Source organism: Dyadobacter linearis, assembly GCF_907165045.1.
In the GTDB taxonomy this organism is placed as follows: domain Bacteria; phylum Bacteroidota; class Bacteroidia; order Cytophagales; family Spirosomataceae; genus Dyadobacter; species Dyadobacter linearis.
On the sequence record NZ_CAJRAU010000006.1, the window covers coordinates 1 to 115,343 of the forward strand.

At 45.0% G+C, this 115,343-nt stretch carries 93 protein-coding genes and 1 tRNA gene (1 of these 94 running past the window's edge); 43 read left to right on the forward strand and 51 right to left on the reverse strand.

Annotated elements, in window-relative coordinates; translation table 11 throughout:
• Nucleotides 1-163 precede the first annotated feature (163 nt).
• The 12 genes from gmd to KOD92_RS19310 form a co-directional block, all read right to left on the reverse strand.
• A complete protein-coding gene (gene gmd, locus KOD92_RS19255; protein WP_215235232.1) occupies nucleotides 164-1,276 on the reverse strand; it encodes a GDP-mannose 4,6-dehydratase in 1,113 nt (370 codons plus the stop codon).
• Between the two features lie 174 nt (nucleotides 1,277-1,450).
• A complete protein-coding gene (locus KOD92_RS19260) occupies nucleotides 1,451-2,152 on the reverse strand; it encodes a pseudouridine synthase (protein WP_229254782.1) in 702 nt (233 codons plus the stop codon).
• Nucleotides 2,153-2,155: 3 nt separating this feature from the next.
• Nucleotides 2,156-2,887: a class I SAM-dependent methyltransferase gene (locus KOD92_RS19265; protein ID WP_215235233.1), complete on the reverse strand. Its 732-nt coding sequence runs from the start codon at nucleotides 2,885-2,887 to the stop codon at nucleotides 2,156-2,158.
• A 32-nt stretch (nucleotides 2,888-2,919) separates the two neighbouring features.
• Complete coding sequence (locus tag KOD92_RS19270; protein ID WP_229254756.1) at nucleotides 2,920-3,642, reverse strand: DUF1361 domain-containing protein; 723 nt, start codon at nucleotides 3,640-3,642, stop codon at nucleotides 2,920-2,922.
• Between the two features lie 165 nt (nucleotides 3,643-3,807).
• Complete coding sequence (locus KOD92_RS19275; protein WP_215235234.1) at nucleotides 3,808-5,082, reverse strand: DEAD/DEAH box helicase; 1,275 nt, start codon at nucleotides 5,080-5,082, stop codon at nucleotides 3,808-3,810.
• A gap of 176 nt (nucleotides 5,083-5,258) precedes the next feature.
• The gene (locus tag KOD92_RS19280; protein WP_215235235.1) at nucleotides 5,259-6,524 is read right to left on the reverse strand and encodes a hypothetical protein; all 1,266 of its coding nucleotides are present in this window, start codon (nucleotides 6,522-6,524) and stop codon (nucleotides 5,259-5,261) included.
• A gap of 59 nt (nucleotides 6,525-6,583) precedes the next feature.
• The gene (locus KOD92_RS19285; protein WP_215235236.1) at nucleotides 6,584-6,958 is read right to left on the reverse strand and encodes a hypothetical protein; all 375 of its coding nucleotides are present in this window, start codon (nucleotides 6,956-6,958) and stop codon (nucleotides 6,584-6,586) included.
• Between the two features lie 58 nt (nucleotides 6,959-7,016).
• Complete coding sequence (locus KOD92_RS19290) at nucleotides 7,017-7,487, reverse strand: YdeI/OmpD-associated family protein (protein WP_215235237.1); 471 nt, start codon at nucleotides 7,485-7,487, stop codon at nucleotides 7,017-7,019.
• A 14-nt stretch (nucleotides 7,488-7,501) separates the two neighbouring features.
• The gene (locus tag KOD92_RS19295; protein WP_215235238.1) at nucleotides 7,502-8,140 is read right to left on the reverse strand and encodes a 3-keto-disaccharide hydrolase; all 639 of its coding nucleotides are present in this window, start codon (nucleotides 8,138-8,140) and stop codon (nucleotides 7,502-7,504) included.
• A gap of 139 nt (nucleotides 8,141-8,279) precedes the next feature.
• Nucleotides 8,280-12,005: a T9SS type A sorting domain-containing protein gene (locus tag KOD92_RS19300; protein WP_215235239.1), complete on the reverse strand. Its 3,726-nt coding sequence runs from the start codon at nucleotides 12,003-12,005 to the stop codon at nucleotides 8,280-8,282.
• A gap of 8 nt (nucleotides 12,006-12,013) precedes the next feature.
• Nucleotides 12,014-13,543 (reverse strand): DUF1501 domain-containing protein, encoded by a 1,530-nt coding sequence (locus KOD92_RS19305; protein ID WP_215235240.1) that lies wholly within the window; start codon nucleotides 13,541-13,543, stop codon nucleotides 12,014-12,016.
• A gap of 9 nt (nucleotides 13,544-13,552) precedes the next feature.
• Nucleotides 13,553-15,187, reverse strand: a complete 1,635-nt coding sequence (locus tag KOD92_RS19310; RefSeq protein WP_215235241.1) for a DUF1800 domain-containing protein — start codon at nucleotides 15,185-15,187, stop codon at nucleotides 13,553-13,555.
• A gap of 478 nt (nucleotides 15,188-15,665) precedes the next feature.
• Between KOD92_RS19310 and KOD92_RS19315 the strand changes: the two genes are divergently transcribed.
• The 14 genes from KOD92_RS19315 to KOD92_RS19380 all read left to right on the forward strand — a co-directional run bounded on the left by KOD92_RS19315 (nucleotide 15,666) and on the right by KOD92_RS19380 (nucleotide 32,931).
• Entirely contained in the window at nucleotides 15,666-16,403 is a 738-nt protein-coding gene (locus tag KOD92_RS19315; protein WP_215235242.1) for a tyrosine-protein phosphatase, read from the forward strand.
• Between the two features lie 281 nt (nucleotides 16,404-16,684).
• Entirely contained in the window at nucleotides 16,685-17,446 is a 762-nt protein-coding gene (locus tag KOD92_RS19320; RefSeq protein WP_255567396.1) for a polysaccharide biosynthesis/export family protein, read from the forward strand.
• A gap of 42 nt (nucleotides 17,447-17,488) precedes the next feature.
• Nucleotides 17,489-19,876 carry a GumC family protein gene (locus KOD92_RS19325; RefSeq protein WP_229254759.1) on the forward strand — a complete coding sequence of 796 codons (2,388 nt, stop codon included), beginning with the start codon at nucleotides 17,489-17,491 and terminating at the stop codon, nucleotides 19,874-19,876.
• Between the two features lie 281 nt (nucleotides 19,877-20,157).
• Complete coding sequence (locus tag KOD92_RS19330; RefSeq protein WP_215235244.1) at nucleotides 20,158-21,480, forward strand: UDP-glucose dehydrogenase family protein; 1,323 nt, start codon at nucleotides 20,158-20,160, stop codon at nucleotides 21,478-21,480.
• Nucleotides 21,481-21,538: 58 nt separating this feature from the next.
• A complete protein-coding gene (locus tag KOD92_RS19335) occupies nucleotides 21,539-22,432 on the forward strand; it encodes a glycosyltransferase family 2 protein (RefSeq protein ID WP_215235245.1) in 894 nt (297 codons plus the stop codon).
• A gap of 10 nt (nucleotides 22,433-22,442) precedes the next feature.
• On the forward strand, nucleotides 22,443-23,603 hold the full coding sequence (locus KOD92_RS19340; RefSeq protein ID WP_215235246.1) for a glycosyltransferase family 4 protein: 1,161 nt from the start codon (nucleotides 22,443-22,445) through the stop codon (nucleotides 23,601-23,603).
• Between the two features lie 8 nt (nucleotides 23,604-23,611).
• A complete protein-coding gene (locus KOD92_RS27595; RefSeq protein WP_304488619.1) occupies nucleotides 23,612-24,238 on the forward strand; it encodes an acyltransferase in 627 nt (208 codons plus the stop codon).
• A 14-nt stretch (nucleotides 24,239-24,252) separates the two neighbouring features.
• Nucleotides 24,253-25,173, forward strand: a complete 921-nt coding sequence (locus KOD92_RS19350) for a glycosyltransferase family 2 protein (RefSeq protein WP_215235247.1) — start codon at nucleotides 24,253-24,255, stop codon at nucleotides 25,171-25,173.
• 1 nt (nucleotide 25,174) lies between these two features.
• Complete coding sequence (locus KOD92_RS19355; RefSeq protein WP_215235248.1) at nucleotides 25,175-25,978, forward strand: glycosyltransferase; 804 nt, start codon at nucleotides 25,175-25,177, stop codon at nucleotides 25,976-25,978.
• Between the two features lie 138 nt (nucleotides 25,979-26,116).
• Nucleotides 26,117-27,094 (forward strand): EpsG family protein, encoded by a 978-nt coding sequence (locus KOD92_RS19360; protein WP_255567397.1) that lies wholly within the window; start codon nucleotides 26,117-26,119, stop codon nucleotides 27,092-27,094.
• A 44-nt stretch (nucleotides 27,095-27,138) separates the two neighbouring features.
• Nucleotides 27,139-28,275 (forward strand): glycosyltransferase family 4 protein, encoded by a 1,137-nt coding sequence (locus KOD92_RS19365; protein WP_215235250.1) that lies wholly within the window; start codon nucleotides 27,139-27,141, stop codon nucleotides 28,273-28,275.
• Between the two features lie 20 nt (nucleotides 28,276-28,295).
• Nucleotides 28,296-29,765, forward strand: a complete 1,470-nt coding sequence (locus tag KOD92_RS19370; protein ID WP_215235251.1) for a glycosyl hydrolase family 28 protein — start codon at nucleotides 28,296-28,298, stop codon at nucleotides 29,763-29,765.
• 40 nt (nucleotides 29,766-29,805) lie between these two features.
• Complete coding sequence (locus KOD92_RS19375; RefSeq protein ID WP_215235252.1) at nucleotides 29,806-31,314, forward strand: capsule assembly Wzi family protein; 1,509 nt, start codon at nucleotides 29,806-29,808, stop codon at nucleotides 31,312-31,314.
• Between the two features lie 249 nt (nucleotides 31,315-31,563).
• Entirely contained in the window at nucleotides 31,564-32,931 is a 1,368-nt protein-coding gene (locus KOD92_RS19380; RefSeq protein ID WP_215235253.1) for a sugar transferase, read from the forward strand.
• Nucleotides 32,932-32,973: 42 nt separating this feature from the next.
• Here KOD92_RS19380 and KOD92_RS19385 read toward each other — a convergent pair whose 3' ends face one another.
• Genes KOD92_RS19385 through KOD92_RS19395 form a run of 3 tightly spaced genes read right to left on the reverse strand, consistent with a single transcriptional unit; the run spans nucleotide 32,974 to nucleotide 36,696 of the window.
• A complete protein-coding gene (locus tag KOD92_RS19385; RefSeq protein ID WP_215235254.1) occupies nucleotides 32,974-33,888 on the reverse strand; it encodes a glycosyltransferase family 2 protein in 915 nt (304 codons plus the stop codon).
• Between the two features lie 10 nt (nucleotides 33,889-33,898).
• Nucleotides 33,899-35,428, reverse strand: a complete 1,530-nt coding sequence (locus tag KOD92_RS19390) for an MATE family efflux transporter (RefSeq protein ID WP_215235255.1) — start codon at nucleotides 35,426-35,428, stop codon at nucleotides 33,899-33,901.
• Nucleotides 35,416-36,696: a polysaccharide pyruvyl transferase family protein gene (locus KOD92_RS19395; RefSeq protein ID WP_215235256.1), complete on the reverse strand. Its 1,281-nt coding sequence runs from the start codon at nucleotides 36,694-36,696 to the stop codon at nucleotides 35,416-35,418. Before KOD92_RS19395 ends, KOD92_RS19390 begins: the two co-directional genes overlap by 13 nt.
• Before the next feature lie 341 nt (nucleotides 36,697-37,037).
• Between KOD92_RS19395 and rfbD the strand changes: the two genes are divergently transcribed.
• Nucleotides 37,038-37,892, forward strand: coding sequence for a dTDP-4-dehydrorhamnose reductase (gene rfbD / locus KOD92_RS19400; RefSeq protein WP_215235257.1), 855 nt, complete (start codon nucleotides 37,038-37,040; stop codon nucleotides 37,890-37,892).
• 43 nt (nucleotides 37,893-37,935) lie between these two features.
• On the forward strand, nucleotides 37,936-39,792 hold the full coding sequence (locus KOD92_RS19405; RefSeq protein WP_215235258.1) for an acyltransferase family protein: 1,857 nt from the start codon (nucleotides 37,936-37,938) through the stop codon (nucleotides 39,790-39,792).
• 41 nt (nucleotides 39,793-39,833) lie between these two features.
• On the opposite strand, the gene KOD92_RS19410 is transcribed toward KOD92_RS19405, so the two are convergent.
• The 3 genes from KOD92_RS19410 to KOD92_RS19420 form a co-directional block, all read right to left on the reverse strand.
• Nucleotides 39,834-41,333, reverse strand: coding sequence for a capsule assembly Wzi family protein (locus tag KOD92_RS19410; protein ID WP_215235259.1), 1,500 nt, complete (start codon nucleotides 41,331-41,333; stop codon nucleotides 39,834-39,836).
• A gap of 72 nt (nucleotides 41,334-41,405) precedes the next feature.
• Nucleotides 41,406-44,243 (reverse strand): alpha-L-rhamnosidase, encoded by a 2,838-nt coding sequence (locus tag KOD92_RS19415; RefSeq protein WP_215235260.1) that lies wholly within the window; start codon nucleotides 44,241-44,243, stop codon nucleotides 41,406-41,408.
• Nucleotides 44,244-44,256: 13 nt separating this feature from the next.
• Nucleotides 44,257-46,017: an alpha-L-rhamnosidase-related protein gene (locus KOD92_RS19420; RefSeq protein WP_215235261.1), complete on the reverse strand. Its 1,761-nt coding sequence runs from the start codon at nucleotides 46,015-46,017 to the stop codon at nucleotides 44,257-44,259.
• 527 nt (nucleotides 46,018-46,544) lie between these two features.
• On the opposite strand from KOD92_RS19420, the gene KOD92_RS19425 reads away from it, so the two are divergent.
• From KOD92_RS19425 to KOD92_RS19445, 5 genes are all read left to right on the forward strand, one after another.
• The gene (locus tag KOD92_RS19425; RefSeq protein WP_215235262.1) at nucleotides 46,545-48,257 is read left to right on the forward strand and encodes a sodium:solute symporter; all 1,713 of its coding nucleotides are present in this window, start codon (nucleotides 46,545-46,547) and stop codon (nucleotides 48,255-48,257) included.
• Between the two features lie 333 nt (nucleotides 48,258-48,590).
• Nucleotides 48,591-49,955, forward strand: a complete 1,365-nt coding sequence (locus KOD92_RS19430) for a TolC family protein (protein WP_215235263.1) — start codon at nucleotides 48,591-48,593, stop codon at nucleotides 49,953-49,955.
• Between the two features lie 63 nt (nucleotides 49,956-50,018).
• Nucleotides 50,019-51,125, forward strand: a complete 1,107-nt coding sequence (locus KOD92_RS19435) for an efflux RND transporter periplasmic adaptor subunit (protein ID WP_215235577.1) — start codon at nucleotides 50,019-50,021, stop codon at nucleotides 51,123-51,125.
• Nucleotides 51,126-51,162: 37 nt separating this feature from the next.
• Nucleotides 51,163-54,339, forward strand: coding sequence for an efflux RND transporter permease subunit (locus tag KOD92_RS19440; protein ID WP_215235264.1), 3,177 nt, complete (start codon nucleotides 51,163-51,165; stop codon nucleotides 54,337-54,339).
• A gap of 93 nt (nucleotides 54,340-54,432) precedes the next feature.
• On the forward strand, nucleotides 54,433-55,335 hold the full coding sequence (locus KOD92_RS19445) for a bestrophin family protein (RefSeq protein ID WP_215235265.1): 903 nt from the start codon (nucleotides 54,433-54,435) through the stop codon (nucleotides 55,333-55,335).
• A 58-nt stretch (nucleotides 55,336-55,393) separates the two neighbouring features.
• Here KOD92_RS19445 and KOD92_RS19450 read toward each other — a convergent pair whose 3' ends face one another.
• Nucleotides 55,394-56,797: a DUF4270 family protein gene (locus KOD92_RS19450; protein ID WP_215235266.1), complete on the reverse strand. Its 1,404-nt coding sequence runs from the start codon at nucleotides 56,795-56,797 to the stop codon at nucleotides 55,394-55,396.
• A gap of 96 nt (nucleotides 56,798-56,893) precedes the next feature.
• On the opposite strand from KOD92_RS19450, the gene KOD92_RS19455 reads away from it, so the two are divergent.
• From KOD92_RS19455 to KOD92_RS19465, 3 genes are all read left to right on the forward strand, one after another.
• Complete coding sequence (locus tag KOD92_RS19455; protein ID WP_215235267.1) at nucleotides 56,894-57,097, forward strand: hypothetical protein; 204 nt, start codon at nucleotides 56,894-56,896, stop codon at nucleotides 57,095-57,097.
• A gap of 164 nt (nucleotides 57,098-57,261) precedes the next feature.
• Nucleotides 57,262-58,302 carry a Kelch repeat-containing protein gene (locus KOD92_RS19460; protein ID WP_215235268.1) on the forward strand — a complete coding sequence of 347 codons (1,041 nt, stop codon included), beginning with the start codon at nucleotides 57,262-57,264 and terminating at the stop codon, nucleotides 58,300-58,302.
• Nucleotides 58,303-58,340: 38 nt separating this feature from the next.
• A complete protein-coding gene (locus KOD92_RS19465; RefSeq protein WP_229254761.1) occupies nucleotides 58,341-58,652 on the forward strand; it encodes a DUF4907 domain-containing protein in 312 nt (103 codons plus the stop codon).
• 13 nt (nucleotides 58,653-58,665) lie between these two features.
• Here KOD92_RS19465 and KOD92_RS19470 read toward each other — a convergent pair whose 3' ends face one another.
• On the reverse strand, nucleotides 58,666-59,766 hold the full coding sequence (locus KOD92_RS19470) for an endonuclease/exonuclease/phosphatase family protein (RefSeq protein WP_215235270.1): 1,101 nt from the start codon (nucleotides 59,764-59,766) through the stop codon (nucleotides 58,666-58,668).
• 163 nt (nucleotides 59,767-59,929) lie between these two features.
• Here KOD92_RS19470 and KOD92_RS19475 point away from each other — a divergent pair, with 163 nt between their 5' ends.
• From KOD92_RS19475 to infB, 3 genes are all read left to right on the forward strand, one after another.
• Entirely contained in the window at nucleotides 59,930-60,412 is a 483-nt protein-coding gene (locus tag KOD92_RS19475) for a ribosome maturation factor RimP (protein ID WP_215235271.1), read from the forward strand.
• An 87-nt stretch (nucleotides 60,413-60,499) separates the two neighbouring features.
• Nucleotides 60,500-61,741, forward strand: coding sequence for a transcription termination factor NusA (gene nusA, locus KOD92_RS19480; RefSeq protein WP_215235272.1), 1,242 nt, complete (start codon nucleotides 60,500-60,502; stop codon nucleotides 61,739-61,741).
• A 76-nt stretch (nucleotides 61,742-61,817) separates the two neighbouring features.
• On the forward strand, nucleotides 61,818-64,871 hold the full coding sequence (gene infB / locus KOD92_RS19485; RefSeq protein WP_215235273.1) for a translation initiation factor IF-2: 3,054 nt from the start codon (nucleotides 61,818-61,820) through the stop codon (nucleotides 64,869-64,871).
• A 178-nt stretch (nucleotides 64,872-65,049) separates the two neighbouring features.
• Here the strand turns inward: infB and KOD92_RS19490 are convergent, their stop codons facing one another.
• The 8 genes from KOD92_RS19490 to KOD92_RS19525 all read right to left on the reverse strand — a co-directional run bounded on the left by KOD92_RS19490 (nucleotide 65,050) and on the right by KOD92_RS19525 (nucleotide 71,993).
• Nucleotides 65,050-66,336, reverse strand: a complete 1,287-nt coding sequence (locus tag KOD92_RS19490) for an acyltransferase family protein (protein WP_229254762.1) — start codon at nucleotides 66,334-66,336, stop codon at nucleotides 65,050-65,052.
• The gene (locus KOD92_RS19495; protein ID WP_215235275.1) at nucleotides 66,333-66,950 is read right to left on the reverse strand and encodes an acyltransferase family protein; all 618 of its coding nucleotides are present in this window, start codon (nucleotides 66,948-66,950) and stop codon (nucleotides 66,333-66,335) included. The genes KOD92_RS19490 and KOD92_RS19495 overlap by 4 nt, the downstream gene beginning before the upstream one ends.
• Before the next feature lie 138 nt (nucleotides 66,951-67,088).
• Nucleotides 67,089-68,930: a glycoside hydrolase family 2 protein gene (locus KOD92_RS19500; RefSeq protein ID WP_215235276.1), complete on the reverse strand. Its 1,842-nt coding sequence runs from the start codon at nucleotides 68,928-68,930 to the stop codon at nucleotides 67,089-67,091.
• Nucleotides 68,931-69,014: 84 nt separating this feature from the next.
• A complete protein-coding gene (locus tag KOD92_RS19505; RefSeq protein ID WP_215235277.1) occupies nucleotides 69,015-69,314 on the reverse strand; it encodes a hypothetical protein in 300 nt (99 codons plus the stop codon).
• 33 nt (nucleotides 69,315-69,347) lie between these two features.
• Nucleotides 69,348-69,923, reverse strand: a complete 576-nt coding sequence (locus KOD92_RS19510; protein ID WP_215235278.1) for a metal-dependent phosphohydrolase — start codon at nucleotides 69,921-69,923, stop codon at nucleotides 69,348-69,350.
• Between the two features lie 127 nt (nucleotides 69,924-70,050).
• A tRNA-Val gene (locus KOD92_RS19515) sits at nucleotides 70,051-70,125 on the reverse strand.
• A 19-nt stretch (nucleotides 70,126-70,144) separates the two neighbouring features.
• Nucleotides 70,145-71,458, reverse strand: coding sequence for an MFS transporter (locus tag KOD92_RS19520; RefSeq protein WP_215235279.1), 1,314 nt, complete (start codon nucleotides 71,456-71,458; stop codon nucleotides 70,145-70,147).
• Between the two features lie 79 nt (nucleotides 71,459-71,537).
• The gene (locus KOD92_RS19525) at nucleotides 71,538-71,993 is read right to left on the reverse strand and encodes a hypothetical protein (RefSeq protein WP_215235280.1); all 456 of its coding nucleotides are present in this window, start codon (nucleotides 71,991-71,993) and stop codon (nucleotides 71,538-71,540) included.
• 118 nt (nucleotides 71,994-72,111) lie between these two features.
• Here KOD92_RS19525 and KOD92_RS19530 point away from each other — a divergent pair, with 118 nt between their 5' ends.
• Together KOD92_RS19530 and KOD92_RS19535 are read left to right on the forward strand one after the other, a co-directional pair.
• Nucleotides 72,112-73,743: a T9SS type A sorting domain-containing protein gene (locus tag KOD92_RS19530; protein ID WP_215235281.1), complete on the forward strand. Its 1,632-nt coding sequence runs from the start codon at nucleotides 72,112-72,114 to the stop codon at nucleotides 73,741-73,743.
• 7 nt (nucleotides 73,744-73,750) lie between these two features.
• Nucleotides 73,751-75,769 (forward strand): thioredoxin domain-containing protein, encoded by a 2,019-nt coding sequence (locus KOD92_RS19535; protein WP_215235282.1) that lies wholly within the window; start codon nucleotides 73,751-73,753, stop codon nucleotides 75,767-75,769.
• Here the strand turns inward: KOD92_RS19535 and KOD92_RS19540 are convergent.
• Nucleotides 75,764-76,282, reverse strand: coding sequence for a DinB family protein (locus tag KOD92_RS19540; protein ID WP_215235283.1), 519 nt, complete (start codon nucleotides 76,280-76,282; stop codon nucleotides 75,764-75,766). The genes KOD92_RS19535 and KOD92_RS19540 overlap by 6 nt on opposite strands.
• A 217-nt stretch (nucleotides 76,283-76,499) precedes the next feature.
• Here KOD92_RS19540 and KOD92_RS19545 point away from each other — a divergent pair, with 217 nt between their 5' ends.
• The 3 genes from KOD92_RS19545 (at nucleotide 76,500) to KOD92_RS19555 (ending at nucleotide 79,650) form a co-directional block, all read left to right on the forward strand.
• Nucleotides 76,500-77,051, forward strand: a complete 552-nt coding sequence (locus KOD92_RS19545; protein ID WP_215235284.1) for a hypothetical protein — start codon at nucleotides 76,500-76,502, stop codon at nucleotides 77,049-77,051.
• 92 nt (nucleotides 77,052-77,143) lie between these two features.
• Entirely contained in the window at nucleotides 77,144-78,070 is a 927-nt protein-coding gene (locus KOD92_RS19550; RefSeq protein WP_229254763.1) for a hypothetical protein, read from the forward strand.
• Between the two features lie 20 nt (nucleotides 78,071-78,090).
• Nucleotides 78,091-79,650: a phosphatase PAP2 family protein gene (locus tag KOD92_RS19555; RefSeq protein WP_215235285.1), complete on the forward strand. Its 1,560-nt coding sequence runs from the start codon at nucleotides 78,091-78,093 to the stop codon at nucleotides 79,648-79,650.
• Between the two features lie 94 nt (nucleotides 79,651-79,744).
• Here the strand turns inward: KOD92_RS19555 and KOD92_RS19560 are convergent, their stop codons facing one another.
• Together KOD92_RS19560 and KOD92_RS19565 are read right to left on the reverse strand one after the other, a co-directional pair.
• Complete coding sequence (locus KOD92_RS19560; RefSeq protein WP_215235286.1) at nucleotides 79,745-81,904, reverse strand: molybdopterin cofactor-binding domain-containing protein; 2,160 nt, start codon at nucleotides 81,902-81,904, stop codon at nucleotides 79,745-79,747.
• 39 nt (nucleotides 81,905-81,943) lie between these two features.
• Nucleotides 81,944-82,435, reverse strand: coding sequence for a (2Fe-2S)-binding protein (locus tag KOD92_RS19565; RefSeq protein ID WP_215235287.1), 492 nt, complete (start codon nucleotides 82,433-82,435; stop codon nucleotides 81,944-81,946).
• A 157-nt stretch (nucleotides 82,436-82,592) separates the two neighbouring features.
• Between KOD92_RS19565 and KOD92_RS19570 the strand changes: the two genes are divergently transcribed.
• Entirely contained in the window at nucleotides 82,593-83,831 is a 1,239-nt protein-coding gene (locus KOD92_RS19570) for a DUF819 family protein (protein WP_215235288.1), read from the forward strand.
• 7 nt (nucleotides 83,832-83,838) lie between these two features.
• Here the strand turns inward: KOD92_RS19570 and KOD92_RS19575 are convergent, their stop codons facing one another.
• A complete protein-coding gene (locus KOD92_RS19575; protein WP_215235289.1) occupies nucleotides 83,839-84,603 on the reverse strand; it encodes an MBL fold metallo-hydrolase in 765 nt (254 codons plus the stop codon).
• 6 nt (nucleotides 84,604-84,609) lie between these two features.
• Entirely contained in the window at nucleotides 84,610-84,987 is a 378-nt protein-coding gene (locus KOD92_RS19580; protein WP_149638454.1) for a response regulator, read from the reverse strand.
• 186 nt (nucleotides 84,988-85,173) lie between these two features.
• On the opposite strand from KOD92_RS19580, the gene KOD92_RS19585 reads away from it, so the two are divergent.
• The 6 genes from KOD92_RS19585 (at nucleotide 85,174) to KOD92_RS19610 (ending at nucleotide 92,315) form a co-directional block, all read left to right on the forward strand.
• Entirely contained in the window at nucleotides 85,174-85,818 is a 645-nt protein-coding gene (locus tag KOD92_RS19585) for a DUF1684 domain-containing protein (protein WP_215235290.1), read from the forward strand.
• Nucleotides 85,819-85,944: 126 nt separating this feature from the next.
• Complete coding sequence (gene pheT, locus KOD92_RS19590) at nucleotides 85,945-88,374, forward strand: phenylalanine--tRNA ligase subunit beta (protein WP_215235291.1); 2,430 nt, start codon at nucleotides 85,945-85,947, stop codon at nucleotides 88,372-88,374.
• 45 nt (nucleotides 88,375-88,419) lie between these two features.
• Nucleotides 88,420-88,764: a hypothetical protein gene (locus KOD92_RS19595; RefSeq protein WP_215235292.1), complete on the forward strand. Its 345-nt coding sequence runs from the start codon at nucleotides 88,420-88,422 to the stop codon at nucleotides 88,762-88,764.
• The gene (gene zapA / locus KOD92_RS19600) at nucleotides 88,761-89,072 is read left to right on the forward strand and encodes a cell division protein ZapA (protein ID WP_149638458.1); all 312 of its coding nucleotides are present in this window, start codon (nucleotides 88,761-88,763) and stop codon (nucleotides 89,070-89,072) included. Before KOD92_RS19595 ends, zapA begins: the two co-directional genes overlap by 4 nt.
• Nucleotides 89,073-89,192: 120 nt before the next feature.
• Nucleotides 89,193-90,764: a ribonuclease Y gene (gene rny / locus KOD92_RS19605; RefSeq protein WP_215235293.1), complete on the forward strand. Its 1,572-nt coding sequence runs from the start codon at nucleotides 89,193-89,195 to the stop codon at nucleotides 90,762-90,764.
• Nucleotides 90,765-90,779: 15 nt separating this feature from the next.
• Entirely contained in the window at nucleotides 90,780-92,315 is a 1,536-nt protein-coding gene (locus KOD92_RS19610) for a sigma 54-interacting transcriptional regulator (RefSeq protein ID WP_215235294.1), read from the forward strand.
• Between the two features lie 73 nt (nucleotides 92,316-92,388).
• Here KOD92_RS19610 and recA read toward each other — a convergent pair whose 3' ends face one another.
• Nucleotides 92,389-93,456, reverse strand: a complete 1,068-nt coding sequence (gene recA / locus KOD92_RS19615; protein ID WP_215235295.1) for a recombinase RecA — start codon at nucleotides 93,454-93,456, stop codon at nucleotides 92,389-92,391.
• A gap of 393 nt (nucleotides 93,457-93,849) precedes the next feature.
• Here recA and KOD92_RS19620 point away from each other — a divergent pair, with 393 nt between their 5' ends.
• Nucleotides 93,850-94,887, forward strand: coding sequence for an aminopeptidase (locus KOD92_RS19620; protein ID WP_215235296.1), 1,038 nt, complete (start codon nucleotides 93,850-93,852; stop codon nucleotides 94,885-94,887).
• A gap of 13 nt (nucleotides 94,888-94,900) precedes the next feature.
• A complete protein-coding gene (locus KOD92_RS19625) occupies nucleotides 94,901-95,704 on the forward strand; it encodes a DUF3108 domain-containing protein (protein WP_215235297.1) in 804 nt (267 codons plus the stop codon).
• Here KOD92_RS19625 and KOD92_RS19630 read toward each other — a convergent pair.
• Complete coding sequence (locus KOD92_RS19630) at nucleotides 95,691-96,671, reverse strand: GNAT family N-acetyltransferase (RefSeq protein WP_215235298.1); 981 nt, start codon at nucleotides 96,669-96,671, stop codon at nucleotides 95,691-95,693. The genes KOD92_RS19625 and KOD92_RS19630 overlap by 14 nt on opposite strands.
• A gap of 48 nt (nucleotides 96,672-96,719) precedes the next feature.
• Entirely contained in the window at nucleotides 96,720-98,162 is a 1,443-nt protein-coding gene (dnaA, locus tag KOD92_RS19635) for a chromosomal replication initiator protein DnaA (RefSeq protein WP_229254764.1), read from the reverse strand.
• A 237-nt stretch (nucleotides 98,163-98,399) separates the two neighbouring features.
• On the opposite strand from dnaA, the gene KOD92_RS19640 reads away from it, so the two are divergent.
• Nucleotides 98,400-99,788 (forward strand): methylmalonyl-CoA mutase family protein, encoded by a 1,389-nt coding sequence (locus KOD92_RS19640; protein ID WP_215235299.1) that lies wholly within the window; start codon nucleotides 98,400-98,402, stop codon nucleotides 99,786-99,788.
• The gene (scpA, locus tag KOD92_RS19645) at nucleotides 99,785-101,929 is read left to right on the forward strand and encodes a methylmalonyl-CoA mutase (protein ID WP_215235300.1); all 2,145 of its coding nucleotides are present in this window, start codon (nucleotides 99,785-99,787) and stop codon (nucleotides 101,927-101,929) included. Before KOD92_RS19640 ends, scpA begins: the two co-directional genes overlap by 4 nt.
• Here the strand turns inward: scpA and KOD92_RS19650 are convergent.
• The 15 genes from KOD92_RS19650 to KOD92_RS19720 all read right to left on the reverse strand — a co-directional run.
• Nucleotides 101,926-103,122 carry a beta-ketoacyl-[acyl-carrier-protein] synthase family protein gene (locus KOD92_RS19650; RefSeq protein WP_215235301.1) on the reverse strand — a complete coding sequence of 399 codons (1,197 nt, stop codon included), beginning with the start codon at nucleotides 103,120-103,122 and terminating at the stop codon, nucleotides 101,926-101,928. The genes scpA and KOD92_RS19650 overlap by 4 nt on opposite strands.
• A 2-nt stretch (nucleotides 103,123-103,124) precedes the next feature.
• A complete protein-coding gene (locus tag KOD92_RS19655) occupies nucleotides 103,125-103,391 on the reverse strand; it encodes a phosphopantetheine-binding protein (protein WP_215235302.1) in 267 nt (88 codons plus the stop codon).
• A 30-nt stretch (nucleotides 103,392-103,421) separates the two neighbouring features.
• Entirely contained in the window at nucleotides 103,422-104,699 is a 1,278-nt protein-coding gene (locus tag KOD92_RS19660; protein WP_215235303.1) for an ABC transporter permease, read from the reverse strand.
• 1 nt (nucleotide 104,700) lies between these two features.
• The gene (locus KOD92_RS19665) at nucleotides 104,701-105,459 is read right to left on the reverse strand and encodes an ABC transporter ATP-binding protein (RefSeq protein WP_229254784.1); all 759 of its coding nucleotides are present in this window, start codon (nucleotides 105,457-105,459) and stop codon (nucleotides 104,701-104,703) included.
• Between the two features lie 5 nt (nucleotides 105,460-105,464).
• The gene (locus KOD92_RS19670) at nucleotides 105,465-106,496 is read right to left on the reverse strand and encodes a BtrH N-terminal domain-containing protein (RefSeq protein WP_215235304.1); all 1,032 of its coding nucleotides are present in this window, start codon (nucleotides 106,494-106,496) and stop codon (nucleotides 105,465-105,467) included.
• Between the two features lie 4 nt (nucleotides 106,497-106,500).
• Nucleotides 106,501-106,899, reverse strand: coding sequence for a hypothetical protein (locus KOD92_RS19675; RefSeq protein ID WP_215235305.1), 399 nt, complete (start codon nucleotides 106,897-106,899; stop codon nucleotides 106,501-106,503).
• 63 nt (nucleotides 106,900-106,962) lie between these two features.
• Nucleotides 106,963-108,105: a beta-ketoacyl-ACP synthase III gene (locus tag KOD92_RS19680; protein WP_215235306.1), complete on the reverse strand. Its 1,143-nt coding sequence runs from the start codon at nucleotides 108,103-108,105 to the stop codon at nucleotides 106,963-106,965.
• Nucleotides 108,106-108,175: 70 nt separating this feature from the next.
• The gene (locus KOD92_RS19685) at nucleotides 108,176-109,078 is read right to left on the reverse strand and encodes a hypothetical protein (RefSeq protein WP_215235307.1); all 903 of its coding nucleotides are present in this window, start codon (nucleotides 109,076-109,078) and stop codon (nucleotides 108,176-108,178) included.
• A 22-nt stretch (nucleotides 109,079-109,100) separates the two neighbouring features.
• Nucleotides 109,101-109,586: a hypothetical protein gene (locus tag KOD92_RS19690; RefSeq protein WP_215235308.1), complete on the reverse strand. Its 486-nt coding sequence runs from the start codon at nucleotides 109,584-109,586 to the stop codon at nucleotides 109,101-109,103.
• A 35-nt stretch (nucleotides 109,587-109,621) separates the two neighbouring features.
• Nucleotides 109,622-110,686, reverse strand: coding sequence for a methyltransferase (locus tag KOD92_RS19695; protein ID WP_215235309.1), 1,065 nt, complete (start codon nucleotides 110,684-110,686; stop codon nucleotides 109,622-109,624).
• A 9-nt stretch (nucleotides 110,687-110,695) separates the two neighbouring features.
• Nucleotides 110,696-111,421 carry a YdcF family protein gene (locus KOD92_RS19700; RefSeq protein ID WP_229254765.1) on the reverse strand — a complete coding sequence of 242 codons (726 nt, stop codon included), beginning with the start codon at nucleotides 111,419-111,421 and terminating at the stop codon, nucleotides 110,696-110,698.
• Nucleotides 111,422-111,554: 133 nt separating this feature from the next.
• Entirely contained in the window at nucleotides 111,555-112,187 is a 633-nt protein-coding gene (locus KOD92_RS19705; protein WP_215235310.1) for a hypothetical protein, read from the reverse strand.
• 24 nt (nucleotides 112,188-112,211) lie between these two features.
• Nucleotides 112,212-112,826 carry a hypothetical protein gene (locus KOD92_RS19710; protein WP_215235311.1) on the reverse strand — a complete coding sequence of 205 codons (615 nt, stop codon included), beginning with the start codon at nucleotides 112,824-112,826 and terminating at the stop codon, nucleotides 112,212-112,214.
• Between the two features lie 33 nt (nucleotides 112,827-112,859).
• Nucleotides 112,860-114,122, reverse strand: a complete 1,263-nt coding sequence (locus tag KOD92_RS19715) for a phenylacetate--CoA ligase family protein (protein ID WP_215235312.1) — start codon at nucleotides 114,120-114,122, stop codon at nucleotides 112,860-112,862.
• A protein-coding gene (locus KOD92_RS19720; RefSeq protein WP_215235313.1) for a C45 family autoproteolytic acyltransferase/hydolase crosses the window boundary here: on the reverse strand, nucleotides 114,119-115,343 show its 3' portion. Its footprint extends 491 nt past the window's final position; only the last 1,225 of its 1,716 coding nucleotides appear in the window; its start codon lies beyond the right edge, outside the window — the gene reads right to left on this strand; the stop codon is at nucleotides 114,119-114,121. The genes KOD92_RS19715 and KOD92_RS19720 overlap by 4 nt, the downstream gene beginning before the upstream one ends.

Below are 115,343 nucleotides of genomic sequence, written 5' to 3' on the forward strand. Positions count from 1 at the left end.
CAAACCCGTATAACTACCGCCATTCAAATAAGCCTTAACAAGCCTAAGCTTAAAATTCAAACTGTGTTTTTTGTAATTAACCATAAAAATGCCCCCAAGAAGTGTCTAACTTTTTGGGGGCAGTGCAATTGCTTCCGGGGCTTTTTTATTTGTGGGTAATAGCTTATTCGTAGTAATTCGGAACGCGGTGACCGCTGCTTTCCAGAAGTCTGTCTTTTTTGAACAGGGTTACATCTGCTGTTACCATGTCGTTCACCAATGCTTTCAGATCATATTTAGGTTTCCAGCCTAGTTTGGTCATCGATTTGGTCGGGTCGCCGATCAATAGTTCCACTTCTGTCGGGCGGAAATAACGTGGGTCAACTGCTACCACTTCCTTGCCTATTTCGATCTGGAAATCCGCATGGTTGCTTTTGACAACTTTCGCAGTTTCACCAGCGCCTTCGCCGGAGAATTCCACTTCGATACCCACTTCTTCAAATGCCATTCTAACGAAATCACGAATGCGGGTGGTAACACCTGTCGCGATCACGAAATCTTCGGCCGTTTCCTGTTGCAATATCAGCCACATCGCTTCTACGAAGTCCTTGGCGTGGCCCCAGTCGCGTTGTGCGTCAAGGTTACCCAAATACACTTTATCCTGCAAGCCCAAGGCAATGCGGGCAACTGCGCGGGTAATTTTTCTTGTCACGAAAGTCTCACCTCTCAGCGGCGATTCGTGGTTGAAAAGGATACCGTTTACAGCAAACATATCATAAGCTTCGCGGTAGTTCACCGTGATCCAGTACCCGTACAGTTTCGCAACTGCATAAGGGGAGCGTGGGTAAAATGGGGTAGTTTCAGATTGCGGCACTGCCTGTACTAATCCGTACAACTCAGAAGTGGAAGCCTGGTAGATCTTCGTTTTCTTAGTCAAACCAAGCAGGCGAACTGCTTCCAGGATACGTAAGGTCCCGATCCCGTCCACATTGGCGGTATATTCAGGTTCTTCAAAACTTACCTGCACGTGCGACATCGCACCCAGGTTATATATCTCATCAGGTTGTACTTCCTGGATAATGCGGATGATGTTAGTGGAATCGCTCAGGTCACCGTAATGCAGGTGGAAACGCACATTTTTTTCGTGCGGATCTTCATAGATATGGTCGATCCGCTGGGTATTGAACAAAGAGCTGCGGCGTTTGATACCGTGCACTTCATATCCTTTGCTCAAAAGGAGTTCAGCAAGATAGGCACCATCCTGACCGGTGATCCCGGTAATTAATGCTTTTTTCATTTAACGTTGGTAAAGTGAAGTATAAACAGAAAGAATCTGCCGATAAAAATACTAATAAATCAAATGCTTTTTCCTGATACCTACTTTTCGTAAAATATTCAAAGATGAAGCCAATTTCTTCCCAGAAAATTCCACGCGACTGGTCTCCATCTGACTATAAGTTTGTCGATCCGCTCAGACTATAAAATCAAATAATTCAAAAGTGTTCCTCATCGCGGGACTTAAATCAGCGTAAATCTGAACCGGAATTCCAGTAACTGGATGGGCAAACGCAACGAAATGCGCATGCAGCAACATCGTCTCCATTCCAAATCTTTCTTTGAAAAACCTATTCTGCTTGTTACAGCCGTGTGGACGGTCGCCTATGATCGGGTGCATGATATGCGCCATGTGCTTTCTGAGCTGGTGCATGCGGCCGGTGGTGGGTGTTAGCTCGACGAGGGAATATCGGGAAGTGGGATGATTAGTCGTTTGAAATGGCACTTCGGTTCTTTGAAGGGTGCGGAAAGCGGTGAAAGCTTCCTGGATAACACCGTCGTCGCGTTTGAGCGGGTAGTCGATTTCGCCCGAATCTGGCGTGAAGCCGCGTACTATAGCGTGGTACGTTTTCTCAACCTGACCGTTCTGGAACTGCTGCTGCATAAGGCTATTCACTTCCTCATTTAATGCAAATAGCAAGACTCCGGCGGTTTTTCTGTCGAGCCTGTGTACGGGGTAAACGCGCTGACCAAGCTGGTCGCGCAGGATCTGGACTGCGAACTGATCTGTATCAACGGCCAGCGAAGTCCGGTGGACCAAGAGCCCGTGCGGTTTGTTGACCGCAACCAGGTATTCGTCCTGATACAAAATTGGCAGCGTAGGAATGCTTTCGGAAATCACTTAAAAAATGGACAATTGTTTTTCCGATTTCTCTGTCAGCACTGCATAGGAACTGGGTTTAATGCCACGCAAATAGGGAAACATTTTAAGTAAACCATATTTGATCCTGGTCACAAGAAGGCCGGTCGGATTGTTTTTAAACAAAGGTCTGATCACATCTTCGTGATATAAGTGACAAATATCCTGCTTAACCTGAAAATTCTCGGAAGCCAGCAAAAAGCGAAAAAGTCCGGGCGTGTAGATATTAATATGTCCGTAGGATAAAAAGTGCTTTACTTTTTCATCCACATAAAATGAAAAATCAATAGGTACTTCAAAGATCTGGTAGCGAGAAACCCGCTTGATCTCGCGGAGCAAAATGCGTTCATGCTCAACATGTTCGAGCACGTGGGAGCAGATTACCAGGTCAAAATGATTGTCGGGATACGGGAGCTGATATCCATCAAACAGCAATACATCGTTTAAATGCCTGATGTTTTTTTCTTTGATCAGTGAAATGCCGCTTTCCGAGATTTCTACACAGTTTAAGTCGTCACAAAAGTTAGATTCTGACAGCCATTTGAGGATACTCCCCTCCCCTGCGCCAACTTCCAGTACATTTTTAAACTGGATACTTTTCGAAAGCTCGATGATATTGAGTGCCTTATACTTGGCTCCCGTGTTACGCCAGGCGACAGAATCCTGGTCATATTGGGCAGAATACGAGTCTTTTATATTCCCTGATATTTGCATAAATCCTAGGATGAAGCGCTGAACAGCAGTTTTTACTGATGCTTTTTGTTATAACGAATACGAAAACGGATGATCCCCCAAAGTACCAGGTACAGAATCCCAAGCAGCAACCCTATTTCTAAACTAAATACCAGCGCAGTCCTGTCCATGATACTATCGAACAGATTCGTAAGAATCAGTCCCGGTTCGTGGATGATATCCCAGCTGTTCATTCTTCGAACCCTTCCCAAATACACACCAAATCCGGCCAATGGAAGGCTGATTACCAACATGATATTGGCTGTCCTTCTGTAAAAAACACGCCGCCAGGCTCGGTGTATCCAGTAGAGTGAAACCAATCCATTGAAAAGGCTCACTTCCGCATAGAAAAAAAGCATGATCGTGTCATGCCAGGTTAGATCCCTTTGATAATCCACGCTCAAATGCGCCAGATCCGTGATCATATAAGGCGCATTGGGGAAGAACGCGAGCCACATAATGCTGATCAGCAGCAGGCTCACGGGCATGTCCGGGAAACGCTTTGTTATACTATCTGCAAAAAAAGCGACGATCAGGGGTATCCAGCTCAGAAAGAGGTTCCAGTCCATCGAAAAATCGACCGGTGCATTAAAGAAAATCCTGATTAAATGGAAGAAAACCGCGGCGAGACTCAGTACCAACAACAGCAATAGCGAAAACAACCCTTCCATTGTGATAATCGGCGGGTCGGTGATGCTAAACTTGTAATTTCTTATCCAATCTATTAAACGGTCCAAACGTACTCAATTTAGGTTCATGCATGTCGACTACAAAGCAAGACAAATGAACAGGAAAAATAGGAATCAAGTACTATCTCACGTTTTCATTACAAGAAAACGTTGATTTAGTACCAGAACTATTTCACGCCCTGCTGCTTCACAATGACGAACTCTGAATAAATTTTATGCTTGAGAAGGGTTATTAAACTCTTTTTTAGGTTTCCGACGCTTTTGTCCGCTACCAGTGGACCTGGATCCCTCCTTAGAGCCGGAAGGTTTTTTACGTCCGGGCGGCTTGAAACGTTTCGGCTCAAATGCCGGCGCTTCACCCAGGCCGAGTTCTTTTGTAACAGATTTTTTTTCTAATTCCTTTTCAAAAAGCCGCTCTATTTTCAAAACGTATTTCTGATCCTGCTCATTAATGAATGTGATCGCTGTTCCTTTTGACTCGGCACGTGCCGTACGCCCGATACGGTGGACATAATCCTCAGGATCGCGCGGTACATCATAATTTACTACGTGACTTAGATTATCAATATCAATACCACGCGACAAAACGTCTGTGGCCACGAGGACAGGAAACTGCCTGTTTTTAAAATTTCTCAATACAATCTCGCGATCGGCCTGCTCCGAATCCGACGAAATACCGTGCGCGTCCATTCCGAGTTTTCTCAATGAGTGCACAATCGGCTCAACGGTAGATTTGCGGGATGTGAAGAGTACCATGCTCGTGCTTTGTACCTGACTGAGCAGGTGAAGCAGCAGCGGCAACTTCTGTTCGTCGCTAGCCAGGTAAAATTGCTGGTCAATGCGGTCAGCCGGACGGGAAACAGCGAGCCGGATTTCCTCCGGATTTTTCAGAATCCGTTTGGCCAGCTCATTGATCTTCGAAGGCATGGTAGCCGAGAACATAAGCGTTTGCCTCTGAGCGGGTAAGAAACTCATTATTTTAAGGATATCACTCAGGAAACCCATATCCAGCATTCTGTCCGCTTCATCCAATACCAAATGTTTGATATCGCCGAAATTTACGTATCCGAGCTGCAAATGCGCGATAAGCCTGCCTGGTGTGGCAATGATAATATCTGCGCCTTGTGTTAATGCTTTTTTCTGCTGGTCCCATTCCGGGCCCTTATTGCCTCCATAGACCGCAATACTGGTTGCGCCTACAAAATATCCCAATCCCTGGATTTGCTGATCGATCTGAACAGCGAGTTCGCGGGTTGGTACCAATATCAATGCACCCGTGTGAATGTTGGATTGGTGTGCTACTTTATCTAAAATGGGGATCAGATAGGCGGCTGTTTTGCCGGTACCTGTTTGTGCGCAGGCCAGCAGGTCTTTTCCGTCAAGTATGTAAGGGATTGCCTGCTCCTGGATCGGTGTTGCCTGCTTGTAGTTCATAGATTCCACGGCGTTGATCACGTCCTCGTGGAGTTCAAATTCGTCGAAATTCAAAGTTCAGCTTTTAAATCTGTCACGTTATGACAGGATGTTTATAGAAAGAGCTGACTTAAATTTTCCGAGTCAGCAAACCGCTTGATTTTAACAAATATAACAAAAAAAGCCTTTTGAAGGAAAAATGCAAGTGAGAATTGGCAAAAGCGTAGTCTGCCATAGACTTTCTAGCCCGCCTACTGCCATTTCGCCCAGAAATCACTCTTACTCGTGGCGCTGAGCTTCAACAGCATAAGGTAAATGCATGCCGGATATATATGGTGCAGCAACCGGTCCGTTGAGGCTTCCAAATGCCAGGTCAAATCGTGCGGGGTGGTGAGGTACACTGCGAAATACCCTAACAGAACCATGGTAATTACCGCGAAAGGAAATGTCCTTACGAACGGGATTTTATTGAACAAAACAATTGCAGATAGCAGAATCACTATCCAGTAGTATTCAAATGCAGTTAAAAGTAAATATTTAGCAATCAATAAGTAACGCATCGGAGAGGCGATCAAATCAAGCAGTTCCGCGCCCCTGCTGGCATGGACCAGATCGTTGGCCGGCGCCAGCACGAATTTGAAATGTAGCAGGATCAATAAAGGAATCAGCGCTCCCGCGACATAGCGCAACACCGTAACCGGTTTACGCAAGTTTTGTAATAAAAATAGAAACGAGAAGACGACAAAAAACAGCTGGCCTTCATTTTTTACCCACGTTGCGCTACCTGCGAAAAATCCAAGTAGTACCAGCAGCTTTGCATTGCCGCCGGCAGTTGTTTCTTTATAAATGATGAAAGTTACTAAGATAAATAGAGCCAATAATGTGTCAGCATATTGCGACCCGGCAACGTTGATGAACTTGGTATCCAATGCGAAAATGGCCAGCGCTATCGCGGCGGAGAACAGGTGACCAAATCGGTTCAATGCAAGAAAGACGGTTAATGGAATTGCGAGTAATACCAGATGAGCAATCGCAATAGGTACAAATGGTATAATCGTGCCCAAGCCTCTCCAAATGAATGCAATCAGAGACGGTAACATGAGCGGATAATCGGGGTGAGTTACCCGTAGCTTATCTGTATACAAAAACAGATTAGTCCAATACTCGGGATGGAAAAGGAACTTCGCATGCAGGTTCCAGATCGCCCAGGCATCCCAGTCTCCCCACCGGTAGACATACTGATTAAAACCGGTGGTAAGCACCAGCGCCGCAACCGCCATGACCAGGAGTTTCAAATTACTCGCAGCTTGTAACGGAGGCAGTGATTTACTTTTTATATCCTTGAAATACAACCATCCCGTTAGGCCGGTGACTAAAATAGGAACAGCGAGTAACAGGCGGTAATCTATTCGAAAAAGCAGGCTAAGGTAATGGAGGTAGCTTGCCAGCGAAATGGTAAGTGCAAACGAACACGGATAGTTGAGGAGACTATTCAGTCCGGCAAATTTGCGTAGCAAAAAACTGGTTGAAAAAAGGAGACCGGCTAAGCATAAAAGTGTGGCTAAAATCAACATATCTATCTTTTCAGGCGCATTAAGGTATATTTCAGCTGCCGATCATTCGCAGTTGAGATCGTCTCATACTGTTCTTTGGGAATGGCTGGAAGCTGATGTTCTTCTAGAAGCAATATGGTGTCAGCTTTACTTTCCAGCTGCAAAACGGCCGGCGCCAATATCAGTGCAGATTTGAAATACAGCACACCGTGTCTGCCGGCGGGCGTATTGGTTTGAAAAGCGATATTCGAATGAGGGGAGATATAATTTTCTACACCTGAAAGCAGCGCATTCATTGTATCCAGCTCGGTAGCTGCATGCTCAGAATCCAGTTTTTGGTAGTTTTTAAAAGTAACCCAGCACAGGTACAAGATCACCAGAACAGCCACTCTTCTCATCGCGGGACGTTTTTATAGTAGCCGCGAAGATACAAGGGGATTTTTATTGTCAGTGCAGCTACCGCCCCGCTTTTAATCTATCAATAAACATAATAGCCCGGTCGATCCGAACCTGCACCGACTTGGCCCTGGCGATGTAATAGATCATTGCCCGCTGTTTGCTCGGCATAGATTCGTAGAAAAGCCGCTTTCCGACTTCGTCTATTTCGAGCAGCTCTTTCAGCTCTTCGGGCATATCGCGACCGAACTCACTTTCGTCTTTCCAGACCTTTGCAAAAAGTTTCTGTCCCAGAACAAATTTGCCCTCCTGCCGGAGAGGGGTACCTATATTAATATAAAAACCTCCACCGCCTCTCGGCCGGATTGCGCATTGGAACTCAACTTTTTCATTTAATACACAACGTACACGCGCAGGCTTTCGGCCTTCCACAAATTGCGCTGCTACTTCGTCCGGCACGAGCATATAAAATTCGCCTCCCTTTTTAGGAAGGCGATCGAGTGTAGCTTCGAAATGTATTGATTCCTGCATATCAGGTTATGCTGCTATTCTGTCAGCGGTTTCACCATAATATCTTTGTAAAAAACAATACTCTTCGGATCGTGCGCCTGCAAGGCGAAGGTGCCTGATTTCAGGAATTTGTTTTTCATATCCCCTTCCCGCTTGTCTACATCCGTTTCCTCGTAATCTACCACCACTTTGTCATTGATCTTGATGGTAATGTGCTTGCCTTCCACTTTAATATACTCAGTATACCACTCGCCGTCCTTCACATAGGTTTCCTTTACATCAACCACATTATACAAGCTGCCTGTGCGCTTATAGTCTGTATGCGACTGGTTTACCTGCACTTCGTAACCCTGCGAAGGCCAGCCGTCTTCCTGGTATGCAGTATGAATAAAGATCCCGGAGTTGGAGCCCTTCTGAGTTTTTACAGTGGCTTTGAACTCAAAATTTTTGAACATATGATTCTTCACCGGTCCCTCGTAAAACAAATGCGCGCGCGGCCCCGCAACCTGGATTGTCCCGTCCACAATTGTGAATGAACTTGCATTAGCGCCGACTTTCCAGCCACTGAGATCCTTTCCATTAAAGAGTGAGATCCAGCCGTCCTGAGCGTGGGCAGAGATTCCTGCAAGTATTAAAACCAGCGCAAATGCCGCTGAGGTGATTTTTTTCTTCATGTGTTTTTGGTTTTTGAAATTAAGATTGAGCCTGCCGAATGTTTCAGAAAGTAAAGAGAGGTTGCGGATTAAAACTACTGATCAATATGAAAAAAGGGCACCCTGGTATCAGGCGCCCTTTTCCTTGTAGGATAAGCATTTATTTGGTCAACACAATCCGTCTCGTTTGCGTCTTCCCTTCAGTTTTAATCATAAAAATATACATCCCTGATACCTGCTGCCTAAGGTCAATGGACTCCTGAATGGTTTTTCCCGCACCAGTATCCGACTTTTGCCAAACAGTTTGACCAAGCATATTCGTTACAGACAGATTTGCATGCTTACTCTTACCCAGGTAAAAGCTCGCAACTACTTGCCCGTCGGTTGGGTTGGGTGAAACAGTTATCTCTGCATATTCTAACTCATTTCCGGGTTGGAGCTCTACTTCTTCTACCACAGCTATTCTCGCTGGCGATGCGCAGGTTACTGCCCTTGGTGAACCTGGCACGATGTAACTGGTACCTTTCACGCGGAGACTGATCGAATGGGTTTTCCCATCTTTCATTGCTATCGGTGTAGAAAGATTGAAACCGTAATTACCAGTACCAAACCCTTTGTTTTTTATATCTTCCCGATACAGGCTGGCTGTGACAGTACCAAAAACCGTCGTCCCCTCGATTATCTCAAGTGTCATTGTTTTCTCGGGATAGTTTTTATCCCATGCCCAACCTTTTATCGTAGCGCAGCTTAGATAATCAAACCCTCCACCGTACAAGGCTGGTAGTGAACAATTGACAGATTTTGGTGAGCCTGTCAGAATTGTACTGGTGCCTTTGATACGCACACTGACAGCATGGGTCGCCCCGTCTTTTAGAATAGCAGGCGCTGGTATAGAAAATCCATAGTTTCCAGTGCCCATGCCAGCTGTCTTCAGGTCTGCACGGTATGTATCTGCTATCACTGTTGCCAGAATAGTACTGCCTTCCATTACCTCCACAGTCAATACCTTCGCAGGATAGTTTTTATCCCAGGCAAAGCCTTTGATGAAGTTACAATCCGCACTTTCAAGCGTTCCCGCATAGGCTGTCGGGACCGCGCAGGTGACAGATCGGGGTGAACCGGGAACAATGTAAGTGGTACCTTTTACCCGTACACTCAAGATGTGGGCAGCGCCATCTTTTAAAGAAGCAGGAAGCGGAATCTCAAACCCGTAGATACCTGTGCCGAAGCCTCTTGTTTTGATATCTTCCCGGTACTTGTTGGCCAACACAGTTGCAATTACTGTGCTGCCTTCCATGATCTCGACAGTCAATGCCTGATCGGGATAGTTCTTGTTCCATGCCCAACCTTTGATCGTAGCGCAGCTTAAAAAGTCAAATCCGCCGCCGTAAGATGCTGGTAATGCGCAGTTCACTGATTTTGGTGAGCCTGTCAGAATTGTACTGGTGCCTTTGATACGCACACTGACAGCATGGGTCGCCCCGTCTTTTAGAATAGCAGGCGCTGGTATAGAAAATCCATAGTTTCCAGTGCCCACGCCAGCTGTCTTCAGGTCTGCACGGTATGTATCTGCTATCACTGTTGCCAGAATAGTACTGCCTTCCATTACCTCCACAGTCAATACCTTCGCAGGATAGTTTTTATCCCAGGCAAAGCCTTTGATGAAGTTACAATCCGCACTTTCAAGCGTTCCCGCATAGGCTGTCGGGACCGCGCAGGTGACAGATCGGGGTGAACCGGGAACAATGTAAGTGGTACCTTTTACCCGTACACTCAAGATGTGGGCAGCGCCATCTTTTAAAGAAGCAGGAAGCGGAATCTCAAACCCGTAGATACCTGTGCCGAAGCCTCTTGTTTTGATATCTTCCCGGTACTTGTTGGCCAACACAGTTGCAATTACCGTGCTGCCTTCCATGATCTCGACAGTCAATGCCTGATCGGGATAGTTTTTGTTCCAGGCCCAACCTTTGATCGTAGCGCAGCTTAAAAAGTCAAAACCGCCGCCGTACAAGGCTGGTAGCGCACAGGTCACATTCTTTGGAGAGCCACCTAAAATAATGCTCGTACCCTTTATCCGAACGCTTAAAGCGTGTGCTTTTGCATCCCGTAATGCAGATGGTAAATTAAAACTGAAACCGTATTTGCCTGTCCCGGTACCTGCTTGTTCAAGATCTGACCGGTAGATATCTGCCGTATCAGTAGCCCATATCTTGGTCCCCTCCATCAACTCCACGACAACTGCTTTATCTGGATAACTTTGATCCCATGCGAATCCTTGAATGGTATTGCAGTCAGCGCTTTCCAGCATACCCGCGTGAGACGAGGGAACTGCGCATGTAAGCGTGCGGGGCGAGTTTTTAAGAACGAACGACGTACCTTTGATTCTGGCACTCAACTCATGTGTTTTTCCATCTTTTAAAGCAGCAGGTAAGGGAACACTATAACCGTAATTAGCTGTTCCGATTCCACCATCCTGTAAATCCTGGCGAAATGCATTTGCAACTACGGTAGCATATATTGTAGTCCCTTCGTACACCTCAATGGTCATCGCGGTCTCAGGATAAATTCTGTCCCAGGCCCACCCGTAAAGTTTCTGACAATCAGCATATGCGTAGCCGTCGAACTGTGATGCAGAGCAGGTGATGCTTTTGCTGCCGGTAATCAGATAACTCTTTCCTTTGATTCGGATGCGTAACTGATGATTTTTACCATCTTTCAAGCTTAGTGGTAGGGCAATATTAAACCCATACTTGCCCGTGCCTATTCCCGCATTTTTAAGGTCGGCACGATAGATATTTGCGATGCCACTTCCGTGAACGGTTGTTCCTTCCACTATTTCAAACTCGAGGGCAGCATTGGGATTGTTTTTGTCCTGCATCCAGCCTACGATATTTCCACAATCAGCCGTTTCGAAGGTGCCGGCGTAAGAACAGTTGATCGTTTTAGGTGAGCCAGTCAGGACATAGGTGCTGCTACGCACTCTGACGCTAAGCTCCTGTCCTTCCCCATTCATTAAATTACTCGGCACCTGAACCCGAAATCCATACTTGCCCGTACCTTTCCCGGCACTTGCAAGATCGCTCCGGGAATTGCTTGCAACAAAAGTCGCATGTACTGTTCCTCCGACAACCAATTCGAGTGTCAGCGCAGCTTCCGGATGGTTTTTATCCCAGGCCCACCCAGCTATTTCCGAACAACCGGCAGTCTCGAACTCGCCTTCGTAGCTCGCTGCAACGTTGGCTACATTCAGCGCAGCAAATGTGTAAGCACGGTATTGATTCGGGACAATCTTTCCAACTGTTGAAATCGATCCTTTTGACAAGGAACTTGGTCCACTCAAAAGAGCGACCTCATCTACGGTGGAAGTTATGATTTCCCATTTTGAAGTACTGGTACTCCATCCAACCAGTGCCAGATTTTCTAGTGACTGCTCAGTCAAAGTAGCAATATCGCTCGATGCATCCCAGGTGAAAGAGAGTTTTGATGGGTTTGTACCGTCAACGTCCCAGTATTCTTTGTTGCTGACATTTTTGATACCGGTTTCTTTGCTGGCAGTCGAAAAAGGTGCTCCGCTTGGGAGTGTTGCCGCACCAGGATCGATTTTAAAGTATGCGCCAACTGTTCCATCCGCCTCCGCAGCGAATGGCCTGTAAATACCATTATCACCCACCGGAAAAGTAAAGTGAGTAGCACCGTACTTTTTTACATAACCGTCTACATGCTTTGTATTGCTTACACCAGTCAGCGTTGATGATGCTGAAAAACTGACCACACCTGGCGGAGAGCTTCGCTCTGTAACAACAATTCCGTTTTGCCCGTAGCCGAGTGTTATGCAAACAAACAGAAAAATCAGGCCTGATAGCGTACGTTGATGAATCTTACTCATAATTACATTTATCCGGTTATCGTGACGCCATAGTCACCTAAGAATTTCAATTCCCCTCCAACCTTGACCTTCACATTCTTTACACTTATGTTTTGCCCTACTTCGATATTATGCCCTGTATTGACCTGCACAATATCCTTGGGCGATGGTACCCGCCCGGTAGACCATATATCCGGATTAATCCAGGCGCCCGAAGCCAGGGATTGCACCACTTCTGTGAAGAGTGAAGTAGTCTTGAAATCTCGATAGAGGACCCGGTCCGTAGTTGAATCTGCTGTGCCGAACCAGTCATTTAAAATATCTCCATAGACACGACGAAAATCGACCTGCATTTTGATATCCCTATTAGTAATTCCCGGAGAAGGCGATACTGGAAGTAACCCATTCACTAAATCCGGGTTATTACCTACAATCTGTCTTTTGATTCCTGTACCAAATACGAACATGGGCGCTCCTATTCCGTGATCTGTACCTTTGGAAGCGTTGGAAGTTGCCCTTCTTCCAAAATCCGAGAAGGTCATGCCGAGCACTTTATCCTCTGTTCCTTGTAGCTTGAGATCGTTCTGGAACGCAGCAATTCCGTCCGATAATTTTTTGAGAAGTTGGGCATGTATGCCTTCAAGAGGTGTGCTTCCAACCTGAGTTGAATGCGTGTCGAAGCCGCCAAGTTCTACATAATAGATTTTGGATTTCAGTCCTCCATGGATCAAACGGGCAACAATCTTTAACTGCTCAGCCAGCTCGTTCTTTTCAGTTGCAGCAGGATAAGCAGCCATATTGGTACCTGCGTCTGCAGCGGCTTTGATTTCCGATGCATAGCCTACTGCCAATGCTTGTTTTTGACGGATAAATGCAATGAGTTCACCAGCGTCACAGCAAGGCAGACTACCCAAGTCCCCAGTAGTCGACTCTCCTATCAGCTGATAAAAAGATTGGGGATTTTCGATGGTAACGCCCATCGACTGTTGATTTCCCAAAAGCGTCGTTGTGCTGATCTGTCCGATCTGTATCGCCAACGGGTCCTCCATCTCGCCATTGGGATATCCGTCCGGGTAACCACTGTATCGTTCGTTCAGATATCGGCCTGCCCAGCCCGAGGTCGCGTACTGCGTAGAATCCACACCTGTCATCCAGATATCAGTGGAACGGTAATGCGATTGGTCCGGATTGGGATAGGACACAGAATGGATCATTGCGAGCTTCCCGTCGTCATACATTTGCCGCATCCCAGTCATTGCAGGGTGAAAACCGGTTTCGGCATTACCGGACAGCTTTAATACACTACTTTCCGGTATTGCTATATTACTTCTGAGGCTCTGATACTGTGAATAATATTCTAGCGGAATCACAGTGTTTAGCCCGTCGTTTCCTCCTCCCAGGTAAATAATGACCAAGATGCGATCATTATTCAGAGCAGAGGTCCTTTTTAATGACTGGACCAGCGCTGAGCTTTTTGCAAATGATTTTACCCCAAAGCCATTCAGCATCACGGGTACCATCATTGCAGATGCTGCATTTAAAAAATCTCGTCTTTTCATCACAGAATATTAAAACAATTGATATTCAGCCATTCTCAACATATACTTAAGCAGGGCGCGGCAACGCCAGTTGATCGCCCCTTTTTTATTAGCATTAGTAGGGTCAGCTCTGTACGTGTCCCATTCCCTGATCCACGTTGTCCTCGCGCTGCTGTTCATCATCATAATGGAATCTATCAGGAAGTCTTTCTGCGCCTGGTCCAGTTCGGTCGCAAACATATTCTTGCCCAACTCATTGAGAACATCTTCACAGGTTATGGAAGGGGTTCCGGCCACATCAGAAAAATTCGGTTGAATGGCGGATAGTCTACTTACTATATCAATAGCCATCAGGCTGCCAGGCCTTATCGTAACCGTCGGATTAACGAACTTGTCTGTTCCTGCGCCTCTTAGACCCAGGGACGTTTCATTAATCCAGTTTCTTGAATAACCTGTCTGGAAATAAGGAATAGAGCCAAAAACAGAAGGTTGATTAAGGAAATTCAGTTGCAGAGCGTCCATTGTATTTGCCAGGAATGTCATCATGTTCCTGAAAGCCGCTGTATCGGTGGTAATATTAGGCACAGGGATATTGAACAACCGGAGTGTTCCAATCATCAATTCAGAAGGTGCCTTTACAATCGCACCAATATTCCTGTTATCGTAAAAAATCTGGCTTTTCAGCAATTTGGCAAGAACAGGTGCGATTGCGAAGTTGTTTGAGCTACTCTTGAAAAACTCTGCAAGTGGAACGATAACCTGGTCCTCAATATCCTGTGTTACATTAGGGTTGACATACCAGCGATAAAGTTTCCGGCAAATAAACTTTGGCGTTTCATTGTGGCCCAACAACATGTCGACCAAATCGGCCAGTTCTTCATCACCAGCAGAGCTGCTGCTTCTACCCGTAATAACCCGATCGTTATAAAAAGACGAAAACACTTTGTCTGTGATATCGTGACGGCTTGCGGTAAAAACAGCACCCAAAGAGTCTGAACCCATACCGGTTTGCGCCTTCACTTGCCAGCCTGTCAAGACCCTCGCGGCTGCCTTTACGTCATCTTCGGTATAATTCGGGTTCCCATTGAAGTCTTTCTGACCAACAGTAAACAGTTCCTGTAATTCCCTCGCGAAGTTCTCATTAGGCTGACCTTTCGTACTCTCATTCCCGTTCTGAAAATAGAGCATCGCAGGATCCTTTGATATTTGTATTACAAGTTCCCTGAAGTTGCCCAGCGCGCCACTTCTCAGAAGGCGGATATATTTGTCTACAGCACGATAGTCCTCAAAAGATGCATAGGTCGTTACAAAATGATTTTGCCAGAATGCTGTGAGCTTCTCTAAAACAGACGGTTTTCCGTTCTGCTCGGCCATCAAACCTATCCACCAGTATTTGATGTAGGAATAATAAGCAAAGTGCCGGGAGGTGTAAGGCTTATCAAGAAATGTAGCTCCGAAGTCAGATCTGGATTCCTGCATTTCCACCGGTGGGGGCGGTGAGAGCGTAAAGGATGAATTATTAATTAAAAGATCAACTGCTTCCGAGGCCGTCTTGCCGGTAAGCGTATTAATTTCCTGCTGTGTAGGACCGAAAGTCGCTCTCCTGAGTAAATGAGCCGCAGTTTTTGAACTAAGAGTAGTGGTGTAAGTATCCAAATATGCCATTGATCACGATATTTAGTAGTAGTCTGGCAGTCAGACCGAGTACAGCGAATAGATTAAAAAATGCCTATCAAAAGGTTGATCGTGAAGGCCGGTCAGCTCAGTAATTTGAATAACTAATCTCTCACGAACACCTATCAACTTTATTCTATACAAAAGTACCAACATTAAGGTGATAACTACAAAGTAATTCTACGATTATTATAATAATTGTTCCATACCCAGTTTGTGTGTCATGAAAGTGGATATCCGTCGCATGAATGCGTGATGATAATCTGGGTTAGATTATTCGATAGGGACTAGATGGCTACTCTCAATCCGGAATAATCCAATTTCTTTTTTTTCGCAGGACTGGCTGGCCGGGCCTATAATTTTGTAGGATTTAATTTTTTAATCTTAAATTTGTCCAAATTCTAAATACGTTCCCGGCGCGAGGTGGATGTGCTGTTGTTGCATCACAGGCCATAAAAGCCAATAAAGTATGTTTGACTGGCTATTTGATAAAAGAAAGAGAAAAGATGTAAGGCTTGACCACATCGGTATAGATATTCACTCACACCTGATTCCCGGAATAGATGATGGTGTTGAAACAGTCGAGGAAGCCGTTGCAATGGCCGCAAAAATGCAGTCGCTCGGATATTCAGAGATATTTACTACTCCTCACGTAATGTGGGATTGCTATCGAAATACGCCGGAGATTATATTGCAGGGGGTAGAAAAAGTACGACAGGCTGCAAAGGCTGCGGGATTGACAATCGGGATTAATGCTGCTGCTGAATACTTTATAGATGAGCACTTTAACGAAATGCTGGCCAAGGGTGAGCGGCTCCTCACCTTGCCGGGGAATCGGCTTTTGGTGGAGTTGCCCTATTCTACTCCGCTGATGAATACGTCGGAAAATATTTTCTCAATTCTCTCGAAAGGTTATCAGCCTGTCCTTGCACATCCCGAACGCTATACCTATTTTTTTTCCAACCCTGCCGAATATAAGAAACTAGCCGATGGAGGTTGCGAACTTCAGGTGAACATCCTTTCTCTAACCGGCTATTATGGAGAGAATATCCTGAAAATGGCTGAATGGCTTCTCAAAAACAACCTCATTACATTCATAGGCACTGATGCACATAAAATTCAGCATTTAGAGCTTATTAGTAAAAGTGACAAAAATAGCTGGGTGTCGAAATATCCTTTTAGCAACGAAAAACTCCTGGGCATTTGATTTTCCCGATTGAATTTATTCTATATTTGTTCTGAGTTTTTGATTCGCAGCTTATTGAATATTACCGAGATTCGAAGAATCTCACCCAGATTACCTGACGTTTAAATAGTAAAGTCGCGTAAAAATCGAGATCAAAAGCAATTTCATTTCAGAAGCCTGCTGCTCGACTAACACATTGATTTACAACGTACTTATTGCCACTATAATCTACTCATCGTTTTTCTATGTCTCCATTCTCACCGAAACTTGTTAAATCACTTCTCATCCTGGTTGTTGTTTCCATGGCAATTTTCACGGGTACCACCTCCTGTGTATCGCCTAAATCGATTGTATATTTCCAAGGTGACACTACTCGGTTCTCGTCCGCAAAAATTCAGCAAAGTTACGTTCCGACTATTGCAAGCAATGACATGCTTTCAATCATCATAGGGAGTTTGAACCCAGAAGCGAATGCCATATTTAATGCTGCAAATGAGTTTACCTCATCCTCCGTTAGCTACGGAGCCGGAAGCAGTGCTGCACGACAGCCGTTTGGTTATCTAGTAGATAGTGAAGGGAATATCGAATTGCCTCTGATCGGTAAAGTGCGCATCGCAGGTCTTCAGACGCAAGTAGCAGCTGATACGATCAGGCAACGACTTTTGGTTTACCTTAAAGAACCCTCAGTTAATATCAAGAATATCAACTTCAAAGTGTCAGTACTTGGGGAAGTAAACAGACCTGCGGTGTATGTGATCCCTGACGAAAAAATCACGCTGCCGGAGGTTCTCAGTCTTGCAGGTGACCTTACTATATTTGGGAAGAGAAGCAATGTAATGATTATCAGGGAAGAGAAAGGCGAACGCCAGTATGCGAGGGTTGACTTGACATCAAGGGAAATCTTTGAATCTCCCTATTATTACCTGCATAAGAATGATGTGATTTATGTTGAGCCTATTAAAGCCCGCATGAACACCACAGACCGAGCTGTACAATTAGCTCCGATCTTCCTGAGTGCGATTACAGCAATCAGCCTTCTCGTATACCGCTTCGCAAGATTCTAATATTCAACGTTATCCAAAAATAAGCTCAACAAAAAAGAAAATATGGCTGTTACGAACAATCGAAATTCCGACCTGAACCGTGAGCAAATGGAGGAATCGGAAAAGAAATTTGATTTGCAGAGTTACATACGTGGCTATGTAAGATATTGGTTCCTATTCCCTTTGTGTCTGGCGATCGCGCTTACTGCGGCGTTCTTCTATCTTCAGGTGAAGCAGCCTGTATACCTGTCAAAGGCGAAACTGCTGATTAAGGATGAGAAAAAGGGACTTAGCGGTGGAAACGATTTCATCGAGGAAATGGCTCAGTTCGGCGGAAACAAGCTGGTAGAAAACGAGATTGAGATTCTGAAATCCCAGTCGCTGATGGAGCAGACGATCCGCGAATTGCAATTAGACGTCAGCATTGAAACCAAGGATGGTTTGAGAACAGTCGATCTGTACAAAACCAGTCCTGTTATTGTTAAGCCAGAATTAATTTCTGAGTACGGGCTTCAAAATCCGCTTGTGATCCATGTGATCGATGCCAATACGTTTTCGATCAACGATGAAGATGCAAAATACCAGTATGGACAGAAATTCAGAAACCCATGGGGGCTTTTTGCTGTATATAAAGGCTCTGACTCTCAGTACAAGGATGTCAGTGTAAATTTCAGCGATGTTAAAAGACTGACCGGCAGCATGCTCGCACGTTTGGAGGTATTGAAACCAAACCAAAAAAGCACTGTGCTCGAGTTGTCTTTTGAAGATACTTCGATCCAACGTGGAAAAGATATCCTGAACAAGTTGCTGGATGTTTATGTGCAGTCTTCTCTTAACGATAAAAACAGCGAAGCAAGCAATACGCTGAAATTTATCGAGTCAAGGCTGGGATTGATCACAGGTGAGTTAGGTGATGTTGAGAAGGACGTAGAATCTTATAAGAAAACGCAGGGCTTAACTGATATCAGCGCGGAATCGAATCTGTACTTACAGAATATCAAGGAAAACGACGCGCAGCTTAACGATGTCAACATCAAGATCAGTGTATTGGAAAGTGTTGACAACTATATCAAAAATGCTGGCGATGGAGCTCCTGCCCCTGCCACTTACATGATAAATGACCCTATTCTGGTTTCACTTTTGACCAGATACAACGATCTGCAAATTCAGCGTGAGAAATACGCACAGACCACACAGGCAAGCAACCCGCTTTTAGGTACCATCAATACGCAGATTGCCAATACAAGACAGGCTATCAGAGAGAACGTTCAAAATCTCCGCAGGGGCATGGACGTGACAAAATCCAGCCTGGAAGGGGTTAACTCCCGTTTCTCAGCAGGACTTCGCAGTATTCCACAGAAAGAAAGAGAGTATGTGGGTATTAAGCGTCAACAGAGCATTAAAGAAGGTCTCTATCTGTATCTTCTGCAGAAAAGAGAAGAGACGGCCCTGGGATATGCTGCCACGGTAACGGATAGCAGGCTGGTAGATGCACCTACTGCTTCTTTAAGTCCTATCAAACCGAAGGGAATGTATGTTTGGGTTGGAGCCGGGGCTGGTGGCATTCTTGTTCCGCTGATCCTGATCAACTTGTTGCTAATGCTGAATAATACAGTTCAGACGCGTGAAGATATTGAGAAACTGGCCCATATCTCCGTAATTGGCGACATCGGACACATGAAGACCGAGAAAGACAAACCAGGTGAGGCTATTATCAAAATGACAAGCCGGAGCGCGGTGGCAGAGCAGTTCAGGGCATTACGTACCAACCTCCAGTACCTGGGAGACGGTACCTGCCGCGTGATCATGTTCACTTCTTCAATCGGTGGCGAAGGAAAAAGCTTTGTAAGTATCAATCTTGCGGCCAGTCTTGCTTACTCTGATAAAAGGGTGTTGCTGATCGGTTTGGATTTAAGAAAGCCTACGCTGCATGAGCGTCTGCAGATATCCAACAAATACGGTGCTTCCAACTGCCTGATCGGACAAGGTACGCCTGAGGATTTCATTCAACCATCTGAAATTCACCCGAAATTCGATGTACTCACCAGCGGACCGATTCCACCAAATCCTTCTGAATTGATCAGCAATGGTCGACTTCCGATCATGCTTGCTGAGCTACGTGAACAATACGATTACATATTGATAGATTCACCACCTTTCGGCCTGGTTACAGATTCTGCCCTGATCGAAAAGCATGTGGACGCTACATTGTACCTGGTACGCTTCAACTACACGCTGGTTGATCACCTGAGACGTTTGTCCGAAATTCAAAAAGTAAACAGGTTCAATAACCTTTCTGTCATCTTCAATGGTGTTAAATACGGCGGTGGCTACGGTTACGGTTACGGCTATGGATACGGAGGTTATGGATACGGATATTACGGTGAAGAAAAAGAAAGTAAGATCCAGAATTTCGAATCGAAGCTCCGGAAAATGATCACCCGCGGCTAACAAATGTGATGTATATGTCATTCCAAATTTTAAATTACATTTATTAATGAATGCAGTTTAAAATTTGGAATTAGACCAACATCGTTCTATTTTCAAGTCGAATTAGCGGCATATCTCACGTCGCATCCTGTTACAGAATACTAATTACTCAACGATATATGAAAACTTTAATTTCGAAATTCCCCTCCAAGCCGGAGCCCTCACCTTTTGCCTTTACCAGAAAGAGTTGCAGCGCCATTTGACCGGAAACTTGTCAATCCAATCATTTAATTCTTAGAAACATGAAACTAGCAGTAGTGGGGACAGGCTATGTCGGCCTGGTCACTGGCACTTGTTTTGCCGAAACTGGAAATCAGGTCACTTGTGTGGACATTGATGTAAACAAAATTGAAAGGTTGAAAAAAGGAGAGATACCTATTTTCGAGCCTGGGCTGGATGTACTTTTTGATCGCAATGTGGCAGAAGGCCGCCTTACTTTTACAACCGATCTAAAAGCGGGTATCGAAGGCGCGGAAGTAATATTCCTCGCATTACCTACTCCTCCGGGAGAAGATGGATCTGCCGATTTGAAATATATTCTTAAAGTGGCTGATGATCTGGGACCTATTTTGTCTCAGTACACGGTCATTATCGATAAAAGCACCGTCCCTGTTGGTACTGCGGAGAAAGTGCAGGCGGCAATCGCGAAGAATGCAACGATAGATTTCGACGTAGTTTCAAACCCTGAGTTTCTGAGAGAAGGTGTTGCTGTTGAAGACTTTATGAAACCTGACAGGGTTGTGGTAGGTACTACTTCTGCCAAAGCTCAGAAAGTAATGGAGAAACTGTATGCCCCGCTTGTACGCCAGGGTAACCCGGTCATTTTTATGGACGAACGTTCAGCCGAAATGACCAAATATGCTGCCAACTCCTTCCTCGCGTTAAAAATCACCTTCATGAACGAGGTAGCAAACCTTTGCGAACTCGTTGGTGCGAATGTAGATGATATCAGAAGGGGTATCGGAACTGACAGCCGGATCGGAAACAGGTTCCTTTTCGCCGGAATAGGTTATGGAGGCAGCTGCTTCCCTAAGGATGTGCAAGCTCTTGCAAAGACTTCGGATGATTACGGATACGACTTCCGTACATTGAAGTCCGTTATGGCGGTTAACGACGATCAGAAGAAAAAGCTGCTCCCCATCGTGCACGAGTACTTCGATGGCAGTCTGGCCGGAAAAACAATAGCCGTATGGGGACTTGCTTTCAAGCCTTACACCGACGATATCCGGGAAGCACCGGCGCTGGAAAATATCAAGGCTCTCCTGGAAGCGGGCGCGAAAGTGACTGTGTACGATCCTGAGGCAATGGAGAATGTGAAGCGTCTTATTCCGGAGATCACTTATTGCCACACCGCTTATGCTGCACTTGATGATGCAGATGCGCTGATGATATTTACAGAGTGGCCTCAATTCCGCACACCAGATTTCACAAAAATGGGGAAACTATTGAAAGAAAAAGTGATTTTTGACGGTCGCAACCTATACGAATTGGATCAAATGCGGGACTTAGGATTTACCTATTACAGCATTGGTCGAGAAGCATTGAATGTCCCTGCCTTAGCATAGGGTATTGCCAGAGTGTACACGAGTTTATCTGGAAAAACGAACATAGCCTTGTTAGTAAATGTCGTCTAGCGCCAAAAAGATTTCCATCATAATACCCACTTTTCGGGATTGGGACAGATTAAGCATTTGTCTTTCAGCCTTATCTAAGCAGACCTTTCCAAAGAGCGATTTCGAAATCATTGTAGCTAATAACGATCCAGCTGATGAGATGCCACATGGATTTGTTATCCCCGAAAATGGTGCAGTTATAAAAGTTGCAAAACCTGGATCTTATGCGGCTAGGAACGCGGCAATTGTTAGAGCACAAGGTCAAATTCTTGGCTTTACCGATTCTGATTGTATTCCTGAAAGTGACTGGATATTAAATGCTTATAATTATTTTTTGGAACATTCAGAGGTAAGCAGGATAGCCGGCCATATCGAGTTGTTTTTTAAACGAGACCAATTGTCACCAGCAGAGGTTTTCGAGAAAGTTTACGCCTTTAAACAGGATCTGGTAGCTGAACGACTCAATTCTTCAGTCACGGGAAATATGTTCGCACATAAAAAGGTTTTCGATGAAGTAGGGTTATTTAATGATTCGTTGTTTTCAGGCGGTGATCATGAATGGGCACGGCGCGCCCACGCCAATGGCTTTAACATTGCCTATTCAGAAAGGGTAAGTGTAAAGCATCCCGCAAGATATAAAATGAGTGAATTGGTTAAAAAATCTCGCCGAGTCGGTGGTGGCAGAGCCGGGATGAAGCGAACAAATCTATGCAAATCTGCGGCGAAGGTGTTGTGGGCGGTGATACCTCCATTCACAGAAGTAAATAATTACTTAAGGCGTTATGGCAGTGGTATGAGCGCATATCAAAAGATTCAGGTACTGGCAATTAAGGGATATTTGGATTTTGTCGAACGTTTAGAAGAATTCAAATTTTCAACGGGAAAAACCGCAGAAAGAGGGTAGCGTTTATCTTATGAATCAGAAAAAGAGAATCTTAATTGTGCATCACAGCGGCAACCTTGGCGGAGCTCCAAGGAGCCTATCATTTCTTTTGGATAAGATTGACTACCTGAGATATGAGGTTGAATTACTCTGCATAAAACGAGGCCCGGGGTTAAATTTGTTTAGAGGTCGTCCACTTAATCTTATTATTAATGAGCGAATTTTCCCTTTTCATGGCTCAACCGTTAGCGGTATGCACTTTAAATTGTTTATTAAAAACCTTTTGTATGCGCCTCAGTCCTTTCTTGCTGCAAGGAAACTCATTAAATTACGAATGCCAGAATTGGTGCATTTGAACTCTTCTTCCTTGTTTATCGTAGCAATGGCGGCAAAATCGGTGAGCATAAAAATTAAGGTCGTCTGTCACATCCGCGAACCTCTACTTAGGAGATCTTTTGCCGGGTGGCTCATCAAAACTTTCTGTTATTTGTATGTGGATGAATTCATAGCGATAGATAAATTTGCGGCAGCAAGTATGAAGACCCGGAATAACATAAAGATCGTTTACAATGCTGTAAATTTTGAGGAATACAATCCTGATATCAAGTCTAAGATACTTAGGCAAGAGCTTAGGTTACCAGCAGCCTCTATCATATTTCTTTATCTAGCTCGATTTTCAGAAAGTAATGGCACACTACAGCTTATCCAGATGGCTAAGGCGTTGAGCGGAAAGTATAATCATTTTCATTTCGTATTGGCAGGGCTCAAATCAGGTCATTCGGACGGCTATACGAGTAGAGTAGTTCAAAGCGCATTTGGAAATCCACATATTCATTTAATGCCTTTTCGAGAGGATGTCCCATCAATAATAGCTTCTTGTGACATCCTTGTTGTACCGTTTACAGAACCACATTTTGCCAGATCCATCGTTGAAGCTGCTGCAATAGGCAAACCTAGTATAGGATCAAATTTAGGGGGGGTAAATGAGCTCATCGTTAACGGAGAAACTGGTTTTTTGTATGATACACCAGACGAATTACAACAGTATTGCGAGATACTAGGCACCGACGAATCTTTGAGACTTCGTATGGGAACTGACGCTGTACTGTTCGCAAAAAGAAATTTTGACAACCGCATCAGTTCTGCACTAGTATTTAAAACGTATGACAAATTACTAACTGAGTCTGTTTAAAACCGAAGATGACCAATCAAGCCCGGGAAGTTATTTCAAAATTGTTGTATGTATGGCGCTATCCTAGGGATATATTCTATTGTATGCTTCAAATTGGCAATTGGGACTCCAGTTGGCGATTATATGGACTTCCTTTAATTCATGTACACAGTAAGGCTGATCTATCGATTGGAAAAAGATGGATAGCTTGCAGTAATCCAAAATATAATTCGCTTGGCGTATTTCAGAAGGTTACACTAAAAGCAACTGCTCCTGGGGCAAGAATCGTGATCGGAAATGATGTCGGCATGTCAGGTGTTAGCATTTCATGTCGCGTAAGTGTCACAATAGGTCACGAAACTTTGATGGGTAGTGGCGCCGTAGTGACTGATAATGATGCGCACGGCATCCATCCAGACTTCAGGACTAATCAAAGCGCAATTATAGCAAAACCGGTAAATATTGGTGACAGAGTTTTTATAGGAGCCAGATCAATCATTTTAAAAGGTGTAACAATTGGCGAGGGAGCTGTTGTAGGTGCAGGCTCTGTGGTGTCCAAGGACGTTCCGCCTATGGCAATTGTAGCTGGGAATCCTGCCCGAATTATTGGTGATGTTCGCGATCCAAAATTTTCATCGCCCTTTATCGTCAAATAATAATCCTGTCTAATATGGACGCTATCGTATTTATAATTATTGTTGTATACAAGCGACTTGAGCTCACAGTTTCTTGTCTTATGTCGTTGCAAGAACAAACTTATAAAAACTGCAAGATAATAGTAGTTGATCATTGCGAGCAAGATAATGAGACGTTTGACTACGTGAAATCAAACTTTCCTGAAATAATTATAATCAAAGGGACTAACGATATGTGGTGGACAGGAGCGACAAACTTTGGTATCAGGCATGTGGTAGATTCTTTAAATCCTGATTGGAATAATGATTTAATTTTAACTCTTAATAATGATTTAACCGTCCCTCCCGATTACTTAGAACAGATCGTCAACACATATAAACAGTTCCCCAAAAACTCAATGGTTGGCTCCGTATCGCTTGACGGAGATCAAACCGGATTGATTGATTTTGCAGGATGTATTTGGAATCAAGTTTCCACTCGAATCAGATCTGTTTACAAACCAGACACTCGCTACATTCAAGTCATGGATTTTGGTCATGTTGACTCAGACCTTCTTCCAGGTCGAGGTACTCTATATCCTATTCAGCTTGTTAATGAAATTGGCTATTATGACGAAGCGCGATTTCCGCATTATGCCTCTGATTATGATTATTCTTATCGCGCAAAATTGAGTGGTTATAAGCTTATCGTTGCGACGCGTGCATATCTCACAAGTGCGGTTGGTGAAACGGGCGTCCGATTTGATAAAAACGCAACAGCTGCTCCTACACTCAGATATTTCTGGAAAACTCAGCTATCCATTAAATCGCCAATCAATATAAAGACTCGCTATAACTGGGCAAGGAAGCATGCACGCATTCCACTAGTTTACTTCTCCATTGATTCAATAAGGGTAATAGTCTCTTACCTTAATTATTTACGCAGATATTATAAAAGTCGTCATGACAGAATATAGCATGAATAAAAAAAGTGATTTGTGTCTCATCATACCGCATTTTAATAATGTAGATGGTTTGATAAGATCGCTTGAAAGTCTGAACGAGGAAGTAACTTTCGACGTATTAATTATTGATGACGGCAGTACTCCATCGCTACAACCGGATGAATACTTTTTAGATCGATTTCCTCACTTAAGTCTCAACATTGTAAGAATTTCTCATCAAGGAATTATTCAAGTATCAATTCTTGGCCTTAGATATGTAGAATTCAATCGGTACATCTATACAGCAAGACTTGACGCAGGAGATCTTTGTATGTCCAACAGGTTGACGATTCAGCGAAACTACCTGCACTCTCATCCAGAAATTTACCTTCTTGGAACTTTTTGCGAATACTTTGATCTGGAAACAGATAAGACCATTGCAATCAAAAGATTTCCTACCACAATGCCTGGCATTAGAAAGAAGATCTACTTTAATACGGTTTTCGAGCACCCTACTGTAATGTTTCGGGTAAAGGCAATAGAAAAAGTCGGTTATTATCCAGAGGACTACATTGTTGCTATGGACTATGCATACTTTTTTAAGTTTGTTAGTAATTTTGAGTGTGCTATGATTCCCGAAGTGCTGATAAGGAAAGAAATTTCGTCAACATCTATCAGTACCGTCAAGCGCAAAAAGCAAGTAATTAACCGGCTTAGGGCCATTTCTGAAAATTTCACCCCGAAATGGTATTTCTTTGCCGGAATTGCTTATACGGCCATACTTTATGTAATTCCTTATTCTTTTCTCAACCGTTTTAAGAAATATTTCTTCAAATAAATCCGCTTCATGGACTTAAACGAATGGTATAATGTACTAGTCGGACTTTACATAATCGCGGGATTAAGCTATGTTTTGTCTTTTGCGCTAGGAAGGTCAGCCGTTAGCCGAGCGATTATGTCACTCTGGATGTGTGTTATGTTATTATATACCGCGAGCAGACCACTTGATCTTGGGACTGATACGATGATGTACTCGAATGTCTTCAATATGTATAAGACTGGCCTCTCTTATGATGCGATTCCGGTCCAGTCCCAAATCAACTATTTTTTTTACAGTCTGGGCCAAATCTCGATTCTATTCAGTACAGACTTCGACATGTTCCTCTTTCTGATAAGCGCCGCTTTTCTCGTGAGCACTTTTATAGCGTTTAAACTAATTTTCAAAAAAAGCTGGCATTTGCCTTTCTTCATCTTCGCAAGCACATTTATCTACTACTCATTTCTATTCAATTTGATTCGAAATTCTTTGATCGTCGGAGGGGTGTTTTTGGCTTTATATCTATTCTTTTACAGTCCTACAAAATGGAATAGAATATGGGGATTTGGAGTGCTAATTCTCTTATTCTTTATTCATTCGAGTGCAGGGTTTATTGCGGTAGCAATTTTAGGATCTTCATTTCTGAAAAACGAGAAACAAGCCTTATGGATTTGGTTTAGCGTACTTGCCCTGAGTATGACCGGTTTAGATTTATTTAAGATGGTCCAGAATCTAGTTTATACATTCTTTCCGTCATCTGCTCTAGCATTTAAAACAGGAGTTTATGACCAAGTTACAAAAGAGACGGGTTTTAGGCTAGATTTTGTGTTATATACAATTTCTTTCGGCTTAATCAGCTACTTTATTTCAATTAGATGGAAAAATCCTTTTTACGAGGCGGTTGTAAAATGGTACCTTATTCAAGGTTCAATATTTATGCTCTTTTTTAGTTTTCCATATGTTGATAGAATTGCCTCACTCGCATGGATTGGTTTTCCTTTGTTGATCGGGTATCCGCTGGCTTATTGGAGTGGGGTGAGGAGATATCGGTTCCAGATCAGCTTAGCGATCTTTCTCTTCGGAATTGTCAATCTGATCCTTGTAGCCCGCTACGACTTCCATTTGGCGCTTTTTTAAAAATATAAGTTAGTTACAGACTCACTATAATAGATTCATTACAATTGACTAATAATCAAATAGTTCCTCCAAAAAAACTCCTTTTCTTAACCCAATCTCTGGGGGGTGTTGAGACATATATAAGAGAAATTATTGTCAACATAGACAGGGATAAGTTTGCTATCGTTATGGTTTGTCCGTACGGGCAAAGCATTAATGAACTCTGCAGCTCTCTATCTATACCGATATATAACGTTAAAATGTCGAGGGGATTAAATCCACTTCTCGACATTAAAAATATTTGGGAATTTCACAGGATTATAAGAAAAGAGCGTCCAGAGCTCTTACATGTACACAGTTCGAAGGGAGGGTTTCTTGGAAGAATTGTTGCCAAGCTCTGCAACATAAAAAGTATTCTTACACCAAATGGGCCATCCTATTTGTCCTTCACAGGGTTCAAGAGGACAATCTTCTTCTCGCTCGAAGTAATGGCAAAACCGCTCACCGATAAAATCCTGGCGGTTTCAAATTCAGAGGCTTATAGGATGCGATATGAAGTCGGTCATAAGCCACAAAAGATTGACGTTGTACTAAATTCGATCAATACAGATTCTGAAGTAGTTAAACAGTTAGAACCATACAATGCTACCAAAACCTTCAGGATTGGTACAATAGCAAGATTAACATATCAAAAAAATCCCCTACTATTTGTGGAGATAGCCCGGATAGTAATTGAAAAGTATCCGACTGTCGAGTTCGTAGTGTTGGGAGGAGGAGAGACTGATCATCTTGGACGAGAAGTAGAGACACTAATCAGTAAATACCAATTGTCTCAGAACTTTCATATTTTGCAGTGGGGGCATTTTAGTGGTTCACAGTCGTTTTTGCTTAGCCTGGATATCTTCGTGCTCACTTCCATCTTTGAAGGTCTGCCCTTCTCATTGTTAGAAGCTATGTCGCTCGGTATTCCAAGTGTCGTAAGTAAATGTGATGGGTGTAACGATGTGATACAAAATGAAATCAATGGCTTTGCATGTATTACGAAGGAAGAATTTGCTGAAACAGTTATTAATTTAATTGAAAATCACGCTACTGCGGTTCGTGTAGGAGAGGCAGGGAAAGCTTACGTCACACGTAAGCACAATATAAAAAAGGCTATCAAAGACATTGAAAACTGCTATTTAAGTGTTTTAGATAAGTAGCATTCTTAAAAGATTGAAAAATGGCACTTCATCGAACAATTGTTCTCGCAATTATTTCACTTGAATTTTTACAAGTATCCTGCATTTATGCGCAGGACATTGTCACATACACCACCCCACGCGGCGTGCCGGAAAGTGACCGTTTTCAAGTATCTGTACGGTCTGCAGGAAATAAAAATTGGCAGCATGTTTCTGTACAAACTGCGAAGGTTAATGTTCGCAATGCGAATAAGTCAGGCAAATGCTCGTTTGCCAACTTTGATGCCTCTTATGCAAAACCTGTTGAAGTGAGGGTAACAGCCAAATATGGGAATTTTGATGCTGCGACAATTAGACCAGAAAATAATAACATTACCTTTACAAAGAATGCCAAAGCGATTCGGTTCACTTTGGGCAAACCTCAAAAAATATCTATCGAAGTAGGTAACGACCGACTCAATAACCTGTTTTTATTTGCAAACGAGCTGGAAACTAATGTACCAGATAAAAATGACCCTAATATAATTTTCCTGGGTCCGGGTCTGCACAAGGCTTCGGATGTAAAGGTAAAAAGCGGGCAGACCGTCTACTTACATGGAGGGGCTCAGGTTCAAGGAAGCATTAATATTTACGATAAAGACAATGTCACTATTAAAGGCCGTGGCGTTTTGAACGGTGAGCTGCTAAACCATGATCGATCTAAAACACGCCCCAATCTTTTAAAATTCAAGAACGGCAAGAACATCCGAATTGATGGAATTACTTTAATCGATTCACCGGTTTGGTCACTTTTTATAGATAAATGCGAAAAAGTCGCAATAAACAATGTGAAAGTTATCAGTTACATGGTAAATGGTGATGGAATTACGCTTTCTCAGTCTCAAAACGTTAACGTCACTAACGCTTTCGTCAGAACCGCAGATGATAATATCAGTGTCAAGAGCATGAATGGTGGCGCATGCTCAGATATTAATATCAAGAATTCAATTCTTTGGGCTGATGACGCTCATAATATGCTGATAGGACCTGAAAGCAACGGAGCATCATATCAAAACATTCGCTTCACAGACATTACCGTTCTGGAAAATACCCAGAGAACTGGCACCTACTCGGGTGTTATGTCCGTTATGGCCTCGGACCGAGCTAACATCTCAGGAATTTACTGGGATCGCATAACAATTGCTGACATTACAGCGGGCGAAATAATCCGCTTAGCTTACACCAAGGTGCACTCCGTTGAAAAAGACAATTACGGTACCGTTATCCGCAATATTCACTTTTCAAATATCGATTACAATGGCCGCAATGCCACACCTGGAACCATCAGAGGCGTTGATGGAGCACGAATCGTAAGCAACGTAACAATAAAGAATTTTATGTTTAATAATGAACTTGTCCAGGCAGCGCCAATTCCCAATAAAACAGATGCCCTATTACTGAGGAGTTCCCAAAATAGTGCCCCCCAAATATCCATTAACAACTTCGTGGAGAAAGTGACTATTATGGAGTAAAACCGACTAGATGAATTACATATTTAAAATAAACTGAAATATGAGCTGTTTGAAGAAATGCATATTTTCAGGATCCCGACTCGCTGTCGTACCTCTCTTAATTTCGCACTGCGCTTTTAGCCAGACAAGTTTAACACACGTTGATAGTACGGAACGAAGGGGAACTTACTATTATACTGAACTTGGTATAATCGCTTCTAGTGCTCGAAATACGCCTTTTTGGTTGCATGCCAATCGCTTTGGAATAGCACCTACTAGAAATCCAGTTGTACTCGCAGGAGTGGGCCTTAGTTCAGATTATCACGAAAAAAAGTGGGATGTCGGATACGGAATTCAAGCGTGGGCATCTCTTGGGAGAGAAACAAGGGTCATTATTCCGGAAGCTTTCGTAAAAGCTAAGTTTAGAAGTTTTGAGATCTGGGGAGGTCGAAGGAAACAGATCATGGGCATTGTAGGCGACACAGCCCTAACAAGCGGATCTTACATTCAATCCGGAAATAGCATTCCGATCCCTCAAATTCAAATTGGATTTATTAATTACACTCCGCTATTCAAAGGCGTCATCTCCTTCAAAGCGCTCCTTACGCATGGCTGGTTCGGCTCCAATCCAGTAGTTAAGAATCATTATTTACATCAGAAAGCCGCCTACATCAAAGTCGGAAAGCCGAAATGGCCGGTGCGCGTAGCAGCCGGGTTTAATCATAATGTACAATGGGGTGGCAAAGTTGTAATGCCAAATCAATATACTGTGGGTAAAGAATATCCATCTGAATGGATCGATTACTGGTACGTATTCTCCGGCAAACGTATACCAACATTTGGCTTTGTAGATCCCGACAAATATGATGCTATAGATCGTGGTAACAGGGTAGGAAACCACCTGGGATCGCTCGATTTCTCAATCGAGGCTACTTTACCAGGCGCTGAGCTGATAGTCTACCGGCAGTTCCTGTATGATGATGGCTCATTATATTACAGAAAAGGTTTCAAAGATGGACTGAATGGAGTGAGCTTGAAATTCAACAAAAGCAACTTAGGAAACTTCCGCATCAGCGGTGTCACGGCAGAATTTCTTTATACAGTTGATCAGGGGGGGGGGGAATTTACTTTGGACGGAGGACCGAGGGGAAGGGATGATTATTTTAATCACACCCAATACACCGGATGGGTATACAATGGCAACACAGTCGGTACGCCGTTTATTACTCCCAAGGAACAAACAAGCGAATCGCTGCCCAGGAACAGCGCATTCCGATATTCGAACAACACTCGTGTCAAACTTTTTCACATTGGCTTTTCGGGACAGCTAGATCGAGTATTATTTCTTTGTAAAATTTCCTACTCTGAAAATCAAGGTACTTATGAGAAGCCATTCCCAAGAGGCAGCAATCAATTTTCGTTGTGTATTACTTCCACTATTCCGGTGAAGACAATATTGCTGGGAAAGGTGGATCTCCGGGTAATGCTGGCTTCTGATGCTGGAAAGCTATACAGAAATACTACCGGTGCCCATGTAAGCTTGATAAAAAATGGACTTATCTCAAGGTAAATCTGCATTCACCTATCTTGTACTTTGTAATTTACCGGCGGTCGGCTCTCTCGTTTGTAGTCGTCCAGGAATTATCGGAAAAATATAAACTTGCAATTTTGACTTTAATGTTATAGACTTGTAAGTAATGCTGATCTAACGGATGAATTTGATCTTTGATTCAACCTTAAAGCATGTTTTCCTGATAATAGTCCCCTTAGTTTAGTCTAATATTAAAAGGGCATTTGCAGAGTCACTCAACGTCACATCATGAAAAATCACTATCCAGGACTTTTACCAAAGGCTCATTTATGGGCTGACGTAGCCCTACTAAATCTCTCATTTTTTTCAGCCTATCTTTTTCGTTTCGATGGCTTTTCAGAAATTTTCAGGAATCAGTATGTCAATCTACTGCTGTTTGCCAATCTGTTTTGGATTCTGACGATTCATATTCTGAAAACTTACCAGTTCTCACGCCTCTCTTATCATTTTAATACACAACTCGGAAAATTTTTCAAAGCTGTGGTTATTCATGCAGCAATTGTCATGGCTTTTCTTTATTTAAGTAAACAGGGAGAAGCTTATAGTCGATACCAGTTCCTTATGACTTACGGACTGTTCATGTTTTTGTCGACTGTTTCAAGAGCTGCTGCAGTGCTGTTTTTAAAACTATACAGACAGGCCGGATATAATTACAATCGTTTCGCAATCGTGGGAAAAGGCGACCTTGCGTCGTTGATCCGAGAGTTCTATGGCGAGCGAAAGGAGCTTGGTTACCGCTATTACGGAATGTTTGAACTTGCAGCCCAGGAGAAACCCGTTGCCGCACTTGAAGCATTTGTTAGGGAAAAACAACTTGATTATGTTTATTGCTGTCTAAACGAAATAAGCGATGACCAGATTCGTGAGATTATCAAAATGGGCGAGCGGCAAAGAACCCAAATCCGTCTTGTTCCCGATTTTAGAGGATTTATGACTAATATGGCTACAATCGAATATCACGATATGTATCCAATAATTCAAGTTAACACTAAGCCATTCTCTAGCTTTAATGAGCAAACAGCAAAACGCGCATTTGATCTCGTTTTCTCCACCATTGTAATGATCTTAGGAGCACCGATTTTTTTTCTCGTCTTCCTGGCTATAAAGATAACTTCTCCTGGTCCAGTATTTTTCAAGCAAAAACGGTCAGGCCGATGGGGTGAGATGTTTGACATTTATAAATTTCGAAGCATGTATGTCGATGCAGATAAAATGGGTCTCCAGCATTCGCAGGGAGATGATGACCCACGTATAACCCGGATAGGCCGTTTTCTAAGAAAATCAAGATTGGACGAGCTTCCACAATTTATAAATGTCCTGAAAGGTGAAATGTCGGTAGTAGGGCCTCGTCCGCTTTATAAATATGATGTGGATATGCTGATGGAGGCCGAGCCGCACGAATTTCAGCGCTTGTTAACGGTTAAACCTGGAATCACATCTATTGGCCAAATCAATGTCGGCTATGCTGATACGATGGCAAAGAATGTTGAACGCCTTCGTTACGATCTTCAATACCTTAAGTCTTACAGTGTGTTTGACGATGTTATGCTAATTTTCAGAACACTTCAAGTAATGGTTCTAGGAAGAGGCCAATAATATTGTACCCAAGTCATTTTTGAAAAGCTCGACTAGCGGAATCTACTCTAGCCATGCGAGAGGAACATTCCGATTGGTATACCTGTCTTTTGATATTTTGCCGAAAAAGACGATGATGAGCTCAAACATAAGCCTGAGATTCAGTACTGCCAGCCTAAGCTCTAATTTGCTTAATCTTCGAAACATCTTTCTAATTAATCTCGCCTCTTCACGAAGAAGCGCTCTAAAAGCACCGGATTTGCTTAAATTTATATTGAAAACCGGTATTTTACTTCTTGTCAGCTCTCTCTTGTAATTGAAAGGCTTAACGACGAGATGACGATCATGCTCGGCAAACGCCCCCGGTACTATTCCAATTTTAAAGTTATGAAATAGCACCCGCTGGCAGTAGTTGTTATCCTCCCCGTAATGAAAGAAAACCATCGTATCAAAACCCCCAACACGTCTAAGGCAATCACCGGTAATCATCCAGGCTGCTGCATTAACGAATTGTGTCGGGTAAATTAAACTTAACCGGCCGAGAACATAATCGTCGATTAGTGTTTTACTTCGAAGCATATAATCTCGGAAATTGAAGTCAAGTTGACTTCCTACACCATTAAGGTGAACCGGACTTAAAATTCCGTATTCCTTGTTTTTGTTACTGACTTCCATCAGCACTCTGAGAGACGACGGATACAAGTAGCAATCCTGATTCAAAAGAAAAACGAGCTCTGCATTCTTTTGAAGCGCTAACTTGATACCAATATTATTAGCCTTTGCAAATCCCAGGTTTTCACCTGACTGTATAAGCGTGTGATTATAATTTTTTTCAATGAACTCGTATGTACCATCATTAGAATTATTGTCTATAATAATCGCCTCGTATGGAACATCCGACATGTCTAAATTGGATAGACACTTTGCAATCCAAGCCATACCATTGTAGGTAACAATAACTACATATACCTTTGTCATAGAAAAAGCTTCATCTAGTTTTAAATCTTGTTAGAAAATCCCTTATCGGTACAACCTTAAGAAGGATTAGAAGTGATACAAACGCCACAAAAAACAAGATAGATTTGACAACACTTTGAACAAGCAAATTTTCGAAATCTATTTGAACCAGGATAACTAAGAATACTGAAGCGGCACCAATAGCCGTTGGAACAATAAATGACTTGAAAACTTTTAAAGAGTTGAGTCCTAGTATTTTATTGTTGAAATATAAGTAATACATTGACATTTGAATGAATATATAAACAGAATGCCCTATTACCGCCGCGCCGACGCCAATACTTTCACTCATTGATGCATTAATACAGAGCGAAATGATGCAAGAAAACGCTGTGGAGTACAGCAAGCTCTTAGTTCTTCCTTTTGCGAGAAGCAGGCTGTTCACCGGTGAACTATGCAAGTAGCTCACAATTATAACCATCCAGATTATCAGCCATTTTGATAACAATGCATATTGATCACCTACATAAATAGTGATAATTTCTTCTGCGTTTAATATAAATGGAGCGCAAAGGATAACACAAATAATTGAAGTGTAAAGTGTTGATTGGTATGCAAACTTCTCCATTCCACTTTTATCTTTATTCAGAACAAGCCTCGAAGTTTTCGGTAAAAATATCGACGAAAACATACCACCGAGCGAGATTACAAATAATGTAATTGTCTCTAAAATCCTAAATTCAGCAACTGACCTCAGCCCATCCGTCGAGAAGATACTTAATATAATAGGCCTTGACTTATTAGCTGTCATCTGAAATATACCTATCGCAATAATTGCAATGCTGTATCGAAAAATGATGAGAAAATTTCGGTAATCAATTGCCGGCAGAAAACCACTAATAAGCTTATCGCGTTTTGATACTATAAAGAAAGGAACAAATATTAGGCTGTTAATTACTGTGAATAGTAGAAAATAAGAAACCAGGTTTAGTTTCAAGTGAATTGTAAGTAACACAGCCAGAAAACTGGTTACACTTCTCCCCATGTTAATTTGCTGTATGTAATAAATCTTCTCGTTAGCAATTAACAGTTGACTAAAGACGGATGTAGCCCAATTAAATATCGCAAACCCCGCGAGAATATAAAGCATGGTTTGAAGTATTTGCGCCTGCTCTCCGGAGACTTTGAAAAGATGGATCCCGTACTGAGAAAGCGCTAATAGGAGGATAGCGTTCACGAGACCTACAAGACCATAAAAGGTAATACTTGTCCGCGCAACGGAATCAACCAACTCCATTTTACCTTCCTTAATCCACTGTGAAAAAAACTTGACAGCTCCCGTATTTATACCGAGGTCAAGTAATTGAAGATATGCGTTTACAGATAGTGCCAAACTTATAACCCCGAAATCCGACGCACCAAAGTGGTGTAACAGAAGCGGAACAGTGAATAATTTCATTCCCGCATCGAGGATCTTCGCGACAAAACCCCACAGAAAGGCTAACGTTACATATTTTGATCCAGAAGCATCATTTTCCTTCTTTGCTCCTAGCTTTTCCATATCTGATCAAGACAGGCATAAAACTGCGATTTTACTTTTGTTGATAAAGCGTTTCGTCTCGTTTCACGTTCCGTAAAACTCTCCTGAAAAGCCTCATTTATAAAATCAAGCAGTTTTTCCTTCGTGAGATCAGCCAATGCTGAAACACGGCTTGACTGTCCCGATTGTTCCATAAAGGATATAAATTTTCTTTTTGTATTAATGCAGACGCATGCACAGCCAGCTCGCCAAGCTAAAATTAAGCCATGCAGATTCTGGCTTACCAGTACCGAACATTCACCAAGTGTATCTTGTAATTGAGAGCTTGATTTCGGAATGATCAACTGAACGTTTGCAATTGACTTTAACCTTGCAAACAACTTACTCGCGTTGGCCAGATCAGCCTCCCATAGTCGTGAGACTGTGATTCGGATTTGGAGATTTTTTAAATCCGGTAACTTAATAACCGTCTCGTAAAAGAGCCCCAGCTGAGTTTCTGTGAGAGGCTGACTTCCGAGAAGAATAGCCAGAATGGGCTTTTTAATATAATCAAAATCTGATTTTGAAAGGACAGTATCGGGAATTAATACAGGTTTCAAACCGTAGGATGTTAGCTCATTAAATGAGTCAACATCTCGTATGCTTAATACATCTGCGTAGCCAAGCTGCTTTGTGGCGAGAGATCTAAACCTGGCGTTGGTAATCGGACCTATACTTTGACCAATTACTAGAATAGGAACAGCCTGTTCATGCGCAATTTTCAATTCCAAAATTCTCGAAAGGAAGCTATCTTTCCATCCCTCGATAAAATAACCGCCACCTCCCTGGATAAACAGATCAGCACTTTCGAATTCATTTAAACTCGAAACCAATCCCGGAAACTTACTGAACAGCTCAAACCTGTTTGCGAAATAAAAATCCTGAAATCTTAACAGATATTTGCGTTTCTTTTTTTGAAATGAACTCAATTGAAAATTAGCACCTTGATCGAGCGGCTTTGATAGATCTGCAACCCTTAATCTCTTGAGTGACGCAGTCCCACTTAGTTGGCGATGAATGGAAGGAATTATTCTGATATTTGGGTCGGTAATTGCACCAGAAGTTTCTGGGGGACTATATGTCATTACGGTTATTTCAGAATCCGGATACTTTTCTTTTACGAGATCAACAGTCGATAATAGTATCGCATCATCTCCCAAATTTGCATATCCCCATCCACCGGAAATTAGGATTTTCTTTCGGCTGCTAGCCACCATAATTTTTTTGTTTACAACGTTGATTCCATCCACAGCCGGCGAAGAGTTATATGCAAGGTGTCTGAATCTGGCATAACGAGCCGTTAGACACTACAAATAGGACGAGATCCTACTATTAGTCTGCACGCCGGCTTGCCGACAAAGATAAATATAATCGAATTGGAATTTAAACTGAAATAGAAAAAAACGTAGAAAGGCAAGTCACGACGGCGCTAGCGTGTTTCACTTCTGAATTCACTAAAATATTTAAATTTATCTTAAAATTATATTACTGTATTTTCATAATAGATCGCGTTACTTCCATTAAAAAGACCCAGTTTTCATTTAAGTTAATCTCCGAGCATTATCTTTGCAATTTAACCTACCATATTCAAATGAGAATTCTCGTATTAGGCGCCTCTGGACAGCTGGGAAGCTGCTTGAAAAAAGTATCTACTGAAAAGAATATTACTGACATAGCCTTCCCTTCAGAAGAGTTAGGAAACATCCTTGACGAGGAATTACTTGAAAAGCTTTTTAGCTCGGAAAAACCTTCATACGTTATTAATTGCGCTGCGTACACAGCGGTAGATAAGGCTGAAGAAGATCAGGAAACTTGCAGAAAAATAAATCGTGACGGTGCCGCAAATATCGCCAAGGCCTGTGAAAAGCATGGTGTGAAGTTAGTTCACATTAGTACCGATTTCGTATTCAAAGGGGATGTCACTGGTTTATTATCAGAAACCGATAAGGCGGAACCTGAGAATATTTACGGATTGACTAAGCTGGAAGGCGAAGCCGCAATTGCTGAGATTCTTCAAGAACATTATATAATTCGAACAAGCTGGCTCTACTCGGAATACGGCAACAATTTCGTAAAGACGATGATTAGGCTTGTAAAGGAACGTGATCAACTAGGGGTAATCGTCGACCAAGTAGGCTCGCCTACTTATGCGATCGATCTTGCAGATGCGATTCTCGAAATTGTTGAGTCTAGAAACGAAAGCTACGGTATATATCATTTCAGCAACGAGGGAGTTACTTCCTGGTATGACTTTGCAAAAGCGATATTTGACATCAGTGGGATCGAGACTAAACTTAATCCTGTCAAAACTTCTGAATATGTTACAAAGGCTATTCGTCCAGCTTATTCAGTTATGGATAAGTCCAAAATCAAGTCCACCTATGGCATATCAATTCCTTATTGGAGAGACAGCCTAGCTATTTGTATCAATAGGCTTTCTATCTAATATGGTAAGTACCTGATAACAAGCTTAAACTAAAATTCATCGAATGGCATCCGGTTCAACATTTAGGTATGACATTAATGCGCTTCGGGCAATAGCGGTCCTAGGAGTCGTACTATTTCACTACAAGGTCCCATTCTTTGACGGTGGTTTTGCCGGCGTAGATGTCTTCTTTATCATATCTGGATACCTGATGACCAAGATAGTTGTAACGGGTCTAGAAAAAGGTAGTTTTTCTCTTGTCAATTTTTATGCAAAACGCGCCCAACGTATAATACCGGCGCTAAATTTTTTAATTGCCGTCCTGCTACTTTTTGCCTTCTTTTTTTACCTTCCCGATGACTATCAAAGCTTAGCTAAGAACGCACTCGCGAGCGTTTTTTTCTATTCTAATATTGCCTATTACGACGCAAACTATTTCGATGCTTCATCAGACACGAACATGTTGCTTCATACATGGTCACTATCAGTGGAGTGGCAATTTTACCTTTTGCTGCCCCTCGTCCTTCTCATTTTAAATAAATTCTACAGGGCCGAGAGGAAATTCTTTCTATACTTCTTTTTAAGTGCCACCGCCTTAATATTCTTAATAGCGGCTATTTCTACCAGATTCTGGCCGAACGCCTCCTTTTATCTTCTTCCAACAAGATCATGGGAACTGTTGCTAGGTGGAGTAGTCTTCTTGGCAGAAGGGCGTTTTAAATTCCTCGGTAGTAGAATTGCAATGGTGGCTGGATATGTAGCAATCTTTCTTTGTTTCTATCTATTAAACAACAGAATGAATTGGCCAGGCATATATACCCTGCTGCCAGTCTCGGCTACGTTTCTGGTCATCTCAGCAAACTTCAACGATGTTAGCATATTACGATCTCGGATTGTCGAATTTCTGGGTAAGATCTCGTATTCGCTCTATCTTTGGCACTGGCCTATCTACGTAGTTGGAGGTTATTTAGGCATTAAACTGGATGTAACTTCAACGGTCTTGTACATTGCCGTCTCGTTGGGAGCTGCCTACCTCTCTTACACATATATTGAATCGATCAAATTCAAGGGCAATATTATGCTATCCGTTTCAACTGGTTCCCTCGCTTGTGTAGCAATTCTAATTTCCCATTACAGCATCAACGAAGTAGTTTTCGAGGAGAAGAGCTTGGCTATGTCGAGATATGACGAGACTCATCAAGAAGAGCGTAACAGGCAGTTTGGGATCGGTTCTTGCTTTATGACTGCGCATTCCTATGGACCAAAAAATTTCAAACGAGACTTTTGTTTGTCGATAAAAGACAACAAAAAGAACTACATCCTGATTGGAGACAGCCACTCGGCACACCTTTCACAATCTTTGAGAGAGTATTTTCAAAAACTTAATGTCAATCTGAACCAGGCTTCTGCAAGTGGCTGCTTGCCTTTGCTTAAGCCAAACGGGGAAGCTCGCTGTCGCGAACTTATGAATTTTCTTTATCACGATTACTTGCCGAAACATGCAAAAGAAATTGACGGCGTTGTGATCAGTGGAAATTGGGTCGGTTATGCAAGCAAGGAAGTGCTTTTAACCGATATTCAGGAAACACTGCAGTACTTCAAAAAGCTTAACCTTAAAGTGATCCTAATAGGACAGAATGAAACATATACAATTCCATTTTCATCCATCGCGGCCAGAGAATGTGAAATGGATACAGAGTTAAGCTATCGATACTTAGACGATAGCTCACTCGAAGTGAATGATTTCTTAAAATCAAATCTTGCCAGTATGTATGTGAACATTTATGATTTGAACATTCCAAAAATCTCGGCAGATAACGTTCCATATATGTTTGATCAGAATCACTTTACTAAGTATGGAGCCGATCGTGTAGCAATAGAGATATTTCGAAGCAAGCAATTTAGAAGCTTTTTGAAATAATCAAATATGTTCTTTCTAAAGATACCAATCGAAGCCCAATCTTAAAAACTAAGGTCTTTTCTGATAGAAAGCATCAACCCTACCGCATTATCAAAGAGCTTGCCTTGATCAACGGATACAGCTGCCTGGATAGTTGAGCCGCCGAGTAGATTGACTGGCTTTGCCAATGCGATCAAACCCGAGAACTGGTAAGTTTTATCCGGCAGCGGCTGATCGTAAGTACCTTGATTACTTGATAAGGAAAGCTTGGTAGTCCAGGTGGCGTCACTGAGCTTTCCCTTCATTCCAACGTGCGTAGCCCAAACCCTGTTGTTATTTGTAAAGAAATCGGCATATCTAGGCCAGTTATTTTCGGCACTCGCCGTGATAAAAGGAGTACCGATTCCCCGTCCAAAGTAGGACCAGCCGTCTCTTACCTGGGCATTATTGAAATAATCATCTTTTCCGCGGATACTGTTTCCATCAACTGCCTCACTGCCGCCCTGACTCTTGGTATATAGGAGTTCAAGCGTCAATTTCTCGATTGAAAATGTTTTGGCGTCCGTATTTTTCATCGTGAACGTAACTCCGTTCAGCCCATCTTTTACATTATTTAAATAAAAGAGAGATCCGTCTTCGACCAGCGCCTGCCGGTACAGCATAATGTTGACGGAAGGAAAATCAAGCTCTATCCCAGCGTCAATACTCGCTACGTGGTTTCCGATCCGGTTCGTTCTATCAAAGTCTGACAGATCCGCCAGCTTGTTCCCAGGTTTAAATCCGGAGACTACATACCAATACTTGTCTGCGCCGCGCGGCATATTACCGTCAGTAGTAAAATAGGGGCTTTTCCCTCCCCATTGCACAGCGTGGTTAAATCCTCCGTATAATTTTAGCATTCCGGTCGGCTTACCAATTCGGATAGAAAGTCCCTTATTATGCAGCTTCAACTCACTCGTGACAGGTCTGCTATTTTCAAGCAACCCGTCTGAGTAAAACCCTTTGAAATAGAAAAAATTAGGAATTAAAGGCACATACTTCTCGAAAGCAAGCATAATTCTGGGTATCGGCATTGCATTACCCGACCACATATACGATCCTGTTCCCAGTTCGTGATCATTGAAACCTACATACTGTTTCCGCCTTCCGACAGTCAGCTGTAAGCTTTTAAAAGCAATCCCGGCGTATGCCTGCGGAAGTAAAAATTTGCTGTTCTTGCTTGCATTACCGACTGCTTCCAGTCCGTATACATAAGTCCAGTTTTGCTTTGATTCTGCGTTTTGCGAAAACGGCTGTCTGCCCACCACACCAGCTCTCAGACTACCTACCTGACCTGTGATCGGGACAATTCCCCATTGGTTGGCGTGAAGCCAGAATGGGGTCCGGGACGCAGTTGAACCATAAGCAGCCAGCTCCACCCACGCATTGGTGTGACTTTTAGAGGTATCAGTATCTTGCGCGAATCCAGGACTGGAAAATGCAGCTAATGCGGCAAAACCGCCAAGAATAAGCTTACAGAGGGAGGTAGAAGAATGAAACAAGCTTTTAGAGGTTGATGTCATTAACTGAGATTTATTAAACGTTGAGCCGGATTTTATCCGCAAAAGTTAACAAATAAATCGAAAGTTCATCAACTATTTTACCACAAACTCATAACTCCCCGACCCTGCTTCTACAATCGTGTGACCATTCTCGGTGCCGATCAGTTTTACAGATTTCGATTTGCTAATATTTTCCTTATTGGCCAATATCTGCTGCGATTTTTCAGAAGGAATATGAATGCGCGCAACCGTATTCACCGGAACATTTACTTTGAGATTGAGCCCGGAATTACCCCGCTCCCATTCCGAAACAACTTTCCCGTTCATCGTTACAAGTGAAGCTTTTAAATGGTTTATACCCTCCTTACCCATTCCGTCAGGCGCTATTTCAGGTTTTATGTCAAAGGTTGCGAATCCTGGTTGGGTAGCCTGGATACCCGCTGCATTGCCAAACATCCATTCACAAACAGCCCCGAATGCATAGTGACTGAACGAGTTCATGGCCGCATTGTACTTAAATCCATCCTCTTTGGTGAAGCTGTCCCAACGCTCCCAAATTGTAGTGGAGCCCTGTTCGACCTCAAAACCCCAGGACGGAAACTCTTTGCTCAAAAACAGCCTGTAAGCCAGATCCGTATTTCCGGTCGCTGATAATGCAGGTAGCAGCGGCTTGGCGCCAAGAAATCCCGTGCCGAGCTTATTCCCGTTTTCTTTCAGCAATGCAACAAGAAAATCACCCGACTTTTTAGTCTGAGACTTGTCGATGATCTTCATATAAATCGCATTCGCATAAGCAGTTTGCGTGTGACCGGTAAAGCCGAGCGCGCCATCCACATACCCTGCACCGTTTCCATACGCTTTCGCATCCGTTTTGAATTTCCCGCTGGCATCGCTGTAATGTGCAAGTACTGCCTTTCTCACCTTAGCGCCTATCTGGGTATATTTTTGAAAGTCCTTTTGATTATTGACCGCGCCCGCCATTTCTGCCATCAGATCAGCACAATAAGCGTAATAAAAGGAAGCGAGCATATCGGGCGGCGTTTTTTTACCGAAAGAAAGCCAGTCACCAAAGCCGCCTTTTGGGTCAATGTCAGCGAATGCATTCTCTTTGAAAACATAGCCGCCTTTGCTCCTTTTTTCCAGAAAATCCATAAATCTGGACATCGCCGGCCAGCCTTCGCTGATCATGCGTGTGTCTCCGTAAGCACGGTAGATCTGGTAGGGGCAAATAATGCCGGCTTCCATCCAGCCTGGCGAAAATGTATCCGATTTTCGCAGATCCGGTGCCGGCGCGTAAACGGGGTAAGATCCATCCTTCCGCTGGGCATCATTTAGATCAACCACCCATTTAGTGAAAAAAGAAGCTACGTCGCGGTTGAAAGTGGCCGATTTGGCATAAACCTGCGCGTCCCCCGTCCAGCCGATCCGCTCGTCGCGCTGCGGACAGTCGGTAGGAATATCAATATAATTAGCGCGCTGGGTCCAGTCGATATTGCTGTAAAGCTGGTTGACCATCGCATTATCTGTTTCAAACGAACCCGTTTTCGGAGTATCCGAACCGATCACCAGACCAAGAATCGCATCTTTGCCCGGCTTGTAACCCAGACCCGCCAGCTCTACATATTGAAATCCATGAAATGTAAATTGCGGCTCCCAGGTTTCGCCCTGCGGATCTCCCTTTAATATATAAGTATCCGTCGCCCGCGCCATTCTTAGGTTTTCGGTCATTAATCTGCCGTCGGGATGCAGCTTTTCACCAAACCTCAAACGGATCGTGTCCCCGGCTGCTCCTTTCACTTTAATGCCCACAATTCCCGCGAAATTCTGGCCCATATCAAAGATATAGCTGCCTCCCGGGCGGTCTGCGATCGTTTTCACTTCCAGCGTTTGTGTCACTTTTACCGGCGGGCCCGGGTATACCTGGATCAGCCGCTCGGGTTTGTCAGCAAAAACCTGCGCTTTTTCCCATTTGCTGTCATCAAAACCTCCTTTGTTCCAGCCCGTCGGTTCGAGGCGGGCGTCGTAGGTTTCGCCATTTAAAAGATCAGATTCCAGGATTGCGCCTGTGCTGGCTTTCCAGGTTTGGTCTGTCATAAATGATTCCTTCGTGCCATCGCTATACTCCACTTCCAACTGGGCTTTCAAAAGAGGTACTTTGCCATAAAATGCGCGCACAACCGGATTTTGAACCAATAAGGAATAACCCAGGTAACCTGCGTACCAGCCATAAGAAAGCTGGGAAGCCAACGCATTTTCACCGGGTTTCAGATCAGAGGTAACATCGTAGGTTTGATAGTAAACCCTTTTGTCATAGTCAGTCCAGCCGGGCGTCAGGAATGCGTCACCCGCTTTTTTCCCATTGATCTGAAATTCATACAATCCCAGCGCGGTCACATATAGCCTTGCTTTTTTCAATCCTTTTTTGATCACAACCTGCTTTCTCAAATAAGGCGCGGGCGGCAAATGGTAGATTTTACCTTTCCCCAAATGATCCAGATCCAGACCGATCCAGTCGGCTTTCCATTCATTTTTCGCCAAAAGTCCCATTTCCCACGAAGCAGCGTCGCTCCATTTTCCGGGCACTCCATTTTTATCCCAGCTCCTTACCTTCCAATAGCAAATTGTTCTGGAAGACAGCGGCTTACCCTTGTATTCAATCTGGTAAGTGGCTCGGCCATTCGTTTTGTTTGTGTTCCAAAGATCGGCTTTCGCTTCCGTCAGATTCTCGGGAGTGCTTGCTACCAATATCTGATAGGCGGTTTGGACCTGGTTGTTTTCACCCGATTGCAGCTCCCAGCTCAGTCGCGGGCTTTTCTGATCGGTGACCGGGTTGACTTTATATTCGCAGCGCAGGTAAGTCGGGTCTAAACCTTTCGCATTTGCACCTGTAAACACGCAGGCTGACAATAACAGGGATACTAGAATTTTCATGAGGTGGGTTGGGCTAGCGTAGAACTTTCACGCCTTTTGGCGCATCAATATTGGATTTAATGCTGCCGTCGGCCTGCTTTTCATGGCGCACTTTCACAACTCCGAGCGGGGTTGGATAAGTACCTTCTGCCCAGGTCAGGTCGCCCAGGTTGGGCTGCACGCGGATCGTCTTGCCGCCTGCTTCCACAATACTAACACCCAGAACGTGCTCGGAAAGCCACGCAGTCGGACCGGAAGCCCAGCCGTGGCAGAGACTGTGGCGCAGGTTTTTGTAACAATATGCTCCAAAATCTCCGTGAATATCATCCTTACCTTCCGGCACAAGCTCGTCGATCGGCGCTGCATTTTTAGTCCAGGCCAAGTCAAAATCTTCCCAGAAAGTAGTTGCGCCCATATCGAGCATTCCGCCCCAATAGTTACGAATGCAGTTCAATGCGCCATTGTAATCCTTCGCTTTTGCTTTGGCCTGCAACATATAATAACCGTAAAAGGTAGAAAACCGCTCGCATTCACCCTGGGAAATCACGTCCGCATTGGCCTTTTCAGCCGGAACCAATCCTGCCAAAGCCAAAAGTGAAGCGGCCTGTTTGGAACCGTTTATTTCAGGTACATATAATTTGAGCTGAGTGGCCGTATTCTTGCATTTGGCAGCCTGGGCCGGCTCGTCGAGAATCGTACAAAGTTCGGCTCCTGCTTCCATCGTCATGACCATCATTGCGTGCAGACCAGCGTGTATTCCTTCGGGATTTTCGCTTGAAGGCCAGTCCAGAAAACGTGTACCGTCCAGGTTTTCCTTGTTGTCTTTTGTTTTTTGTATTAAAAGGTCAAGTAACCCGACCAGGTATTTTTGTTGCTTGCGTAGATAGGCAATATCGCCTTGATTCTTATATAAATCCCTGTGTATCAATACCCACCACATCGAATAGGCACTGATTCCATTCATCCAGCCCGGCAGCGGCGTAATGTCGCGCGCCTGGTCCAGACTTTTTGCAACTACTTCATTTTTACCAAAAACGGTATTGATCGTCATCACTTCCGGGTGCATATCCCCTACCCACACCAGCCTATCGCGCTTGATACCGTCCCACAAATATTCCTGCATATTCAAATGCACCGTGTAGGCGCCCACATTCCAGATCTGATTAAGCCGCTCGTCGTTACTTTTAAATGAACCCAGGTAAGGAATATCGCGAAACTCAAACACAGCCCGCACTTCTTTCAGCTGCAACTCCCGATCAGGATCGATCAGATCAATTCTGGCGAAACGAAAACCTGAATTCCCTACCTGCATACTACCCAGCCACGGCACTTCTACCACAAAATCGCGCATGGCGTGATCGTTGGTTGCCCCGCGGATCGTGTCAATATCCGACATTGCCTCGCTCACCGACTCGCCAAATCGTATTCTAATGCGGATTGGTTTCTGATTAGCAGGCTGATCGGTAATCAGCTGTATCCCGCCCTGAATCTCTTTTCCAAAGTCGAACAATATTCCCGGCTTCACATCTGCGGTACTGATCATCTTGCAAAAATTCTGATGCACCAGATCCGCCTGCCCGCTTCCTTTTACAAGCAGTTTCTGCGCATCGACAACACTTGTGGAAGTTTTATCAGAAGTCCAGACAATGCGCTTCGGAGTCAGATAATGCCTGATCCGCGAATCTTTCTGGCTTTCATAAGTCTTATCAAAAATCGGCGGAAGTCCCTGAGCCAGGGCCTGGTAGCTGGTAAACAGCAGCGTATAACACAGAAGCGTAAGGTATTTGTAGCGCATAAGGGTTCAGGATACATGGTAATATTGCAGGAAAATAAGTGATTATAGTTTTACCAACTAGCCTGTTGTGTCCTGTGTGGGGGGGCGGGGGAGGTTGGTCATTTGTTGTCATTTGTTGTCATTGGTAGTCATTGCTTGTCATTGGGAGTCATTCGTTGTCATTGCTTGTCATTGGTAGTCATTAGTTGTCACTGGTCGTTATAATTGCTTTTCATTCTCAAATCCTAACAACAACTGACAATCAATGACAATTAAATGACTACCAATGACCACTAATGACCTAACCCACCGCATCCCCCCAACCCCCAACGCGCTAAATCCGACAAAAAACCGTTCTAATTTTGCCAGTGCTGCTTTTAGCCCTAATTTTAGCCATTGCCTAAACCACCAAGGCCTTTGAATCAGGAAAACGACCCCCGTGACGGATTACCCCCATTCGTCAATAGCTGGAAACAGCTTTATATAGTGATGATTGGCACCCTCGTGCTGTTGATCGTGCTCTTCTATCTCTTTATGACCCACTTTCAATGAATTATCTTGACTGGATTGTTCTTGCCCTAACCCTATTATTTGTTGTATCCTACGGAATTTACCGAAGCCGCGAAAAGCACACGGTCGACTCATTTCTGCTGGGCGGGCAGTCGATGCCGTGGTACAATGTAACCTTGTCGTTAATGGCCACGCAGGCTTCGGCGATCACTTTTCTTTCCGCGCCCGGTCAGGCTTATACGGACGGAATGCGGTTTGTACAGTTCTATTTCGGTCTGCCGCTGGCGATGGTCGTGCTTTGTATCACCTTCGTTCCCAAGTTTAATAAGCTTAAAGTCTTTACCGCCTATGAGTTTCTGGAAGGTCGTTTCGACCTTAGGACCAGGGGATTAACAGCTTTTTTATTCCTATTACAGCGTGGATTGTCCACCGGGCTCTCCATTTATGCGCCCTCGCTGATTCTTTCTGCGATTCTGGGTTGGGATATTACCTGGACCAATATTATATCCGGCGGGATCGTGATGTTGTATACGATCGCAGGCGGCTCGCAGGCGGTATCTCACACGCATTTGCAGCAAATGGGCATTATCACCGTTGGAATGGTGGTGGCCGGGGTGATGGTCGTTAAATTTTTGCCGGATAACGTATCATTTACCGACGCGATCCACGTGGCGGGAAAAATGGGAAAGGTTAATCTGATCGATTTTAGTTTTGACCTGAATAGTCGCTATAATGTATGGTCGGGACTGATCGGCGGGTTCTTTTTACAGCTCTCCTATTTCGGTACCGACCAGTCACAAGTTGGCCGGTTCCTGACCGGCAGCTCGCAGGGGCAAAGTAAGCTGGGGCTTGCAATGAATGGGCTTTTGAAGATACCTATGCAGTTTCTGATCCTGCTTGTGGGTGTACTTGTTTTTGCATTCTATCAATTCAACAATCCTCCCCTGTTCTTTGATAAAACTGTTGTTGACAAAGTAAAAAAGACCTCTTACGCGGCAGAATACAATGTACTGGAAAAGCAGCATCAGCAAATCCAGGACGAAAAAAGGCCGCACGTGCTCTCGCTGGCACAGGCGCTGAGGGCAGACGATGAAAATGCGATCGCAACCAGCCGCGGCGTGCTGGCTACATTGGATGATAAGGTAACCAAAGTCCGTGCCGACGCCAATAAGGTCCTGACCAAAGCCAGCGGCAGTGATGTCAATGATGTTAACTACATTTTTCTGCGGTTTGTGATCGATTATCTGCCGGTTGGAATGGTGGGCCTGTTGATCGCTGTGATTCTGCTGGCTTCGATGGGTTCTGTGGCAGCTGCTTATAATTCGCTCGCTTCGTGCACGGTCGTGGACATTTACAAACGAATGATCCGCAAGGACAGCGACGACCACGATTATGTGCGTGCTTCGCGCTGGGCTACTTTCTTCTGGGGTATCTTCTGCATTTGTGTTGCCCAATATGCCGCCCGGCTCGGGAGTATGATCGAGGCAGTCAATATACTCGGCTCACTATTTTATGGTGTGATCCTGGGCATATTTCTGGTTGCTTTTTACTTCAAAAAAATCGGAAGCCGCGCCGTGTTCTGGGGAAGTATTCTGGGCGAAATTTTTGTCGTGATCAGTTACATGAATGATCTTACCGCATTTCTTTGGCTCAACCTGATCGGTTGCGTGCTCGTGATCGCATTCGCCTGGCTGATCGAAATGATCTGGCCACAGCCACCTTCTAATACAGTTGTTGTCAAATCAACATAGAAAAGAACGATTCGGGTATTATTCATTTTAATAATTTAATATTTTAAAGAAAATGAATAATACCTCTCTTTTTTTCGCCTTGCAGGTGAAACTATTCCACGTCTTTAATCCTTAATAAGTGCAATTGGCCTGTTAGTTCTCATACTTGCGTGTCCATTATGTAACCGTTCGTTACAAAAACTAAATTAATGTTTGTCAGTATGTTGCCGCACATTCTCCTCCTTATCAAGAATGAAGTCATTTCTGTTCCCGCAGATAGCTGACGATTCAAAGCCAGCGTGAGTACAATCTATTGCCAGAATTAACATCATCTCTCTTTCAAAATCCTATTACATGAATTATTGGTCAAAGCCACAAAAATTAATGCGTTTGGCAATTGGCTCGGCATGTTTACTATTGAATTGTTTTCACCCATTGCTTGGTCAGACTATTCAGGAACCTGCCAATCAGGCCCCGTTATTAGAGCAGGCCACTTTGCAGCAGGTGGTTGAGTATGCAATCAAAAATCAGCCTGTGATCCAGCAGTCACTAATTGACGAGCGCATTACCGAAAACCAGATCAGAAGCCGCCTTGCCGACTGGTACCCGCAGATCAACTTCAACTACAATCTGCAACACAACTTTATCGTACAAACCAGCATTATCGCTGGTAACCCGGTTAAACTCGGAGTTAGCAACATTTCCGCAGCGCAGTTTACCCTTTCACAACAGATCTTTAACAGAGATGTACTGCTTGCCAACCAAACCAAGCGCGACGTTCTACTAGCGGCCAGCCAGAATACGGCAGCCAACAAAACGGATATTGCAGTGAATGTTTCCAAAGCATTCTACGATGTGATCGCTACTACGCAACAAATTGATGTAGCGGCCGAGGATATTGTGCGGCTGGAAAGGAGTTTGAGAGATGCCGAAAACCAATATAAGGCTGGTGTAGCTGATAAAATCGACTTTAAAAGAGCAACCATTTCCCTTAATAATACCCGCGCGAGCAAAAAAGGAAATGAGGAAATTCTGAAAGGTAAAGTGCAGTATTTGAAAGCATTAATGGGCTATCCTGCTGAACAGGAGCTGAAAGTAAGCTTTGATACGCTGCAAATGGAGCGCGAGATTTTGCTGGATACCTTGCAGAATGTCGATTTCACAAGCCGCGTCGAATATCAGATTTTAAGTACCCAAAGAAAATTACAGGAAGCGAATATCCAGTACAACAAATGGAGCTACCTGCCTAATATCTCGCTGAATGGCGCTTATAACCTGAATTTCCAGAATAATCAGTTTACCGAGCTTTATAACAAAAATTACCCCAACTCTTTCGGCCTTGTAACCCTTTCACTTCCCCTTTACCAGGGTGGAAAAAGGAAAGCTAATCTGCAAAGCGCGGAATGGTCGCTCAAAAGGCTTGACTGGGATATTAAAGGTTTACAAAATAACGTCAACTCCGAGTATGCGGCTGCACTGGCTAATTACAAGGGTTATCTGACCAACCTATTGGCGCAAAAAGAGAATGTAGACCTGGCGCGTGAGGTGTACGATGTGATCCAGCTTCAATATAAATCGGGTATTAAAACCTATCTGGAAGTGGTTACTTCCGAGACAGATCTTCGGCTTGCCAGAATTAATTATTACAATGCCCTTTATCAGGTATTGGCCAGCAAAATAGATGTTCAAAGAGCGCTGGGACAGATTAACTATCTGTAAAACAGCACCTTTTCAAATATTCAAGACCCTATCAAAAAGATATACAATCGAAATACAAGTATGATGCTCCCAGATCAAATGAAATACTATTCTATTGCTGCACTTGTTCTGCTGATGGCTTCCTGCGGCAAAAAGGAACAGCAGCAGCAACCTACCCAGCCCCCGGCAGTGAAGGTTACACTTGCGGAGGTTACCACCACAGAAGCTTCCTATTATGAGGAATATCCCGGAACGGTTGTGCCTTTGAATGAAATTGAGCTGCGCCCGCAGGTGACCGGCTTCGTTACCGGCATTCATTTTAAAGATGGAGCCAGGGTGCGCAAAGGCCAGTTGCTTTACTCAATCGACGCGCAACTTTACACTGCCAATTATGATCAGGCAGTGGCTAACCTGAATGTACAGGAAGCGAACCTGGTACGCGCCCAAAAAGATGCAGACCGCTACCACGAGCTCGAAAAAAATGACGCAGTTGCCAAGCAGCTTGTAGACAATGCAGACGCGGCGCTGGAAGTAGCTAAAAGGCAGGCAGATGCGGCCAAAGCCAACATTCAGGCGGTGAAAACCAGTGTGAATTACACTAAAGTAACCGCTCCGTTTGACGGTGTGATCGGCATTTCGGCTGTTAAAGTTGGCGCCGCTGTTACCGCAGGGCAGACGATCCTGAACACGGTTTCTACTGATAATCAGCTCGCAGTTGACTTTAATGTCGATCAAAAAGAAATATACCGTTTCACTACCCTGATGAAATCTCAAAAGGCGGCTGATTCTACATTCAGCCTGAAATTTGGTAATGACATTTACCCGGAAAAAGGTAAGCTGGCATTAATCGACCGGGCTGTTGACCCTCAGACTGGTAGCATCAAGGCGCGACTTGTATTCGCCAATAAAAGCGGGCAGCTGCGCGCTGGAATGAGCGGATCTGTGCGGGTACTTAACAATGCTGCTGCTAATTCGGTAGTGATTCCCTACAAAGCAGTTACTGAGCAGCTGGGCGAGTTTTTCGTATATGTAGCCGGCGACAGCAGCAAGGTAAGTCAGCGCCGTATTACGCTTGGTACCGCAATCGGACCGAATGTTATTGTTAGAGAAGGCTTGAAAGAGGGTGAAAAAATTGCTGTGGAAGGCGTTCAGAATCTGAGAGAAGGAGCAGTTGTTGACGCAGGTAAATGATCCGGTCTCTTTTCGCATTTAATATAATCCAGTAAAAATGATTGCAGATATTTTTATAAAAAGGCCCATTACAGCCATCGTCACATCGATTGTGTTGGTACTGGTGGGACTTATCGCCCTGACAACCTTACCCGTAGCGCAATATCCCGACGTAACTCCCCCGACTGTAACAGTCAGCGGAAACTTTACCGGGGCCGACGCCCAGACGGTGGAGCAGACCACCACCACCCCTATTGAAACGCAGATCAACGGTACGCCGGGCATGACCTATATGTCCAGTAACTCGACCAGCAGCGGGCAAAGCAGCATTAACGTCGTTTTTGATGTAGGAACGGACGTGAATATCGCGGCCCTGGATGTTCAAAACCGGGTGAGTGTAGCTGAGCCGACACTTCCGGATGCGGTGAAGCGACTTGGACTAACAGTCCGCAAGCGCCAGCCAAGTATCATGATCGTGCTCGCACTCTATTCTCCAAACGGAACGCACGATGCGCAATTCATCGGTAACTATGCCAATATCTACCTGAAAGACGCTTTGCAGCGTGTGAAAGGTGTGGGCGATATTGTTTCCCGCGCGGATGATTTCGGTATGCGGATCTGGCTTAATCCTGAGAAACTGGCCAGCCTTCGCATGACGCCTGCGGATATTTCGGCTGCGTTGGCTGAACAGAATTTGCAGGTAGCAGCAGGTACGATCGGTGGCACGCCGCAGCCAAATGCACAGACATTTGAATATAGCGTACTGACAAACAGTCGGTTGAATACAAAGGCGCAGTTTGAAGATATCATCGTGCGCACTTCACCTGAGGAAGGCAGCGTGGTTTACCTGCGCGATGTTGCGAGAGTAGAACTTGGTAAATTTGATTATTCTGCCAATGCATTCGTAGCTGGAAAACCTGCCGCTTTTGTATTGATTTACCAGGCACCGGGCGCTAATGCATTGGAAACCTACGATGGGGTAATGAAGGCTTTGTCAGAAATGAAAAAGACTTTCCCAAAGGATATTGATTACGTGATCCCCAATGAAACGGCCTCAGTAGTAAGGGTTTCCATTGAAGAAGTATTGAAGACTTTTGCAGAAGCGATGATCCTGGTTGTGATCGTGGTTTTCCTTTTCCTTCAAAACTGGCGCGCAACCCTGATCCCTATTCTGGCGATCCCGGTTTCTCTGATCGGTACATTAATATTCTTCTTGCCATTTGGTTTTACGATCAATACGCTGACACTTTTCGCATTCGTATTGGCGATCGGTATTGTGGTCGATGATGCGATTGTCGTCGTCGAGGCGGTGCAGCATTATATTGATGAAAAGAAAATGTCTCCGAAAGAAGCGACTATACAGGCGATGAAAGACATTTCCGGCCCGGTTATCGCGATTGCATTGATTTTGGCGGCGGTTTTCGTTCCGGTAAGTTTTGTTCCCGGAATTGTCGGCAGGCTGTATCAGCAGTTTGCGATCACGATTGCGGTTTCAGTTCTTTTGTCTGCATTCGTGGCACTTTCACTGACGCCAGCGCTTTGCTCAATCATGTTGAAACCTTCCAAAGGTGAAAACGAGAAGAAAAACTGGCTGGAAAAATTCTTTGACCGATTCAATGCCTGGTTTGACAGAGTATCTCGTGGCTACACACGCGGCGTTTCCAAATGGATCAAGGCTACTCCGCTGGTTTTAGTAATGATGGTTTGTCTTTTTGTAGGTCTGTTTTTCCTGTTTAAAAACAAACCTTCCGGATTTATCCCTGTTGAAGATGAAGGCCGCCTTTTTGTGACCTACGAAATGCAGGAAGCAACCTCGACTACGCGTAACATTGCGATGCTCAAAGAGATCATGAAACGCGTTTCCTCTATTCCTGAGGTGCGGGTTGCGGGTGGTCTGGCAGGTTTGAACGTAGTGAGTTTTTCTAATAAATCCAATGTAGGAACACTTTTCATCAGCTTGCAGCCCTGGGCCGACCGCAAAGGAGCCGAGCACCATGTGCAAGCTGTAATCAAGGAAATCCAAAAACGGACCAGCGATATCAATGAGGCCAGGGTACTTGCCATTGCTCCTCCTGCGATCCCTGGTTTGGGTGCAACTTCTGGTTTTACCTTTCAGTTGCAGCAATCAACCAGTACGGATAATATCCAGCAGTTTGAAGGGGTAATGCGTAAATTTTTGGGAGCCGTAAACCAGCGCCCCGAGATTGCGATGGCTTATACTTTCTTCAATGCAAGAACGCCAAGTTATCAGATCGATGTGGACCGGGATAAAACAAAGAAACTCGGTGTGCAGGTCAATGAGGTTTTCAGCTCGCTATCTACCTTATTGGGTAGTAGCTATGTCAATGACTTCAACCTTTACGGGCGTAACTTCCGTGTAATGGTCCAGGCGGATAGCAGTTACCGCTCGTCTCTTGACAAAATACAAAAGTTCTATGTCCGCAACCGCGCAGGCAATATGATTCCGCTCAGCGCATTGGTTACCACCAAAGTAGTTGAAAACCCGGCTCTTATCTCCCACTACAATATTTACAGGTCAGTGGAGATCAACGGAACGCCGAAACCGGGATATAGTAGCGGCCAGGCGATCGCGGCTTTGCGTGAGGAAGCTGCCAAACTTCCGGCGGGTTACAGTTATGAATTTTCGGGTATGAGTAGTGAAGAGATCAAAGCCGGAGACAGCACGACCACGATCTTTGCGATCTCGATCATATTCGTATTCCTGTTCCTTGCTGCGCTTTACGAAAGCTGGTCAATACCCTTCTCGGTACTGTTTGCCGTACCAATTGGTGCATTCGGTTCGATTTTGACTTTGACCTTTTTGCCAAATTTATCTAACAATATTTACGCGCAGATCGGTCTGATCACCTTGATTGGTCTGGCGGCAAAGAACGCGATCCTGATCGTGGAGTTTGCCAAAGAGCGTGTTGACGGTGGCATGGAGCTGATCGCAGCTACTTTGGAAGCAGTTCAATTGCGTCTCAGACCTATTATTATGACCTCGCTGGCATTTATCCTGGGTGTATTGCCGCTCGCATTTGCAAGTGGCGCCGCTGCCGAATCGCGTAAAACCATTGGTTGGACCGTATTTGGCGGAATGCTTGCCGCTACCTCGCTGGCTATATTTGTGGTACCCGTGTTATTTGTAGCGATTGAAAAAATTGCGATGGGTAAGAAAGGGCATGCAAAAAAAGACGATGAACCAGGCAGCAGTCAGGAGCCTATAATAGCATAAATCCTGCTGATAATATTTTAAGAGCGGAGCTTTGGATTTAAACCATTGCTCCGCTTTTTTGTTATCCATTCAAAATCGAACTTTAATTTAACAATGTACGTAAAGCAAGTCTTCTCCGTTTGGAGGTTATTAAGGGGCATTTGGGGCGGTGTTGTTGTCGTAACAGCCTACGCCACAGCAGTTTTCTATTTGTTCAGTTACCAAAACTGGCACTTCCTCTCCTTCCCTATTTCAATTATCACCATTCTGGGTACTGCGCTTTCGCTGCTGCTGGGTTTTAGGACCAACTCTGCTTATGATCGCTGGTGGGAAGGCCGCAAAGTGTGGGGTGAGATCGTTAATGACAGCCGCACGCTGGTAAGGCAGTGCAGCGCGTTTATCAAGGCTGAGCGGGCAGAAAAGGATGAAATCATATCCAATATCGCCCACCTGCAAATTGCCTGGTGCTACGCGTTGACCAATTCTTTGAGAAAAAGTAAGGTTCTGGTTTACGCGGATCTGCACCTGACCCAGGTTGAGCATGATTATGTGGCAGATCAGGATAACATTCCTAACGGAATACTGAACCTGATCCAGTTCAAGATCAGCGAGCTGCACCAGCAGGGCAAGATCGAAACACTGCTGTACCAGAACATTGACCAGACTCTGGGAAGACTTTGCGATTCAATGGGAAAATGTGAGCGGATCAAAAACACCGTATTTCCAACTCAATACAGTTTTTTTGTACTGCTGGTGATCTTTATTTTCACGCTCATACTGCCGATGGGATTGGTTGAAAGTATCGGCAGGATCGCCATTCCGGTTACATTCATTATTTCGTTTCTGTTCTTTTATGTAGAATGGATCGCCTATATTCTGCAAAATCCTTTTGAGAACGGACCGAACGATATTCCGATGACCTCGTTATCGCGCACAATTGAAATTAACCTGCTACAACTGATCGGCGCTGACAAGATCCCTGAAAAGATCCTGCCGAAAGATGGTGTTGTCATGTAAAAGAAAACGGCTGCCAGTGAGAAACTGACAGCCGTTTTGATATTCTCTAATTTCGATTTTACTGAACCTTTATCGTAGTGTAGTAAAGTTCCAGCTTGACTCCCGGATCATCACTTTGCTGGTCACCGATAACGAGCCTGTTGAAGCTATTTGTGAAAGTTGTTCCCAACGCAGGATAAGTAGTCGAACTATACCGTTGAAGCTGTTCGTTGAATTGGGAAGTACGCAAGATCAAACCACCCACATCACCTGTTTCGCTCGCCAGTAATTCAGTCACATAAGAACTGATATCGATCAGATAATATTCTCTGTTTGTGACCATATCGACGATATATCTGCCGTAAGCAGGAACTTGTGATCCTAAACTTAGTAGCGGCAAGGGAAATCCTGTCTGTCCCAGATAGAATTCATTGTTTTTGTCCACCCGATACACAACCAGCGAATCCGGCGCGCGGTACAGATTCGTAACGGACTGTCTTTTAGGTGTTATGCGCAGAAATGCTTTATTGGAAGCAGTGTATTTTATATTTTTCAAACCTCTCAAATAAGGCAGATCAACCCGCGTCATTAAACCTGGCCCCGCCTGAACAAACGACATATTGCCTGTTGCAGCAGAAGGCTGAGCAAGCCTTTTAGTTACTGGCAGATTCGCCGTGGGAGTACCTGTGCGGTCGGTAAGCACCTGGTTATAGAGTGCGTTATTATTGAAAACAGTCGAGTCTTTACTCACACCGTCGGCCCGGGGGGTGTGATAATGCATTTGAAGGGCTGCGCTGGCAGTAATAAATCCGACGATCGCTCCATTATCTGTCGGCGCGTTTCTTAAAACTAATCCTTTCACCAGATTAATCCATTCTGTATTGGACGGGATCTGATTGGTCTTCGCTTTTGCAAAAATATCTTTTCCCAAAACATCCGATAATCGAATCACCAGCCTTTGCTGTCTTCTTGGTGAAGGCACTACCGTGGCCCGGCCGATCGGAGTAGGTTCGAAGGCAGTCGAATTGGAATTGAAATAGGCATTCTTATCGGTTGCAAGATCTGTCAGCAGCTTGTGTACGGTCAGATTCAGCGGTTTGGTTGTGTCTCCGTACGTGTACCTGTCGTAATAAATTGAGAAGATCAATGAATCATAAACTGCCTCCTGAGCAACAGTAACGCTAGACTGGGTACCCGGCTGGAAAAAAGTAGAGGTTTGTATTTTTCCAAAATAAGGGTCAACATAACGCCCTACCAGCATTCGCTGCGCCGATCCTGTCATCACAGAGTCGGTAATAACAGTCGATAACAGGACCGTGGAAGTATCTGAAAACAATACTGCAAAATCATCTTGATTGGGTTGAACCAGTGATTCTATCTGATCTCCCCAATCGCAGGCTGACATCGAGATAGACAACCCTAATATAAACACCAGATTATATGCTGCTAAGGAAGCTCTGACGGATTTGTAATTCAATTTCATTTATAGCAAGAACAGTAAAAAATGCAAAACTATCACATGTAAGCTTAATTACAATATGATTTAGACAATTAGGAGGCAACAGAAAACTCGAATTGGTTGCAACAAACTTTAAGCAGCCGGCGTAAACCTTTTCAACAGACGCTAAAAAACAATACGCACGATCGGTTGAAAGAGTGGCAGGACTATTTACAAACGCAAAATGCGGCGGGGTATTACAACCAAATGCAGCCGGAAGTCATCATCAAGGACGTCGGGAATACCCAACAACAATGCATTGAGTTGCGCGTTAAATGGGACTGACCGGCAAAGTTTTGGACAAAAAAGAGCTTATAATTTTTACTTAGCCCCTCCAAGCTATTATGTTTGCAAAAAATTAGTGTTAAAAACCTTTTCACCGCGCTCTGTGCCGCGTCTGTTCATTTATCAGTATTCAATTGTAACAATTCGTCAAACTATATTTTTTCATGTTTAATACCTTAAAAAAGACTTCGTTAGCCATTCTAGTTGCATCTGTCGCTATCGTTTCATTTAGCTGTAAAGATGATGATCCGGAAGCGGATAAAATGGGTAACTGGTACAGAAGGGATCTTCCAAGTTTCGGAGGATCAGGCAGAACCCGCTCAGTGAGCTTTGTAATTGGCGAGGTGGGCTATATTGGAACAGGCTATACCAACGAAACAGTACCAAGAGTTAAAGATTTCTGGGCATTTAATGCCGGCTCAAAAATATGGTCACAGGTAGCTCCTTTCCCAGGAACTGGCCGCGCTGATGCTGCGGCATTCGTTTTGGACGGAAAAGCTTACGTGGGAACAGGTTATGATGATGTAAGAACAGTTGATAACGGGTATAAAAAAGATTTCTATCAGTTTGATCCTGCTGCCAACAGATGGAAAGCAATCGCAGACTTTCCTGGCACCCGTCAGGGCGCGACTGCGTTTGTAGCTAACAACAAAGGGTATGTAGGACTGGGTTACAACGGAAGCAATTACTTCCAGGACTTTTATGAATACAATCCTGCAACTGACAAATGGACTGAAATTGCAACATTCATTGGTGGTAAGCGCAGCGGCGCTACTTCATTCTCTGTGGCTGGCAAAGCTTATGTTGGTTTTGGAAGAAGCAATTCAACAGCGTTCACAAACGATCTTTATAGCTTTGATGCGGCTGGAAATGCCGGACGTGGCGCATGGTCACGCATTGCATTCCCGAACGATGACGTGAAGGAAGCATTCACTACAAGAACCAATGCAACCGCATTTGTTCTTGGCGAAAAAGCTTACATCATCGGCGGAGAAAACAAATCTGATGTTTGGGAATTCGTTCCGGGAACCAACACATGGACTGAAATGGCACCATTTGCTGGTTTGGCAAGAGGTTACGCGGCAGGTTTCGCGATTGGTAACGTAGGGTATTTCGGCACAGGTAGCGCGTCTGGTTCTGCTGGAACAGATGATTTCTGGGCATTCGATCCTGCTGCCGCAACAAACGATGACGACAATCAGTGATCAGGAAGAATAAAAGCATAATTATAATACTGAGTACGATGGCCCTGGCTATTGCAGCTTATCTTCTCATTTTTCAAAAGAAAACAGAAGAGAGCAGTAACGGCCAGGGCCGCTCTTTGTTCAAAGTAGAAACATTCCAGGGCCAGGCTGGCTGGGCATACAGGATTTATCAGGATTCGGTGCCCGTCATTGAGCAGCTTACCCCGCCTGGGATTGTTGGTAACCAGGGTTTTCAATCTGAGCAAATGGCAAAGAGCACTGGTCTGCTTGTGAAGAAAAAGCTGGATCAGGGCATTTTCCCTCCAACTGTTTCACCCGGGGAACTTGATAGTCTGGGCGTGAAATATTGAGCTGGCGAATTGACTACTCCGATTTTTTAGCACTACCAAATCGATAGCTGGCTGTAACCGGATAGTGATCTGAATATTTTACATTTCTGTGGGTTTGAAAATCAAGTAGTTCTAGTTTGTCTGAATCATAGAACTGGTGATCGATGCGGATGAAATAAGGCAGTTTCCCAAAGCTGAACCCGAACCCGCTACCCTTGTCTTCAAATGCATTCGCAAAGCTTTTGCGCATTTTACCATATACATATCCGTAGGGTATTTCATTAAAATCCCCGCACACAATCACCGGATACGGCGAATCTTCCGCCCAAGCCTGCAAAGCTTTGATTTCCTGGGAGCGCTTCTTAAATCCAAATTTCATTCTGCTCAGGGTTACCCTACCCTCTTTAACCACGCCGTCTACCTTTTTCTGGTGAGCAAGTTTGTTAAGATCCAAGGTCATCGAATATAAATGCAGCGCGATAATCCGTACCGTATCCTTACCTATTTTTAGATCAGCCCTGATCATCCCGTTCTGCGCCTCAAAAATCGTATCCTGACTGCTGACGATAGGATACTTTGAAAACAGAGCGAGTCCAACATATTGCCCCCACCTGATTGGCGCGTGCTCATATCTGACAGAATGCCTGAAACCGCGGCTTTCGAAGTATTTGGTGGTCTTAAACATCGCCCTACCTTCGTCATAAAACTCTGGCATACAAAGCACATCGCCGTTTTCAGCGATCCAGTTTTTCATTTCCCTGACCTGCTCTTTCCTTACATCATCGCTGGTACCCGCATTGCGCATGAAAACCTGGGTATTGTAGCTCAGCACCCGGAAACTACCGGCAGAGTCGTGTTCGTCTCCACTACGTGAATTTCCGAAAGCATAAGTCCTGTCCAGAAAAATGCCTCCCAGCAAGATCAATGCCAGCGGCAACAGTGCCTTTTGCTTTTTAACAACAAACCAAACCGGCAAAGAAATGACATGAACCAGGATTACGATGGGGAATGACATCATCATAAATCCCGCCACCCAGCCATCAAAAGGAATCCACAGGATCAGGGCATAAACGACAAGTGTATAGAATGCAAAACACTTATATAAAAACCACAAAAACTTTTCAATACTACCCATCAAATCTATGTTCTTTTGGCAAAAATAGGCATTGAATATCAATTTTGAAGACCTTCCGTCAGTTGTAGATGTGATAAAATAGTTTTACCTTTGCATCCTATTCTATTTTGATCGATTGATTGAGGGGGACGCCAATCCCCTTTTTTATTTGCACAAAGTCTTCATGACAATAAAGGAAAATATAGAAGTTTTATTGGCTCCATTACTGGAAGATGGTGATTGTTATTTAGTTGACATTGTCACCAAGCCTTCCAAGCTTAGCCAGAAAATATCGATTCTGGTAGACAGTGATGAAGGGATTACAATTCAGCAGTGCACTTCTATCAGTCGCCGGCTGGCCAAGCAACTCGAAGAACTGGATCTGATCACAGAGGCATACACACTTGAAGTTTCTTCACCTGGTTTGGATCAACCCCTGGTCCTGCCGCGACAATACAAGAAAAATGTTGGAAGGAATCTAAAAGTTACCTTGAAAACAGGGGAAGTGATCAGTGGCGCTTTGACCGATGCCAGCGAGGAAGAGATCAATATCAAACTACCGTTGCCGAAAAAGAAATCTAAAACGCCCGTTGATGAAAGTCTGCTGGAACGAAAAATTTCTCTGGATGAGATAGCAAAGGCATTAGTCGAAATATCATTTAAATGAGATTCCAGGACGGAAAGCCTTTACTGTCTTGTAATCAATGACATAATATGTATAACTTAGTATCAGCAAATATTCTTTAAATAAGCAATGGATAGCGGAATATTAATTGAATCATTCGCGGAGTTTGCAAACTCTAAAAACATTGATCGTCCAACCATGATCAGTGTTTTAGAAGAGGTATTTCGTACCATGATTCGCAAGAAATATGGCACGGACGATAATTTTGATGTAATTATTAACCCTGAAAGTGGTGACCTCGAAATGTGGCGCACCAGGGAAATCGTTGACGATAACTCGGAGGATATCTGGGACTATAATAAGATACCCCTTGCAGAAGCCCGCAAGATCCAGAGCGATTTTGAAGTAGGTGAAGAAGTGGCAGAAGAAGTTAAACTGGTAGAATTTGGCCGCAGACTTGTTCAAACAGCGCGTCAGACACTGATCCAGAAAATCAAGGACATGGAAAAAGAAATCATGTTCGAGAAATACAAGGATCAGGTTGGTGAAATGATCACCGGAGAAGTTTATCAGACACTCAGACACGAGGTGATCATCGTGGATTCGGAAGGAAACGAGCTTTCCTTACCGCGTAACGAGCAGATTTCAAAAGACCGTTTCCGCAAAGGAGAATCCGTTAAATCTGTGATCCATAAAGTGGAAATGAATAACGGATCGCCGAAAATCACATTGTCGAGAACATCACCGATGTTTCTTGAAAGGCTGTTCGAAGTTGAGATTCCTGAGATCTATGATGGAATTATATCAGTAAGAAGAGTTGTTCGTGAACCAGGGGAACGTGCGAAAGTAGCTGTTGAATCTTACGACGACAGAATTGACCCGGTGGGTGCTTGCGTGGGTATGAAAGGTTCGAGGATACACTCGATCGTGCGGGAACTTGGAAATGAGAACATCGACGTCATTAATTATACTGATAACCTAGAACTGTTGATCAGCCGTGCATTAAGCCCTGCGAAGGTTAGTTCAATGCAGATCGATCGTGATGCAAAACGTGTTTCGGTATTCTTAAAGCCGGATCAGGTATCACTCGCAATCGGGAAGGGCGGCCAGAACATCAAGCTTGCAGGCAAGCTGGTAGGGATGGAAATTGATGTATTCAGAGATGTAGAGGAGCAGAATGACGAAGATGTTGATTTGACTGAATTCTCTGATGAAATCGACGAATGGATTATCAGTGAACTGCATAAGATAGGTTTGGATACTGCTAAAAGTGTCCTGGCTCTTAATAAAGAAGAACTTGTTAGGAGAACTGACCTGGAAGAAGCGACAGTCGAAGAAGTACTGGAAATACTACGGAAAGAATTTGAATAATATAATAAACTGGCATGCCCGGCCATAGTGACCAGGACTGCGATAATGCAAAACTTTTTTTCTATTAATTGCTAATATGGCAGAAGATAAAATGATGCGCCTTAGCCAAGTGGCACGGATCCTGAACGTGGGAATTACTACGATCGTGGATCATCTGTCTGCCAAGGGGTATAAGGTGGAAAGTAATCCAAATACCAAAGTCAATTCTGATCAAATCGAGTTTCTAGCCAAGGATTTCAAGTCTGACGACCTTCGGTCATCACTTACTCAGAGACCTGCGCCGGTAGAGGCTCCTGTTGAAATAAAAGAGGATAAAGTCAAAAGTGATGTTGACGGGATCCTGTATTTCCGTAATGCCCAAAAACCTGAAGAAAAGCCCGCAGTAGAAGAAGAAAAAGCTGCTGTGCCACAGCCTGTGGTTGAAAACAGGTTGCCTGGTATCAAGGTTGTAGGCAAAATTGATCTGGATCAGAAACGTTCTGTTCAGCCACAAGCTCCTGCGCCGGTAGAAGAGGCGAAACCTACTCCTGCGCCTGAACCGGTCGCTCCTCCTGTTGCAAAAGAACCGGAAATAGTGGCCCCTGTCGCAAAAGTGGTAGAGAAGCCTGAACCTGCTGAGTCGCAACCAAAGCCGGAGGCTGAGAAAGCGCCCGAAGCGCCAGTTAAAGTTCAGGAAGTTGAAAAACCGGTCGAGCCGGTGGTTGCAGAGTCAACACCTGTCACTGAACCGAAAGCAGAAGTTGAAAAACCTGCTGTTGCTCCGGAAGCTCCAAAAGAAACACAAGTTGAAGCAGAGACACCTTCGGCCCAACCTGAAATCGCGGCGGCCGTTGAGCCGGCAGGTTCTGAGCTGATAGAAGCACGTGGCGAGCAGCTTCGTGGACTTCGTGTTGTTGGAAAAATTGAACTTCCTTCTGATAAAGCTAAGAAAAAAGATCCCGTAGCGTCCAGCGACTCTGCGGCTGATAAAAAACGTCGCAGAAAACGCAAGCGAATCCGTGACGGATCAGCGGTACCAGGTGAAACCAAACCGGCTACTACTACCACCGACGCTGCGTCGACAACCGGAAGAACGCAGGGCACTACGACGACAGGAAACAGAACAAGTACTCCTGCTGCCGGAACTACACCCGCGCAACCAGGTACACAGTCGGCTAATGCCAGGCCAAGTACCGGTAACCGTGCAGGTAGTACCAATAACAGAAGAGGCGGCAGACGCGAAGAAGTTTCTGACAAAGAAGTTTCTGACAATATCAAGGCAACCATGGCCCGTATGGGCGGTGGAAACACCAGAAATATGGCCCGCGGGAAAGGCGGACGTCGCCGTGATCGCGCAGATCAGAACGATCCCAACGGCCTGGGTGAAGAGGAAACAAAAGTATTGCGCGTTACCGAGTTCGTTTCGGCCAACGACCTTGCTTCACTGATGGACGTTACCGTTCAGGAAGTTATCTCTGTTTGTATGAGCATGGGTATGTTCGTTTCGATCAACCAGCGCCTTGACGCAGAAGCGATTACATTCATTGCCGACGAATTTGGCTTCGAAGTAGCATTCATTTCGGCGGAAGAGGAAGTTCAGAACGATGTAGTAGAAGAAGTTGATACGGAGGAAAGTCTGATCGATCGTGCACCAATCGTCACCGTAATGGGTCACGTTGACCACGGAAAAACATCTCTACTCGATTATATCCGTCAGGAAAACGTAGCAAGTGGTGAAGCTGGTGGTATTACGCAGCACATTGGTGCATATAGTGTAAAAACTAAAACGGGTAAGCAGGTTACGTTCCTGGATACACCGGGTCACGAAGCATTTACCGCGATGCGTGCCCGTGGTGCAAAGGTTACTGACGTTGTTATTATCGTGATTGCAGCAGACGATAGCATCATGCCGCAAACGCGTGAAGCGATTAACCACGCACAAGTTGCAGGAGCGCCAATCGTATTTGCATTCAGTAAAATAGATAAAGCCGGTGCCAACACCGAAAAGATACGCGAAGAGCTTGCCAATATGAACATTTTGGTGGAAGAATGGGGTGGTAAATATCAGACCCAGGAAATCTCATCCAAATCCGGTTTAGGTATTGATCTTCTTTTAGAGAAAGTATTGCTGGAAGCTGAATTGTTAGAGCTGAAAGCAAATCCGAACCGACGCGCGATTGGAACAGTAGTAGAAGCATCTTTGGATAAAGGACGCGGATACGTTACTACAATCCTTGTTGAAACCGGTACATTGAAAGTGGGAGATGTGGTTCTTGCGGGAGCGCACTTCGGTAAAGTGAAAGCGATGACCGATTACCTTGGTAAAAAGCTTAAAACCGCCGGACCATCTATGCCAGTACAGCTACTTGGTTTGAATGGAGCGCCACAGGCAGGTGACCGTTTCAACGTTTTTGAGAATGAGCGTGACGCGCGTGATATTGCTACCAAGCGTGAGCAGATCCAGAGAGAGCAATCGATTCGGACCCGCAAACACATTACACTGGAAGAAATTGGCCGTCGTAAGGCAATCGGTAGTTTCCGTGAGTTAAACCTGATTGTCAAAGGTGACGTGGATGGATCTGTGGAAGCACTTTCGGATTCATTGCTGCAACTCTCAACTAATGAGGTTCAGGTAAATATCATCCACAAAGCGGTAGGTCAGATCTCTGAATCGGATGTTAACCTTGCCATCGCCGCTGACGCGATCATCGTTGGATTCCAGGTTCGTCCTTCTTCGAATGCGAAGAAAATGGCAGAGCAGGATCAGATCGAAATTCGCCACTACTCGGTTATTTACAATGCGATCGAGGAGATTAAGGATGCGATGACAGGTATGCTTGCACCGACGATCGAGGAGATTATCACAGGTAATATCGAAATCCGCGAGGTGTTCAAAATCAGCAGGATCGGTACGATTGCAGGATGTTATGTAACAGACGGTTACGTGAAACGCAATAACAAAATCCGTGTGGTTAGAGATGGTATCGTACTTTATACCGGCGAAATCGACTCACTGAAACGTTACAAAGACGACGTTCAGGAAGTTAGAAACGGCTATGAATGTGGTCTGAGTATCAAAAATTACAACGACATCGAAGTCGGCGACATCATCGAAAGCTTCGAGCTTCGCGAGGTGAAGAGAACGCTTTGATGATAGGAAGTTGTCCAATTAGAAAAATAGTTAAAAATAGATCCCAGCCGCAAATGAAGCTGGGATCTATTTTTGTTAGATACTTACATTTCGTGTGAATATGCAGTTTTCCTCCTGTACTAACTTAGAAATTTGTATAGCGCCTAACGATTAGCTGTAAACTGAGAACTAATACACTTCAAAATGAAGATACAGCCCTATTTTTCAGATCTGGTTGGACTAAACCCACTCCTATGAAATTCTGAAATTTCAGATCCGCGAAGATAAAATTTGACACATGGTCAGCTCCATACTTTGTATAGTGATTCTCATCAGACATATAAGGAATATGATTCTCAGATAATTTAGCTATGCCTTCTATATCATAAATCTCAATATACTGTTTCGAAAACTCCCTTTTCAAGCGCTCGTTTGCCTCTGCTGAATGCGGTTCTAAAAAGTTCTTACTCAGACTTATGCCATACTCATATTCTCTTGCAACAAGTGACGCAAACGGTACAATATACGTCTCATTTTGCCCCAGGAGAATCACTTTCAGACCTAGATTTTCGAGCTGAGTTATTGTCGCATGAATGTCAGACATCTGTAAGCCTTTTTCGATCCCATTCACCCAATTTGCACTGATAATTACACCATCTATGAAACCAGCATTTTTAGGGAGAAATTCGTCAAAAATATAGTTCATGAGTTCCGAACAATTTCTTTCACCATTCTTTCGCAAAATGGGCATACAGCCGCTCGCTGATGCCTGAGTCAAATTAATATTTGCCTGTTCCATTTTATTCCGCATCGACTGAGACAAATGCGCAGAATGGCTGTCTCCTAATAAAAGGAAGTTCTTATTTTTGGTGCTCAAAGCCAGACACTTTTCTTTATTGAAGTGAGTGTTAGTTGTCGATATGAAGCATACCTTGGTATTGAATTGCTTAATTCTTTCTCTAAGATGAGTTTTCGGATAGTTTGAAATCAGCAAAGTTTCGTTTTTAAATAACCCCTTATTCAAGTTCTTATCTGATATAAGCAAAGTGACACCCGCAGTTAACATCATTGCAATTATTATCTTCTTGCTAGACTCAAAACTGAAAGACTCGATAAACCGGAACGAAATATACGCAAGACCAATAGAGAGGAACATCATAGCCGGAACTGCAACTAAATGCTCCAATAGTCCCAAATATCTCGCTATTACATAAATTGGCCAGTGCCACAAATACAACGAGTACGATATTTTACCTAGAAATTGTATCGCAGGTGACCTCAGGATGCGACTCTCGTTAGAGTCGGTTATTATTATAAGGAATGTACCGATCACCGGAATTAGAGTAAATATCCCTGGCCATTTCATTTGACTATTAAGTCCTAACAGGCATCCAAACAACAATAGGTAGCCTGCCGTGCTAAATAATTTTTTGCGGCGAATTTTTACAAAATCTTCTGCGAAAAAGGCAAGTCCACCAAAAATCATTTCCCAGCACCTCGTTGGCACCAATAGAACGAAGCATTGGGCCGATAATCGGTAGCAAACAAAGAACCAACAAAAATCAGCACGGCTGCGATAAGAAAGACGGCTAAATATCCTCTCCTATCATTTTTTAAAAATCGATTTACCAACATTAGGACTAAGGGCAGTATCAAGTAAAACTGCCACTCGACTGAAAGAGACCAAGTGTGGAGAAGCATGTTGTTCTCCGATGACGCATCGAAGTAATCGCTTTTGTAGTATAATATGTTTGAATAAAATACTGCACTTGCCGCAGCGTTTTTGACGAAATCGGAATAATCAACAGGTAGGTACAGAAAAAAATTTATTACGGTCAAGCACAGAATTAGGAATAATAATCCTGGCAATATCCTTTTAACTCTTCGACTGTAAAATTCGATTACCGAAAAATTGCCTTTCGCCAATCCCCGGATAATGATTCTGGTCATCAAATATCCAGAAATCACAAAGAATATGTCGACTCCTGAAAAACCACCTTGAAAATAAGGAACCTTGTAGTGAAACAAAACAACACCTAGAACAGCCAGCGCTCGAAGAGCATTGATGTCATATCTAAACTCTTTCGTATTAATGGGCATTTAAAAATGAAATTTCGTTGAGTACTGTTATCTATTCCTAAACAGTTTGTTTTCAAAAATAGGTAAAAATTGATTCGGAGATAAATTGAATCTGGTAACCAGATACTTTATTTTTTGGGAAATACTCACATTTAGATCTCACGCAATGCTCACCTTCCCCCCACCCGAAGCCAGCAACCCCGCAGGAACATTCAACTCGCCCGTTTCAGGGTCGATCAGGCCGTTTCTTTCATCTTCGATGTTGGTTGCCTGCGTGTAAACGTCGCCTGAGATCGCGCGCTTTCTTAGCTCTGCTTTGAATAGACTGATCTGGGTGGCACGGGCGGCATCGTCTGCGGGGCCACCGTAATCTTTGAACCCAAAACCACCCCACTCACTTACAACCAGCGGCACCTGCTTTCTAAAAAAGTAAGGATCACCGACAACAAGCGGAAAAGCTGCAACAGTTTGCATATTGCCGGAAGTCAGCTCATCGAGCATTCTTTTCCAATTTTCCAGGTCGGGCGTGTATAAATGTGCAGTCAACAGATCAGATTTGAGCCGGCCCTCAAAGGAAATGTGCTGCCAGCCGTCATTGTCCACAACTAAGAATTGTGGGTAGGCGATCTGCATGTAGTGGTACATATTAATTATGTACTGGCGGGTTTCAACATTATGCGCAATATCCTGCGCGCCCCAGTCTTCATTATAAAGACTCCATATCACCACAGAGGGATGTGTTCCGATCAATGTCAGCATGCGCATCAATTCTGCCTGATGATTTTCGCGACTCTTCATCGTGGACTGGTGCGGGCTGGGGACTTCTACCCAAAGCAGCATACCAATCTTGTCGGCCAGCTTGTAAATGCGAGGGTCCACGCCAGCAATGTGGATTCGAACCAGGTTACAACCCAATTCCTTCATTGCCAGCAAGTGCTTTTTGATCTGATCATAAGTGGAATTTCCCGGTTGGTACAAAATTCCGTCCAGATAGATAGGCTCGTTATTAAGATACATCCGGCTGCCTCTCGCCTCGAATTTTCTAAGACCGAATTTAGTCTCAATCTGAGATATGGTCTCTTTCTCGTCTACAAGCTGAGCGATCAGCCGGTACAGATTTGGGGTAGCTACCGACCAGAGCTGCGCATCTGGCAGGTCCACCACAAGCCGCTGCGATTTTTGTCCCGCCTCCAAAGTCAGCTCAAATTCATCCTCAGCCGCCAGCCTATCTTCTTGTTTATCAATGATTTGAAAGACTTTCAACCTGATCTTGTATTTGCCCGGATCGTGAATACGGGTAGTGAGCGTAAACCGCACCAGATTATCTTCAATAATACTAACCACTCCTACCCGCGAACGAAGGCGGTTTCGTTCCACTTTTTCAAGCCAAATACTGCGGACAGCGCCGGTAAAGGTCTGATACCAGATCCCGCCCCGCTTGTAAACGTGAGATTCCTGCTTTCCGCGAGTGGTATCTGCGTCCATACTACTGGCAACCCTGACAGTCAGCCTGTTGACAGCTTGCAGCATTTCAAGTTCATACGAAAAAGACGTATACTCCCCCATATGGACTGCCTCCCCCTCGATCGTCGAAAGTAAATGCCCATTCAGCCAAACCTGGGTCTCATATCCGCACGCGCCAAAGGTCAATTGCAGCATGCTATCGTCTTCTTCTCCCGAGGAAGCAGGCTCCGGCAATGCAAATTCTCGCTCATACCAAACTACTATCTTATCTTTCCAGGAAGAAGTTTCCCGCTGGGTGGCAGCCAGATGCTGCTCTACACTCCCAGGCCAATGCGCTGTTTGCGAATAGTGATGCTGGACATACCAATTCTCGGACACCCCTATATCGTCGGGGTCAACCGCAAATTGCCATTCACCGTCCAGCAAAATGTATTCGTTTGGTCTGAGAACGGCGCGAGGCAGATCTTCTAAAAAAGTTTGTGTATCCAAGGATCCTTCCTTGCTATTGGACGAGCCGTAATTGGTGTGATTTTGCATTGCGTGTCAATAAATGAAGCAGTAATATTTCAGCTTAATAAAGATTGATCCGGGATAAGAACTATGCCAGCGATTTGCGGCTGCTCAGTCTGAAAAGATATCCAGCAAAACCTCTCGTGAGCTTTCTCCTTTCAAATAGTTGATCGCCAGAACAGTAATCGCCTTGGCCTTTTCAGAGCTTGCCTGCAACGGAATGCCCGTGTAATCTTCGGATCTTTCTGTTAAAATTTGTAATGCCAGCCGGTAACCCTGCGAAAGAGGCTCATTTGCGCCACTTCCTGTTCCTACTTCTGCGAGCCTGGCCCGAATTTGACGGATTGTTTCATTTACCTCTTCTTCTGTGGGGGTAATGTGCTCAAAGTCTCTTTGCTCTGATGAATTCATACTATTGTTTTAAAAGTGATTGTCTGGATCGTTTCAGGCGGGCCGCTTGCGTTGCAAACTTTCGTAAGCAGCAGTAAACAGCCGGCAGCATTCAGCGTAAAGTGCCGGGTTACCTTTATCGATCCGCCATATATACTGGTCTATTTCGGCCAGGTACACTTTTGCAAAAGACGGATCTTCGGCAATGATCGATTGAATGTTATCTATAATATCGGCGTATTTGACAGTCTGCGCAATGGGGCGGGACAAAATGATCCGGGCCGCTTCCATTTGCTTTCTTTGTTTTCTGTTCAGCCTGGGATATTTGATAGTCGTGTATTTATCAGTCAGATCGTCTACCCCTGCCAGGATCTGCGCATCCTCTGCAATACCATAACCCAGGCTCATCAGCAGCGATGAGAGCGTTGCAAGCGAGCATTCGGTATCTTCGATCAGATCATGACAAAGCGCAATCTCGATCTCACAACCTGTTTTCGGATACGCACTGACCCGGTCAGCCACGCTCAGCAAATGGGTATAATATGGCTGGCCCGAATACTTCCGCTTTTGCGAACCGTGCATTTGCTTCACAAAATCAAACAATTGCCATTGTCTGTCGGTAAGTTCCATAGCGCCTTTGTTATCGGTGGAAAGGTAATGTACTTAAAAAGAAGAAAGCGTGGAGCGAATTACCTGGGAATATAGGTATTGGGATAAAAAAACAAAAACTCGCCGTATGTTACGAGCGAGTCTTCAGTAGGACGTAGCGGGTTCGAACCGCTGACCTCCGCCCTGTCAAGGCGGCGCTCTGAACCAGCTGAGCTAACATCCTGTCAGGGCGCGATATTAAATTAATTTTCTTTCGTTTCCAATTCGAAATGGTAAAGCTTGCGCGAGGGTATTCTCGACAAAAGCACCAGCCCCAGTACGAAGATCACCAGCAATGCCAGGATACTGTTGCGCATACTGCCGGTTAGTTGCTCTACAAATCCATAGATAAATGTTCCTACCACGATCGCGAGCTTTTCAGTCACATCGTAAAAACTGAAATAAGACGCAGTATCGGTCACATTTTCGGGAATCAGCTTTGAGAATGTCGAGCGGGAAAGCGACTGAATTCCACCCATAACCATACCGACTGTACAGGCAATCACATAAAATTCCATGGCTTCGGTCGTATAATAAGCGCCGGTGCAAATACCGATCCATATAAAAACCCCTATCATCAGGGCATAAATATTACCAATCTGCCCAGACAGCCACGCGAAAGTATAGGAGCCTGCAATACCGACCAGCTGGATCAGTAAAACCGTGATAATCAAACTCTGGGAAGGCAGCCGCAGCTCGGTCGCTCCAAAAATAGTGGCCACGTACATCACCGTGCGCAGCCCCATGGTATAGATAAAAAAGGCGCTTAAAAATTTAGCCAGGTAAGGCTGCTCGCGAAGCCTGGTATATACTTTCCGCAGTTGGGCAAAGCCATTGAATATCCAGTTGCCGCTTTGCTGCTTGCCGCGATTTCCTTTGGGTAAATAATAAAAAGGAATCTGCGCGAACAAAACCCACCATATCCCAACAGTAAAGAAAGAAATCCTGGCCGGCAGCGATTTTTGGGTGATACCGTAAAAATCCGGAAACAAAACCATGCTTAAATTAAAAAGCAGCAGCAACACGCTACCCAGATAACCCATTGAAAATCCCCGCGCACTGATCCGGTCGAAGTTGTCCTCGGTGGCTATTTCAGGCAGGTAGGAATCGTAGAAAACAATGCTTCCGCTCCAACCTATCAAGCTCAATCCGAAAAGGAATATCGAAGGAAGTAATGTTTCCTTGGTAAAAAAATATAAGAGTATGCAGCTCAGCGCGCCGGTATAGCAGAACAGCTGCATAAAACGCTTTTTCGTTCCGGTGTAATCCGCTATCGCCGTGCAGATCGGCACCAGTAATGCAGTGATCAGAAATGAGACTGAAACCGTGTAGGAAAACAGAACCGAGCTTTTGATTTGAAACCCGAAAAAATCAACCTGGCCGCTGCCCGATGCAGCCAGGGCCGTGGCCGAGAAATAGACTGGAAAAATGCTGGATACGATCACCAATGCGTGTACCGAATTGGCCCAGTCGTACATACACCAGGCATTGATAATAGAAGGGTTATTCTTTTTCATTCAAAAATATTTGACACAAAATAAGAAAAGCGGCAGATTAATTCCGCCGCCTTCGCAAATTTATATCTAAACGATCTGGTCAGATCACCGGCTCAAAAACCATGATCGTTTCCTGATCCCTTCCATTGACCGGCATCGTGCTTTTCAGACGCATTTTGCTGTTGGTCAGTTCTTCAACTCCAAACTTTCCTTTGAAACCTGAAATGTCAATGTCCAACATCTTGTTGTCCTCAATCAGATACCAGGTACCACCATTGATAACCTGTTTCGATTTCTGATCGATCGCTACCGTAGTATTGTTTTGTCTGAACTGAATATCCATCACCGACTTGATCGCCTGCGTCTGGGTATTAAGCTGGTTCATTGGAATATCCTTGCCGGTAAGGTCTGTCACAGTGGACATGCGCCAGGGATAATTGACCAGTATTTTGTCCTTCTCTGTTGGCTGAGGCGTTTCGTTCTTATCTTTGTCCTTGTCACAAGCTGACACAAAAAGCGCGAGAAACAAGCAGGATAGCAGCAATATTTTTTTCATATTCTTCTTTATTTTAAGATTCAAGGCAATCATCGATGTGGCGGTCAATCCTTTGAGCTTTCACGGAAAATTAACATTGCACACATTACAAAAGTAACGAATTTGTCGGGCCTATCTTATGATATTATCTACTAAAAACAATTTTAACGGTTTTCTCAGTGGCATTCTACTTGCAATCTTTACCGGGGTTACCTGCCTTGGCCAGGACTGTGAGCCAGGTTATGTGCTAAATCCGGTGAGCGGCAACAATAGCATTGAATGGGATAAGTTTCCTGAATTTTCGCTCCCTTTTAAGATCATATACAGCGGGCCGCGCTTTGGTGACACCCAGTCCCGCCCATTGAAGCATGGGTTCAGTCATATTGCTGCATTCAGCGGCCCCGAGCCCGGTTCACTTCCCCGCCAGAACCGGGCGGTACTATGGTACGGAGTGGCGACATCGAGCGGACAGCAGCCCTGGGCAGATAATGTTTTGAGAAGTCCGTGGGGAAATGATACCGCCGTTTACCGCAGCTATTGGGACAATTTCGCAAATACAGTAACCGATGTCGACATTGTATGCCTGGACATTGAGCGGATGCAGCGGGAAGACCGTGATATTCTGGCATTGAAAACCAATGCTGCGATCCCTGCCAATTACAGAAATTTGTCTGATGCCGATTTTCTTAATACGTATAAAAGAGATATGCGCTGGTGGTACACAGAGGCGATCAACAGACTGAGGGCCAAAGGCGTAACGGCGAGCATAACCAGTTACAGCGACGTACCTGTCCGCAATACCTGGCTGAATATCACCGCCAATTCCTGGCAGGACTGGCGTACCAACCCGGCGCGCACGCATTACCTTACGCAGGACGATGCGGGCAAGATTGGAGGAAGCTTTTTTAATGCATTGGATTTTCAATCGCCTTCACCCTACTACTATTACGGCTACGATAACCCGATCGGAAAGGATTATCTCTCCTATCTGCTCTTTAATATTGAGGCCAATGCAGCTTGGAGCGACAAGCCCGTGATCCCGTTTATATGGATGCGCATTCACGACAGTTATGATCCGAATACGCCGCTGATCGCCGATTTCCAGGCTGAGGCGACTGCGATATTTCCGTTTTTCTCGGGTGCGAAAGGGTTATGGATGTGGGAAAATCCGTTTTTTCCGGGTGATCGCCAGGAAAATTATGGTGCTTACGAGCATTTTATTTACGGATTATATCGCCTCTCCGAATTCAAAAGTATGTTTGAAGGCGCCTACCAGCTGGTCATTCCACAATCGGCGCGGGATCACATGGAACAGCAAAACCCGGTCTGGCGTGGTGTGGTTAAGGGTGAAGAAATCCTGATCGCCGCACAAAATCCGTATGCGGCCGACAATCAGCAGACTACGATCGGCGTCTCATACCAGGGTTGGTCGCGCACGATCACGGTCACCGGTAAAGAAGTTTTCCTCTGCAAGTTCGACCTCAACGATTCTGTCAATTCAAGCCAGCCGATGCTTTCTGACGCATACATTTTCCCGCATTTAGCAAACCGGGAGTTGAATGTGGTTCTTTCGGGTGTAAATGGCGTTTCTGATGTGGATTTTTCACTTACCAATACAAAGGGTCAGGTGGTATTTCAAAAGAAATTAAAAGCGAACGCTGGGGAAACCAGAGAAACGCTCGCCTTACCGCGACTCGCTGCTGGCATGTATTTTGCCCGCTTCGAGACTTTCAAACAGACAATTACAAGAAAAGTAGTTGTAAACCAGTAAGTTAATCATGAACCGACTCAGCGAGGAAACCAGCCCATATCTTTTGCAACACGCTCACAACCCCGTCGACTGGTACCCGTGGGGAGATTTAGCCCTGCAAAAGGCGAAGGAAGAACGCAAACCGATCCTGGTCAGCATTGGCTATTCGGCTTGCCACTGGTGCCACGTTATGGAAAGGGAATGCTTTGAGAAAGAGGACATTGCAGCGGTGATGAATGCGTATTTCGTCTGCATTAAAGTCGATCGGGAAGAGCGGCCCGATGTTGACGCGGTATATATGGACGCGGTGCAAGCGATGGGTGTGCGTGGCGGCTGGCCGCTGAATGTATTCCTGCTCCCGGATGCCAAACCATTTTACGGGGTTACCTACCTGCCACCTCAAAACTGGACGCAGCTTCTTAAAAGTATTCAAACCGCATTTACCGATCATTACGACGAGCTGGCCAAATCGGCCGAAGGTTTTGTAGAGAATATGGTTGTTTCAGAGACTGAGAAATTTGGCCTTAAAGCTACTACCGGTGGGTTTGAAGCCGAGAATCTGGACGGAATGTTTGAGACTTTGCAGAAAAATTTTGATACCTATAAAGGTGGAATGGACCGGGCGCCGAAGTTTCCAATGCCTTCCATTTACAAGTTTCTGCTGCGCTACTATGATGTAAGTCAAAATCCGGAGGCTCTTCGGCATATTGAATTGTCGCTGAACCGCATTGCACTCGGTGGTATTTATGATCATGTTGGCGGCGGCTGGGCGCGTTACTCAGTTGATGATGAGTGGTTTATTCCGCATTTCGAGAAAATGCTCTATGATAATGCGCAGCTGCTCGAAATTTTCGCCGAAGCTTATTCACTGACCCGCAATCCGCTTTATGCCAACCGGATCAGGCAGACGATCAAGTGGCTTTCCAGCGAAATGCGTAGCCCCGAGGGCGGATTTTACTCCGCATTGGATGCTGACAGTGAAGGTATTGAAGGAAAATATTATATCTGGACGCAAAGCGAGCTTACCGAAATCCTGGGCGAAGACTTTGAGTGGTTTTCCAAAATTTACAATATATCCCAAGCAGGAAACTGGGAACACGGCTACAATCACTTGCATTTAACGGAAACACCCGCGCAGGCGGCAAGATCAGCAGGAGTTTATACCGATCAGTTTGAGCAGAAATATGAAAACGTTTTAAGCAAACTCTTTGAAAAAAGAAAGGAAAAGATCCGCCCCGGCCTCGATGACAAGATACTCGCATCCTGGAATGGACTGTTGATTAAAGGATTAGCCGAATGCTACCGCGCTCTGGGTGATGAAAATATCCGGGAACTGGCGCTTTCTATTGGAGAATTCATTGCTTCGTCAATGACCGTTGAGAACAAGCTTTTCCACAGTCATAAAAACGGGAAATCATCTGTAACAGGCTTTTTGGAGGATTATGCGGCTGTAATACAGGGATATGTCGCGCTTTACCAGATCAGTTTCGATGAAAATTGGCTCATCAAAGCAGATCAGCTCGCCGCATACACGATCACCAACTTTTTTGACCAAACCGAAAACTTCTTTCATTTTACCGATACTTACGGTGAGGCATTGATCGCGCGCAAGAAAGAGCTTTTTGATAACGTGATTCCAAGCTCAAATTCGATCATGGCCCAGAACCTGTACAGCCTGGGAATGATGCTCGATAAGTTTGAGTACATTGAAATGGCCGACCAGATGCTGTCCAAGATGTCCAAACTAATCCTGACCGACGTGCAGTGGGTGAGTAACTGGGCAGCGGTTTATTGCACCCGGGCAATCCCAACTGCCGAGATAGCGATCATAGGTAACGACGCCGACGCAATCCGCAAAGATTTCGACCGCTTTTTCGTCCCGAATAAAATAGTAATGGGAACAAAAACGGCTTCCGAGTTGCCGCTTTTGCAACACAGGACGGAGATTAATTCAAAAACTGCAATCTATATCTGTTACAATAAAACCTGTCAGCTGCCTGTTACAGAAGTTGAAAAAGCGCTTGAACAGCTTGGCGGCGGGTCATAATAACGGAAAGTAACGCTCGCGGATCACATTCATGTGGTGAACAGGATGCCCGACGATCACAAAGCCCAGTGCGAGTGGCGTGATTTGCTTTCCATCTGCCGTTCCTGCACTCATAAGCATTGACTCGCTCATGTTCCTGAAAAGAGAAATGGTAGCTGTGCGAACTTGCTCAAATTCTTCCATCAGATCGCCAATGCTCCGCGTCTCAGCCAGGGTATTGGCGGCCAGTAGCTCTTCCTCGTAGCCTGCAAGAGGCGTTTTGTCTCCCCTTGAAAAGCGAAGCGCGCGGTAGGCCATAATCCGCTCGTTATCGACTACGTGCTGCAAAATGTCTTTCACAGTCCATTTTCCGGGCGCATATACCCGGTCTCCCAGCGCCTCCAGTTTCACGATTTCCGTATAAACGTTTGCGGGAGTGTGCTTTTCGAAGGCATCGAAAATGTCAATATCTTCGACGATATTAATGTACCTGTCAAAAAAAGGCGGCATCGGTTGAATGTTGGATCTTTTCATTTTTGTTTCCTATCAATGTGGCGTATACAAATGTAAGTAGCTGGTTATGCTGCGCGGAAAATACGGATTCGGGCTATACAAACAAATCGCTCGGGGCTGGATATTTATTCACCGGAGGTGACTTACAACTCATTTAGGGCTAGCCACTTTTGTATTATAAATCTTCTTGTTTATATGCCATCTTTTTATTTACATTTGAATACAAATCCTCTTGAAATTGAAAAGAATAGCACCGATCGGCTTGACGCTCTTATTGCTCTACCACATGTTTGGGCTAAGTTTCGCTGTGCTTTACTTTGAAAAGGATTACCAGGTAGCCGCAGTTTCAGGCCCACGTGGAGATCAGAAGATGATCAAAATGTACCACCCTTCCCTACCCTATTCAGGCGATGTTGAAATCTCAGGCGAAATAAAAGGGTTGATCCGGACAGAAAATGAATTTTACAATCCGGTGCAGGTTTTGCATTCCAATGACACCTTATACATCACACTCGAATCCAACCAGGGCGCGCGCGATCGCTTTGTAGAGCTGGCAGGAGCGATGGAAATGTTAAGTGACACGAAAGCTGAGCAGCCGCAGAGTCCTTACAGCAAAGCGATCAAACTGTTTAGTAATCTCTTAAATAGCTACGTTCCTGCCGCAACCCATAGCTTCGAAGTTGCCTTCCGGCCCGTTTTTACCATTCCCGCAAAATATCAGACACTGAATCCTGACATTTACTTGTCTTGCATAAGCCAGCTCAATACCCCGCCGCCCGAGCACTGCTGATTACCAGCTTCTAACATTCTTTCCATCCACTTACGCAGGCCGTTTCCGGTTCTGTGTATCCAAGGAGGTATTTCATTCTATCTAATTTGTGTATGATCAGTACTTTACTCAAAGTTCGGCGGTCGCTTACTGTTTGCTGCGCAACGCTGGCTGTCTCCATTTCCTCTGCATTTGCTCAAATGCCAAACGATGCCATTTATATGGGCAGTAAAACGGCTTGTCTGGCTGTGTCTTACAACCATAGTTCCTGGGATAAGTATTGGGAAAATTCTTTAAAAAGAAGCAATCTCAATATCGGGACGCACACGACGCAAAGTGTGATGCCAATGCTCGCGGTTGGTATTGTGAAAAATCTGAACTTGATCGTGGCCCTGCCTTACGTATGGACGCAGGCGAGCACAGGTAACCTGATGTGGCAGCGCGGATTTCAGGACGCTTCCGGCTGGTTGAAATACAGGTTTGTGAATGTGTCAGGATTTTCGCTGCATGCGATCGCAGGTGGCTCTGTTCCGATCACGAATTATGTTGCCGATTTTATGCCGATGTCGATCGGAATGCAATGCAAAACTGCTACTGCGCGGCTTCTGGCAAGTTATCGGCACAAAAGCGGTATTTATTTGACCGCGCATGCCAGCTACATTTTCCGCAGCAATATCCAGATCGACCGCGATTCCTATCAGGCCGACGACAAGCTTTACAGTTCCAATCAGGTTCGCGTACCTAATGCTTACGATGGCGCAGTGCGCTTGGGATATTTAAAACGGGCTATTCAGGCTGAGGGTTATGTAGAAACTGGTGCCTGCGACGGCGGGGATTACATCCGCAGAAACGATATGCCTTTCCCGACCAACAATATGAAATCGACGACTGTTGGGGTGTATGCCAAATATCAACCTAAAAACATTGGTGTAAATGCGCGCGCTGCGTATGTAGTGGCGGGTTCAAATGTGGGACAAACAACTGCCTTTTCAGCGGGCGTACTGTATCAGTTTCGCTATGCAAAGGCTGACAAGAAATAAACGATATTCTTCTTTTTGAAATGAAAAAATTAAATATATACCCATTCAAAACCGTCCTGCCAGGGTTAGTTGTCATTTTCTCACTTGCTCTTTTTTCGTGTAATAAGAATGTAAATGAGCCGACTGCCGGAATCAACGATCCTTCCAGCCTGGACGAAAAGGCGGGGGACTGGAAACCATACGTACTGGCATCCTCAAACGAAATAAATGTTGCTCAGCCAGAAGCGATCACAACCGATTATTACAAAACCGAGCTTAAAAAGCTCAAAGAAGTTGTGAATGCAGCCACTCCGCAGCAGAAAGAGAAGGTTAACTTCTGGGGAGCCGGCGCTGTATATCGCTGGAATGAGATCGGCCGCGAACTGGCGGCGCGCTACAATACACCTCCTGCATCTAACCAGGACGGAAAATACCCGGTGCCCGATCCAGCAAATCCGCTGGCAGATCCTAAATTTCCATTTGCCAACCCGCCTTATACAGCCCGCGCGCTGGCTTACCTGAGCGTAGCCCAATACGATGCGCTGGTAAGTGCCTGGAATTACAAGTTCAAATACAACCGGCAAGCTCCTTCGAAAAACGACGGGGAGATCAAAACACTGCTGCCGGTCACCAACCTGCCTTCCTATCCTTCCGAAGATGCGGTAGTGGCCGAAGCTTCTTTTCAGATCCTGAAAGCGATGTTCCCGGGTGAAGTGCCTTACCTGGAACAAAAACTGAAAGAGCACAAAGAAAGCCGCATGTGGGCGGGAATGAATGTGGCCAGTGATATTGAAGCCGGTGCTGCGTTGGGAAAAGCAGTTGGTGAAAAGGTAATGGCAAGAGCGAAAACCGACGGAATGGGTGCAGCCAACAATCAGGCTAAAACCGCAGAGATGATCGCCAATGCGAAAGCGATCGGTATTGCAGAGCCCTGGGTTAGTCAGGAATTCCCTCCCCGCCCGCCCATGCTGCCAACTTACGGTTTTGTAAAGCCATGGAACTTTGATGCCCAGACACTTCCGGCGATCCGCCCGACACCGCCTCCTGCGATCGGTAGTGCAGAGTTTAAAAAAAATATGGATGAGCTGACTGCTATCGCTAAAAATCAGACACGCGAGCAGGCACGGATCGCCAGCTTCTGGTCCGACGGGGTGGGAAGCTACACGCCTCCGGGACACTGGCACCGCCGCGCTGCCAACCTTTGTCATGAGAACAAATTCAGCGAAATAAGAACTGCGCGTACACTGGCATTGCTCGGTACTACTTTGCAGGATGCGGGAATTGCTTGCTGGGACGCTAAGTATTATTACTATTATCCACGCCCGAACCAAATTGACCGGAAGGTGAAAACCTCAGTAGGATTGCCGAATTTCCCTTCCTATACCTCGGGCCATTCTACGTTCTCAGGCGCTGCCGCAGCTTTGCTGACGCATATTTTCCCATCAGAAAAGCAGAAACTGGAAGCAATGGCCAACGAAGCTTCGGTTTCCCGCATTTATGGTTTGATCCACTACCGGTTTGATTGCGAAGCCGGCTTATCGACGGGACATAAGGTAGGTGGATTCGCTGTTGCAAGAGCGAAAACGGACGGGGCTGAATAGTTTTATATTGTTTTAAACATAAAAGTAGCAGTGCCGGGTGGCGCTGCTACTTTTATGTTTTTTGCAAGTTTCTATAATTAAAAACCAGAACCAACTAGCCCAGATTATTGATATCAAACGGCAGTTTTCGAATGCGCTTACCCGTTGCGGCAAATACTGCATTGCCTAATGCAGGCGCAATAGGCGGCAGACCCGGCTCACCTACTCCACCGGGAACACTGCCGCTATCGACAATATGCACCTCCATTTTCGGCGTTTCGTTCAGGCGCAGAATGTTGTATTGGTGGAAATTCGTCTGATCGCAGATACCGTTTGTGAATGTGATCCCGTCTTTGATTGCGGCCGTCAAACCCATTATGATGTTACCTTCCGTCTGCGCTTTTACATTATCAGGATTGACATAATACCCGCAGTCGATCACCGAAACGACTTTGTCAATGCGTACGCCCTGGTCTTTTTTGGTTACAGTAATGCAGCAGGCCGAAATGCTTCCAAAGGATTTGAACACTGCAATACCCTTTCCGCTTCCCTCAGGCAGTTTTTCGTCCCAGTTCGCCTTTTCGGCAAGGGTATTCAGTACTTTTTGAAAACGTTCGTCAGGCAGTATTTCCAGACGCGCTTTTAGGGGGTCTTTCTTAGCCAGATGCGCCAGCTCATCTATAAAACATTCCTGTCCCCAACCAAAGTTGGACGCGTACACCGATCGCCACCAGACAACGGGAATATCGGTTTTCACATTCGTCCAGCTCACTTTTGACGCAGCATCAAACTGATATTTGCTGTTTTCAATACTCAACTCGCCGCCTATCCAGGAGTCAGCTTCGTCTTCTTTCAAACCCTTAAAAACCTGACGGGCAATGGATTCGCCAATAGTGTGGTGATGAAAACCGGTAATTTTTCCCTTATCCACAAAACCCTGCATATGACTGAGCATCCCCGGCCGGTAGGGTCCCTGCGAAATATCATCCTCCCTCGACCAGATTACTTTCACGGGCTTTTTAACCTGTTTAGAAATATGACAGGCTTCTAAAACGAAATCGTGGTATGCTTTCCTGCCGAAAGCGCCGCCCAGCAATGCTACATTGATCTTAACCTGCTCAGGCTTAACTTTCAGGTAACCACAAACGTCCCGCAAAGTCCAGTCCGGGCCTTGCACCGGCGCCCATATTTCAACCGATCCATCGTCCTTCACGTGTGCAATCGCGTTTTCCGGCTCAATAGGCGCGTGCGCAAGGAATGGTGTTTCGTAGTTGGCTTCCAGTTTTTCCTTTGCTGCCGCAAATTTGGCGGAGAAATCTCCCTTTTCTTCGAAGTTAATACCAGGTTTTCCGGCAGCCTCGGTGGTTGCTGCAAAATAGTCTGCGTTATTGAGTGACTTTTCGTAGCCCGCATTATCCCACTTCACTTTCAGCGCTTTTTTACCTTTCAATGCTGCCCAACAATTGGTAGCAACCACCGCCACAGCTTCCGAAGTGCGGTGCGGCATGGTGCGCTCGGTTTTGATCACCTGCAAAACGCCCTTCACTTTCTTGGTTTCCGAATCGTCAATAGAGACAACCTTGCCGTGAATCGCAGGCGAATGCAGGATACTGGCGTAAACCATGCCCGGCACGTCCACATCAATACCATAAATCGCCTTGCCCGTCACCCTTTCCGGCACATCCAGGCGCTGGTTGTATTTTCCTATAATTTTAAAATCCTTCGCTTCTTTGAGTTTAGGCTCTTTGGGGATTTCGAGTTTGGAAGCGTCATCGGCCAGCTCGCCATAAGTCAGCGATTTGCCAGTTGTGTGAACAATTTTTCCATCCTCGGCCCTGCATTCAGAAACCGGGACATTCCATCGTTTCGCCGCAGTTGTTGTCAGCATTTCGCGCGCCGCGGCACCTGCTTTCCGGATCGGCAGCCACAGTTCGCGCACAGAGCTGCTGCCCCCCGAAGTCTGGCTTCCATATTTGCCGTTCCCGTCGCTCTGCACGATCAGAACTTTGTTCAGACTTACCTCCAATTCTTCGGCGAGCAGCGAAGGTACGGCCTGCGTAGAGCCCTGGCCCATATCGGGGCGCGGGTTAACCAGCGTGATATTGCCGGCAGTATCAATGATAATAAATGGATTGATTTCAAGTTTCAGGATCGCCGCACTGATCTTTTTCAGCGAGGCATCTTTCGTAAATCCCGATATCCCCAATGCAAGCCCAAAGGAGGCAACTGCGGAAGTTTTCAGGAAGTTACGGCGTGAGTTTTTTATGTTTTCCAAGATTTGTTGGGCTTAAATGCTGTCAACTTTCTGATGCTATTACCTCTTCCCGATTCCGCTTTCCGAAACCTTAATTTCTTCGGCGGCGCGGTGGATCGCTTTGCGGATCCGGTCGTAAGTGCCACAGCGACAAAGGTTTCCGCTCATTGCCGCGTCAATATCAGTATCGGTAGGCTTTGGATTGGACTTCAAAAGCGCCACGGCCGACATGATCTGTCCCGATTGACAGTAGCCGCATTGCGGTACCTGCTCCTCGATCCAGGCTTTTTGGATGATATGCATTTTCCCGTCGCCAATCCCTTCAATCGTCGTGATCTTGTCGCTTTTACCTACACTCGAAACCGGCGTCTGGCAGGAGCGCGCCGGCTGACCATTTAAATGCACGGTGCAGGCGCCGCACATCGCCATTCCACAGCCGAATTTTGTTCCTTTTAGCCCTGCAAAATCTCTCAAAACCCAAAGCAAAGGCATGTCGGGCTCAACGTCCACCTTTACTTTCTTCTCATTAACTGATAAGTTATAAATCGCCATAGTGAATAATTTTAACAGATGGTACTGTCAATCTATACGTAAATTATCCTAAAAAAAGCAGTTAAACAACCACCCCGCATTCGATAGCCGCTGCATTTGGGCTATATTTCAAAAACAAAGCTATTTTTGCCGCAAGACCTTAACCCCACCTGAGACGATGATTAAAAACGACGCTGTCGTACTGGGAATTTTAATGGCGATCCTGGGCGCAATATTTTTCACTGCGTCGCTCGATTCAAGATCCTGGAAGCGCTTTTACGGCATTATCCCACCGCTGTTGCTCTGTTATTTTATTCCCGGCCTGCTCAATTCTTTCGGGATCGTCGACGGACCCGGTTCGCAGCTTTATCCGGTTGTATCCAAATATTTCCTGCCCGCCTGCCTGGTGTTCTTTACGGTGGGAATGGACTGGAAGTCACTTGCCAAACTTGGCCCGAAAGCATTGATCGCCATGCTGGTAGGTACGGCCGGGATCATGATCGGCGGGCCGCTGGCGCTTTGGATCGTGGGAAGCATCAGTCCGCAAACGGTTGCAGGCGAAGGTCCGGATGAAGTCTGGCGGGGTTTGGCGACGATCGCTGGAAGTTGGATCGGCGGAGGCGCGAATCAGACCGCGCTACGGGAAGTTTTCAGACCCAGTGACGTATTGTTCTCCCAGATGGTCGCGGTTGATGTATTAGTGGCCGAGCTCTGGATGGCGGTGTTGATCTACGGAGCTGGTATTGCGGCGAGAATAGACAAGATGCTGGGCGCAGACAGCCAACTTGTGGAAGATGTTAAATTGCACATGGCGGGCGAAATCCAGGCCAATGAGCGGAATCCGCTGGTGAAAGATTACATATTAATGGCAGCCGTCGGTTTCGGCGCAACCGGCCTGGCGCACGGGCTGGCCGAGCTGATCACACCCTATCTTGCCCAAAATTATCCAGGACTGGAAAAGTACAGCCTTACTTCCAACTTTTTCTGGGTAATCAGCATTGCCACTTTGATCGGGATCATTTTATCGGCAACTCCGGCGCGCAAACTCGAATATACCGGGGCTTCGAAGCTGGGTACCGGATTTCTTTACGTGCTCGTGGCAACGATCGGAATGCAAATGGACCTGGGCGCAGTTGCAGATAATCCGGGCCTTTTTGCAATCGGACTGATCTGGATCGGCGTTCATGCCGTGATATTGATCGCAGTTTGTAAATGGTTGAAGATACCATTCTTTTTCCTGGCGGTCGGTAGTCAGGCGAATGTAGGCGGCTCGGCTTCGGCTTCGGTTGTAGCGGCTTCATTTCACCCATCGCTCGCGCCAGTCGGGGTATTGCTGGCTATTTTGGGCTATGCGATAGGAACTTACGGGGGATACCTGACTGCGCTCTTGATGCAGTGGGTTAGTAATGGTTTATAATTTCTACTTAGTCGATTTCTAAAACCAGCCCGTCGTAGCCCAGTCTTACATGGTCAGGAAGTTCGGTTTCTACCACAGCGTGCAAGCCCAGCTTGTGGCTGATGTGTGTGAGATATGCCTGCGGGACTTGCAGTTTTTCAATCAGTTCAAGAGCCTGAGCAAGCGTGAAATGAGATAAGTGAGGCTCTTTTTGTAAAGTATCCAACACTAAAATCTTCGAACCCTTTATTTTTTCCTGTTCTTTCTCTGAGATAAAATTGGCATCGGTAATGTAAGTGAAGTCGCCGATCCTGAAACCGTAAACAGGCAGCTTGTGGTGCATTACTTCAATAGGAATTACATTAACCCCCAGTACATCAAATGGCTTATTTTCAATTGGATGCATTTCAAAATGCGGCACGCCGGGGTAGCGTGTTTCCGAAAAAGCGTAGGAAAATTCGTTGCGGATCTGATTTAATACTTCTGCCCGGCCATAAAGCGGCATATCCTGCTGCTGGCGGTGGTTGAATGCGCGGATATCGTCCAATCCGGCAGTGTGATCCTTATGCTGATGTGTAAAGATGGCCGCATCCAGGTGCTTTACATCAGCCCGGAGCATTTGCTGTCGAAAATCCGGACCGGTATCAATTACAAAGGTCCGGCCTTGCGTTTCGATCAACACGGAGGCGCGTAAACGTTTGTTGTGCTGGTCATTAGAACGGCAAACGGCACATTCACAGGCTATAACTGGTATCCCCTGTGATGTGCCGGTCCCTAAAAATGTGATCCTCATTCGGTTTTATTCTGTCAAATGCGCCACCACTTCAACCAGGCGGTCAAAATTCAAAGGCTTCATCAGCGCATCATCAAATCCTGCCTCTTTAAAATCCTCTTCTGAATAATTTTTAGCATTACCTGTGATCGCTACGATCGGCGTTTTGGCCTTTTTCTCGTTAGGCAATTTGCGGATGCTTCTTGCGCATTCCATTCCGTCCATCACAGGCATATTGATATCAAGCAAAATAATATCGAAATCCTCTTTTTCAAGAAGCTGCAATACTTGTTCGCCATTTTTCACTGAGGTAATTTCATAATGTTGAAATTCCAGAATTTTCCTTGCCAGATTTTGAATTACTGAACTGTCTTCGGCAATGAGTACTCGCTTGGTGTATGACATACGATGGGTCAGGTATTGGTTTTAATTATTTGCCAGGTCAATTTAGGTATATTTCAATCAACAACGCAAACCGGTTTTGTGCGAAATTTCAAAAATATCACAAAAAAGTAAATAATGCCGGGATACTTTTTTCCGTGCTGGCATAAGGTGTAAGTTTGCAAACCGTTTACCATTACCGTTTTAGTTATGTTTAAAAATAAAGTGATCCGTTACAGCACGATCGCGATGGTTATCGCTATTCTGGCCTACTTCGTGATCGAAAATTTTTCTTCCGGCAATGATCCCCTCGCCGCAGTTGACCCGCAGCAATACAAAACCAAGCTTCTTGAAGAAAGAGCAGCCAAAGATGAGCAGTTCCGAACCCAGGAAGACTCCCCTATTGCGGACAAAACCAGCTTCCACGGACTGCATTATTTCGATCCGAATATGACATTCCGCGTGAAAGCTACCGTTTCTCCTTATATGAATGATGATAAGGAAATGATCGTGAAATATACCGACGGTACCAGCGAGAAATATGAAAAATACGGCTATGCGAATTTTACGATCATGGGCGAAGCTCAGAAGTTGCTGCTACTTAAAAATGAAGGCGTTATCTCCGTACTTTTTCAGGATGCCACCAGCGGAAAGCAGACTTACGGAGGCGGCCGCTACATTGACTACCCGGTTGCCGATATCAAAAACAATATGCTGATCCTGGATTTTAACAAAGCGTATAATCCCTATTGTGTATACCAGGAATCTTACGCCTGCCCGGTTCCGCCAGCTGAAAACAAGCTGACTATACCTATTGAGGCTGGTGAGCTGATCGAAAGCGCGGTGCACGAATAGGCCGGCTGGCATATAGAAAAAGTCATTTGTAGTGCATTTGACAAAGTCGCGTTCCAACTAAATCATTATTTTTGCATAAAGGCGGTTTTACGACAAAGCCGCTTTTATTATCATTATAGTAATCGCATGAAGATCTCTTATAAGTGGCTTAAAGACCTTATTGAAATTAACGAAAATCCCGAAGAAATCGGGAAACTGCTCACAGCTACCGGGCTGGAAGTGGAAGCAATAGAAGAGATTGAATCCGTAAAAGGAGGCTTGCAGGGCGTAGTGGTCGGGCAGGTATTGACTTGTGAAAAACACCCGGAAGCTGACAGACTAAGCCTAACAACTGTGGATGTAGGTGGTGAAAACCCGCTTTCTATTGTTTGCGGCGCGCCTAATGTGGCTGCGGGTCAAAAAGTGATCGTTGCTACTGTCGGTGCAGCACTTTACCCGACCGGCAGCGAGCAGCCTCTGGTTCTGAAGAAATCCAAGATCCGCGGCGCATTGTCGGAAGGTATGATCTGCGCCGAAGACGAATTGGGAATGGGCACTTCCCACGATGGTATCCTGGTTTTAAATACCGACGCAGCGAATGGAACACCAGCCAGCGAATATTTCGGTATTTCTTCGGATTATTTAATAGAAATTGGCTTAACCCCCAACCGTGCCGACGCAGCTTCCCATTTCGGTGTAGCCCGGGATTTGAAAGCAGTTTTGAACCGGCCTGTCACGCTTCCGTCGGTCGCCGGATTTGCAGTAGCGAATCAGGATCTTTCCATTCCGGTTGAAGTGCGTAACCAGGAAGCCTCTCCCCGATTTACAGGGCTGACGATCTCGGGAATCCATGTAGGCGAATCGCCCGACTGGCTGAAACAGCGTTTGCAAACGATCGGAATCCGGACGATTAATAATATTGTAGATATTACCAATTACGTGTGTCACGAGCTGGGCCAGCCGATGCATGCTTACGACGCTGCCAAAATAAAAGGCGGTAAAGTGATCGTGACTACATTGGCAGAAGGTACCCCGTTTGTAACACTGGATGGAGTCGAAAGAAAACTGTCGGCTACTGATCTGATGGTTTGCAATGCAGGCGACGGAACTACGCCGGAGCCGATGTGCATTGCGGGTGTTTTCGGCGGAGCGACTTCGGGCGTTTCTTCTGAAACCACTTCTATTTTCCTGGAATCTGCTTATTTCTCGCCGGCCTGGGTTCGCAAAACTGCCCAGCGTTTCAGTCTGAAAACAGATTCTTCGTTCCGCTTTGAACGTGGTACTGATCCTAATATGCCGCTTTTTGCATTGAAGCGCGCGGCCCTGTTGATCCAGGAAATCGCCGGCGGTCAGGTTTCTTCCGATATCGTTGACATTTATCCTGAGTCGATCGAGGATTTCAGGGTTGAGATGAAATACCGGAATATTGACCGGTTGATAGGAAAAACACTTGATAAGGAGTTGATCAAAAGTATTTTAAGTAACCTTGATATTCAGGTTGAGAACGATACTGACGTAACTTTCACTGCAATCGTGCCTCCCTACCGGGTTGATGTGCAGCGCGAAGCGGATGTGATTGAAGAAATTCTGCGCATTTACGGCTTCGGTCAGGTGGAACTTTCTGAGTCAATGAGCTCCGAGTTTTTGTCTGACTTTCCTGTAAATGATCCTGAAAAGCTGCGGTTACGTGCTTCTGAATTGCTGGCAGGCAACGGATTTAATGAAATGATCAACAACTCGTTGACCAAAGCAGAATATCAGCAGTCGCTGGGAGATAGTCTTTTTGGTGAGCCGGTGAAAATCCTCAACTATCTGAGTGAAGATCTGTCGGTAATGCGCCAAACGCTGCTTTTCTCAGGATTAGAGGTAATAGCGCACAATGTAAATCGCCGGCAGCGTGATCTGAAATTATTTGAATTTGGCAAAACCTATCACCAGACCGGCGATAAGTATGTAGAAAAGGAAAGGTTATCCTTATTTCTGACAGGCAATATCCAGCAGGAATCCTGGACTGAAAAATCGCGCGAGGTTACATTCCACGACCTGGCTGCATTCGTCAATCAGGTTTTGGCTTCATTAAAAATCAGGGAAGTTGAAAAGCAGGAGGCCGACAAAACTATTTTTAAAAGCGGATTGACACTATTTGCCAACAAAAAACCAGTAGTGACACTTGGCTTGCTGAATGCGGCCGTTACCAAAAAACTCGATATCAAGGCACCGGTCTATTTCGCAGATTTCGACTGGGAATATTTGTTGCGCCAATATAGTGCAGCAGTGGAATACCGCGAGGTACCCAAATTCCCGGAAGTGAGAAGGGACCTTTCTATTGTCGTAAATAAGAAAATTACTTTTGAAGAGCTCAAACAGATCGCCTACCGGACCGAACGCCAGTTGCTGCGTTCTGTGAATGTATTTGATGTGTATGAAGGGGCTAACCTGGAAGGCAAAAAATCCTATTCGATCAGTTTTATCCTGCAAGACGAGCAGCAGACGCTAACAGATAAAGTGATCGACAAGTCGATGCAGCGATTGATCAGTGCTTATGAGAAAGAATTTGAAGCCGTGATCAGAAAATAGACTGGAAGCAATAATTTGTTTGATCAAAATTCATCAGGCTGACAAATGGAAAGAAGCATTGAGCGCATTATTGAACACAAACTATCTGACCTGGAAAGGAAACTTGAGTTTTTGATCAACACAAAAGAAAAATTAAGCTGGACAATTTCGGAGCTTCAGCGCGAAAATGCCGAGCTTAAGCTGGCCAATAATAAGCTAAAAGAAGAGTCAAGGGAATTGAAGAAAAAAAGCGGGAGTTTGGAAAAAGACTTTAATAAGTCCAAAACTTTCGCTAAAATTGTCACTAGTAAACTGACACCAACAAGCGGAATTGCCGAGCTGAAAGACTCAGTTGAAAGATATATCCAGGAGATTGATAAGTGCATAGAATTGCTTGAAGATACCTTATGAAAAAAAATAGCATACCTAATCCAGACGTTTCTGTCTTTATAAAACTGCTGGACAGAGGTTTCAAACTGAGCGTTCCGGCGGATCAGGAGAAATTTTACAGGGATGGGTATGAGGTGTTCTTGCATCGCGTGCAACAGCATAAATTAAGAGGAAAAGTATACGGAGACATCGAAGCCATCGCGCTGACTTCCATTGAGTGCCTTGTGGCATTGCAACGGAACCAGGAGCAGATGGATGATCTGATTCTGGCTTTTAAAAACAGAGTAGAGAAACTGGATGAAGCAATCTCCGGTGCCATTGAAAGCTAACAACTGTAGAGCAACCCTTTAATTTCAAAATCTTCTAATACTTCTTTTAACTCCTTCACTTTCGGCATTTTTAGCATTGGTGTAGTCGGTAAAACCAACTATATATAAACCATTATGGAAATGTCAAATTCTTTGTTTTTCATCGTAGTCCTCTCCGATATCATCGCCATCGGTGTGGGAATTTTTGCAGGTAAATACATTTTCCAGCGATCCTTTGATCAAAAGGAAAAGGAAGCTCAGGAACGGGCAGCTGAAATTCTCCGAAATGCTGAAAGTGCCGCTGAGAATATCAAAAAAGACCGGATCCTTGAAGCCAAAGAAAAATACTTAAGACTCAAAACAGAGTTCGAAGAAGACGCTAACAAGAAACGCACCATCCTTCAAAGCAACGAGCAGAAACTGAAACAGCGCGAGCAAAGCATGAACCAGGCGCAGGAGCAGAATAAGCGCCGCGAAAACGAACTGGAAACGCTGAAAAACAACCTCAACCAGCAGCTTGAAATCGCCACAAAACGCAAGGAAGAAGCTGAAAAATCATTACAACAGCAGGTTACACAACTTGAAAAGATAGCTAACCTGACTGCCGAGCAAGCTCGCGAGCAACTGATCGACGCGCTCAAAGCGGAAGCAGATACAAGAGCGGGATCGTATGTGAAGAGCGCAATGGAAGAAGCCCGCCTGACCGCCACAAAAGAAGCCAAGAAAATCGTTATTGAGACCATACAGCGCACCGCTGCCGAGCATGCGATTGAGAACTGCGTGTCTGTTTTCAATATTGAAAATGATGATATTAAGGGTAAGATTATTGGTAGAGAAGGTAGAAATATACGCGCCCTGGAAGCGGCTACTGGTGTTGAGATCATTGTGGACGATACACCGGAAGCGATCGTAATCTCTGGTTTTGATCCGGTTAGAAGAGAAATCGCGCGACTTTCACTACACAGACTTGTTCAGGACGGAAGGATTCACCCTGCCAGGATTGAAGAAGTAGTTGCCAAAACGCGCAAGAATATTGACGATGAGATCGTGGAGATCGGCGAGCGTACTGTGATCGATATGGGGATTCACGGCCTGCACCCAGAGTTGGTTAAAATGATCGGAAGAATGCGTTTCCGCTCGTCGTATGGACAAAACCTGCTGCAACACTCCCGCGAAGTAGCTAAGCTCTGCGCGACGATGGCATCGGAATTGGGCTTAAATACAAAACTGGCCAAAAGAGCCGGTCTTCTCCACGATATTGGTAAAGTGTGGCCGGAAGAATCCGATCTGCCGCACGCGATACTTGGAATGGAACTCGCCAAGAAATACAAGGAAAATCCGGAAGTATGTAATGCGATCGGGGCTCACCATGATGAGATCGAAATGACGAGTATTCTGTCTCCGATCATCCAAGTTTGCGATGCTATTTCAGGCTCACGTCCGGGTGCTCGCCGCGAGATGATGGAATCCTACATTCAGCGTCTGCGCGACCTGGAAAATATGGCCCTTTCATTCGAGGGAGTTGAGAAGTGCTACGCGATCCAGGCGGGACGCGAGTTAAGGGTAATTATTGATGCGGAAAATGTTTCCGATGAAAAAGCAGGTATGTTGTCGTTTGATATATCTCAAAAAATAGAAAAAGAAATGCAATACCCCGGACAAATCAAGATCACTGTGATCCGCGAGATGCGTTCGGTTGCCTATGCGCGCTAACTTAGATTATCATACATGAATTACTCACAGCTTACCAGTTCAGAACGACTGGGTATCCAGACGCTCGGCGAACTTAAAAAGGCAGGTTATCAGACACGTTCCATCAAGCAGGAGTTAAGAGATAATCTGATTACGAAGATCAGGCTAAAAGAAAATATTTTCCCGGGTATCTGGGGTTACGAGGAAACGGTCATTCCGGATGTGGAAAGAGCTATCCTTTCGATGCATAATATCAATTTCCTGGGACTGCGCGGGCAGGCAAAAACGCGTATTGCCCGGATGATGGTGGATTTGCTCGATGAATATATTCCTTACATCAAGGGCTCCGAGCTGCACGACGATCCGCTGGAACCGCTTTCGCGCAATGCAAAGGATTTCCTTGATGACCACGGAGATCATACAGAAATCGCGTGGCTGCACAGAAGCGAGCGCTATACTGAAAAGCTGGCGACACCGGATGTATCTGTCGCAGATCTGATCGGTGATGTGGATCCTATTAAGGCAGCCACACTGAAGTTGCCCTATTCAGACGAACGCGTGATCCATTTCGGACTCATTCCACGTTCGCACAGAGGTATTTTTGTGATCAATGAACTTCCTGATTTGCAGGCACGTATCCAGGTGGCTCTATTCAATATTTTGCAGGAAGGCGATATTCAGATCCGTGGTTTCAAGTTGCGTTTGCCGCTTGATATACAATTTGTATTCACGGCCAACCCGGAAGATTATACCAACCGCGGAAGTATTGTCACGCCGCTGAAAGACCGGATTGAAAGTCAGATCGTGACCCACTATCCGAAGACGATCGAAACGGGTAAGAAAATTACGGAGCAGGAAGCGGTTGTTAAAGCTGAGCAAAAAGAGATCGTTAAAGTAAATGAGCTGGCCAAAACGCTGATTGAACAGATCGCATTTGAGGCGCGTGAGAGTGAATATGTCGATAGCAAAAGCGGTGTTTCTGCGCGTTTGACGATTTCTGCTTACGAAAGCTTGCTGAGCACAGCCGAGCGCCGTGCGCTGATAAACGGAGAAACTTCCACTTATGTGCGCATTTCGGATCTTTACGGCGTAGTTTCGGCGATTTGCGGTAAGGTCGAGCTGGTTTATGAAGGTGAAGTAGAAGGGCCGGTTATTGTGGCGCAGAATCTGATCGGAAAAGCGATACGGACACAGTTTTTGAATTTCTTCCCGGATCCTGAAAAAACAAAAAAGAGCAAGATCAACCCTTATGCGAAGGTTATAGAGTGGTTTGGCGCCGGAAATGAAATGGAAATGCCGGGCGATATGACCGAAAGGGAATATGTGGCAAGGCTAAAGACCATCGACGGCCTGGATGATTTTGTAGATATGCTGAGTGCCTATTCCAATGCAGAGGAAAAGCTGTTCATGATGGAATTTGCATTACACGGAATGGCGGAATTCTCTTTGATCGGAAAACAGTCGCTTGACCAGGGAATGAAGTTTCAGGATCTGGTGAGCAGTATGTTCTCAGGACCGGAAGATGAAGACTTTGATTTTGATGAAGACGATGACGATCGCAAACCGTTCTAATTCATAGAACTGGATATCAACAAAAAATGCCCTGTTTTAAAGCAGGGCATTTTCATTTTACAATAATCTTAACTTATAATGGTGCTCCTTCGTCTACGATGTTTGGCTCACTGGTATCAATCAATGCATCAGGTTCATTATTGACTTTCCCACGCACTTTGGCTTCCAGTTCGTCCAGCAGCTCAGGATTGTCTTTCAAAAGCGTTTTAACCGCATCCCTGCCCTGTCCTAGCCTGTTTCCATCATAGCTAAACCATGAACCGGCTTTCTTAACGATTTCCAGTTCCACAGCAAGGTCAATTACTTCACCTACTTTAGAAATACCTTCACCATACATAATGTCGAACTCTACCACTTTAAACGGAGGCGCGACTTTATTTTTCACCACTTTCACACGGGTACGGTTACCCAGAATCTGGTCAGCGCTTTCTTTGATCTGTCCGACGCGGCGAATATCCAGACGCACCGAAGCATAGTATTTCAGTGCATTACCACCGGTAGTCGTTTCAGGGTTCCCGAACATCACACCGATTTTTTCTCTCAACTGGTTGATGAATATACAGCAGCAACCGGTTTTGTTAATGACGCCGGTCAGCTTGCGAAGGGCCTGCGACATTAATCTTGCCTGCAAACCCATCTTGCTTTCACCCATTTCACCTTCAAGCTCTGCTCTTGGAACAAGTGCTGCAACGGAGTCAATTACGATAATATCCACAGCCCCGCTGCTGATCAGATGTTCTGCGATTTCAAGTGCTTGCTCGCCATTGTCAGGCTGGGAGATCAGCAGATTACTTGTATCAATACCAAGCTTTTCAGCATACGCCCTGTCAAAAGCGTGCTCTGCATCGATAAATGCTGCCAGGCCGCCTTTCTTTTGTGCCTCTGCAATGCAATGCATGGACAGCGTTGTTTTACCCGAAGATTCCGGGCCATATATCTCAACGACGCGACCTCTCGGCACGCCTCCTACTCCTAATGCCAGGTCAAGCCCGAGCGACCCTGTAGAGATAACCGGAATATCCAAAACCTTACTGTCGCTCAGGCGCATTACTGTGCCTTTACCATAAGTTTTGTCCAGCTTTTCAAGTGTGGTCTGTAATGCTTTTAGTTTGTTGTCCTTATCGGAAATTGGTTGTGCCATAAATGGTGACAAAAAGTTAGTTTGTACATAGAAAAAGCGGCTTTTGCAGTACAAAAACCGCTTGAAAACTGGTCTTTTTCTAATTGTAAATTTAGTAAATTCAGAGCACAAAGCAATGTAGTATTCGGCAAAAAATGATGCTTTTTATGGCTTAAAGCTCATTCCTAAATCGTTAGCTAACAGTCAGGCAAATTGCTAGTTTTCAAATGGTTAATTTCATTGATTTTAAGGTAAAGCAAGTCGCGTGTTTACCTCAGATCCATGATATGTATCCGAAAAATCACTTATTTTATTGATATGTTACCGGCTCGCAGCTTTTAACTAGATTTGCGCCGCTGAGGCCGGTTAAAGCTGGCCTTTTTACATTAACAATCTTGAAAAAATACGCTTCCATTGATTAAGAAGATATTACTGGCCTTGCTGGCTGTCATTCTGTTGCTGAGTATCTTTTATTACGATGTACTCTCTTACGGCTTCATGCAGGCGCGCGGACAGATCAGTATTTTGATGAATGTAGAGAAGGTAGACGATATCCTGTCCGATCAGAATTTCCCCGACTCTCTCAAAAGAAGGATCCGTTTGATACAGGAAATCAAGCAATTTGGTGTGGATTCGCTTGGTCTTGAACCATCTGAAAACTATACTACTTTTTACAACCAGCACGGTCGTCCGCTGATCTGGCTGATCACCGCTTCTGAGAGATACAAAATTGAACCTCACGAGTGGCACTTCCCTATCGTCGGGACTTTTCCTTACAAAGGCTTTTTCGATTCTACCAGAGCAGTTTCCGAGGAAAAGGAGCTGATGAAAAAAGGGCTGGATACGGATATCGGGGACGTTTCTGCGTGGTCGACGTTGGGCTACCTGAAAGATCCGATCCTTTCCAGTATGCTGAAAAGGAAGGACGGCAGCCTGGCAAATCTGATCCTGCACGAGCTTACGCATGGTACACTTTTTGTCAAAAACAATCTTGAACTGAATGAGAACCTGGCAAGTTTCGTCGGGGACCAGGGCGCGATCCGGTTTTTGAAATATAAATATGGAGCTGAATCTCCCGAAATGCGGACTTATGAATATTCGAAAAAATATAACGACGCCTATTCGCAGCACATGCTGCGCGGGACGGTGCGACTTGATAGTTTATACAAAACATTTGGAAATGAAAAAGCTGCGGATGCCCGGAAGGATACTTTGAAGAAGCAGTTGATCAGACAGATCATTGATGACACGGACACACTTCTTTCGGGGACCCAAACGTTAACAACAAAAAAACGACTTGCCGACGATAAACTGCCTAACAATGCATACTTTATCAGTTACCTGACTTATAAATCGAAGCAAGAAATATTTTTGAAAGAGTTTGAAAGCAAGTTCGCGGGCGACCTGAAAGCTTACCTGCAATATTTAAAAAAGCAGTACCCCTCTATGTAATAACCTGATTAGTATGAAGATAGCCATTTCGATATTAGCCGCTTCAATCTTATTGTTTTTATTTTCTTTCCGTCAAATGGAAGGAGAATCTGCCGAAAACCGAGTAGTGTCCAACAAAAGTTTTGGTACGGGGGAGCGTGTTGAATACCGCGTCCACTACGGATTTATCAATGCAGCCGAGGCAAAAGTCGAGATTTCTAAGAATATCTCGATGATTAATAGCCGCCCCTGTTACCGCGTGAATGTAACCGGCCGAACTGTGGGCGCATTTGATCTGATCTCCAAGGTTAGAGATACCTGGCGTTCCTATATTGATACTACGGCTATTTTGCCACAAATGTTTGAGCGGCAAATTCAGGAAAACAAGTATAAAAAAGAGGAAAAGGTGATGTTCAATCACCAGAGAGATCAGGCTGTATCCAGCGTAAAGGACGAAACGAAAACTTTTGCGGTTCCCAATAATATACACGATATTATCAGCGGCTACTTCTTTTTGCGTACCGTCAACTTCGAAAAAGTATCCGAAGGCGAAATTATTGAAGTACCTACTTTTTTCGACGGAGAAGTTTATAAACTGCGCGTCAGATATGTGGGCAAAGATGTGATCAAAACCAAATTCGGAAAAACACGCGTTTTGAGAATTAACCCATTGATTCCTACCAATAAGTTTTTCAAGGATGAAGGGGCAATGCGACTCTGGGTTACAGATGATTCCAATAAGATACCTGTAAAAGCCGAGGTAGAACTTAAAATCGGCTCGTTGGAAATGGACTTGAAATCATACAGAGGTTTGCGTAAAGAAATCACCTGGTTCTGAGTTTATTCCGTTTTCTCCAATGCTGTATCTGCCTGAGCGGAAACGGCAATCGGTTCTTGGATATCTTCCAGAAAGGCACGGTAGTGCTACCAAAACTCTTATAAAAAGATGCGATGGAGCTTTTCATCGGACTTTCGAAGTCGAAGATCAAATCGCTCTCTGCGTGTAGCTTGATATAGCTATCCAACAAAAATGTCCTCGCATTATCTTTCCTGCCAATTTCATCGGCCGCATTAAACAGAAACACAGCTTTTCCCCTGAACCGGATCATCAGGATACCCGCGTGAATAACCCCGTCCCGATGCGCATACCACAGATCGCAGCATTGCATTCGGCTCAGACTTTTAAATAGCGCTTCCAGCGTCTGATATGAAGCGTGGCTAACACCTCCGGGGATCCGGCGTGCGTGGTGATTTACAAAAAGAAAAATCAGCGGATGAATATGGTTACTGACCGAATAACGCCACCTGGACTTCTCCGAGCGCTTTAAATTCCGCACGCGGTCCCTGGAATAGCCATTTGCTATTTTCTCATATTGCTGATCCAGAGGAAGCCAATGTGTTTCCTGCTCCTCAACTTCGATACCTGCAATCTGACTAAGCTGAGAACGCAATACTTCATGATTATCGGGATTAAAATGATAAGCCGATATGTAGCGGTAATGCTTATTGAGCTGAGCCAGGAAAGCAGTGATCTCTTCGGCAGTAACTGGCCTTTGAGAAAAAACACCCAGATACTGGCAAAAATGCGGCTGGTAAATAATTTCAAAGCCCCATTTCCGGCGCACCGGCAGCGGCATAATGGTCTCATATTCGCCCGCGGAAGACCAGACGAGCGCCTTCCAGTCGGCGCATACCAGATCGAGGTAAAAAGTGAAGGCGTAAATAATGCTTTGCGTGGACTTTTCTACAAGTCTGTTCCAGGCTGCATCGTTAATTTCATTGCGGTTTAATAGGATCGGGACCAACGTTTCAGAGTCAAGTGTGAATATTCCTGACCCTTTAGACGTAAGATGCTACTTAAAGTAACTGCGAAGCTTCTGTAAAGTTTCTTCCACGTCCGGCGTTTCGTCCATCAGCAGGTTGATACTTTGTATAGAATGGATGACTGTACTGTGATCGCGGCCACCAAAATGGTACCCGATTGACTTCAAAGGAAGATCTGTATATTCTTTGGCAAGGAACATTGCCAGCTGCCGTGGGTACACCACTTCTTTTTTGCGACTTTTACTTTTAAGGTCTGCAATCGTTACCTGAAAATAATCGGCGATCACTTCTTGAATCGTATCAATAGTGACTTCCTTATTTTCATTCATGACGATATTTTTCAGCGTATTCTTCGCCAGCTCCACATCGATTTCCCGACGCGTAAGCGAAGCCTGGGCCATTAATGAAACGATCACACCCTCTAACTCCCTTACATTGGAATTAACACTGTGTGCGATGTATTCAATCACATCGTAATCAATATAAATACCTTCCGACTGGATCTTTTTCTGAATGATCGCGATCCGGGTTTCGTAGTCCGGTGCCTGCAAATCGGCGGTAAGTCCCCATTTAAAGCGTGAAAGCAAACGATCCTGCAAGCCCTGCAGCTCTCGCGGAGGCCGGTCGCTCGTCATGATGATCTGCTTTCCGAGCTGGTGCAAATGGTTGAAGATATGAAAGAAGGTATCCTGCGTTTTTTCTTTTCCTGACAAAAACTGAACATCATCAATGGCCAGTACATCCACTTTCATATAGAAATCAGTGAAGTCCTGCAGGGTATTATTTTTTATCGAATTAATAAACTGGTTCGTAAATTTTTCGGAAGACACATACAGTACCAGCTTATTTTCATAGTGGTTCATAATGTAATTTCCGATGGCCTGTACCAAATGCGTTTTGCCCAACCCTACCCCACCGTACATCATCAATGGGTTAAACGACGTCAGACCAGGACGTTGCGCAACTGCAAAGCCGGCCGAGCGAGCGAGCCTGTTACAGTCCCCCTCGATAAAATTATCAAATGAGTAATTCGGGTTAAGATAAGTGTCCAGGTTCATTGAATCCTGGTCCTTGGTCTTGTGATTCGAGCCCATGCGCGGGTCGGTAGCAAAATTATCCGGCTTAGAATAGTTTGGCGACTTAGGTGTCGACACGTTCATGGTCAGCGGCTGGTGCTTGTCGTTTCCCTTATCGACAATGATCGAATATTCCAGCATCCCGTCGCGTCCGATCGCATAATCCAGCGCTTTCCGGAGCAGGTTCACGTAATTATCTTCCAGCCACTCATAAAAAAACTGGCTCGGAACCTGGATAGTGAGCACTTTTCCATACAGTCGCAGCGGCCGGATCGGCTCGAACCACGTCTTAAAACTTTCGTCAGGAATGTGCTGCTGAACGATCCTCAGACAGGCATTCCAGACGTGGTCCACTTCTGTATGTGTGTTAACTCTTTCCAATGTGTAATTAACCAAGACTCAGATTTTTGTTTAAGGGACGGCAAAGATATAAAAATACCTGATCTGTCAAGATTGGTCCAGGGTTCAATTTAATACCATTATGCCCGAACTCCAAGCCAATTGATAAAAACCGACGGATTAAAAAATCGGCCGCTGCGGTTTTATTTTACGTATAGTATCTGACCAAAAAGTATGGGTTCAAATTTGTAGATTTGCTCATATCGCTCACTTTTTCCCTAAGCCAAACCGACTATGCCCAGCTCACTTTTTGCAGATTTCGCGCCGGCGGATAAGGCTGTCTGGGAGAAACAGGCGCAGAGAGAATTGAAGGAGAAATTCGATTTGTCATCGAAATACAACGTTGCAGGCGCAATTTCAGTAGAAGCGTATAGCACCGCCCAAGATCTGAATTTGGAGCAAATATCAGCGATGCAGCAATGTCAGAAATCTGTTCCCGGCTGGCTCAATCTTCCCAGCATCCGGTTTGAGGATACTACAAATACCAATACTGAAATCAAAAATGCGCTTAGTTCCGGTGGAGACGGTGCATGGATCGAGCTGGGCGGCAATATGCTTTCCGCACATGATTTTTTGAGATTGTTTAAAGATATTCGTCTGAGCGATCATACTTTTTTCTTTAAAAGTACCCAGCCCGCGCACGAGCTCTTTCAGCGGCTGTCGGGGAATACTGGTTATCAATTAAAAGGTGGAATTGCATTTGATCCTATTGCAAACCGGATGCGGACCGGCGCCTCGTTCGAACCATTTCTGAGTTCTGTGGTCGGTTTGAGTGGAGATACCTTACGGTTGCCAGGCTTTCGTTCGGTTATGGTTGAATCGCATATTTACCATAATAATGGTGCAGATCCCGTTCAGGAACTTGCCTTTACACTTTCCTGCGCGGTTACCTATATGGATCTCCTGACCAATGCCGGTTTTTCTGCCGCGCAGGCATTTCATGAAATATTCTTTTCTGTTTCAATTGGCACTTCCTACCTGACTGAGATTGCCAAGCTACGTGCGCTGAGGCACTTAATAAACAAAATCACGCTCGCCTACCAGATTCCCGACGGGCAAGCAGGCACATACATACATACGCAAACTTCACACTTTTATCATTCAGACAGCGCGAGTTACACAAATCTGATCCGCACGAGCTCGGAGGCAATGAGTGCGGTGATTGGCGGATGCGACGCATTGACAGTCAGCGGGTTTCAGGATCATTTATCCAGGCCAGCCCCGCTTTCTGACCGGATCGCGAGAAACACTTCTTCCGTACTTTCTTTTGAAGGATATCTCGACCTGGTCGCCGATCCTGCCGCCGGATCTTTTAGTATCGAAATGCTGTCTCAACAACTTTCCGCAGCAGCCTGGGAGCTATTTATCGAAGTGGAAGGAAAGGGTGGACTACTCAGTTGTTTTGAAAATGGTTTTGTTCAAAAAGAACTTAGGGAATCTCTGGATAAAAAGATCAATGATTTGAATGGGACGAAAGTAATGGTAGGCCTGAATCGTTTTACAGAGCCCGAAACGGTTTCTAACCCGGGCAATAGCGGCAATATGGCGCAAACCGGCACGTCGCCTTTTTTGACGGATCTTCGACTATCCGAATGTTTTAAAAATCAGCAACAAGCATTATGAAGCCGGATTTTAAGAATATTCCTGAGCAAAAGTTTACTTCTGTTTCCACCAAAAAAAGCAATGGGAAACTTGCGACAACACGCGAAGGAATTCGCCTGCCGAGCCAGTTTACTGCCAACGATATCTCAGGTTCGGAACATATTTCGTTCGGCGCAGGTACTCCCCCATTTCTCCGGGGCCCCTACGCCAGCATGTATCTCGATCGCCCGTGGACTATTCGCCAATATGCAGGGTTTTCGACCGCCTCCGAATCCAATGCTTTTTACAAACGAAATCTGGCAGCCGGCCAAAAAGGGCTGTCAGTTGCATTTGACCTGGCTACGCACCGCGGCTACGACTCGGATCATCCCAGGGTTACCGGCGATGTAGGAAAAGCCGGGGTTGCGATCGATTCCGTGGAGGATATTAAAATGCTTTTTGATCAGATACCGCTCGATCAAATGTCTGTTTCCATGACCATGAATGGCGCTGTGATCCCGATAACAGCATTTTTTATTGTAGCGGCGGAAGAACAGGGCGTTTCGAAAGAACTGTTATCAGGTACGATCCAGAATGATATTTTGAAGGAATTCATGGTTCGCAATACCTATATATATCCACCTGCGCCTTCCATGCGGATTGTGGGCGATATATTTGCTTACACATCGCAGTTCATGCCACGTTTCAACTCGATCAGTATCAGCGGTTACCACATGCACGAAGCGGGCGCGCCGGCACATCTGGAACTGGCTTACACGCTGGCCGATGGACTGGAATATATCAGAACGGGCATTGCCGCAGGAATTGATATAGATGATTTCGCGCCGAGGCTGTCCTTTTTCTGGGGAATAGGGATGAACCATTTTATGGAAATTGCTAAAATGCGCGCTGCAAGACTATTATGGTCAAAAATCGTCAAGCAATTTGATCCTAAAAATGAAAAATCTATGGCGCTGCGCACGCATTGCCAGACCAGCGGATATAGCCTTACCGCGCAGGATCCGTACAATAATGTAGCCCGGACAACCGTAGAGGCGCTGGCAGCGGTGCTGGGGCATACGCAATCTTTACACACGAATTCACTGGATGAAGCAATGGCTTTGCCCACCGATTTTTCAGCCCGCATTGCCCGGAATACGCAGCTTTTTCTCCAATACGAAACGGATATCTGTCATTTCGTCGATCCTTGGGGAGGTTCATATTATGTAGAATTTTTGACGGATGAACTGGTAAAAAAAGCGTGGCAGTTAATCGAGGAAGTGGAGCAGATCGGCGGAATGACCAAAGCGATCGAAGCTGGTTTGCCGAAAATGCGTATTGAAGAAGCTGCTGCCCGGAAACAGGCACGGATTGATTCAGGAAAGGATATTATTGTGGGTGTAAATAAATTCAGGGTTGACGAAGAAGATGCGATTGAATTGCTGCAAATTGATAATCAAGCAGTAAGACAATCTCAAATTGATGCATTGAGCCGTATTCGTGCGCAACGGGATAGCAGGGAAGTAGCAGCGGCACTGGAAGCGATTACGAATGCTTGCAAGAGCAGCGGCGGAAAAAATATGGACACTAACCTGCTTGCGCTGGCAATCAATGCAGCCCGGGCCAGGGCTACATTAGGTGAAATTTCAGAAGCGATGGAGAAAGAATTCGGGAGGTATAAGTCTACGATCAGGTCAATTTCAGGGGTATATCAGGCGGAAGCCTCAGACAATGAGCATTTTAAAGCTGCACGAGAGCTTTCAGATCATTTTGCAGATATAGAAGGTCGCCGCCCGCGGATATTGGTGGCTAAGATGGGTCAGGATGGTCACGACAGAGGAGCGAAGGTGATTGCCACCAGTTTTGCCGACCTGGGCTTCGACGTGGATATTGGCCCCCTTTTTCAAACCCCACAAGAAGTGGCGCAACAGGCTGCCGAAAATGATGTGCACGTGATCGGCGCTTCCAGCCTCGCTGCGGGACACAAAACGCTGATCCCCGAACTGATCGATGCCCTTAAAGTGATTGGCAGGGCTGATATTATGGTGATTGCCGGCGGCGTGATTCCCCCTCAGGATTATCAGTTTTTGTACGATGCGGGTGTGAAGGGTATTTTCGGACCGGGGACGATTATTTCAGTAGCTGCACAAAAGATCCTTACTGATCTGATGCAGGAGCATTAATTAGAACGCCCAAAAACGAGAGAAGTGCAGTTTCCACCGAAACCGAATGAGTTGGAAAGCGCGTACCGTATCGGGCGGTTCGCTTCGAATTCCATCAAAGGCGCCGTATCGAATGTTCTCACGGGATTAGTGATATTCAGACTCGGATAAAGTTCGGAGTGGAGAATGCTGAGAATACTGTAAATCGCCTCTACGGCACCCGCCGCACCAAGCGTATGTCCGGTAAACGATTTGGTTGAATTGAACGGCGGTATTTCCCCAAACAGCTCATGCAAACCAAACAGCTCAACGTCGTCATTATTATTAGTGCCCGTGCCGTGCGCATTGACATAATCAATCTCTTCAGAGCCAATTCCCGCCATCGTAATCGCCTCTTTCATGCAGCGAATCGCGCCTATTGCTTCGTCCGACATTGCGGAAGGGTGGTACGCGTCATTTGCATTGCCGTAACCCAACATTTCTGCATAAACTTTTTTACCAGCGGCGCATTCCTCAGATTCTAGTACAAGATATGCGGCTCCCTCGCCCAGGTTCAACCCGTCGCGGTTCTCATCAAAAGGCTTACAGGCCGATTCAGAAAGGATTTTTAGTGCATTGAAACCATTGACCGTATATTTTGCAAGGCTATCAACCCCCCCGACGATTACCCGCTTCGCCCGGCCGGTTTTAATCAATCTCGCGCCAAGCATAATGGCATTTGCCGAAGAAGAACAAGCGGTATTGATCGTGTCTGTAAATCCGCTGATCTGATATCTGTCCACCAGCCTAAGTGTATGTGCGGAACATCCGTACGCATCCAGGTATTCCGAACCGCTGGATTTCATATTCGCATCGTCGTAAAGCTGGTCGGTAAGGCACATTCCTCCGACGGTACTTGCCGAGATAAAAGCAGTATTGGCGTCAGAAAGTTGTTCTCTCGTGAGACCGGCATCCTGGATTGCCTCTTCGAATGCCTTGCTGGCCAGCAGACAGGTTCTGGTATACCCAAGGCTGTCTTCCAGGCCAAGTAAGGCTTTCAATTTATCATTGGAAATGCGGCATTCCCCAAACGGAAGCTTGGAGGCATATTGCGATTCAAAGTAGGTTGCGTCTCCTATTCCAGTACGCCCGGCGCGAAGGCTCTCATGGTTTTGAGAGAGATTTTCTCCAATGGCAGAGATAATGCCCATTCCGGTAACCAGGACTCTTCCCATGATCAGGCAACTTTTGTATTGGCAAGAATATATTCCGCCATGTGGTTAACGTCAATCAGAATCTTTCTGCCCTCTGCCGGATTTTTGATTTTAATACCATATTCTCTTTCCAACAGCACGACAAGTTCCAGAGAATCAATCGAATCCAATCCCAAATCACCGCCGAATAGCGGTTCATCGTCCTTGATATCTTCCGGATTGACGTCCAATAAATTAAGATACTGTACAATCTGCCCTTTTAAAATGGGCTTCAAACTTATTATGTCCATATGAGTAGTTAAATGCTGCGGAGGCCAAACTTAAATAATTCTTTCGAGCCTGAGTTTAAAATATGTCGCGAGCTGGCAAATCAGTATAAAAATCCCTAAAAAAGAAAATACCAGCCCAAGCTCTTTCCAGCTTCCTCCTTTTAAAAACAATACATAAAATCCTTCCAGGCACCAGTGGAGCGGCGAAAAGTTGCTCGCATACTGCATAAATCCCGGCATGACAAACGTCGGCACCAGGATTCCGCCGATCGCGCCGAAAATGATAATGGATATAGCGCCGAAGCCGTTGGCCTGCTGTTCTGTTTTGGAGAAAGCGCCGATCATAAGGGCGTAACTAACTGCGGCCATGCTACTTACAAATACAACTGCTATTAATGCAAGAAAATTATCAGGTACCGATAACGTCGGAAGTCCGAGCTTAGGCAGTATCCAGATACCCATTGAGAAAGTGAGTGCCACCTGAAAAACAGCCACAATTACGTAAATAGCCATTTTACTAAACATGACCAGCATAAATGTAGTCGGCATAGTCTTCAAACGCAGGAAGCTGCCATTTACCCGCTCCTTTACAATATTACTGCCCAGAGAAACAACCATAAAAAACATCGCGAATATCGTCCACGCTGGTACATTATGCTGGGTTGAATTAGGTAATGCAGTCGAGTTATTATTGCTGGCGACAATCTGATCGATCTTCACCCGGTTCAAGATCATTTTTTTCTTCAATACCTCTGATTTGTCACCCAGGTCCATATTCGCATACATTCTATCGATCATTAGTGAGTTTTCGATCATGCTCATGTACGACTGCACAATACCCATCACCGACTGGCTGTAATTATCCTGTAAAACGGGATCGTGGTAAAAAGACAGCCTGGGCATATCGACCTTTTCTTTTCCGATAGAATCGTATTCAAGTCCAAGATCGTCCATAAGTATATTGCTCACGTCCCCTGCATTGCTTTCCAGCCCGGCCGAAAATTTTTCCGGGATAAATAACGCGATCATCTTGCCTCTCGCAAGCAGCTCGGAACGTAAAGATTGTTGTGGGATCTGATCCTGGCTATCGATCTTGAAAAGGGAGGAGCTTTTAAGCGCTTTTACCAGCTTATGACCTTCCCCACCCTTGTCATGGTTAACTACCAGCAACGGAATCTGGTTTTCGTTCACCATTTTATAGGCGCTATCCTGGATGATCGTAATGATAAAGACAAGCAAAAGCGGCATCAAAAACATCAGGGCCAAACCCGTCTTATCGTTGATAAGCAGTAAAAATTCTTTACGAAGTGAGGAAAATAATTTGAACATCCTAGTCCCTGTAGGCGTCTCCGGTCAGGTTGATAAATAATGATTGCAGGCTGGCTACATGGTGCTCAGTTTTCAGCGCCTGTATCTCTCCTTTAGCAATAACCTTACCATGATCTATCAACGCGATATTTTTGCAGAACTCCTCCGCTTCCGACATGTGGTGGGAAGTATAAATAATAGTAGTGCCAGTTTCATTTACCGATTGCAGATACCGAATAATCGCATTTCTGCTTTGCACGTCGACGCCTACTGTAGGTTCGTCGAGAAATAAAATCGCCGGCTCATGAATAATGCCGATCGCTAAATTCACCCGCCGTTTCATCCCGCCCGAAAACGTCTCAACCTTATTATCAGCCGCTTTCGCAAGGCCCAGTACTTGGAGCAGATACTCCCGCCGCTCTTCCAGTTTGGTTTTGGGAATATTATACATCGCCCCGAAATAGTCAAGATTCTGGCGCGGGCTCAATTCCTGGTAAAATGCGTATTCCTGCGGGACGAAGCCGATCCTGGATTTTCGCTGAGATTCAGATAGTGATTGACCGTCGACATAAAAACTGATATCGCCGGAAGTAGCGGGCACAATGCCGCAGAGAATGGATATTAATGTGGTTTTTCCCGCACCGTTTGGCCCCAGCAAACCAAATACGTCACCAGTTAAGATATTCAGGGAAACGTCCGAGAGGCTACTTTCCTGAGCACCTTTGTATTTTTTCGAAACATGCTGAATTTCAATACACACCCGACCGCCTGATTCCATCATCCTGTTCACTTCCCGAGGTTAAATCTGGAAAGCTTTTGAAATGCTTCCTTTTCTACGAGACGAATATCCACGAGCATATCGGCAATCTCTTCAAAATCTTTCTGTTCGGTGAGGCGACCTTTATAAACGCCGGCCATTTTGATCGCACTGGCTCTCCACATATCCCCGGCTTTGGTAAAATCTTCTGAAACTTGTAACAGCCTGTCATCCTGCATGTAAGCAGCAGCCTCTTCCAGAAATGCACCGTATAGAAACCGGAATCCTCCGCCGCCCGTGCCGATCTCTTCCTGCATGCGAACGATCTGGCCGAGATATAAGCTGGCTTTTTTCAGCCCCAATTTATCCCGCCATTTCCGGATGTGACCGGCAGTATGCCTGATCCCGTCCACGCCCGCGAAATTTCCCGGAATTCGCAGCATATCACGCACATTGCGGTTAATACCTTTCACAATTCCCTTCCGGATCGTGTCCTCAGAAATCTTCTTTACGCTTTCGGGAAAGTAAATATGTCCCTTTGGAGCAAGCGGCCCTTGCGCAAATCGCACGCGGGTCAGTTCTTCGCGTGAAAGTGAGGTAACGTCTTCCATAACCGGATCGCTTATCATATAGCGATTGTCTTCACTTCCATAAACGATCAGGTTGTGCGCATTGAAGTGAAAACGGTATTCTTTGGGGAAATAAGTCAGGTGAAATACGCCGACCTGGCAACCTACGGGCACGCCTTCTTTTACTTTTTGATCTAAAAAAGCTTCCGCCGCAACCGGATTAGAAAATTTTTTGCGGGTAACTTCTACTCCAAGCGATTTACAAGTTCTTTTAAATATCGCCCCCGGCATGGTTCTGAATGAAATAGCAGGACCGTTATTAATAGTCAGAAAAGGAATTTGAATATAAAAAAGACCCGATCCCATTCCGAATGCGAGTGGTTCGGTCATAAAATCCAGGCCGTGATACTGAAGCAGTGCTGTGGTAACGCCATTTTCGCAATGCGCTGTCTGTACATGATGAAATGCATCAGTCGTGCTATCAATATTCACTGTTTCAACCTTTAAAATTTTTCAACTCACTTACAGTAATGTCGAAGGCACTGGCGTATTTGGCCAATTGACGTTCGCTGAGATCTTTGAAAACAGAAGGTTTAAAATGTCTTTTCGTGAAGAAGGTAAAATTTCCCGTATAACCTGAAAGTACTCCCACGTCCATTAATCTCAATTCCATAAAATAGTAAATCGGGCTTTTTTCGCCATTCATTACTGCTTTCCTTGCTTCTTCAATCCGCTCATTCACTTCAACCCAGGCACTGTCGAGTGCATCCTTTTTCACATTCCAGCCGTCGCTCAATGCAGTTTCGTACTTCCCATCTTCATTTTTGACGTAACAGACTTCCCGGGTCAACCTGGAAAGTGCGCCGGGCTCCTGTGGCAAATCTTCCTTTTTCATGTCGACAAGATTTCAAAACAGAAATTTGGTAGGACTAATACACCAAGTTAATAAAAATATATTTTAGCAAACTGTCAGCAAACAGAACATATATGAGAACCTCGAACTTTCAGGAACTGCTAACAGAATCTTTTCGCCCTTTTTAAGCAATCCGCAGTTAAATATCTCTTCAACCATCATGTAAATAGATGCCGCTCCCACATTTCCCGCCGACGCCAGATTCGTAAACCATTTCTCCTTGGGCACGGGAATTCCATTTTCATTCAAGGTATCTTCTATTTTACTCTCAAAAAAGTAAGAGGAAATGTGCGGAAGGAAATAATCGACGTCATCCATCGTCACCCCCTTTTCAAGCAATATACTTTTAAGGTTTGAAAACCCAAGCTTTACAATTTTTTCACTTAACAGCTTGACATCCTGCTTAATGCTGAAAATTGACTTTTCAAGAATTTCCTCATTGGAGAAATCCTTGTAGCTCTTCAAAGTTCCGTCTTCCTGCTTGTGCGCACCCATATACATACACGCTTCCTCTTCGTTAGCAAATGAGCAACCCTCAATCCATTCAATTTTAAGAGACGGTCCATTCGGGTTGGGTTCGCCTTCGATCAGGAATGCACCAGCGCCATCGGAAAGCATCCAGCGCAGGAAATCCTTGTCAAAAGATACATATGGATTTTGTTCCAGGCGGATCAGCTGCTGCACTTCCTCCTCAAACTGCCCAGCACGCAAAGAAGGCGAAAACCGCTCAGAAGCCGCAGCAACAGCCATTTTCTTATCTTTCAACTTAATGGACATGTAGGCATATTTCAGCGCATGCATACCTGCACAGCACACACCGGATGGTGAAACCACTTCGATCATACCCGTTTCAGGCAACCACCCGTGGATCATTACCCCGTGAGAAGGCATGATCTGATCCGGACTGGACGTTCCGCAACTCAGCAAGTCAACATTTTTGATTTTCTCAGGATCGGATGCAAAAAGACCTTTCACTGCGAGTGCGGCCATTTCGGCGTTGGTGTGTGTCGGCTCTCCGTCCCTCGTGTAGGCGTAATATCGGCTCTTGATCCTGTTATTCCTTAAAACGATTGATTTTGACTTAGAGGGTTTGCCGTTTATAAATCCTAAATACTGCTCCATTTCCTCATTGGGTACGGATTCATTCGGAAGAAATTTAGCAGCTCTGGTAATGTATGCTTCTGACATTGTACTGGTAAGTATTGACTCTAATAAGTGATGGCTCTGTTATATCTACAAAATGTGTAAAATTCTTCGACTAAGCGACTCCGTAAAAATACTCCTTTTCCTTCTTTATTTTACTTTGCATAAAAGGCGCTATCAAAACGAAATAGAACGTCAATATGATAGGAGATGCTACAAAAAGAGCTATTAATAAGTAATATTTAAACAAATTGACGAAAAATTTTCGCTTCTCCGGTGTTGTTCCTTTTTTCTTGATCAGTCCTGCCCATATCTTAAAAATCTTCTTCCCGCGCATTTCGATAAACCAGATGTCGGTAGGAATCTCAATAAGCCCCAAAGATAATATCTGTTTTTGCAGATTGCCGAAGTCATTGGTTTTGAGCGCATTATTCACAATTAAACCAAATCGGCCCGCACCGTCAATATCGCTTTGACCTACTCCCGGAACGGGCAGCAGATTCCATTTCCGCTCCTTGCGGCCCGTCAACATCCAGTGGAAAATAGTGAGCACACTGATCAGGTTCGGCTCGCGATCCATTAATGGAATATTCCCAACCAAAGTACCGCCGGCTTCACGAATGTATTTCTTAATGCTTTCCTGAGAATTTAGCCACATATTTCGCCCACCTATAATGGTCACAACCGGAGTTCCGTTCAATTTCCTCTGGAACTCAGGATCTTGCAAAAGTGACGTGATGGGTAATGATGGGGAAAGGAACCAGGGTTGATAGCCGATCACAATGATATCGTACTTATCCCAACCGTAGTTAATGGGCTCTAATCGAATTGGTTCCTCTAAAACACATTCCGGCATGGTGTCATAAAACACCTCACTTGTCCAGGGAAAGTTTATGGGCTTTACCGGCTTTATTATTATTCTCTCAACTTGTGAGGGATCAAAAGGTGCTAAAAAATTATCGATGATCTCATGCAACTGTCCGGATTGCGAGTAATTAACAACTAGTACTTTCGCCATTTAACTATCGATACAAATATTTTTATTTCAAATCAGCAGCTTTCAGGACTTTCGAATCCTTCGCGTAGTCTGCTATAATCGCTTTCAATCCTTCATCCAGCCTCGCGTAACCCGCCATTACTGCTTTCTTGTCTTCGTCGATCTGCTTATTATATTTCAAAACGTTGGGTGCATGTTCCTGAATGGTTAGTCTCAGAAACCGAAACTCTACTTTGTCAGGATTTTGTTTAATCTCATTTTCCAGCAACTGCGCCCCTTTTTTGAAGGTATTCACTTTGGCTTTTACACCTTTTAAAAAACCAGCCTTTTTCATCGTCAATGCGCCGATGTAAGCGCTGTTCTGAGCGGTAGATTTTTCAGATTCCAGCAGGGAGATCATTTTATCAATCGTTTTCTCTTCGCCTGACGATAGTGCTTGGTAAACAGATTTTTTGTCAACCAGAACCGCTCCGAAACCATTTGAAAACATTAGAAACAACAAAAACCAACCAATCGATGACCTTCTCATAGCTTTGCTATCTACGTTTAGTATTCCAAAAAGGATTAAGCATTCCGCTTTTTCCTGCATTCCAGAATAGTATGATAGCTGTCTCCGATCAGGGGATAAGTTTCGACGACTTCCAGGCCCGCCTTCCCGATTAACTCCTTCATTACGCCAATCCGGTACATTTTACTGTTACCGTTGGCCATAATAGTAAAGTACAGGGACGTCGCTACCAGACTGTAATGTGCAGCAGGATAATTCTGGTTATCAAAAAATGGTTCCAGAATGAAGATCGTCGTATCCTCAGAAGCCGCCTGACATGCATTATCCAGAATCTGAACAATCTGCTCCTTTGAGAAACAATCCAGAAACTGGCTCATCCATATTACGTCCGCTCCCTCCGGAATTCTCTGCGTGGTATCCAGCAGGTCGATCGGATGAAAATCAATGCGTTCCAACAAATTTTTCTTTGTCGCATTTGCTTTCGCTACCCTAAGCTGGACCGGCAGGTCGAGTATCTTGATCCTGACATTTGGATCGTGTGCGCAACATGCAAAAGACCATTTTCCGGTATTGCCGCCTATATCAAAAATTTGTTTCGGGTTTTTCTTGAAAACAATTTTCAGCGCCTCAGGAAAAGCATTATCTGAATAGTAGTGATCAAATTCAAACCACGATGTTTTCGCTGGCTCGGGAAGCACGGAAAGCCCCTGATAGATCGTGGGCCAGTCGCCTAGCGTTTTCAATCCTTCGGGTTTGCCGTTGACGAAACTTTCGGTCATATTCTTGGCGCCCAGGTAGCAAACATCATTCATAAAATTGATGTTGACCCGTGTCATTTCATCTTTCAGAAGAAAAAAGCCCACTTTGGTGATCCTGACATTATCTTCCTCTATCTCAATCACTCCAAGGATCTCCGCCGCTTCCAGCAACAAATGGATACTATATTCCGAAGCTTCCAGTTTTTCAACGATCTTGTCTATTTCGACACCCTTTCTGTTTTCGCTGATAAATTGCAAAATCCCCAGGTCCCGCAAAGCGACTACCGACTGGAAATAAATCGGCCCGAATGCTATCTTTTGTGCTTCATACTTAGCCTCAACGGCGGACATTTCTTTTTTCATTATTTGCGTTTAAGGTTCCTGATTTTCCGGAGAAGAGGGTATCATCCGGTCTTTATATTTTCTCCTTAATTTTTTCGTTTTCAGATCTTCCTCGTGCCACTCAATGTATTTGCCCATTGTCCCCTGAAAACGCTGGAAAAAGTTTTCTCTGTCGGAAAGCTTCTGAAAATTCTCCGCAATCGCATTGGTCACGTCGATTTTTGGTTCGTACAAATTAAGCGTTTTTACCGTATCGATCACCGTAGGCAATAACCCGATCGGCAGCTCGAAGCGTTTGATAAACCGTTTCATATAGCTCGACTGAATAGGATCAGTAGAGAGTGCGATTTTTGTAAAACCCTGATCCTTAGCCAGCCTGTACGAATAATAGATATTTTCGGTACTGTGCTGCGCTCTTTCTTCTGTAAAAAGATGCTCGCGGGGCACGCCCAGCGCTTCCGCATAGTTGGCCATCACACGGCTCTCAATATACTTCGTCGCAACCGCCGATCCGGAGAAAATTATGTTTTTGGTATAACCTTTGGAATATAGGTAATGCGCCCAGTGGATCCTCAGCTGCAACACCATATCCCACTTTTTACCGTCGTAAGGAAAACCCGGCACGACGATCGCATCGTAGGGTTGCTGCTTCATTCCCTTGTGATATTCCTTCTCAGCTGAGCGGTAGAGCATTTTGCCACATCCCGACAAAAATAAGGAAAGGATACCCGAAAGGATCAAGGTCGTGATCTTCACAATAGAGGTTATCAATTTAAACAGTAAGCTGTGAAATGTTCACCGAAGCGGCAAGCAGATCACAGCTTATCAAGTAACGATATGGTATCGGTATTGAATTCTGGTTTTAAAAATAAGCAATTCTCTTTATTTTCTATCCTTTGAACGCTTTACGCCACTTCATATAAAGCCTGGAATCGATCTCCTGATTGACCTTATACACAGCTCCGGCCCAATAGTTACGAAATCCAAAGCCGCCCGCTTTTCCTTCAACGCGCTCAGTGTGAAGTACTTTTTGTGTTTTAAGATCAATGAACGTGACCCAGGCGCTCATTCTTTCGGCAGTTTTACTCAAACTTTCTACCACATATACGACACCTACCCCATCCTTTTCGCTCAATGCATATTCTGATACCGATTTTCTTACCTGCTCTTCCGTAATCGCGTGTTCCGTTTCAGTGATATTTTCAGCCACATTAACCGATTTGTTCAATTTCACCATATCCTCTACTCTGGAAACATATTGATCGTCTGCCAGACTAAACGCTTTTTGAAGTGAGAATTTCTTCGGCTCCATTTCGATCAGATTGTTCCAGCTTACTATATGTTGGTTCTGGATCGCGGTAGGATCCGTAAAACCCACAGCGCCTACGTATTTAGCCTGCGTAAAATCCAGCCCCAGGAAAACCAGCTTCGTTTTTCGGGCGAACAGGTCCGCCATCGTATTATCCGCCAACACCGCCCCCGCATTACATAGCAGCACAGCAAAAAGTATCAACGTTTTCATCGTGTTAGATATTGAAGTGAACTACTATTTAAGCTTCTTGTCCAGAAATGCCGAGAGTGTTTTTCCTGCTTTTGCATAAGATTCGGCGAGCCGCGCGCCGGTATCGAAATCCATTCCCATTGCCATAGATCCAGGTACGTTCCGCATACCGAGTTCAGCCACTTTGGTAGATTTATTGTTTGATTCAACAATATCGATCTCGTAATCCACGTAAGCATTTTTACGCATTACCCCTACATTAAAACCCGGTTCCACAAACTTGGTGCGCACGATCATCGTGTAAGTCGCGTCCGGCCGGGACTGGATTACCTGCACCCCTTTTTCACCTAAACCTTTGTTAAAGAGCTCTTCAAACTTTGGCTCAAAACGGTTCTTGCGATCGTCGACCCAGGCCTTTTTCCAGGCATCGCCTTTACCAGCTTCTTTTGAATTATATTCCCCTGCCTTTTTATCAAGATACTCCTGTTCTGTCGCAAACTTACCTACTCCGAAACTGGAATAATCATACTCGACATTGATGGTTTTCTGACCGGATAACACACCTACATCTCCCGAGCGAAGCTCAACCCGCTGCGCGTTCGCAACATGCAGGCCAAGTGCAAAAATGGCCACTACGGCCTTAAAAAGGAACTTTTTCATGGACTATTATTGAGTTTATAAAAATGATAGGGTTCAAATATATATCAATTTTTCAGGTTTGCGTTTTTCCTGGCGGAAGATTCGGAACGTAAGTTCTTCAGCGGTTATAAACTCGAAAAGGGGCGTCACACGGAGCTTGGATTTGAATAGGGAATGCAGCATTTCCCGGAATGCGGCGGTATTTAAATGCAAAGCCAGGAGAATCGTAATCTCATCATTTCCAAACTCATTTTTAGAAACAACCACCTGATATAGCTCTATTTCCTTCACCATATCCAATACATCAAAAATGGCAGGCGGAAAGATAGTAGTCCCCTTGAACTTGATCATTTGCTGCTTCCTGCCCATTACCGGGCCGAGCCGCGGACTGGTTCGCCCGCACGCGCACGGACTATAATATACATGACACAAATCACCCGTTCGATACCGGATCAAAGGCATTCCTTCCACGCCCAATGTGGTGATCACCACTTCGCCCAATACACCCTCTGCCACTGCACGATCCTGCTCGTCTACCACCTCCAAAACGAGCAGATCCGGATTCAGGTGACCGCCCTTACCTTCGCTGCATTCAGTAAATGCAGCGCCCATTTCGGTGGAAGCGTAGGTCGAATACAGCTTCACATCCCATTGCGAAGTAATCCTTTTCCCCAGTTCATTATAGGTAAAATCCTGGTTACGGATCGGTTCACCAATACAGATTATAGATTTTATCGTTGAAGATTTGAAGTCGATCCCATTTGCGACAGCGTAGTCTATCAGTCTGGGTATAAAAGAAGGAATAGCGATAATTACAGTCGGTGAAAATCGCTGGATTGACTCCCATTGCAGAAACGGAGCGCCCGGTCCTACCCGGATCATCCCTGCCCCCATTTTCCGCGCGCCCATCCAGTAAGCCAGTCCTGCCATAAACCGCCTGTCGATCGTGGTCATAAGCTGGTAAATATCCAGCTCCGTACCTCCCGCGCACCGGAAAGAGGCGGCTTCATTGGTCGCCAGTCTTTCAATATCGGAGTCCGTAAGATAGAATGCGACGGGGTCACTTAACGTGCCGGATGTGGTTACAAAGTCGGCGATCCGGCTTTTAGGAACACACAGAAAATCATCGTTTGCGGCTGCCAGATCGTCTTTTGTCGTAAAAGGCAGCACCGCCAGATCTTCTATATTCAATATGGTTTCAATATCCACGCCGCGTTCGCGGAACACTTTCTGGTAGTAAGGCGAATGGTCGCTCACGTAGGATAAAAGATATTTGAGCTGGTTCTCCTGCGCTTCGCGGTAGGCAACTTTGTTCATTTCGTTTCTTTTTTTGAGAAGAACGGTCCGTGTTTTATTTTGCTGGCTTCGGAAATCTTACGTTTGATAGCGCGCTCTTCCTGGGCGGACGAAACGTCGAACTTCAATGCTTCCCGGTAATAAATGAGGGCTTTCTTGGAATTTTCTTTTTTCTGGAAATAGTCGCCCAGCGATAAATAGGTGACGTAGCTTTTGGGATTATTTTCTACAAAATCATGCTCGGCCGCCTGTGTCAGGTCAAACGGAATATCCATGAGAACGTACTTGTTAATTTTCTGCCTGGTCTTTTTAAATGCTTCAAAACGTTTGTAATCAGACGATTCCAGGAATGGATCTGCATCAACTCCCTGAGAACCTTCTCCAAACTTTCCCTTGCCAGAAAACACCGCATTCAGATCATAATGGATAAATTCACCCAGCTGGTAAGGTGGTGTGGAAATCCACATTTCCTTTTTTTCAGGTTTAAATAAAATCCCGTGGTGCGCGATCAGCTGGTTCAATGATTTGGCATTTCCGTAACCGATAAACTTATCATCCACGCCATTTTTATCTCTCAGTATCGCCGCCGCGTCTTTAATATCCAGCGGATAAGAACGTTTCATAAGCTGGTTCATCCGGTCAAACCTCGACTTGGAATCCGAACTAGCTATATTCTTAATATTGACCGAATCTTTTACAAAAGCTGGCCCCTGATAGTGATTCGCGCACACCAGGTAATCCTGCCCCGATTCATAAATACCCATTTTCTTCGGCGACTTTTCAATGATCACCGCCTTTTGATCCGCGGCAGAACCGATCAAAAGAGATTCCGACACGAAAGTTTCACTCCGCTGCGCAATCTGATTAGCCTCTTCAATCGTCCCCGCATATTGCAATATTTCGCGCGCAAGTATCGATATTGGTTCCTTTGCCGTAAATGGAATATCCGATTTGGAAGCATTTAATGTAACCGTAATGCCCTTTTCATTCATTCCCGAAACCACGCCCGTGAGCCCGGCCCAGGCGTAAGACGCGAAACTGTAACCTTTGTCCGGCTTCATGAACACGATCAGCTTATCCTCGGCGAAAGCATCGCCCATGTAAAAATCGAAATTCCGCGCGATAAGCAGCGTCGAATCGCTTGAAAGCCCATTATTCACCGCAAATGAAGTGCAGCCGACAACTACATTCATGTCCGTCAGCGCGTGTCCAATATCGTGGGCCGCATGGTAGTTTAATATC

Excerpts from the sequence above, each read along its gene's own strand:
- KOD92_RS19265 (WP_215235233.1), bottom strand. The coding sequence starts at position 2,887 with ATGCAAATATCAGGGAATATAAAAGACTCGTATTCTGCCCAATATGAC.
- KOD92_RS19660 (WP_215235303.1), bottom strand. The coding sequence starts at position 104,699 with ATGTTCAAATTATTTTCCTCACTTCGTAAAGAATTTTTACTGCTTATC.
- KOD92_RS19460 (WP_215235268.1), top strand. The coding sequence starts at position 57,262 with ATGTTTAATACCTTAAAAAAGACTTCGTTAGCCATTCTAGTTGCATCT.
- KOD92_RS19430 (WP_215235263.1), top strand. The coding sequence starts at position 48,591 with ATGAATTATTGGTCAAAGCCACAAAAATTAATGCGTTTGGCAATTGGC.
- KOD92_RS19310 (WP_215235241.1), bottom strand. The coding sequence starts at position 15,187 with ATGGCATATTTGGATACTTACACCACTACTCTTAGTTCAAAAACTGCG.
- KOD92_RS19520 (WP_215235279.1), bottom strand. The coding sequence starts at position 71,458 with ATGAAAAAGAATAACCCTTCTATTATCAATGCCTGGTGTATGTACGAC.
- KOD92_RS19360 (WP_255567397.1), top strand. The coding sequence starts at position 26,117 with ATGTTATTATATACCGCGAGCAGACCACTTGATCTTGGGACTGATACG.
- KOD92_RS19355 (WP_215235248.1), top strand. The coding sequence starts at position 25,175 with ATGAATAAAAAAAGTGATTTGTGTCTCATCATACCGCATTTTAATAAT.
- KOD92_RS19525 (WP_215235280.1), bottom strand. The coding sequence starts at position 71,993 with ATGAAAAAAATATTGCTGCTATCCTGCTTGTTTCTCGCGCTTTTTGTG.
- nusA (WP_215235272.1), top strand. The coding sequence starts at position 60,500 with ATGGATAGCGGAATATTAATTGAATCATTCGCGGAGTTTGCAAACTCT.
- KOD92_RS19450 (WP_215235266.1), bottom strand. The coding sequence starts at position 56,797 with ATGAAATTGAATTACAAATCCGTCAGAGCTTCCTTAGCAGCATATAAT.
- KOD92_RS27595 (WP_304488619.1), top strand. The coding sequence starts at position 23,612 with ATGACCAATCAAGCCCGGGAAGTTATTTCAAAATTGTTGTATGTATGG.
- recA (WP_215235295.1), bottom strand. The coding sequence starts at position 93,456 with ATGGCACAACCAATTTCCGATAAGGACAACAAACTAAAAGCATTACAG.
- KOD92_RS19540 (WP_215235283.1), bottom strand. The coding sequence starts at position 76,282 with ATGAAAAGATCCAACATTCAACCGATGCCGCCTTTTTTTGACAGGTAC.
- KOD92_RS19675 (WP_215235305.1), bottom strand. The coding sequence starts at position 106,899 with ATGAAAAAGGAAGATTTGCCACAGGAGCCCGGCGCACTTTCCAGGTTG.
- KOD92_RS19325 (WP_229254759.1), top strand. The coding sequence starts at position 17,489 with ATGGCTGTTACGAACAATCGAAATTCCGACCTGAACCGTGAGCAAATG.
- KOD92_RS19295 (WP_215235238.1), bottom strand. The coding sequence starts at position 8,140 with ATGAAGAAAAAAATCACCTCAGCGGCATTTGCGCTGGTTTTAATACTT.
- KOD92_RS19415 (WP_215235260.1), bottom strand. The coding sequence starts at position 44,243 with ATGAAAATTCTAGTATCCCTGTTATTGTCAGCCTGCGTGTTTACAGGT.
- KOD92_RS19580 (WP_149638454.1), bottom strand. The coding sequence starts at position 84,987 with ATGTCATACACCAAGCGAGTACTCATTGCCGAAGACAGTTCAGTAATT.
- KOD92_RS19575 (WP_215235289.1), bottom strand. The coding sequence starts at position 84,603 with ATGAGGATCACATTTTTAGGGACCGGCACATCACAGGGGATACCAGTT.
- KOD92_RS19420 (WP_215235261.1), bottom strand. The coding sequence starts at position 46,017 with ATGCGCTACAAATACCTTACGCTTCTGTGTTATACGCTGCTGTTTACC.
- KOD92_RS19335 (WP_215235245.1), top strand. The coding sequence starts at position 21,539 with ATGTCGTCTAGCGCCAAAAAGATTTCCATCATAATACCCACTTTTCGG.
- KOD92_RS19585 (WP_215235290.1), top strand. The coding sequence starts at position 85,174 with ATGTTTAAAAATAAAGTGATCCGTTACAGCACGATCGCGATGGTTATC.
- KOD92_RS19665 (WP_229254784.1), bottom strand. The coding sequence starts at position 105,459 with ATGATGGAATCAGGCGGTCGGGTGTGTATTGAAATTCAGCATGTTTCG.
- infB (WP_215235273.1), top strand. The coding sequence starts at position 61,818 with ATGGCAGAAGATAAAATGATGCGCCTTAGCCAAGTGGCACGGATCCTG.
- KOD92_RS19370 (WP_215235251.1), top strand. The coding sequence starts at position 28,296 with ATGGCACTTCATCGAACAATTGTTCTCGCAATTATTTCACTTGAATTT.
- KOD92_RS19705 (WP_215235310.1), bottom strand. The coding sequence starts at position 112,187 with ATGAAAACGTTGATACTTTTTGCTGTGCTGCTATGTAATGCGGGGGCG.
- KOD92_RS19350 (WP_215235247.1), top strand. The coding sequence starts at position 24,253 with ATGGACGCTATCGTATTTATAATTATTGTTGTATACAAGCGACTTGAG.
- KOD92_RS19510 (WP_215235278.1), bottom strand. The coding sequence starts at position 69,923 with ATGGAACTTACCGACAGACAATGGCAATTGTTTGATTTTGTGAAGCAA.
- KOD92_RS19550 (WP_229254763.1), top strand. The coding sequence starts at position 77,144 with ATGATCAGTACTTTACTCAAAGTTCGGCGGTCGCTTACTGTTTGCTGC.
- KOD92_RS19440 (WP_215235264.1), top strand. The coding sequence starts at position 51,163 with ATGATTGCAGATATTTTTATAAAAAGGCCCATTACAGCCATCGTCACA.
- rfbD (WP_215235257.1), top strand. The coding sequence starts at position 37,038 with ATGAGAATTCTCGTATTAGGCGCCTCTGGACAGCTGGGAAGCTGCTTG.
- KOD92_RS19530 (WP_215235281.1), top strand. The coding sequence starts at position 72,112 with ATGATATTATCTACTAAAAACAATTTTAACGGTTTTCTCAGTGGCATT.
- KOD92_RS19570 (WP_215235288.1), top strand. The coding sequence starts at position 82,593 with ATGATTAAAAACGACGCTGTCGTACTGGGAATTTTAATGGCGATCCTG.
- rny (WP_215235293.1), top strand. The coding sequence starts at position 89,193 with ATGTCAAATTCTTTGTTTTTCATCGTAGTCCTCTCCGATATCATCGCC.
- KOD92_RS19565 (WP_215235287.1), bottom strand. The coding sequence starts at position 82,435 with ATGGCGATTTATAACTTATCAGTTAATGAGAAGAAAGTAAAGGTGGAC.
- KOD92_RS19610 (WP_215235294.1), top strand. The coding sequence starts at position 90,780 with ATGAATTACTCACAGCTTACCAGTTCAGAACGACTGGGTATCCAGACG.
- KOD92_RS19445 (WP_215235265.1), top strand. The coding sequence starts at position 54,433 with ATGTACGTAAAGCAAGTCTTCTCCGTTTGGAGGTTATTAAGGGGCATT.
- KOD92_RS19300 (WP_215235239.1), bottom strand. The coding sequence starts at position 12,005 with ATGAGTAAGATTCATCAACGTACGCTATCAGGCCTGATTTTTCTGTTT.
- KOD92_RS19715 (WP_215235312.1), bottom strand. The coding sequence starts at position 114,122 with ATGAACAAAGTTGCCTACCGCGAAGCGCAGGAGAACCAGCTCAAATAT.
- KOD92_RS19710 (WP_215235311.1), bottom strand. The coding sequence starts at position 112,826 with ATGAAAAAGTTCCTTTTTAAGGCCGTAGTGGCCATTTTTGCACTTGGC.
- KOD92_RS19315 (WP_215235242.1), top strand. The coding sequence starts at position 15,666 with ATGTTTGACTGGCTATTTGATAAAAGAAAGAGAAAAGATGTAAGGCTT.
- KOD92_RS19475 (WP_215235271.1), top strand. The coding sequence starts at position 59,930 with ATGACAATAAAGGAAAATATAGAAGTTTTATTGGCTCCATTACTGGAA.
- KOD92_RS19555 (WP_215235285.1), top strand. The coding sequence starts at position 78,091 with ATGAAAAAATTAAATATATACCCATTCAAAACCGTCCTGCCAGGGTTA.
- KOD92_RS19425 (WP_215235262.1), top strand. The coding sequence starts at position 46,545 with ATGAATTATCTTGACTGGATTGTTCTTGCCCTAACCCTATTATTTGTT.
- zapA (WP_149638458.1), top strand. The coding sequence starts at position 88,761 with ATGAAAAAAAATAGCATACCTAATCCAGACGTTTCTGTCTTTATAAAA.
- KOD92_RS19595 (WP_215235292.1), top strand. The coding sequence starts at position 88,420 with ATGGAAAGAAGCATTGAGCGCATTATTGAACACAAACTATCTGACCTG.
- KOD92_RS19405 (WP_215235258.1), top strand. The coding sequence starts at position 37,936 with ATGGCATCCGGTTCAACATTTAGGTATGACATTAATGCGCTTCGGGCA.
- KOD92_RS19410 (WP_215235259.1), bottom strand. The coding sequence starts at position 41,333 with ATGACATCAACCTCTAAAAGCTTGTTTCATTCTTCTACCTCCCTCTGT.
- KOD92_RS19390 (WP_215235255.1), bottom strand. The coding sequence starts at position 35,428 with ATGGAAAAGCTAGGAGCAAAGAAGGAAAATGATGCTTCTGGATCAAAA.
- scpA (WP_215235300.1), top strand. The coding sequence starts at position 99,785 with ATGAAGCCGGATTTTAAGAATATTCCTGAGCAAAAGTTTACTTCTGTT.
- KOD92_RS19340 (WP_215235246.1), top strand. The coding sequence starts at position 22,443 with ATGAATCAGAAAAAGAGAATCTTAATTGTGCATCACAGCGGCAACCTT.
- KOD92_RS19380 (WP_215235253.1), top strand. The coding sequence starts at position 31,564 with ATGAAAAATCACTATCCAGGACTTTTACCAAAGGCTCATTTATGGGCT.
- KOD92_RS19695 (WP_215235309.1), bottom strand. The coding sequence starts at position 110,686 with ATGAAAAAAGAAATGTCCGCCGTTGAGGCTAAGTATGAAGCACAAAAG.
- KOD92_RS19535 (WP_215235282.1), top strand. The coding sequence starts at position 73,751 with ATGAACCGACTCAGCGAGGAAACCAGCCCATATCTTTTGCAACACGCT.
- KOD92_RS19320 (WP_255567396.1), top strand. The coding sequence starts at position 16,685 with ATGGCAATTTTCACGGGTACCACCTCCTGTGTATCGCCTAAATCGATT.
- KOD92_RS19375 (WP_215235252.1), top strand. The coding sequence starts at position 29,806 with ATGAGCTGTTTGAAGAAATGCATATTTTCAGGATCCCGACTCGCTGTC.
- KOD92_RS19495 (WP_215235275.1), bottom strand. The coding sequence starts at position 66,950 with ATGCCCATTAATACGAAAGAGTTTAGATATGACATCAATGCTCTTCGA.
- gmd (WP_215235232.1), bottom strand. The coding sequence starts at position 1,276 with ATGAAAAAAGCATTAATTACCGGGATCACCGGTCAGGATGGTGCCTAT.
- KOD92_RS19305 (WP_215235240.1), bottom strand. The coding sequence starts at position 13,543 with ATGAAAAGACGAGATTTTTTAAATGCAGCATCTGCAATGATGGTACCC.
- KOD92_RS19490 (WP_229254762.1), bottom strand. The coding sequence starts at position 66,336 with ATGATTTTTGGTGGACTTGCCTTTTTCGCAGAAGATTTTGTAAAAATT.
- KOD92_RS19505 (WP_215235277.1), bottom strand. The coding sequence starts at position 69,314 with ATGAATTCATCAGAGCAAAGAGACTTTGAGCACATTACCCCCACAGAA.
- KOD92_RS19465 (WP_229254761.1), top strand. The coding sequence starts at position 58,341 with ATGGCCCTGGCTATTGCAGCTTATCTTCTCATTTTTCAAAAGAAAACA.
- KOD92_RS19285 (WP_215235236.1), bottom strand. The coding sequence starts at position 6,958 with ATGAGAAGAGTGGCTGTTCTGGTGATCTTGTACCTGTGCTGGGTTACT.
- KOD92_RS19625 (WP_215235297.1), top strand. The coding sequence starts at position 94,901 with ATGAAGATAGCCATTTCGATATTAGCCGCTTCAATCTTATTGTTTTTA.
- KOD92_RS19385 (WP_215235254.1), bottom strand. The coding sequence starts at position 33,888 with ATGACAAAGGTATATGTAGTTATTGTTACCTACAATGGTATGGCTTGG.
- KOD92_RS19680 (WP_215235306.1), bottom strand. The coding sequence starts at position 108,105 with ATGTCAGAAGCATACATTACCAGAGCTGCTAAATTTCTTCCGAATGAA.
- KOD92_RS19500 (WP_215235276.1), bottom strand. The coding sequence starts at position 68,930 with ATGCAAAATCACACCAATTACGGCTCGTCCAATAGCAAGGAAGGATCC.
- KOD92_RS19435 (WP_215235577.1), top strand. The coding sequence starts at position 50,019 with ATGCTCCCAGATCAAATGAAATACTATTCTATTGCTGCACTTGTTCTG.
- KOD92_RS19690 (WP_215235308.1), bottom strand. The coding sequence starts at position 109,586 with ATGAGAAGGTCATCGATTGGTTGGTTTTTGTTGTTTCTAATGTTTTCA.
- KOD92_RS19470 (WP_215235270.1), bottom strand. The coding sequence starts at position 59,766 with ATGGGTAGTATTGAAAAGTTTTTGTGGTTTTTATATAAGTGTTTTGCA.
- pheT (WP_215235291.1), top strand. The coding sequence starts at position 85,945 with ATGAAGATCTCTTATAAGTGGCTTAAAGACCTTATTGAAATTAACGAA.
- KOD92_RS19655 (WP_215235302.1), bottom strand. The coding sequence starts at position 103,391 with ATGGACATAATAAGTTTGAAGCCCATTTTAAAAGGGCAGATTGTACAG.
- KOD92_RS19330 (WP_215235244.1), top strand. The coding sequence starts at position 20,158 with ATGAAACTAGCAGTAGTGGGGACAGGCTATGTCGGCCTGGTCACTGGC.
- KOD92_RS19685 (WP_215235307.1), bottom strand. The coding sequence starts at position 109,078 with ATGGCGAAAGTACTAGTTGTTAATTACTCGCAATCCGGACAGTTGCAT.
- KOD92_RS19290 (WP_215235237.1), bottom strand. The coding sequence starts at position 7,487 with ATGCAGGAATCAATACATTTCGAAGCTACACTCGATCGCCTTCCTAAA.
- KOD92_RS19650 (WP_215235301.1), bottom strand. The coding sequence starts at position 103,122 with ATGGGAAGAGTCCTGGTTACCGGAATGGGCATTATCTCTGCCATTGGA.
- KOD92_RS19640 (WP_215235299.1), top strand. The coding sequence starts at position 98,400 with ATGCCCAGCTCACTTTTTGCAGATTTCGCGCCGGCGGATAAGGCTGTC.